The organism is Protofrankia sp. BMG5.30 (assembly GCF_001983005.1).
GTDB lineage: Bacteria > Actinomycetota > Actinomycetes > Frankiales > Frankiaceae > Protofrankia > Protofrankia coriariae.
On the sequence record NZ_MOME01000025.1, the window covers coordinates 1 to 115,343 of the forward strand.

Annotated in this window: 83 protein-coding genes, 1 pseudogene and 2 riboswitches (1 of these 86 running past the window's edge); of the genes and pseudogenes, 39 read left to right on the top strand and 45 right to left on the bottom strand. The window is 71.0% G+C overall.

The genetic code is table 11. The features are described 5' to 3' along the window. Window positions 1–470: 470 nt before the first annotated feature. On the top strand, window positions 471–1,364 hold the full coding sequence (locus tag BL254_RS14995; RefSeq protein WP_139342329.1) for a hypothetical protein: 894 nt from the start codon (window positions 471–473) through the stop codon (window positions 1,362–1,364). 34 nt (window positions 1,365–1,398) lie between these two features. Here the strand turns inward: BL254_RS14995 and BL254_RS28980 are convergent, their stop codons facing one another. Further along, entirely contained in the window at window positions 1,399–1,527 is a 129-nt protein-coding gene (locus BL254_RS28980; protein WP_256386252.1) for a hypothetical protein, read from the bottom strand. Between the two features lie 197 nt (window positions 1,528–1,724). Beyond that, entirely contained in the window at window positions 1,725–2,231 is a 507-nt protein-coding gene (locus BL254_RS15005; protein WP_047223482.1) for a GNAT family N-acetyltransferase, read from the bottom strand. A gap of 667 nt (window positions 2,232–2,898) precedes the next feature. Between BL254_RS15005 and BL254_RS15010 the strand changes: the two genes are divergently transcribed. Further along, the gene (locus BL254_RS15010; RefSeq protein WP_235433565.1) at window positions 2,899–3,840 is read left to right on the top strand and encodes a tyrosine-type recombinase/integrase; all 942 of its coding nucleotides are present in this window, start codon (window positions 2,899–2,901) and stop codon (window positions 3,838–3,840) included. 369 nt (window positions 3,841–4,209) lie between these two features. Continuing rightward, window positions 4,210–4,575, top strand: coding sequence for a hypothetical protein (locus BL254_RS15015; protein ID WP_047223480.1), 366 nt, complete (start codon window positions 4,210–4,212; stop codon window positions 4,573–4,575). A 190-nt stretch (window positions 4,576–4,765) separates the two neighbouring features. Here the strand turns inward: BL254_RS15015 and BL254_RS15020 are convergent, their stop codons facing one another. Together BL254_RS15020 and BL254_RS15025 are read right to left on the bottom strand one after the other, a co-directional pair. Further along, window positions 4,766–6,268, bottom strand: a complete 1,503-nt coding sequence (locus BL254_RS15020) for an aminotransferase class V-fold PLP-dependent enzyme (protein ID WP_254858178.1) — start codon at window positions 6,266–6,268, stop codon at window positions 4,766–4,768. A 102-nt stretch (window positions 6,269–6,370) separates the two neighbouring features. Then, window positions 6,371–6,484: riboswitch (SAM riboswitch) on the bottom strand. 94 nt (window positions 6,485–6,578) lie between these two features. Continuing rightward, complete coding sequence (locus BL254_RS15025; RefSeq protein ID WP_047223499.1) at window positions 6,579–7,034, bottom strand: VOC family protein; 456 nt, start codon at window positions 7,032–7,034, stop codon at window positions 6,579–6,581. Between the two features lie 770 nt (window positions 7,035–7,804). On the opposite strand from BL254_RS15025, the gene BL254_RS15030 reads away from it, so the two are divergent. From BL254_RS15030 to BL254_RS15050, 5 genes are all read left to right on the top strand, one after another. Beyond that, on the top strand, window positions 7,805–8,383 hold the full coding sequence (locus tag BL254_RS15030; protein ID WP_052914660.1) for a cysteine dioxygenase family protein: 579 nt from the start codon (window positions 7,805–7,807) through the stop codon (window positions 8,381–8,383). Beyond that, window positions 8,380–8,790 carry a rhodanese-like domain-containing protein gene (locus BL254_RS15035; protein ID WP_047223479.1) on the top strand — a complete coding sequence of 137 codons (411 nt, stop codon included), beginning with the start codon at window positions 8,380–8,382 and terminating at the stop codon, window positions 8,788–8,790. The genes BL254_RS15030 and BL254_RS15035 overlap by 4 nt, the downstream gene beginning before the upstream one ends. Window positions 8,791–8,955: 165 nt before the next feature. Then, entirely contained in the window at window positions 8,956–10,038 is a 1,083-nt protein-coding gene (locus tag BL254_RS15040) for an NlpC/P60 family protein (protein ID WP_076843655.1), read from the top strand. 644 nt (window positions 10,039–10,682) lie between these two features. Then, window positions 10,683–11,051, top strand: a complete 369-nt coding sequence (locus tag BL254_RS15045; RefSeq protein ID WP_013873533.1) for a WhiB family transcriptional regulator — start codon at window positions 10,683–10,685, stop codon at window positions 11,049–11,051. Between the two features lie 396 nt (window positions 11,052–11,447). After that, a complete protein-coding gene (locus BL254_RS15050; RefSeq protein WP_047223478.1) occupies window positions 11,448–11,975 on the top strand; it encodes a histidine phosphatase family protein in 528 nt (175 codons plus the stop codon). A gap of 304 nt (window positions 11,976–12,279) precedes the next feature. On the opposite strand, the gene BL254_RS15055 is transcribed toward BL254_RS15050, so the two are convergent. The 8 genes from BL254_RS15055 to BL254_RS15085 form a co-directional block, all read right to left on the bottom strand. Next, window positions 12,280–12,474, bottom strand: coding sequence for a hypothetical protein (locus BL254_RS15055; RefSeq protein WP_013873531.1), 195 nt, complete (start codon window positions 12,472–12,474; stop codon window positions 12,280–12,282). A gap of 174 nt (window positions 12,475–12,648) precedes the next feature. Continuing rightward, the gene (locus BL254_RS15060) at window positions 12,649–14,169 is read right to left on the bottom strand and encodes a trehalose-6-phosphate synthase (RefSeq protein ID WP_047223477.1); all 1,521 of its coding nucleotides are present in this window, start codon (window positions 14,167–14,169) and stop codon (window positions 12,649–12,651) included. Window positions 14,170–14,753: 584 nt separating this feature from the next. After that, window positions 14,754–15,017, bottom strand: coding sequence for a hypothetical protein (locus BL254_RS15065; protein WP_013873529.1), 264 nt, complete (start codon window positions 15,015–15,017; stop codon window positions 14,754–14,756). 191 nt (window positions 15,018–15,208) lie between these two features. After that, window positions 15,209–16,324 (bottom strand): hypothetical protein, encoded by a 1,116-nt coding sequence (locus tag BL254_RS15070; protein ID WP_139342330.1) that lies wholly within the window; start codon window positions 16,322–16,324, stop codon window positions 15,209–15,211. Beyond that, window positions 16,317–16,469 carry a hypothetical protein gene (locus BL254_RS27165; RefSeq protein WP_162233216.1) on the bottom strand — a complete coding sequence of 51 codons (153 nt, stop codon included), beginning with the start codon at window positions 16,467–16,469 and terminating at the stop codon, window positions 16,317–16,319. The genes BL254_RS15070 and BL254_RS27165 overlap by 8 nt, the downstream gene beginning before the upstream one ends. After that, window positions 16,466–19,645 carry an FtsK/SpoIIIE domain-containing protein gene (locus BL254_RS15075; RefSeq protein WP_076843725.1) on the bottom strand — a complete coding sequence of 1,060 codons (3,180 nt, stop codon included), beginning with the start codon at window positions 19,643–19,645 and terminating at the stop codon, window positions 16,466–16,468. Before BL254_RS15075 ends, BL254_RS27165 begins: the two co-directional genes overlap by 4 nt. 244 nt (window positions 19,646–19,889) lie before the next feature. Then, window positions 19,890–20,726: an ABC transporter permease gene (locus BL254_RS15080; protein WP_076843656.1), complete on the bottom strand. Its 837-nt coding sequence runs from the start codon at window positions 20,724–20,726 to the stop codon at window positions 19,890–19,892. Beyond that, complete coding sequence (locus tag BL254_RS15085) at window positions 20,723–21,730, bottom strand: ATP-binding cassette domain-containing protein (RefSeq protein ID WP_047223475.1); 1,008 nt, start codon at window positions 21,728–21,730, stop codon at window positions 20,723–20,725. Before BL254_RS15085 ends, BL254_RS15080 begins: the two co-directional genes overlap by 4 nt. A gap of 439 nt (window positions 21,731–22,169) precedes the next feature. On the opposite strand from BL254_RS15085, the gene BL254_RS15090 reads away from it, so the two are divergent. Further along, entirely contained in the window at window positions 22,170–23,273 is a 1,104-nt protein-coding gene (locus BL254_RS15090; protein WP_076843658.1) for a cation diffusion facilitator family transporter, read from the top strand. Window positions 23,274–23,319: 46 nt separating this feature from the next. Here BL254_RS15090 and BL254_RS15095 read toward each other — a convergent pair whose 3' ends face one another. From BL254_RS15095 to uvrC, 13 genes are all read right to left on the bottom strand, one after another. Further along, window positions 23,320–23,880: a MerR family transcriptional regulator gene (locus BL254_RS15095; protein WP_235433563.1), complete on the bottom strand. Its 561-nt coding sequence runs from the start codon at window positions 23,878–23,880 to the stop codon at window positions 23,320–23,322. Between the two features lie 434 nt (window positions 23,881–24,314). Continuing rightward, window positions 24,315–24,800, bottom strand: coding sequence for a bifunctional nuclease family protein (locus BL254_RS15100; protein WP_076843660.1), 486 nt, complete (start codon window positions 24,798–24,800; stop codon window positions 24,315–24,317). Between the two features lie 320 nt (window positions 24,801–25,120). Continuing rightward, entirely contained in the window at window positions 25,121–25,906 is a 786-nt protein-coding gene (locus BL254_RS15105) for a MerR family transcriptional regulator (RefSeq protein ID WP_076843662.1), read from the bottom strand. Window positions 25,907–25,940: 34 nt separating this feature from the next. Next, window positions 25,941–26,492, bottom strand: a complete 552-nt coding sequence (locus BL254_RS15110; RefSeq protein ID WP_076843664.1) for an FHA domain-containing protein — start codon at window positions 26,490–26,492, stop codon at window positions 25,941–25,943. Between the two features lie 324 nt (window positions 26,493–26,816). Continuing rightward, entirely contained in the window at window positions 26,817–27,197 is a 381-nt protein-coding gene (gcvH, locus tag BL254_RS15115; RefSeq protein ID WP_047223470.1) for a glycine cleavage system protein GcvH, read from the bottom strand. Between the two features lie 196 nt (window positions 27,198–27,393). Then, window positions 27,394–29,886, bottom strand: a complete 2,493-nt coding sequence (locus BL254_RS15120; RefSeq protein ID WP_076843728.1) for a mannose-1-phosphate guanyltransferase — start codon at window positions 29,884–29,886, stop codon at window positions 27,394–27,396. A gap of 11 nt (window positions 29,887–29,897) precedes the next feature. After that, window positions 29,898–30,563, bottom strand: a complete 666-nt coding sequence (locus BL254_RS15125) for a CDP-alcohol phosphatidyltransferase family protein (protein ID WP_076843666.1) — start codon at window positions 30,561–30,563, stop codon at window positions 29,898–29,900. A 93-nt stretch (window positions 30,564–30,656) separates the two neighbouring features. Next, window positions 30,657–31,658, bottom strand: a complete 1,002-nt coding sequence (locus tag BL254_RS15130) for a C40 family peptidase (protein ID WP_076843668.1) — start codon at window positions 31,656–31,658, stop codon at window positions 30,657–30,659. Window positions 31,659–32,306: 648 nt separating this feature from the next. Further along, window positions 32,307–35,111: an aconitate hydratase gene (locus BL254_RS15135; protein ID WP_076843670.1), complete on the bottom strand. Its 2,805-nt coding sequence runs from the start codon at window positions 35,109–35,111 to the stop codon at window positions 32,307–32,309. A 506-nt stretch (window positions 35,112–35,617) separates the two neighbouring features. Continuing rightward, on the bottom strand, window positions 35,618–36,613 hold the full coding sequence (gene whiA / locus BL254_RS15140; RefSeq protein ID WP_013873514.1) for a DNA-binding protein WhiA: 996 nt from the start codon (window positions 36,611–36,613) through the stop codon (window positions 35,618–35,620). Continuing rightward, a complete protein-coding gene (gene yvcK / locus BL254_RS15145; protein ID WP_076843672.1) occupies window positions 36,610–37,806 on the bottom strand; it encodes a uridine diphosphate-N-acetylglucosamine-binding protein YvcK in 1,197 nt (398 codons plus the stop codon). The genes whiA and yvcK overlap by 4 nt, the downstream gene beginning before the upstream one ends. Then, window positions 37,803–38,675 carry an RNase adapter RapZ gene (gene rapZ / locus BL254_RS15150; RefSeq protein ID WP_076843674.1) on the bottom strand — a complete coding sequence of 291 codons (873 nt, stop codon included), beginning with the start codon at window positions 38,673–38,675 and terminating at the stop codon, window positions 37,803–37,805. Before rapZ ends, yvcK begins: the two co-directional genes overlap by 4 nt. Beyond that, window positions 38,672–40,999: an excinuclease ABC subunit UvrC gene (uvrC, locus tag BL254_RS15155; protein WP_076843676.1), complete on the bottom strand. Its 2,328-nt coding sequence runs from the start codon at window positions 40,997–40,999 to the stop codon at window positions 38,672–38,674. Before uvrC ends, rapZ begins: the two co-directional genes overlap by 4 nt. 592 nt (window positions 41,000–41,591) lie before the next feature. Here uvrC and BL254_RS15160 point away from each other — a divergent pair. Next, entirely contained in the window at window positions 41,592–42,005 is a 414-nt protein-coding gene (locus BL254_RS15160; protein WP_013873510.1) for an SsgA family sporulation/cell division regulator, read from the top strand. A gap of 79 nt (window positions 42,006–42,084) precedes the next feature. Here the strand turns inward: BL254_RS15160 and uvrA are convergent, their stop codons facing one another. Beyond that, entirely contained in the window at window positions 42,085–45,072 is a 2,988-nt protein-coding gene (uvrA, locus tag BL254_RS15165; RefSeq protein ID WP_076843678.1) for an excinuclease ABC subunit UvrA, read from the bottom strand. A 211-nt stretch (window positions 45,073–45,283) separates the two neighbouring features. On the opposite strand from uvrA, the gene BL254_RS15170 reads away from it, so the two are divergent. The 3 genes from BL254_RS15170 to hemC all read left to right on the top strand — a co-directional run bounded on the left by BL254_RS15170 (window position 45,284) and on the right by hemC (window position 49,059). Continuing rightward, the gene (locus BL254_RS15170) at window positions 45,284–45,961 is read left to right on the top strand and encodes an MBL fold metallo-hydrolase (protein ID WP_235433562.1); all 678 of its coding nucleotides are present in this window, start codon (window positions 45,284–45,286) and stop codon (window positions 45,959–45,961) included. A gap of 37 nt (window positions 45,962–45,998) precedes the next feature. Further along, window positions 45,999–47,882 carry a Na+/H+ antiporter NhaA gene (gene nhaA / locus BL254_RS15175; protein ID WP_083731112.1) on the top strand — a complete coding sequence of 628 codons (1,884 nt, stop codon included), beginning with the start codon at window positions 45,999–46,001 and terminating at the stop codon, window positions 47,880–47,882. 241 nt (window positions 47,883–48,123) lie between these two features. Continuing rightward, the gene (gene hemC, locus BL254_RS15180) at window positions 48,124–49,059 is read left to right on the top strand and encodes a hydroxymethylbilane synthase (RefSeq protein WP_076843730.1); all 936 of its coding nucleotides are present in this window, start codon (window positions 48,124–48,126) and stop codon (window positions 49,057–49,059) included. Window positions 49,060–49,112: 53 nt separating this feature from the next. On the opposite strand, the gene BL254_RS15185 is transcribed toward hemC, so the two are convergent. Then, entirely contained in the window at window positions 49,113–50,060 is a 948-nt protein-coding gene (locus BL254_RS15185; protein ID WP_047223464.1) for a hypothetical protein, read from the bottom strand. Between the two features lie 427 nt (window positions 50,061–50,487). On the opposite strand from BL254_RS15185, the gene BL254_RS15190 reads away from it, so the two are divergent. Next, the gene (locus tag BL254_RS15190; protein ID WP_013873504.1) at window positions 50,488–51,147 is read left to right on the top strand and encodes a TetR/AcrR family transcriptional regulator; all 660 of its coding nucleotides are present in this window, start codon (window positions 50,488–50,490) and stop codon (window positions 51,145–51,147) included. Between the two features lie 72 nt (window positions 51,148–51,219). On the opposite strand, the gene BL254_RS15195 is transcribed toward BL254_RS15190, so the two are convergent. Continuing rightward, window positions 51,220–51,981 carry a PhoU domain-containing protein gene (locus BL254_RS15195; protein ID WP_052914657.1) on the bottom strand — a complete coding sequence of 254 codons (762 nt, stop codon included), beginning with the start codon at window positions 51,979–51,981 and terminating at the stop codon, window positions 51,220–51,222. Between the two features lie 702 nt (window positions 51,982–52,683). On the opposite strand from BL254_RS15195, the gene BL254_RS15200 reads away from it, so the two are divergent. Further along, window positions 52,684–55,653: a hypothetical protein gene (locus tag BL254_RS15200; protein WP_076843680.1), complete on the top strand. Its 2,970-nt coding sequence runs from the start codon at window positions 52,684–52,686 to the stop codon at window positions 55,651–55,653. 57 nt (window positions 55,654–55,710) lie between these two features. Here BL254_RS15200 and BL254_RS15205 read toward each other — a convergent pair whose 3' ends face one another. Together BL254_RS15205 and BL254_RS15210 are read right to left on the bottom strand one after the other, a co-directional pair. Continuing rightward, a complete protein-coding gene (locus BL254_RS15205) occupies window positions 55,711–56,880 on the bottom strand; it encodes an argininosuccinate synthase domain-containing protein (RefSeq protein ID WP_047223462.1) in 1,170 nt (389 codons plus the stop codon). Beyond that, entirely contained in the window at window positions 56,877–58,886 is a 2,010-nt protein-coding gene (locus BL254_RS15210; protein ID WP_139342331.1) for a DUF4062 domain-containing protein, read from the bottom strand. The genes BL254_RS15205 and BL254_RS15210 overlap by 4 nt, the downstream gene beginning before the upstream one ends. A gap of 166 nt (window positions 58,887–59,052) precedes the next feature. On the opposite strand from BL254_RS15210, the gene BL254_RS15215 reads away from it, so the two are divergent. After that, a complete protein-coding gene (locus BL254_RS15215) occupies window positions 59,053–59,265 on the top strand; it encodes a hypothetical protein (RefSeq protein ID WP_076843682.1) in 213 nt (70 codons plus the stop codon). A gap of 292 nt (window positions 59,266–59,557) precedes the next feature. Here BL254_RS15215 and BL254_RS15220 read toward each other — a convergent pair whose 3' ends face one another. Both BL254_RS15220 and BL254_RS15225 read right to left on the bottom strand, forming a co-directional pair. Further along, entirely contained in the window at window positions 59,558–60,463 is a 906-nt protein-coding gene (locus tag BL254_RS15220; protein WP_047223460.1) for a PfkB family carbohydrate kinase, read from the bottom strand. A gap of 128 nt (window positions 60,464–60,591) precedes the next feature. After that, a complete protein-coding gene (locus BL254_RS15225) occupies window positions 60,592–61,833 on the bottom strand; it encodes a hypothetical protein (protein ID WP_076843684.1) in 1,242 nt (413 codons plus the stop codon). A gap of 354 nt (window positions 61,834–62,187) precedes the next feature. Here BL254_RS15225 and BL254_RS15230 point away from each other — a divergent pair, with 354 nt between their 5' ends. From BL254_RS15230 to BL254_RS15250, 5 genes are all read left to right on the top strand, one after another. After that, a complete protein-coding gene (locus tag BL254_RS15230) occupies window positions 62,188–63,003 on the top strand; it encodes a trans-aconitate 2-methyltransferase (RefSeq protein WP_076843687.1) in 816 nt (271 codons plus the stop codon). Between the two features lie 368 nt (window positions 63,004–63,371). Beyond that, window positions 63,372–65,126: a putative T7SS-secreted protein gene (locus tag BL254_RS27795; protein WP_052914656.1), complete on the top strand. Its 1,755-nt coding sequence runs from the start codon at window positions 63,372–63,374 to the stop codon at window positions 65,124–65,126. Continuing rightward, window positions 65,123–66,004 carry a hypothetical protein gene (locus tag BL254_RS15240; RefSeq protein WP_139342332.1) on the top strand — a complete coding sequence of 294 codons (882 nt, stop codon included), beginning with the start codon at window positions 65,123–65,125 and terminating at the stop codon, window positions 66,002–66,004. The genes BL254_RS27795 and BL254_RS15240 overlap by 4 nt, the downstream gene beginning before the upstream one ends. A 5-nt stretch (window positions 66,005–66,009) precedes the next feature. After that, entirely contained in the window at window positions 66,010–66,465 is a 456-nt protein-coding gene (locus BL254_RS15245) for a hypothetical protein (protein ID WP_139342333.1), read from the top strand. Continuing rightward, complete coding sequence (locus tag BL254_RS15250; RefSeq protein WP_076843691.1) at window positions 66,462–67,280, top strand: hypothetical protein; 819 nt, start codon at window positions 66,462–66,464, stop codon at window positions 67,278–67,280. The genes BL254_RS15245 and BL254_RS15250 overlap by 4 nt, the downstream gene beginning before the upstream one ends. A 16-nt stretch (window positions 67,281–67,296) precedes the next feature. Here the strand turns inward: BL254_RS15250 and uvrB are convergent, their stop codons facing one another. From uvrB to BL254_RS15265, 3 genes are all read right to left on the bottom strand, one after another. Continuing rightward, on the bottom strand, window positions 67,297–69,444 hold the full coding sequence (uvrB, locus tag BL254_RS15255) for an excinuclease ABC subunit UvrB (protein ID WP_076843693.1): 2,148 nt from the start codon (window positions 69,442–69,444) through the stop codon (window positions 67,297–67,299). Window positions 69,445–69,521: 77 nt separating this feature from the next. Further along, a complete protein-coding gene (gene coaE, locus BL254_RS15260; protein ID WP_083731115.1) occupies window positions 69,522–70,121 on the bottom strand; it encodes a dephospho-CoA kinase in 600 nt (199 codons plus the stop codon). A 130-nt stretch (window positions 70,122–70,251) separates the two neighbouring features. Continuing rightward, complete coding sequence (locus BL254_RS15265; protein ID WP_047223486.1) at window positions 70,252–70,599, bottom strand: SHOCT domain-containing protein; 348 nt, start codon at window positions 70,597–70,599, stop codon at window positions 70,252–70,254. 526 nt (window positions 70,600–71,125) lie between these two features. Between BL254_RS15265 and BL254_RS15270 the strand changes: the two genes are divergently transcribed. Next, the gene (locus BL254_RS15270) at window positions 71,126–71,755 is read left to right on the top strand and encodes a DUF4389 domain-containing protein (protein ID WP_076843695.1); all 630 of its coding nucleotides are present in this window, start codon (window positions 71,126–71,128) and stop codon (window positions 71,753–71,755) included. Between the two features lie 150 nt (window positions 71,756–71,905). Continuing rightward, window positions 71,906–74,218, top strand: coding sequence for an FdhF/YdeP family oxidoreductase (locus tag BL254_RS15275; protein ID WP_076843732.1), 2,313 nt, complete (start codon window positions 71,906–71,908; stop codon window positions 74,216–74,218). Window positions 74,219–74,380: 162 nt separating this feature from the next. On the opposite strand, the gene rpsA is transcribed toward BL254_RS15275, so the two are convergent. Continuing rightward, window positions 74,381–75,862 (bottom strand): 30S ribosomal protein S1, encoded by a 1,482-nt coding sequence (gene rpsA / locus BL254_RS15280; RefSeq protein ID WP_076843697.1) that lies wholly within the window; start codon window positions 75,860–75,862, stop codon window positions 74,381–74,383. A 469-nt stretch (window positions 75,863–76,331) separates the two neighbouring features. Here rpsA and BL254_RS15285 point away from each other — a divergent pair, with 469 nt between their 5' ends. The 3 genes from BL254_RS15285 (at window position 76,332) to BL254_RS15295 (ending at window position 84,212) form a co-directional block, all read left to right on the top strand. After that, window positions 76,332–77,225 (top strand): class I SAM-dependent methyltransferase, encoded by an 894-nt coding sequence (locus BL254_RS15285; protein WP_047223453.1) that lies wholly within the window; start codon window positions 76,332–76,334, stop codon window positions 77,223–77,225. 280 nt (window positions 77,226–77,505) lie between these two features. Further along, window positions 77,506–79,407 carry a lipopolysaccharide biosynthesis protein gene (locus BL254_RS26165; RefSeq protein ID WP_076843699.1) on the top strand — a complete coding sequence of 634 codons (1,902 nt, stop codon included), beginning with the start codon at window positions 77,506–77,508 and terminating at the stop codon, window positions 79,405–79,407. A 131-nt stretch (window positions 79,408–79,538) separates the two neighbouring features. Further along, window positions 79,539–84,212, top strand: coding sequence for an alpha-(1->3)-arabinofuranosyltransferase family protein (locus tag BL254_RS15295; RefSeq protein WP_076843701.1), 4,674 nt, complete (start codon window positions 79,539–79,541; stop codon window positions 84,210–84,212). A gap of 42 nt (window positions 84,213–84,254) precedes the next feature. Here BL254_RS15295 and BL254_RS15300 read toward each other — a convergent pair whose 3' ends face one another. Continuing rightward, entirely contained in the window at window positions 84,255–87,878 is a 3,624-nt protein-coding gene (locus BL254_RS15300) for an EAL domain-containing protein (protein ID WP_175648384.1), read from the bottom strand. An 826-nt stretch (window positions 87,879–88,704) separates the two neighbouring features. Next, entirely contained in the window at window positions 88,705–91,497 is a 2,793-nt protein-coding gene (polA, locus tag BL254_RS15305) for a DNA polymerase I (RefSeq protein WP_076843705.1), read from the bottom strand. 325 nt (window positions 91,498–91,822) lie between these two features. Here polA and BL254_RS15310 point away from each other — a divergent pair, with 325 nt between their 5' ends. Beyond that, on the top strand, window positions 91,823–92,377 hold the full coding sequence (locus BL254_RS15310) for a PaaI family thioesterase (protein ID WP_371390707.1): 555 nt from the start codon (window positions 91,823–91,825) through the stop codon (window positions 92,375–92,377). Window positions 92,378–93,055: 678 nt separating this feature from the next. Here the strand turns inward: BL254_RS15310 and BL254_RS15315 are convergent. Continuing rightward, window positions 93,056–94,219, bottom strand: a complete 1,164-nt coding sequence (locus BL254_RS15315; protein WP_083731119.1) for a branched-chain amino acid ABC transporter substrate-binding protein — start codon at window positions 94,217–94,219, stop codon at window positions 93,056–93,058. 811 nt (window positions 94,220–95,030) lie between these two features. On the opposite strand from BL254_RS15315, the gene BL254_RS15320 reads away from it, so the two are divergent. Further along, on the top strand, window positions 95,031–95,894 hold the full coding sequence (locus BL254_RS15320; protein WP_076843708.1) for a 3-hydroxybutyryl-CoA dehydrogenase: 864 nt from the start codon (window positions 95,031–95,033) through the stop codon (window positions 95,892–95,894). A gap of 21 nt (window positions 95,895–95,915) precedes the next feature. Then, window positions 95,916–97,076, top strand: a complete 1,161-nt coding sequence (locus BL254_RS15325; protein ID WP_047224793.1) for an acyl-CoA dehydrogenase family protein — start codon at window positions 95,916–95,918, stop codon at window positions 97,074–97,076. A 145-nt stretch (window positions 97,077–97,221) separates the two neighbouring features. Here BL254_RS15325 and BL254_RS15330 read toward each other — a convergent pair whose 3' ends face one another. Both BL254_RS15330 and BL254_RS15335 read right to left on the bottom strand, forming a co-directional pair. After that, window positions 97,222–98,271 (bottom strand): LLM class F420-dependent oxidoreductase, encoded by a 1,050-nt coding sequence (locus BL254_RS15330; protein ID WP_047224794.1) that lies wholly within the window; start codon window positions 98,269–98,271, stop codon window positions 97,222–97,224. A gap of 153 nt (window positions 98,272–98,424) precedes the next feature. Then, complete coding sequence (locus BL254_RS15335; protein ID WP_013873475.1) at window positions 98,425–98,808, bottom strand: VOC family protein; 384 nt, start codon at window positions 98,806–98,808, stop codon at window positions 98,425–98,427. A gap of 472 nt (window positions 98,809–99,280) precedes the next feature. Here BL254_RS15335 and BL254_RS15340 point away from each other — a divergent pair, with 472 nt between their 5' ends. From BL254_RS15340 to BL254_RS15350, 3 genes are all read left to right on the top strand, one after another. Then, complete coding sequence (locus BL254_RS15340) at window positions 99,281–100,411, top strand: hypothetical protein (protein ID WP_139342335.1); 1,131 nt, start codon at window positions 99,281–99,283, stop codon at window positions 100,409–100,411. 226 nt (window positions 100,412–100,637) lie between these two features. After that, window positions 100,638–101,513 (top strand): PP2C family protein-serine/threonine phosphatase, encoded by an 876-nt coding sequence (locus BL254_RS15345; protein ID WP_047224797.1) that lies wholly within the window; start codon window positions 100,638–100,640, stop codon window positions 101,511–101,513. A 59-nt stretch (window positions 101,514–101,572) separates the two neighbouring features. Beyond that, window positions 101,573–102,778, top strand: coding sequence for an MASE1 domain-containing protein (locus BL254_RS15350; protein ID WP_052914915.1), 1,206 nt, complete (start codon window positions 101,573–101,575; stop codon window positions 102,776–102,778). Between the two features lie 48 nt (window positions 102,779–102,826). Here the strand turns inward: BL254_RS15350 and BL254_RS15355 are convergent, their stop codons facing one another. Then, entirely contained in the window at window positions 102,827–103,549 is a 723-nt protein-coding gene (locus BL254_RS15355; RefSeq protein ID WP_083731120.1) for a TetR/AcrR family transcriptional regulator, read from the bottom strand. A 586-nt stretch (window positions 103,550–104,135) separates the two neighbouring features. Between BL254_RS15355 and BL254_RS15360 the strand changes: the two genes are divergently transcribed. After that, entirely contained in the window at window positions 104,136–105,836 is a 1,701-nt protein-coding gene (locus BL254_RS15360; protein ID WP_157180612.1) for a SpoIIE family protein phosphatase, read from the top strand. Window positions 105,837–106,119: 283 nt separating this feature from the next. Here BL254_RS15360 and BL254_RS15365 read toward each other — a convergent pair whose 3' ends face one another. Both BL254_RS15365 and BL254_RS15370 read right to left on the bottom strand, forming a co-directional pair. Next, window positions 106,120–107,094: a hypothetical protein gene (locus tag BL254_RS15365; RefSeq protein ID WP_076843712.1), complete on the bottom strand. Its 975-nt coding sequence runs from the start codon at window positions 107,092–107,094 to the stop codon at window positions 106,120–106,122. Between the two features lie 584 nt (window positions 107,095–107,678). Further along, window positions 107,679–108,824 carry a HoxN/HupN/NixA family nickel/cobalt transporter gene (locus tag BL254_RS15370; protein ID WP_139342336.1) on the bottom strand — a complete coding sequence of 382 codons (1,146 nt, stop codon included), beginning with the start codon at window positions 108,822–108,824 and terminating at the stop codon, window positions 107,679–107,681. A gap of 440 nt (window positions 108,825–109,264) precedes the next feature. Here BL254_RS15370 and BL254_RS15375 point away from each other — a divergent pair, with 440 nt between their 5' ends. From BL254_RS15375 to BL254_RS28445, 3 genes and pseudogenes are all read left to right on the top strand, one after another. Next, entirely contained in the window at window positions 109,265–109,561 is a 297-nt protein-coding gene (locus BL254_RS15375; protein WP_076843714.1) for a hypothetical protein, read from the top strand. Between the two features lie 171 nt (window positions 109,562–109,732). Then, complete coding sequence (locus BL254_RS15380) at window positions 109,733–110,344, top strand: superoxide dismutase (RefSeq protein WP_013873466.1); 612 nt, start codon at window positions 109,733–109,735, stop codon at window positions 110,342–110,344. A 235-nt stretch (window positions 110,345–110,579) separates the two neighbouring features. Then, window positions 110,580–110,756: pseudogene (locus BL254_RS28445) on the top strand (MFS transporter); the annotation flags it as partial. A gap of 203 nt (window positions 110,757–110,959) precedes the next feature. On the opposite strand, the gene BL254_RS15390 reads toward BL254_RS28445, so the two are convergent. Then, window positions 110,960–111,394 carry a helix-turn-helix transcriptional regulator gene (locus tag BL254_RS15390; protein WP_047224799.1) on the bottom strand — a complete coding sequence of 145 codons (435 nt, stop codon included), beginning with the start codon at window positions 111,392–111,394 and terminating at the stop codon, window positions 110,960–110,962. 124 nt (window positions 111,395–111,518) lie between these two features. Next, window positions 111,519–111,725, top strand: a riboswitch (cobalamin riboswitch). 190 nt (window positions 111,726–111,915) lie between these two features. Here BL254_RS15390 and BL254_RS15395 point away from each other — a divergent pair. From BL254_RS15395 to BL254_RS28450, 3 genes are all read left to right on the top strand, one after another. Next, complete coding sequence (locus BL254_RS15395; protein ID WP_076843719.1) at window positions 111,916–113,097, top strand: ABC transporter substrate-binding protein; 1,182 nt, start codon at window positions 111,916–111,918, stop codon at window positions 113,095–113,097. A gap of 62 nt (window positions 113,098–113,159) precedes the next feature. Continuing rightward, window positions 113,160–114,350, top strand: coding sequence for an iron ABC transporter permease (locus tag BL254_RS15400; protein ID WP_254858177.1), 1,191 nt, complete (start codon window positions 113,160–113,162; stop codon window positions 114,348–114,350). Next, window positions 114,350–115,343, top strand: the 5' end (the start) of a protein-coding gene (locus BL254_RS28450) for an ATP-binding cassette domain-containing protein (RefSeq protein ID WP_076843721.1). The gene runs 1,091 nt beyond the window's last position; only the first 994 of its 2,085 coding nucleotides appear in the window; the start codon lies at window positions 114,350–114,352; its stop codon lies beyond the right edge, outside the window. The genes BL254_RS15400 and BL254_RS28450 overlap by 1 nt, the downstream gene beginning before the upstream one ends.

A 115,343-nucleotide genomic window follows, 5' to 3' on the forward strand; every position in this document is an offset into this window, starting at 1 on the left:
GCCAGCCCACGCGCCTTCGCGTCCGCGACCAAAGCCGCCGCAGCGGCCTGCTCCGGCGACAGCTGCCGCCCCGATTCACGATCTTGCTTGCGAGGGGTCATATCACCCGATGTCATCACTCACAGTGCCCATCCCGCCGGACCCCGAGGGCCCGGCGTGTCGGGCCGGAAACACCGATCTTGAAACAGTCCCGCCCGAGGACGCGAATCGACAGGTGGGTGAGGAGCGCCGCCCGGCATGATGGGGAACAGCGCCCGTGAGCCGTCCCTCTTCGCATAGAGATATCGACACATAGCCGCTTTGCGGCAACATCCAATGCCTCACATGCGTCTCGGTGCATCGTCTGCGCAGGTCAGCTACCAGGGAGCTGCTTGCCCTCCGCTCCGAGGCGCTGAGGGCAAGAAATGGGTTGAGTGGCGGTTGGCGCATGGTGATACTGCCATAATGGATCTTGGAAGGGCCGCTGAGGAGTGGCGGCGGCACGGGTTCGTCATCCTGCCTGGCTATCTATCCAGGGAGGTGCTGTGCCCGGCGGTTGCCGAACTGGGTCTGATGTTTCCGTCCGCGMGGGACTTTCACGACGGGACCGCTATCTCGGTGACGAGTTCGCCGGAATCGACGAGTTCCCGTTCGCCAGTACGGAGGTCAGCCTCCTGGTGGCGCACGATCGCCTGATCCGCCTGTCCGAGGTGCTTCTGGGCGGGGACGATCTGCGCATCTACTCGGCCGAGGCGTGGGCGAAGTACCAGGGAGCGGCCGACTACGACCAGGCTCTGCATCGCGACTACCTCAACCACATCGTGGTCGTGCCCAGCGCGGCAGCCGAGTACCGGCAGCTGGAGATGCTCGTCTTTCTGGCCGATGTGCCCGAAGACCTGGGGCCGCCGCACCTGCTCTCCAAAGCCCAGACCGCGGAGCCYGCGGCCAAACCGAACTGGCTCCCGCTACGGATCACGGACGCCTCCGATGACGCCGGCGATTTCGTCGCGCCCGGATCTCCACACCTCTACGAACGAGAGGTCTCGGCAGCCGGTCCCGCGGGGACCGTCGTCGCCTTCGAAACGGGCACCTTCCATCGCGGCACCGGCATGACCYGTCCTGGGTGCGCTCGCTACACCACGCACCTCAGCTACCGCCGCGCGGGTGCGGAATGGGGACAACGCCGAGGCTGGGCGGCGCGCGGTCACGACCCCGCCTGGTATTGCTTCGTCGAACGGGCCAGCCCCCGGCAGCTCGAACTGTTCGGCTTCCCGCCGCCCGGTCATCCGTACTGGACCGCGGACACGCTGGCCGGCGTCGCGCCGCGGTATCCCAATCTGGACTTGCCTCCCTGGCGTCGCCAAATCCGGTCCGGCTCAGTCTGAGCAGCCGGCCGGTAGTGCCTGGATCTCGGGCCGCTCACAGCGGATCGCCGTCGGCCTCGGCGTAGATGTCGCGGCGCTTGAGATGATGGTGGAACCGGGTCAGCACGAATACGGTGTGGGCGTTCTTGTCAACCGTGCCGCCGTGCGGGCCGGTCCGAAACACCAGCCGCTTCCACGACCCGCCGACCAGCCCGATCCTCGATCGGCGCGGTCCCGCCGCCCTGCCGGCGCGTCTCGAAGCGGGGGAGCAGGGGTTCCACCCGTTCCCATAGATCGTCCGGGACCAGCCGCAGAGCGAGGCTGTTCTCCATCACATCCATGACCAGATATGTACCCGGAACGGCCACACGAGACATGCTCTTACTCGTCTAGTTCAGCCGGGGGGAGTCTCTTCGCCATGATGTGTTCTCTGCCCCCACCGGGCAGCACGTCACCGAATTGCCCTGTGTCCGCAAAACCATGGCGCCGGTACAACGCGATCGCATACTTGTTGCCGGGCGAGACCGCGAGCTGCAAGACTTCCGCCCGCCCCTGCACAGCCCACTGCTCAACCGCCCGGACCAGACGATCCCCTACGCCTTGCCCCCACGCCTCCTCGCTGACCCACAGGGAGATCAGCTCTACGACGCCGTTCCGCGGGCTCGGGACGCCGCTGACTATCCCGGCCGGCTTCCCATCGAGTACGGCATGGAAATTGCACGAGCCCGGGATGCTCAGCCGGGCACGCCATCGCTCCTCCCTGTCGCCATCACCCTGCCAGTCCGCGAGTCTGGCCCCGAAGGCGTAGGGCACCGCGGCAAGCGCGGCCAGCCTCAGCTCGCGCCACCTGGGCCAGTCGTGCGCTGTCAGCACCTCCACCTCGACCATGCACAGAGGCTGTCCCAGGACGGGGTCAGCGGCAACCCAAAATCGATCAGCGACTCGCTGAAATCACGGAAAGCTACTTGGCGGCCGGTGACGCGGACCCGAGCCCCGGGCCTCCTTGGCGTCGCCACCACATCCAGTCCGGCCCGCTCTGAGCAGCCGGTCAGTAGGGGTGTCGACGTCGTTGATGGCGCTCGCCTGGAACACGATCATCAGCGTCAGGGTATGTGCTGCGCAGGCCTGGTCGAACACCGCCGCACGTCCGTCAACGGAACCCGTGGTACAGGCGGCCGTTCTCGAGGGGCTGCCCGGGCACCGCAGCCGTAGGTGGAAGCCGTCATCGGCACGGCGGAAACCACCTACAGCCGGGCGAGGCGTAGGTGGAAAGCGCTGTCGGGGCGACGGAAGCGACCTACGCCCTTTTTCTTTGCGGTGGTCGCCCTGCTCGGTCCGGGGCGGGTGTGCGGCTCTGCCAGGCGCATCCTTCACTGTTTAGTATCGTTTTGATTTTTCGTTTCGTATAGAAACGAAACTATAGATACGAAACTATAGGCGGGCTGGCGCGCGATAAGCTTCACTTCTCGCGCGCCAGGGAGGCGCGGGAGAGAAGGGCTGGGAAGTGGGCGGCGACGGGACAGAAGTTGCGATTCGTCGAGATGGCGATTACACGGTGCTGTCGTCCGACCTGGTCGAGCGAGTGGCCGACTATGCCCGGGCGGCCAGGGCCGCCTCGACGTGGCGTGCCTACGAAACAGACCTGCGGCACTTCGCCGCCTGGTGCGCCGAGCGCTCCCCGCACCTGGTGGCGCTGCCAGCGCTGCCGGCAACCGTGGCCGGCTACCTGACGGCGCTGGCCGACGCCGGCTACAAACCGACCACCATCCGCCGCAGGCTGGCCGCCATCTCCGTGGCCCACCAGCTCGGCCGTCATCCCAATCCGGCCACCTCACCCGAGGTCGCGACCGTCTGGGACGGTATCCGCCGTGTCCACGGCACCGCCGTGAAGCGCAAGAACGCGCTGGAGACCGGTCTGCTCACCCAGGTGCTCGCCGAACTGGACGACTCCCGGCTCGCCGACCTGCGCGACCGGGCGCTGCTGCTGGTCGGTTTCGCCGGCTGCCTGCGCCGCGGCGAGCTCGTCGCGCTGGACGTCGCCGACATCGCCGAGACCCCGGACGGTGTGGTGCTGACCATCCGCAGGTCCAAGACCGACCAGGAACGCGCCGGGGCGCTGGTCGGCCTCACCTTCGGCTCCTACCGGCCGACCTGCCCGGTCCGCTCCTGGATCGCCTGGCGTCAGGCCGCGGGCCTCACCGACGGGCCCGCCTTCCGTTCGATCAACCGCCATGGCGGGGTGGGCGCGGGCCGGCTGCACCCGAGCTCGGTCGCCCGCATCGTCCAGCGCCGGGCCGCCGCGGCGGGCCTGTCCCCGGACGACTTCGGCGGGCACTCCCTGCGGTCCGGGTTTGCCACGGCCGCCGCCCGTGCCGGCGTGCCCGACCGGGCGATCATGCGGCAGGGACGCTGGCGGTCGTCGGCGTCCCTGGACAGTTATGTACGCGCCGGCCGCCTGTTCGACCGCGACAACCCCTCGGGCAGGGTCGGCCTGTAGCAGGTGCCGGCCACGGTGGCCGGGTCACGACCGCCAGCGCCGGCGCGCTGACGCCGTGGGCAGGGCCGGCCCGCGGTCCGCTGGGCACGGTCGGTCGCTCTGGCCGGTCTGGCCGGTCTGTAGCGGCGGTCACCCTGCGCTCATGATATGTGTGCGCTTCGTGCGACAGGCCGATAATGAATCCTGCTGGTTGACTCCCGTCCGCAGTCAGGAAGAGCCGCACAGTCAGGTTGATTCGGAAGATGGCGGAACGATCCGTGTGYTCGACATCAACACCTGGCCTGTGCTATCTGACCTGCATGGYAGCCTGCGACGTCCAGGCCCGCCGCCCCGTCCACACAGGCGATTCCGGAGGTAGCAGCCCATCCCATGGCCGAACACACCCCCCGCCGCAACATCGAGACCTGGGCGCACGAGCTGCCCGCCAGTTTCATCGAGTGCCGCACCATGGGACACCGCTGGGAACCCCACAGCGCGGTCTGGGACAAACAGGCCCGCGCCTACCATGTCATCCACGAATGTGACCGCTGCCACACTCAGCGCAAGGCGTGGTGGAGCCGTAACGGCGAGATCACCTCCGCGGGCTACAGCTACCCCGAGGGTTACCTGACCAAGGACGTCGGCTACATCGGCGCCGACGGCCGCGGCGTGCTGCGCACCGAGTACCTCGCCCGCGTCTTCACCGCGACCGCCAGCCGCGGCACCGGCAACGGCAACGCCCCGCGAACCTCCTGAGGAGGACACAGACACACGTTGGCCTGGACGGGGACGGCTGACTGAGCCCTGCTCCACAACGCAGGACGGACCCACCCTGCCGGGACGGGTCACCGGCCCGGAACGGTCACCGGCCGGCCGGGACGACCAGGCTTCCCGGATACCGACGGCCGGCGGTCCCAGCTGTTGGCAGTGACCGGTCAGCGGCCGGTCAGTTGGTGCAGACGCCGGCCAGGGTGGGCAGGACGGGCGGGGTGACGGCGTCGGGGGCGAACCAGCCGGGCAGCCGGCGGGTGTCGRGCGCGGGGGCGCAGCCGTCCGGCCCTTCCCGGTAGGTCCAGCTCGGGCCGTCGCGCAGGTAGGTGCGCAACGCCGTGACGAGCCGGTCGATGTCGTCGGAGCAGGTGCCGACACCGACGCTTGCCCGCAGCGCCGAGCCTGGCAGGTCCAGCCGGGCGAGCAGCGGATGGGCGCAGAAACGGCCGTCGCGCACGCCGATGCCGTGCTCGGCGGACAGGTAGGCGGCCGTCCGCGCGGCGCTGTGGCCGGGCACGGTGAAGGTGACCACGCCGAGCCGGTCGGGGGCGTCCGCCCAGATCCGCGGGATCTCCACGCCCGGCAGCCCGGACAGCCCCGCGACAAGCTGGTCACGTAGCGCGTCCTCGTGACGTTCGAGGGTGCCCGGCGCGAGCGCGGCCAGCACCTGGCAGGCCGCGGCCAGGGCGGCCGCACCGAGCGAGTTGGGGGAGCCCGCCTCGTGCCGCTGCGGGGCGGTCTTCCAGGTGGTGGCGGTGGCGGTCACCCCGGCTACGGCACCGCCACCGGCGAGGTACGGCGGCGCGGCGTCGAGCCAGTCCGCGCGGCCGATCAGCGCCCCGGCGCCGTAGGGCGCGTAGAGCTTGTGAGCGGACAGCGCGACATAGTCGACGTCCCAGGCGGCCATGTCGATGCGGCGGTGCGGCGCCAGCTGCGCGGCGTCCACGACGATCCGCGCGCCGTGGACGTGCGCGATCTCGGCGATCTCGGCGACGGGGACGACCTCGCCGGTCACGTTCGACGCGCCCGTCACGGCGACGAGGCAGGCCGGCCGGTGCGCCAGCGCCCGCCGGAGGCGGTCGAGGGTCGCGTCGACGGTGTCCGCGGCCGGCAGGCAGCGATGCCGGACGGCACGCCAGGGCAGCAGGTTCGCGTGGTGTTCGACGTCGAGGAACAGCACGTCACCGCGGCCGGGGTCCCCCGCCTGGCCGGTGTCGTCCGGATGGCCGGCGGCGCCCGCGCCCGCGGTGCCGTCCACGTGGCCGGCGGCCGCCCCGCGGCCCGGGCTGTCGTCCGGGTGACTGGTGGCCGCCGGCCCGGGCAGGCAGCGGGCGAGCAGGTTGAGCGCGTCGGTGGTGTTGCGGGTGAACACCACGACGTCCTCGGGCCGCGCGCCGACGAAGGCGCCGACCGTCCCGCGCGCCGACTCGTACAGCGCGGTGGTCACCTGGGAGGCGTATCCGGCGCCGCGGTGGACGCTGGCGTAGAACGGCAGGATCTCGTCCACTCTGGCCGCCACGGCGGACAGGCACGGGGCGGACGCGGCGTAGTCGAGGTTGGCGTACCGCGCCTGCCCGCCCTGGACGAGCGGAACCCGCAGATCCGCGCCGACGACCGGCAGCAGCGGCCCGTCCACCCCCGCTGGCTGTGGGTGGGCGCCGGCGGCAACGCCGTCCACGGCCCCGGCCGGAAACGGCACCGCCGGCCGCGGGCGGACGGGGGTCTGGATGGTGGCAGGGGCGGTCACGGCACTCCTCGGGGTCCACCGGACCCGGGGGCGGATCCGCGCTTACCGCAGCCACCGCGGCTACGGCCTGGTCCTCACCCGGGGCACCCCACCGCGGAGGAGGGTTGCCGGCCAGCGAGCCGGGGCTTGACGCTGACGCTCATGACCTGTGCCGAGCATACCGGGGATGCCGGACACGCGCCGCCAACGGCGACAGCCCCGGCGGACGGGAGCCGTCGGGCGGCCCGTTCGCGGACACGGGCTACGGGCTGCCGAAGTCCGGGAGGATGAGCGAGCCGTCCTCGGCGAACGAGAAACCGGGATTATGGGCGATCTCCCACACGTGGCCGTCGAGGTCGGTGAAAACCCCCGCGTAGCCGCCGTAGAACGTCTCGGCCGCGGGGCGGGTGATCGTGGCACCCGCCCGTTGCGCCGCCGCGATGATGCCGTCGACCTCCGCTCTGGAGCGGACGTTGTGCGCGAGCGCGACACCGCTGAACCCGCCTGTCTGCCCACCGGTACTCCCCTCGGCGTCCTCGGCGATACCGCAGTCGCGGGCCAGCTTGTCGCGTCCCCAGAGCACCAGCACGGCRCCGCCGGCCTGGAAGAAGACGGTCTCCTCGAGCTCCTGGCCCTGCCAGCCCAGCCGCTCGTAGAACGCCCGGGCACGCCCCACGTCCCCGACACCCAGTGTGATCAGACTGATCCGCTGCTCCATGTGTGGAAGGTACCCGGCCGTTTTCCCCGGCGAGGGGCGGCTTTCCGGACGGATCGCTGCGAACCGTCCCATCCCGCCCGGCGGCCCGTCCGCGATGACGGTTCGCGGGCCCGTGGCCGGCAGGGTGCGGGGCATCGGGAGTTTCGGGTTCTGAGATGTCTCGCGGCTGGTGGGACAGCGTCGGACGGATGATCGAAAGGATGCTGCCGGGAACGGTGCGGGATGGCCTGGGCGGGGCGTCAGAACGGGTGAACAAGAATAAACGAGGATTGTGGTGGCGGGTCGGTTGTACAGTGCCGAGCATGACATCCCGCCGCATTCTGCTGCACAGCGATCGCGTGATCGATCACGCGCTTGTGGCCAGCGCGGCGTGTACCAGTGGGTGTGGCCCGCACGGGATGCGCTGACAACCGCGGACCGGCGCCACGGCACCGGTTCCGGTCGCGTCATCCCAAGCCGTCCGGTCACGCCGGTACGTCACCGGCCYGTCTGAATTCTCCCGTTCCGACCGCTCATCCGGATCCTGGCGCGTTCTCCGATTTGCCGTGTGCGCCTGGTCGTCAACCAGCCGATTTTTCTCGGGGGCGGCGGTTGCGCCGGGAACGCCGGTCGGCGGTGACGGCAGGAACGCCGAGGTGCGTGTCACGGCCCGCGGGCCAGCCGTCCCGCGGGTCCACCGGCAACGCGAAAAAAATGTAATCACGCTGTTTTTCCACCCGTACCGCTCGCCATCCGTATCGCTTTCCGCCCGTACCGACAGGGAGTCGAGCATGCCACTCATCCACCCACTACTCGCGGGCACCGCCCTGGTGCCCGATTCCCTGCTGCGAGACGAAAACGAAACGGTGGAACCGCATGTGCTGGCCGCGCTGACCCGCTCCCTCGGTGCCGCGACCGGGATATGGACGGCGATCCTGCGCCACGACCCGGTCAACCGCTGGTACACCCGGCTCGTGCTGTCCGGATCGGTCGAGGTGTGGCTGATCAGCTGGTGCCCGGACCAGTACACCCGCGCGCACGACCATGGCGGCGCGTTCGGCGCGCTGACCGTCATCCAGGGGCCCGTCACGGAGATCGCCTGCGACGCGGACTGGCGGCCCCGTGACTGGCGGCAGCATGAACGGGGGGCGTCGCTCACATTCGATCGGAACCACATTCACAAGGTGGGGAATTCGGGGACTATCCCGGCCGCGACCATCCACGCCTACTCTCCCCCGGAACTGCCGATGCGGTATGCACCGGACGCCGCCGAGCAGGCGGTCGAGGGCTTCCTGCTCGAGAACGCGCTCGGTGGTGCCGCCGCTGGGGACGCGGCGGGGGCGCTTGCCGTGGGCGGAGGGCGGCCGTGAGCGGCAGCCGGATCGACGCGATGCTTGCCCGGGCACGCGCCCGCCTGGAGCGTCTCGACCCGCCTACGGCCGCGGCGGCGGTGGCGGACGGGGCACTGCTGGTCGACATCCGGCCCGCGGCCCAGCGCGGCGCCGAGGGCGGCATCCCCGGCGCGCTGATCATCGAACGTAACGTCCTGGAGTGGCGGCTGGACCCCACCAGTGACGCGCGTCTCCCGCAGGCCACCGGCGACGACATCAAGGTCATCATCATCTGCTCGGAGGGGTACACCTCCAGCCTCGCGGCGGCGTCCCTGCAGGATCTGGGCCTGCGCCACGCCACCGACGTCGTCGGTGGCTTCCGCGCGTGGGAGCGCAACGGCCTCCCAACGATCACTCACAGCAGCAAAGATCATCACCTTCAGTAACTAACTTCACTGAAAGGTCTTGGCCGATCTCTTAGCGTAAGGGTGCTCACTATCACGGTGAGTAACGGGGATGACCGCCGGAGCCCGTCCGCATCCCCGTGTCGGCCACACGCGCGGACGGGGCCGGGGCCCATCTGCCCGGAACGGCGGCAGAGGGGTGATGGCATGTCCATCTCGAGCCGTACGGTCTCACCCACGATCACCGCGGTTTCCTGTGCCGTCGCCGTCGCGGTGGCCCTGACGCCTCATCCGGCCGGGGCGGCCATCGCGTCGGCCGGCGGTGCGCCCGCCGCGACCGACGCGGCCCTGGGCGCCCTGACGACGGGGCAGGGATCCGCAACGACCTGGACGGACGGGCAGGAGTCCGCCAGCGGCAGGCAGAAGCCCAGCAGCACCAGGAAGAGGGCCACTGGCGACAGGCAGAGGTCCACCGGCAACCGGCGGGAGTCGTCCAACAGCAGAAAGGAATCCACGGGCGACAGGCAGGAATCGTCAGGTAACGAGTGGGAATCATCCGGTAACGAGTGGGAATCCTCCGACGGCGGATGGGAGTCCTCCGCTGGCAGGCAGGAGTTCCCCGGCAGGTCGTTGCGGCTGGGCAGCCAGGGCGACCCGGTGGCGCGGCTGCAGATCCGGCTTGGGATCTTCGCCGACGGGAGGTTCGGCCCGCGGACCGCACGCGGCGTCCGCACCTTCCAGTCCGGCGTCGGCCTGACCATCGACGCCGTGGTCGGCCCGCGGACCTGGGGTGCACTCTTCGGCGCGTCAGCCGCGCCGGCGGTGTCCGCCCCGGCCTCAGCCCAGCCGGTGCCAGCGCTGCTGACAACTCCGGCGGTGGCACAAACGGCGGTGGCGTCAACGGCGGCGCTGACAGTGGCTCCGGTCGGGGCGTCCACCTCGGTCGCGGCGGCGGCGTTCGCGGTCGCCCAACAGCAGATCGGCAAACCGTACCGCTACGGCGCCGCTGGGCCGAACGACTTCGACTGCTCTGGTCTGATCAAGTACGTGTACACCCAGGTCGGCGCCTCGGTCCCCCGTACCACCTACGACCAGTTCGCCGCGTTGCAACCGGTCAGCCGCGCCGACGCCCGGCCAGGAGACGTGATCTTCTTTCTCGACGCCGAGGGGGAGGCCTACCACGACGCCATCTACGCCGGAAACGGACAGATGATCGTTTCGCGTCGGCCCGGCACCAATGTCCAGTACCAGGAGATCTGGTCGGGCGACTATCGCATCGGACGGGTCTGAAGACCGGAGGACCTGTAGCTTCCAGCCGGACGGGAAGCATGATCGCATCACCTTGGGCGCTCTGACCGTAGACTCTGCGCCACGCGCTGCCGGCGATCATAGCTGTGATTCTGCTCACCCTTGCGATCGTCAGGAACACCGTCCCCGATTCCCCGGGGGCGGGCGGGGACCCGGGATGCCCGGTTTGGTAGCACCGGGCATCTACTACGAGTGGTAGTACATATACACAACGCTGCGATTTGACAACGGAACGCCGATCGACAGGGCCAGAACCGGGTGTGTTGGGCGCGCTGCGGACGCGAGCGTTCCGGAACCCTTGCTATCCCGTCGAGAGCCGTCTACGTTCCTCGGTTAACGAGACGAGACGGGTTCGTTTCCGACGAAGAGGGTGTCCAGGCGTGCGCAATTCATGCCGGACAACCCTGAGTCCGTCCCTCCCCGAGGTTGTGGTTCCGCGTGAGCAGAGGAGTCGATGTGCCTTCCAACACATCCACTCGTTGCCGCGCATTGTCATGTCCGCCGCAAGCGACGTCCCCAGGAGACATCATGCTGAGTCACCTGCGGCTGCTGCCCACAGGTAGCACTGCCGCCTACCACCATCGGCTYGGATTGTGCCCCGATAGAGGCAGAATCGGCGGAATCTCATGAGCGCCGGCGTACCGGTCCTGCCCGGACGAGACCTTCCGCCGCAGCCCTACGGTGCTGGCTGGCCCACCTACTGGCGGCAGGAAGCCGCCTGCCGGGACGGGGATCCCGACGCGTTCTTTCCGCCGGACGGACGTAACACCAAGGCCCGGGCCGCGGCGGAAACCCGGGCGCGGAAAGTATGTGCCGGCTGCTCCGTGCGGCGGGCCTGTCTCGCGACCGCCTTATTCCGCCAGGAGGAACACGGCGTGTGGGGTGGGCTTACCTCGGACGAACGCAATTCCGTGGTTCCCCGCGGCCGGCTCAGCGCGGACGAAGCCCTTGCCTTTGCCGACCGTCTGCTGCTTTCCACGTACGCAACCAGCTGATCCTTTCGGTTGGTTTTTAGCTCCACCGTAGGACATCTTTCATCACCTCGGGTGAGGCACCGCCGTCGATGTGAGCTGTCGATGTGAGCGGGTGCCTCGCCCGGCGCCATGGCCGGGGCACCGATGATCGGCAACGGTCGGCACGGCACCGGCAGGCGAGGCTTCCCTCGTCCGGGTGCGTGAGGCTTCCCATGCGGGTGAGATGCCGCCGGATGCGGCGGGCGCCCCGCGGCGGGCGTAGAAAAGAACCATTGACGCCCCGGTCCGAGATGGGCAGGCTGCGTGTCGTCGCCGTCCGAGGAGGAGTTGCGTGTCGCCTCGTCCCGCGCCCGGTCGCGGCGTCCGGGTGTCTGCCAATCTCCCTCCCTCCACGGGTCTCCCCCCACGGGCCGCGCGGTGAGGCCGCCGCGTCGCCTGTTGCTGCTGCGCCACGGCAAGTCCGACTGGGCCGACGGCAGCATGCCGGACGCCGATCGCCCGCTGTCGCCGCGCGGCCGGGCCTCCTGCCGGCTCATCGCCGAGCATCTGGCAGCCGACCAGCTCGCACCCGACCTGGTGCTGTGCTCCTCGGCCCGCCGGACCCGTGAAACCGTCGAGCAGATCGCCGGAGCGCTGCCGGCGGCCGTCCCGGTACTGACCGAGGATCGGCTCTACCTCGCCGACGTGTCGGACCTGCTCGACCGCCTCCGGGAGCTCGACGACGGCGTCCCCACCGTCCTGCTGGTCGGCCACAACCCGGGTATCCACGCTCTCGCCACCGGTCTGCTCCCGGTCGGCGAGCGCTCGCGCCTGCCCACCTTCCCCACCGCGGCGCTGGCCGTCGAGGACCTGGCGGTGGGCCGCTGGGCGGAGCTGGGGCCGAGTACGACGCGGCTGGTCTCGTTCGTCACCCCACGCTCGCTGGCTGGCTCCAGCAGCCACTGAAGCCCCTGGGGTCCCTGGGCCCCTGACCCGCTGGTGGCTGGCAGCTACCCCGGCCGGTCCTGGCCCGGTGCGGCCCGGCGCGGAACACGGATATGGCCGGATGGTGACGGCTGCCGCGGCAACGTACGAGGCCACGGCAACGACGAAGGACGGCACCTCGTGCCGCGCTGCGTGCCGCGGACAACGGCCTGTGCGCCGCGGGCGTCAACCGTCGTGCGTGGCGACGTGCCCTGCCCGGTCGGGCAGGGCGGTACTGATCATGTCTTTCGGGTATTTCCCGCAACCGCGGTACAGGAGGGGAGCGTCAGTACGCCTGTTCCATGATCTGGGAGGCGACAGCGGTGATCAGGCCGACGACCAGGGCCACGCCGGTCACGATCCACAGCGGTACCGAGTGCAGGACGAGAGCGAAGACACCGACCGTGAACGCCGCAATGATCAGAAAAACCGCGGTCCACGAACCCACGTTCGCCTTGTGATGACCGCTGGAACTCGCCACGTCCGCTCCTCAGCCCATCAACGATCAGCCAACCTGGGTGGTGGCTGCTGTCACCGCCCGAGACTACCGGTAAGCCACGGCAGAATCCTGCCGGTTACCCACAGTAAGACCAATAGGACCCAGGCCGTCTTCTGCTCAGGCCCCTGGTCAGATTGTCAAAGCTCGGGCAGGTCTTCAAAGGTAGCCGGCGAGCTGGGCGAGGTCGTCGAGCTGGTCGCTCAGCCAACGTCCCACGTCGTGCGTGCGTACCTGTTCGGCCGCCGCGGCCAGCCGCCGCTGCCGCTCCTCCAGYGGCATGGTCAGAGCCTCGTACAGGGCGTCCGCCATCTGCTGGACGTCGAAGGGATGCAGGGTGACCGCATATTCCCCCAGCTCCTCGTGGGCTCCGGCGTTCTCCGACAGGGCCAGCACGCCACCACGCCGGTTGACCACCGCGACCTCCTTGGTCACGAGGTTCATGCCGTCCGCCAGCGCGTTGACCAGGATCACGTCGCAGATCGAGTAGGCGGCCACCGCGAGCGGGAAATCCTCCGCCATCCGCAGGTCGATGGGCTGCCGGCCGTCCTTGGTGTGCCGGGCGTTGATCTCTGCCACCACCGCGCCGATCAGCGCGATGTAGTCGGCGTACTCGGGCACGTCGGTGCGGCTGGGCTGGAGCAGGGCGAGGAAGCTGACCTTGCCGACGAGCTCCGGATGCTGGTCGAGCAGTGCGCCGAAGGCCAGGAAGCCCCGCACGACGTTCTTGCTCGGGTCGGTGCGGTCCACCCGCAGGATCAGCTGCCGCTCCCCGTCCAGGAAGGTGTACCGCAGCATGGCGACGTGCCCGGCGACATCCTCGGTGCTCAGCGTCGCCTCCAGGGCGGCGGTGTCCACCGAGATCGGGTAGTAGCGGGCCCGCACGACCCGGTCGTCGACGAAGACCAGCAGGTTGTCCAGGTCGACGTCCAGGCCGAGCAGGTCCTGGGCGCACAGGACGAAGTGGCGGGCGTAGCGCCGGGTGTGGAAGCCGACGACGTCGCTGCCGAGCAGGCCGCGCAGCAGCCGTTCTCGGATACCGGCCGGCAGGATCCGCCACTCGTCCGGCCCCGGCCACGGGATATGGATGAAATGGGTGAGCACGACGTCCGGGCACAGCTCGCGGACCCGCTCGGCCACCAGGTAGAAGTGATAGTCCTGCAACAGGACCAGCGCCTTGCCGCCGCGGGCGCGAACCTCGTCGACGACCGCGTCCGCGTACACGCGGTTGACCGCCGCGTAGCCGTTCTCGAACGCGTCGTGCTCGACCAGGGTGATGACGGGTGACAGCGCCCGGCCGTAGAGCCCGTGCTGGACGAACCACAGGATCGGGTTCGACCAGACGCTGTAGAAGTCCGCGTAGGCGGCCGGGTCGGTGGTGACCAGCCGGACCCGGATCGAGGGGCCGTCGGGTTCGTCCTCGACGACGTGGGGGTATGGAGACGTCTGCACGAGGATCGAGCCGCCCTGCGCTTCGCTGGCGACAGCAGCGTCCTCCTCGGTGGACGCCCCGCACACCCAGACGGCGTCGTCAAGATGCTCGGCGAGGCCGGAGAGGGCTGACACCAGCCCGCCCGCCCCGCGGTTGACGGTGCGTCCGGACACGTCACGGTCGAAGCTCACCGGGCCGCGGTTGGACAGCAGCACCAGCGGCAGGTTCAGGATGGGGGTAGCCGGCACGGTGGTGGGGCCTCCTTAGTGATCCACGGCGGGGACCTCGGCAGTACGGAAAGATCGTTCCCGCGCCGCCCACGACCCTCTGGTCGCACATGGCAGTGGCACCGGATGGCCGTCAGACCGGTGAACGCCTACGCACTAACGTCCCCGCGGACCTCCGACCGCGCGATGAGAGCATGATCGCTTCACCCTCGGCCTCTCTGGATGATTCGGACTTTAGTGAGGCCCGCTAAAAGATGCATCGGGTTGCAGGGAACATGCGGACTTGCTACCCAGACCCGCACCTACGACACGCTGGCGACCGACAGCGGGCACCCGCTCACGGAGAATATACCCCTTGTCGGCATTCACGCGCAGCCGATCCAGATATGTCCGTTTGATCCCGACCGGGCCGCGACAGCCCGGGCCGGCCCGCGGCGGTCCTGCGGTGAGTACCGGCCGACGCGAACAGAGATCACCGACGGCTGCCCGCGGCACGTCCGGTGCACCTCCGGGGCGGTCGGCCGGCGGCTGCCCCGGACATGGCCGGCCCCTGGAGAACCGTCCGCGGCCCACACGGAAGAAGCCGGTCGGCCCGGACGAGCGATCTACAGGCTGTCGCTGTAGTCGCGGACCTCCTGCACCGCCGACCCGAGCGCCGCCAGCGAGTCCTGGATGCGCTCCCGGGTCTCCACCAGCGCGCTGGTCAACTGCTCCACGGCGCGGTGCGCGCTGCCGTCGGTCGCGGCCAGGACGATCGCCTGCGCTTCTTCGATCATGGTCAGCGCACCGTCCAACTGACCGGTGACCTCGTCGGTACGCCGGAACGCCTCACCAAGCTGGGACTTGACGTCGGCGATGGTGCTCGTCACGGAGGTCCTGCCCTTCTTCTGTCACGTCCGCTCTTGTATCCCACCTGTGGAGCCATGTCCCCGGAGGCCCCCCACGAGGCCTGCGCCCCCGAAAGCCCCTGCGGGGCTGCGCCCTCGAAGGCCCCTGCGGGCTTGTACCTCCGGGGACGTGCATGCCCCAGGGACAGCGCCCCGGACGGCCGGCGGCCGGGTCACTTCCGCTGCGGATGTCGCGGCGCGCCGACACCGAGCCCGAACCGCAGCGCCAGCACCAGCGCCACCAGCGAGGCGATCACGTCGGTCGGGTCCAGCGACGCCACCCGTATGGTCGCCAGCACCGCGGCACCGGCCGTACCGGCCCCGAGCAGCGCCGCACGGGCAACCTCCACCCGAGCCGCGTCGGTCGCCACCGCCACACCGACGGCGGTGAGCATGGCGGCACCGGTGAGGGACGGCAGCGCCGCAACCCCGAACAACACCCGCAACACGGTCACCCCACCAGCCACCAGCAGGCAACCCAGGCCGATGACGATCGCGGCCGAGGCCGACGAACCGGACCGGGTGACCGCCCGCAGCTCGGCTGCGTGCCCCATCGCGATCAGGCACAGCTCGTGGGCACGCCCCGGYGCCTCGGACGGCTCGAACGGAACCGCCGCACCGGCGGAGGCCGCCCTGACCACCTGTCTGGTACGTGCCCGCCGCTGCGGCGCGGCGCCGCCGGCCGTGCGCGCCCGGCCCGGCTCACCGCGGCGGTGCTGGGCCCGGGCGATCGGCCGGCCACCGGGCCCGTGCCCACGGCCAGGCCCGGTGACGACGGGTATGTCACGGTCGGACGTGCGGCCGGACCCATCGTGGCCGGCTACATCGTGGCCGGACATGTCATGGCCAGGTACGTCATGGTCGGACAGGTAACGATCAGAAAAATCGTGATCGGCTGCGGCGACGGCGGGCACGTCGTCGGCCCGCTCCACCGGAGGCGGCCGGAGCTGGTCAAGGCTGCTGATCCCGTGGTGCGCGAGCGGTTCGGCCACCGTCCGCCACACCTCGTCGACCTTGGCGCGGATCGCCTCCGCCGACTCCCGGTGCGCCTGCGCGAGCGCGACACGCCGCTGCCGGCCGGCGGACATCCGGTCCTCCACCTTGTTTCTGGCCTGGTTGAGTTCGGCGAGCAACGCCCGGTAGCGCACGGCCGCGATCAGCGGGTCGTCGAGGTCGGGATCACGCAGGGCGGGCTCCAGGACGGGCTTGTGGTGGAGGTCGACCCGGCGCCGCGGGTCGGCCTCCGGTACGGCGAGGAAGCCACCCGGCTGGTCGGGCACGTCAACCATGATCCTCGTTTCGTGGGTTGCGGGCGCGCCGGTCACCGGCCCGGTCGTTGCCCCGGTGGCCGGTGGCCGGCGGCACGGGAGGGGCGCCGGCGCCGTTGCCGTCGGCTCGTCCAGTGTCGTCGACGCGTCCAGCCGGCCCGGTCACCCCGGTAGCCTCCTCCACGACTCCTGATCGTGCCGCGGGTCACCCGCCACCGCCGCCGACGGCTCGGCCTGGGCCGGCAGCGGCGAGAACGGGACGATCGTGCGGGCCTCCGCATACCCGTTCCGGTCGAACAGAACCGCCCGGTTCGGGCCCGTCCCCGCGGTGACCGACCGGTTGCCCGCGAGACTGAACAGGTCGCTCGCAGGCACGCCGACCGCGACCCACGCCCCCACGTCGTCGCGGTGCATGGGGCCGAGGTCGTCGAGCAGCCGGCCCGGGCCGCGCCACCAGCCGAGCAGGTGCACCCGCTGGCCAGGGCCCCGACGGGTGACGAAACGCAGGTCGTCCAGGCCCGAACGGCGGGCGGGAGGCTCCTTGGCCTCCAGGACGGCCCGCCCGGCGTCGGCAGCGAACAGGACGAGCAGCCGCACCGGCCGGGCGAACCTCTCGTAGGACCGGTCGCCGGGCCAGGGGCCGCCGGCCGCGCCGGCCAGCGCGGTCTCCTCCCGGTCCCGTACCTCGTCGCTGACCTCCCGCAGCACCCGGCGCAGCGCCGCCGGCGGATGGACCCGGGCGGACTGCCCGACGGCACGAACCCGGCCGGCGAGCACCTCCGCCGCCTGCGTGGTCTCGGCGGTGACCGCGACGATGTCGACCCGTACGCCGCCCGGCGCGTCCTGGCCCGCGACGCTCACCACGGCCGCCTGCAGCACCCCGGTCGCCTCCCGGCGCAACGGGCCGAGCACCGCGAGGTTGCGTCCCGGCAGCGGGGACAGCCGCACTCCCACGGCAGCCGGATGCAGGTCGAGGGGGACCCCCACCAGGGCCAGCGGCTCGGCCGTCCCGGCGGCGTCCGCGCCGTCTCCGCTGTCGGCACCGCCGGTCGCGCCACTGCCGTCGGGGCTGCCCTCGAGGGCCGCGGCGTCGGCGGCGCCGGCACGCTCGGCGCGCTCCACCGGGACGGGCGTGCCCGCGAGCGACCGGTAGAGCTGGTTGTCGTCCAGGATCGCCGGTGCGTGGCCGACGAAGACCCGTGGCCCGGGTCGACCCGGCGCGCCGGGCGCCCCCGCCCCCGCCCCCGCGAGGCTCGCGCGCAGCGACGTGAGCACTGCCGGGGTGGGGTAGGCCACCCGGACGAATTCGTTGCCGGCCGGGTGGCCGTTACGCCGGTTGACGATGGCCTCCCCCACGCCCGCGAGCGCGCCCGCCGCCTCGTTGGTGGTCGACAGCAGCACCCGGGACTCCGAGATCGAGGTGCGCAGCGCGATCCGCAACGCGAACTGACCGAAGATCGAACCGCGCTTGCCGGCGGTGGCGTCCAGGGCGTCGATGCCCGACAGCGTCTGGCTGGCCAGCAGCAGGTGGATGCCGTAGGCGCGGCCCTGGCGGGCGAGCGCCTCCAGATGCGAGACCGCCTCCCGCGACACCGCGTCGAGCGGCGTGAGCATCACCTGGAACTCGTCGATCACCACCAGGATCCGCGGCCAGCCGGCGCCGCCCTGCGCGGCCCGCAGGCCGCGCAGGTCCCGGGCGCCGACGGCCCGCATGGCCAGGGCCCGGCGCTGCATCTGGGCGCGGACATGGCGCAGCACGGCGACGCCGAACTCCCGGTCGCTGTCCATCCCGACGGTGTCCGCGTGCGGCAGCACGAACGGGTCGTCGGCCCGGGGGGCGAACTGGGCGAACTCCAGGCCCTCCTTGAAGTCGAGCAGGTGGAAGCGCAGCTGCTCGGGGGCGTAGCGGGCGGCCAGCCCGTACACCACGTCGAGCAGCAGCGTCGACTTGCCCGAGCCGGCCTGCCCGCCCACAAGAGCGTGGACGGTGTCGTCGTCGAAGCGGAGCGTGACCGGACCGTCCGGCCCGAACGCCACCGGGACGCTCAGACCACCGGCCGCGTCGAAGCTCCACAACGTGTCGGGAAGCAGCGCCCGGGCGTCCGGGGGGCGGGTGGCCTCGACGGCCGTCGCGGCCGCGACGGACTCGGCGACCGCGGCCACCAGCTCGGGCGGCGGCGGGTCGTCCAGCTCGCATTCCAGCGGCCCGGCCAGCGAACAGCTCCAGACCGTCGGGGCGGCCGCGGAAACCCGGTCGCCGTCGGGCACGCCCCCGGCAGCGGTGAACAGACCGTCCACGGCGGGATCCTCGGCGGGCCCGGTCGCGCGCAGGGTCTCGGCGCCCGTCAGCGTCTCGTGCCCCCGGCGGCCGACGGCCGCACCGCCGTCCTCCACCAGCGCGATCACGTGCACGCCGCACGCGGGGCCCTGGGCGGCGACCGCCTCCAGCGCCCGCGCGGCGTCGTCGGCCAGCGACGGCCAGGCCAGCAGCACCAGCAGCCGCCACGGCTCGGCCCGGGGCAGGCCCGCGGCCTCCCGTTCCCGCAGGGAGGCGAACCGGCCACCAAGCCGGTCGACGGTGATGCGCCCGACGTCCGCGGACAGCTCCCCCAGCGCGGTCTCCAGCCTGGTCCGGGTGGTCAGGGTAGGGCTGACCACGCCGGCGGCCCGCAGCGGGGCGAAGCCGGCGAGCCCGGCGCCGAGCTCGTAGGGGTCGTAGACGGTGACCCGGACCGATCCCGGCGGTGCCGCCGCGAGCACCCGGGTGAGCAGGGCCCGTACGACGCCGACGCCCTCGGCCCGGCGGTCCCGGTCCACCACGATCCGCAGGTTGCCGCCGTCGAGGAGACTGACGGCCAGCGGCACCTCGGCGGTCTGCCCGCCGGGCAGCAGAGGTGGGACGAGTACCCGGCCCACCCGCCACAGCCCCGGCCGGTAGGGACGCCCGGCCGCCGGCCGTGGTCGCGGACGGCCTGGCAGTTCCGGCAGCTCGGGCAGAGCGGTGGCGGCCTCGCTCCCCGGCGCGTGGCCGGCCGGTTGGGGTGGCGGCCACAGCGGTGACGACCAGGGCGCGCTGGCGAGGTCCGGCGCCTGTCCACGGGCGATCGCGGCGGCCATCCCGATCGCGGCCGGCAGCTGCTCGTCAGCAACGTCGGGGATGGCGTGCCAGACATCCGCGGAAGGCGCCCGCTGGCCGGCCCGGCCGCCGGATGCTGGCCCGTCCGCGCCGGGCCGTTCGACCTGGTCGGCCAGCGCGTCCAGTTGGTCGGCAAGGCTCAGCGCCTCGCCCAGGCATGTCTGAATACCGGTGACGAGTGTCCGGACCCGCCGAGTGCCCGACACCACGACCTCCCCGCGCTCACACCGATGCCACGACGGAGCACCAACCTAACGGCAAGATCCGGTCAGGGCGGGGTTTTCCCTGACTCCAACGGTGTCCGCGGATGTGACGCTACCGGACGAGGACATCCGTACATCGTGCCCGGGCCAGGTGGGGATGGTCCAGTACGGACGGCTGGGCATCCGCGGTGTCGGCCCAGCCGACCAGGCCGGTCGGGCCGGCGGCCGGGCCGGTGACGTTGGCGGGTCAGCCGCCGGTGGACCGCCGGTAGGCCCGGATACACCATGGCACGAAGACGACGAGCATCCCAACACACCACGCCAGCGACTGGAGCAGCGCGGAGGCCACCGGGCCGCCGAGGAACAGCGCCCGCGTCGCGTCGATCGTCACGGTGATCGGCTGATGCTCGGCGAAGGCCTGCAGCCAGCCCGGCATCGTGCTGACCGGGACGAACGCGGAGCTGGCGAAGGTCAGCGGGAAGACCCAGATGAACCCGGCCGACTGCGYCGCCTCCGCGTTGCGCACCGACAGCCCGATCACCGCCGACACCCAGGCGAACGCGTAGGAGAACAGCAGCATGAGGGCGAAGCCGACCAGCACCGCGGGCACGGTCGTGTCACCGAAGCGGAACCCGACCGCGATCCCGACCAGCAGCATGATCGCGACTACGAACACGTTGCGGAACAGGTCCGAGAGGGTCCGGCCGGCCAGCAGTGCGCCCCGCGACATCGGCAGCGAGCGGAACCGGTCGATCAGGCCACGCTGGCGGTCCTCGGCGAGCCCGACACCCGTCACCATGCTGCCGAAGATCGCCGTCTGGATGAAGATCCCGGGCATCAGGAAGTCCACGTAGTCCACCCCGGGCCCGACGTTGATCGCGCCACCGAACACGTAGACGAACAGCAGCACGAACATCACCGGCTGGATCGTGGAGAACACCAGCAGCTCGGGCACCCGCCAGGTCTGGATCAGGTTGCGCCGGCAGACGACCCAGGCGTCCAGCAGCGACCAGACAAACCGGCTGCGGCCCTCGACCGGCCGGACCACGACGGCGGCGGCGCTGCCGCTGATGATGGTGCTCATGTCGTCACCAGCTCCTCGGTGGTGGTGCTCTCGTGCGGGCTCGTGGCCGTGCCCTCGTCGCGCGCGTGATGGCCGGTGAGTGCCAGGAAGACGTCGTCGAGGGTGGGCCGGTGCAGCGCGATGTCCTCGAGGGTCACGCCCACCTCGTCGACGCCGCGGACCATGTCCGGCAGCACGCCGGCACCGCGGTTCATCGGCGCGCTCAGCCGCCGACGGTCGGCGTCGACACTCACCTCGCCGGAGGCGAACCGTGCCAGCACGCCGCGCGCGGCGTCGACGTCCCCGCCCCGGGCGATCACGATGTCGAGACGGTCCCCGCCCACCTGCGACTTCAGGTCGTCGGCGGTGCCCTCCGCGATGACCCGGCCACCGTCGATCACCGAGATGCGCCGGGCCAGCTGGTCGGCCTCCTCCAGGTACTGCGTCGTCAGCAGGACGGTGGTGCCGTCCCGGACGAGTTCCTCGATGACCTCCCACATCTGGATCCGGCTGCGCGGGTCGAGCCCGGTCGTCGGTTCGTCGAGGAAGAGCATGGGCGGCGCGAGGATCAGGCTGGCGGCCAGGTCGAGCCGCCGGCGCATACCACCGGAATAGGTGCCGGCCTGTCGGCGGGCGGCGTCGGTGAGGTCGAAACGTTCCAGCAGGGTTTCGGCACGGGCCCGCGCCGAAACAACCGACAGCCGGTAGAGCCGGCCGAACATCTCCAGGTTCTCCTGGCCGGTGAGCCGTTCGTCGACGGCGGCGTACTGACCGGTGAGCCCGATTCGGGACCGCAGTTCACCCGCGCGTCGGCTGACGTCAAGACCGAGAACCTCGGCATGTCCGGAATCGGCACGCAACAAGGTGGTGAGAATTTTCACAGCGGTCGTCTTGCCGGCGCCGTTCGGACCGAGGACCGCATGTACTGTCCCGGTCGCCACGCTGAGATCCAGACCGGCGAGCGCGACGCTCGTGCCGAAGCGCTTGTGCAGGTCGTGCGCGAGTACCGCGGGTTTGTCAGACACAGTTGGCGATCGTACGGCACGCCACCGACAGGTCCGGGAACGGCGAAGTGACCTGCCGCTACGCGTGTACGGCGGCTCTCCCGGCCTACCCCGACCACTCGACGATCATTCAGCCGGGCGGCCGGCCGGGGCCGGCGCGAGACAGCGCGGACCGTCGACGGCGACGGGAACGGCGGTGGCGCCGGCGGCCGTGCGCACCGCGGGCACCGCTGCCGCCCGGGCATGTCACGGGCGGGAAGCCGTCCCGGCTGTGACATCCGGAGAAATCGCCCGCCCGGATGTGGGAAACGGACGGCGGGAAAACAGCGCCGCTTCCCGGAACACTGAATCCGATATCGACAGYCATTTTCAGCGCAAATGACGGGACCGGTTGAAGGAAGTAACGTTGAAAGTGGGGGCGGYCACGGCAGGACAGCGGCAGGCCAGGAAAGGAAGACCGGTGGCGGAGAATACCGGAACAGCGCACGGCCATGGCCGCGGCAGCGGCCGGCACACCGGCCACGGACACGACACTGGTCACAACACCGGCCACGGACACCGTGCCAGCCACTGGCGCGACACCGGTCACGGGCAGCACGCCGGTCACGGGCACGACGTCGCCGCGGACGCGGACCGACGCTGGCTGATGATCGCCCTCGGCGTCATCCTCGCCTACCTTGTCGTGGAGGTCGTCGTCGGCCTGCTCGCGCACTCCCTGGCGCTGCTGTCGGACGCGGCCCACATGCTCACCGACGCAGCGGCGATCATGCTGGCACTGGTGGCTCTGCGGGTCGCGGCACGGCCGGCCGGCGGCGCCTACACGTTCGGCCTGCGCCGGGTGGAGATCCTCTCCGCCCAGGTCAACGGGCTCACCCTGCTCCTGCTGGCCGGCTGGCTCACCGTCGAGGCGATCCGCCGGCTGTTCACCCCGGGTGATGTGGCCGGTGGGCCCGTGCTGGCCGTCGCGCTCGTCGGGGTAGCCGTCAACCTCGCCGCGGCCTGGGCGATGAGCCGGGCCAACCGGACGAGCCTGAACATCGACGGCGCCTTCCAGCACGTTCTCAGCGATCTCTACGCGTTCGTCGCCACCGCCGCCGYGGGCATGGTCGTTCTCGCCACCGGCTGGAAGCGCGCGGACACGATCGCCTCGCTGACCGTCGTCGTCCTCATGGTCAAAGCCGGTGCCGGCCTGCTGTACGCGTCCGGCCGGATCTTCCTCGAGGCTGCTCCCGACGGGGTCGACCCGGACGGCATCGGTGCCGCGATGGCCCGCCGGCCCGGTGTCAGCGAGGTCCACGACCTGCATATCTGGCAGATCACCTCCGGTGAGCCGGCGTTGTCCGCGCACGTGCTGGTGCAGCCTGACGCGGACTGCCACGCTGTTCGGGTCGGGATGCACGCCTGGCTGCGGGAGGACCATCACATCGACCACATCACCTTGCAGGTCGACCATCTGCCCACCGCGGCGCACCCCACGGCCGGGCGGCCTGACGACCCGCACTGTGCCGCGCCGCACGGCACCACGCACTACGCCGCGCGCCGCGCCGCCGCGAACCCACGCTGACCGCTGCGGATCATCATCGATGGCCGGCCGGCTGGCCGCGGGGCCGTCAGGCCGAGCTGCGCCGGCTGCGCCGGCTGGCCAGTTCGTCCCCGGGATGACCGACCGCTGTCGGCCCGGTGTGCCCGCGCTCGGGGCGTTCCGTCGGAAGCTGGGACAGCTGCCCGCGCATGTCCTGGACGGCCCGGCCGACCGCGATCGCGAAAACCCCCTGGCCGCCCTGGACGAGGTCGATGACCTGGTCGTCGGAGGTGCACTCGTACACGGTCGACCCGTCGCTGACCAGCGTGACCTGCGCCAGGTCCTCGATCCCGCGCAGGCGCAGGCAGTCGGCGGCGGCGCGGATGTTCTGCAGCGAGACCCCGGCCTCCAGCAGCTTGCGCACGACACGTAGGACCAGCACGTCCCGGAAGGAGTACAGCCGCTGGCTGCCCGACCCGGTGGCGCCGCGCACGCTCGGCACGACCAGGCCGGTACGGGCCCAGTAGTCGAGCTGCCGGTAGGTGATGCCCGCGGCCGCACACGCGGTAGGCCCCCGGTAACCGACATCGTCACCGGGCGGCAACGGAAGATCGTCCGGGAAGAGCTGCCCCTGTCCGATCATCGCCATCCGATCATCGCTGTCGTCGTCCCGTCCGCCAGCCAGTCACCCGGACTCGCTCAGCCGCCTCGACTCGACGGTAAGAGCCTCGGGCGATCCCATCAATGATCGTGATTGGCGTGTCTCGTGACAGACCCACAATGTTCCCAGATCAAGCCTTTGTGAGGATACAACCGCGCACGGCCACAGTGGTCAGCGAACCGTACGAATCGGCCGGGAAGCCTTTCGGCGGCCCGAGAACCAGGCGGCTGACAGGGCGTCCTGAYGCGCCCGCAGGCTCCTGGAACCTGACGACGGTCGACCCCGGACCGCCTGCCAGGCACGCTCGTACGGCCGACACACTGACGGCGCTCCCGTCCACGTCATGGTCTATACGGAAAGTCCCAGCATGTGACCTTCTGTACGGCCCGTCGGCCGGCGCGTCACAAGCTCGGACCCTGCCTTCAGGAGCCTGGCGTGTTGAAGTCCTCCGGTGAGATCGTGTCGAGGAACTCCCGGAACTTCTCCAGCTCGTTCTCCTGCTCCTGTTCCTGTTCCTCCGGCACGGTGATCCCGGCCTCGGCGAGCACGGACTCCTCGCCGTAGACCGGCGCCCCCATCCGCATCGCCAGTGCGATGGCGTCCGACGGCCGGGCCGAGACCTCGACCCCGTTGCCGAACACGAGTGTGGCGAAGAACACAYCGTCCTGCAGATCGTTGATGGTCACCCTGGTGAGCTCGGTCCGCAGGGCACGCAACACGTCACGCATCAGATCGTGCGTCATCGGGCGGGCGGTCGTGATGCCCTCCTGTGCGAAGGCTATGGCCGTCGCCTCCACCGCGCCGATCCAGATAGGCAGGTAACGCTCACCGCCGACCTCCTTCAACAGGACGATCGGCTGCTTCGACGGAAGCTCGACACGAACGCCGACGATGTCCAGCCGATGCACCGATCTACCTCCTCGCGCAGGTGGGCAGGACGGGATGATCCGACCGGAAACTGTAAACCGCCACCGGCTGACACTATCCCGGTCTCCGGACTTCGTCAGCGGCCCGACGCCTCCGACAAGATCTCCTACAAGATCCCCGATCAGATCCCCGACAGGGTCGGTCGCTGTCCGGACCTGCCACCCCAGTCAACAATAGGTGCCCGTACCTGGGCCGGCCCACGCAACCGACAGACGCCGCATCCCCGACCGGCGGTGTCACGTGCCGGCCCGGGGCGCCGCCGGGGACGTGACGTGCCCGGCCCGGAGCGCAGCCGGGCACGTCACGTGCCCGGCCCGGAGCGCAGCCGGGAGCGCAGCAAGGCCGCGTGCAGCCGCACGAGCAGCCCGGCGATCTCGTCCAGCGCCTCCTCTGCCCGCCCGCCGCTGAACGGGTCACGCTGCGCCCGCAGCGGTACCGTCACCTGCTCGACCAGCCCGGCCTCCCGGTCGGCGGCCACCCGCGACGGGCGCAGATGCCGAGGCTGGATGCCAAAGCCGCTCAGCGCGGCGAACGTCCGCGCGACAGCCAGCGCGTCCCCGTCGAAGTAGCTGCCCCCGGGACGGGGCGCGACCAGCCCGTACTGCTCGAGTTCGGTGAGTTCCTGCTCGCTGACACCGGCCGCGGCGAGCAGCTCCCGTCGTGACATCCGCACCTGCTCGCCGTTGTCGAGCAGGGCGTCGAGGGGGCTGGGTGACGGCGGCGCCACCGCACGTGGGCCGGGACGCTCCCGGGGGAGCAGCCCGCGGTCCAGCGAATCCAGCTCCTGCTTGATCACTCTCAGCGGCAGGAAACGCTCGCGCTGCGCCCCGAGGACGTAGCGCAGCCGGGCGACGTCGTCGGCGGAGTACTTACGGTAGTTCGCGCTCGTGCGAGCGGGGGTGACGAGCCCCTCCGCCTCCAGATAACGGATCTTGGACAGGGTCACGTCCGGGTAGTCCAGCCGCAGCTGGTCGAGGACCTCACCGATGGTGAGGGTCTTCGCGCTGGAGGCATCCGCCTGGCCCCGCGGCGTCCGCGCAGGCGCGGGCGCGGGCGCGGAACGGGCCGTGGCGCGGCCGGCGCTCATCGACGCGACCCTCGACTCACCGCGAACCGCCTGCTCACTGCGGGCCCCCGCCACCCGTCAACGGCACCGGCCCGGTCAGGAACACCAGCCGGAACTTGCCGATCTGCACCTCGTCGCCRCTGGAGAGCTCGGCGGAGTCGATCCGCTCACGATTGAGATAGGTGCCGTTGAGGCTGCYGACATCGCGTACCGCAAAGCCCTTGGTGTACGGCGAGCGGTGGAACTCGGCGTGGCGGCGTGAGACGGTCACGTCGTCGAGGAAGATGTCGCTTTCCGGATGGCGGCCGGCGGTGGTCAGATCGGCGTCCAGCAGGAAGCGGCTGCCCGCGTTGGGGCCGCGTTTGACGACGAGCAGACCGGAGCCGGGTGGCAGCGCGTCGACCGCGGCGACCGCGTCCCGCTCGCTCGACTCGTCGACGTGGTCACCCTCGACGCCCGACAGGGCGGCGGCGAGGTTGAGCGTGGAGGTCTGTTCGGCAGGCCGCTCCGGCGCGATGGGCTCACCTGGACGTACCAGCGGTGACCCGCACCGTGCACAGTACAGGGCATCGGTCGGGTTCTGCTGTCCGCACCTCGTGCAGAACACGGTCGCGTCTGCTTCCTGCCGGACCGCCGCGGACGCGGTTGGCCGGCCACTCGGGCCACCTCGCCTGGGGGTGGCGAAAACGTTCGTTGCCTCCTCAGAGCCACGCCCGTCCCCTCGTCCGGTAACGGCTCCGAGACCGGAACAGGCAACACCGACCGTGAGATCGCGGCCTCGTATCGCCTTCCCGGCGCACAACGAGGCTAGTGCATCAGGCCCACTGCCGCGAAAAGGGGAGCGGGAGAGCTATTCCGGCGTGGCGTCCGTAGCGTCAACGCGAACGACTGACRGCATTCCGTAGATGTTCCGTGGATGCTCCGTAGACCTTTACTGTGCTTTCACATGCTGGACGTACGCAGCGGCGTCCAGCAGTGACACGGTCGCGGACGTGTCGTCGACAGCCAGCTCGACCAGCCAGCCCTCCCCATAGGGATCGGAGTTGACCAGCTCGGGGGTGCTGTCGAGCACCTCGTTACGGGCGATCACCTCCCCTGAGACCGGAGCGTAGACATCGGAGACGCTCTTGGTCGACTCCACCTCTCCGAACGGCTGGCCGGCCTCCACCCGTTCCCCTACCGCTGGCAATGTCACAAAAACGATGTCGCCGAGAGCCTCCTGGGCGTAGGAGGTGATACCCACCCGCACGGTGGCCTCGTTCGCCCGGACCCACTCGTGCTCCCTGGTGTACTTCAGGTCCTCCGGGTACACGCGGGACTGCCTCCGATACTCCTCAAGGCCGCCGGCGACACGCGACGAACGCCCGTATCACCGATCAGCTCCAGACACTGCTGGACACCATGGCCGGCCAGCTACCCGGCGGGCCGAGCGTAGCGGGGCATCGCAAGCCGTCGCAATGCGGCACCGCGACACACCCACCTACATCCGGCACATCCCCGCGGAACAACTACGAAGATTCCCCCACCACGCCGCTCCAGCGCTGGAGGAGCTGGTCGGCGTCGGTGGTGGCGCTTCCCTCGGCCCACAGGTGGGTGACGGCTTCGGYCGGGTCGGGCAGCACCAGCACCCAGGAGCCGTCCGGCCGTATCACCCGGACACCGTCGGTGGTGTCGATCGTGCATCCCCCGTCGGGGTCGACCGATTCCACGATCCGGCGCATCACCGTCCCCTTGGTTGCCCACGGTGTCGCCACGGAACGGCGCAGGACGGAGACCGGTGGAATACGCGCGTCGATGGCGCTGAGGGTCAGCCTGGTCCGGGCGACCAGGGCGGCCAGCCTGACAAACGCGGCCAGGCCGTCGATCGCGGAGGCGAACTCGGGGACGACGAAGCCCCCGCGGCCGTCCGCGGCGAAGACGACGCCCGGGTCGGCCGCGGCCCGGGTCAGGTCTGCGGCGGACAGCGACGTCCGTCGCACCGTCAGCCCGTGGAAGCGGGTCACCTGGTCGGCGACCCGCGTGGTCGTCACCGGCAGCACGACCTCGGCCCCGCGGTTCTCGGCGGCGACCAGGTCGAGGAAGACCAGCAGCGCGCGCTCGTCATCGATCGGGTCACCCCGCTCGTCCACGATCGTGATCCGTTCGCCGATGTGGTCGAAGCGGACCCCGAACGCGGCCCGGGAGCTGGCCACCAGCTCGCCGAGCCGGTCCAGCGCGTGCCGGTGACGGGCATCGGGCGGATGGGTCTGGACGGTCTGGTCCAGCCGGCCGTTGACGGTGAGCGCGTCCACCCCGAGATGTCCCAGCAAGGTGGGCAGGACCAGCGCCGCCGTTCCCCCCGCCGCGTCGATCACGATCTTCAGGCCGGCCTCGGCCAGGCCGGAGGTGTCCACCCGGTCGAGCAGGTCCCGGGCGTAGCTGCCGGCGGTGCGGGCCGGGAAACGCAGCTCCCCGATCTCGTCGGGGAAGGCCCGCCGGAACTCCTGGCGGTTGACGACCCGGTCGAGCGTGCGCTGGACGGCGGGGGAAAGGTCGCTCCCCTCGGCGTCCAGGAAGATGATGTCGACGCGTTCGGCGYCCCCCGCGGTCGCGCGGATGACGACGCCGCCGGCCGCGTCGGAGGAACGGACGTCGAAGCGGACCAGCGGCATCGGCGCGACCTCCAGGTCCCGCACGTCGATCGCGCTGGCGGTCAGCGCGCTGGTCACCGCGCGTTTGAGCGCCCGGGCGGCCCGGGAGGTGTCCCGGGCGGTGGTCACCGTCGAGCCCTTGCGCAGGGTCGTGGCGTACGCGCTGCCGAGCCGGACCACCAGCTCCGGTGTGATCTCGACGTTGACCAGCCCCGACACCCCGCGGGGGCCGAACAGCGAACGCTGCCCCCGGGACTCCCAGATCACGCTGGTGTTGACGACCGCCCCGGCCTCGATCGTCTTGAACGGGTAGATCTTGACGTCGTGGGAGACGAACGCCTCCTCCTCGATCACGCACTCGTCCCCGATGACCGCGCCCTCCTCGACCCGCGCGGCCCGCAGCACGTCGGTGCTCTTGCCGATCACACAGCCGCGCAGGTGCGTCCGCGGCCCGATCTGGGCGTTGTCCTGGACCACCGCCCGGTGCAGGAAGGCACCGGACTTGACCATGACGTTGCTGCCGACAACGGTGAACTCACGCAGTTCGGCGCCGGCCTCGACCTTGGTGTAGTCGCCGACGACCAGCGGTCCGGCGAGCAGCGCGTCGGGGTGGACGTCGGCGTCCCGGCCGATCCACACCCCCGGCGAGACCTCGAACCCGCCGATGTCCACGTCGACCTTGCCGTCGAGCACGTCGGCCTGGACCCGCAGGAAGCTGTCGAGGGTACCGACGTCCTCCCAGTAGCCGGCGACGACGTGGCCGAACAGCGGTGCCCCGGCGGCGACGAGCTTCGGGAACACCTCACCGGACCAGTCCACCCGCTCGCCGGGGGGAACGTGGTCGAGAACCTCCGGCTCCATGACGTAGATGCCGGTGTTGACCGTGTCGGAGAACACCTGCCCCCAGGTCGGCTTCTCCAGGAAGCGGGCGATCCGGCCGTCGTCGGAGGTGATGACGATCCCGAACTCCAGCGGGTTCGGGACGGACTTGAGCGCGACGGTGACCAGCGCCCCGCTCTTGCGGTGGTGAGCCATCAGGGCGGTCAGGTCGATGTCGGTGAGCGCGTCCCCGCTGATCACCAGGAAGGGGTCGTGACGCAGCGCGTCCTGCGCGTTCTTGACGCTGCCAGCGGTCCCCAGCGGCGTGGTCTCGGTGGCGTACGACAGGCGCATCCCCAGCTCGTCGCCGTCACCGAAGTAGGCGCGGACGTGGGCGGCGAGGAACTGCAGGGTGACCACGGTCTCGTCGACCCCGTGCCGTCGCAGCAGCCGCAGCACATGCTCCATGATCGGCCGGTTGACGACGGGGAGCAGCGGTTTGGGCTGGTTGGCCGTTATCGGGCGCAGCCGGGTCCCCTCCCCGCCCGCCATGACGACGGCTCTCACCGGCCCACCTCCGCGTCCAGCCGACCGGCTTCCTCCGGCTGCCCCGGATCCCCGCGCGGGCGCAGCGGCGGCCGTGGGCCGCGGGCCGCCCGGACGAGCCGGCGCAACTGCACGCCGTAGAGGATCCCCGACCACCAGTACAGGGCCACGCCCCAGACGGCGAACGCCCAGCCGAACGGGCGGGATGCGGTGGCCAGCCAGCCGTCCCCGGCCGAGAGCAGCAGCAGCGGGAAGGCGTAGAGGAGGTTGAAGGTCGCGGCCTTGCCCAGGTAGTGCACGGGCAGCGCCGGACCGTACCCCAGCCGCCGCAGCACCGGTGGTATGGCGACCGCGATCAGGACGTCCCGGCCGACGAGCAGCGCCGCGAACCACCAGGGGACGATGTCACGCAGCGTAAGAGCAATGATCGTCGCGAAGATGTAGAGACGGTCGGCGAGCGGGTCGAGCAGGGTGCCCAGCCGACTGGTCTGCCCGAGTGCCCGGGCGAGCTTGCCGTCGAGGTAGTCGCTGACACCGGCAAAGGCGAGAACGCCGAGCGCCGCCCCGTCGGCGTGGGGTCCCAGCGCCAGCCACAGGAAGACGGGGACCCCGACCAGCCGCAGGGCGGAGAGCAGGTTCGGGATCGTGAGCACCCGGTCGGAGGGGGCTGCCGTAGCGGTCACGCTCGGCACCTCCTCTCCTGTAGGACAGCAGGGCGGTGACGCCGCCCACCGCACAGGGAGAAGGTTAGACGACGGGCGGCTGCCAGCCGTGCTCTACAGGAAACGTCCCACCCAGTAGGTGCTGGTGTAGATGGGCTGGAGATTGATCGTCCGCCCGGTCTGGGGAGCGGCCCACATGTAGCCGTTGCCCGCGTAGATGCCCATGTGCGTGATGTTGTCCGGCGAGCCGAAGAAGATCAGGTCGCCGGGCTGCTTGGCCGCCTTGGGGATGCGGATGGAGGCGTCGAACTGCTGCTGCGCCGTCCGGGGGAGATATCGGCCGAGCTGCTTGAACACGTACTGCGAGTACCCGGAGCAGTCGAAGGCGTTGGGGCCGGCCGCGCCGTAGACGTAGGGCTTGCCCTTCTGCAGCGAGGCGAGGTAGACGATCTTCTGGCCGATGGAGCTGCCCGGGATGACCGTGGGGGTCGTCGTCGACCTGCCGGTGGTCGAACCGGCGGCCGAACTGGAGGTCRTGGGGCTGCGCACCGTGACGGTGGTCGCGCTGGCCAGTGACGGGCGCAGGGCGTTGGTGCCGTCGAACACCGCGGTCAGYGTCGTGGTGGACAGCAGCCGCGTGCTGATCTTCGCGGTTCCGCTGGCGTCGGTCTGTAGCTGGGCGGTGGTGGTCCACTGCGGCCCGTTCGCCACCGCGATCCGGATCCGCTGGTTGCTGACGGGTTGGTTGGTGCCGATCTGGGTGGCGCGGACGGTGAAGACGACGGGGGCGTCCGGTGCGATGGCCGTACGGTCCGGGACGATCGACACCTCGGTGAGGGTCGGATCCGGGTCGCCGATCCGGCTGGCCAGCCCGACGGCGGACGCGGCCAGGGTACTTGCGCGCGACCCGCCGCCGATCACCGAGGCGGCGGCGGTGTCGGTGGTGGCGGCGGGCTCCAACGAGGCGTTGCCACCCGGGCCCGGCATCGTCGCGGCAAAGCCCGCGGTCGACGCGGCCAGGGTCCCGGTCGTGACCGCGGCGATGGTGGCGACCCGGCGGGACTGTGGGCTCAGCCAGATCCGGCGGTACAGGGATTCGTGATCGGCCTCGTCCACCGATGCCTGATCACGATGGCGACCGCGACCAGCGGATTCCCCGCTCGCGGGGAAGCGGATCACGCCACGTGGGAGCAACACGTGTTCCTTCCCGTACGCCCGCAAGGCACCGCGATCCCTGACTTTCGAACCATGACGTGGACATGGTTCGGCGACGATTCGGGGGCAAATCGTCAGGATCGGGGGCCTCACTCCTACCTTTGACTACTCGGAGGGGACATCGGATCAGGGCAGGACTGGGCGTTTCGATCCGACGTGTGTCTTCTGGGGGACAGAGACACTGGGCTGGCGCTGGTCTCTGGGGTGCGCTGGTGCTGTGTCAAACGATATCGGGTGGCACACATGGGGACGCAACACCCCCAAAGCAAACAGTCCGGCACATTCATCTCATGATCCGGCGTAGTCCTGGTATTGATGATCGTGTTCGGTTGGGCGTTCCTCCCGGCGCTCTCCGTGAGGGGAACGGCCCGCCACCGCCCGGACGGGCTCTGACCCCCGGCCGGGCGGCCGGGGCGAACGCGCAAAGGCCGCCGAGAGCCTCTGCAAGCACTCTCGGCGGCCTTGTCGCACCGGTCCCGGCACCCGTTCGCCCGCCCCCGCCCGCGCCGGCGCGCGGTGACAGCCCGGGCCCCGTTGCCCGGTCGCGTGCTACTGGACCAGCAGCGAACGCAGAACGTAGGGCAGGATGCCGCCGTTGCGGTAGTACTCCGCCTCCCCCGGCGTGTCGATGCGCACGACCGCGTCGAAACGCCTGTCGTCCGCCTGGACGGTGAGGGTGGCGGTCCGCTCGTCGACGTCCGCGAGCCCGACGATGGTGAACGTCYCCTCCCCGGTCAGGCCGAACGAGGTGACCGACTCCCCGGGCGGGAACTGCAGCGGCAGGACCCCCATCCCGATCAGGTTGGAGCGGTGGATGCGCTCGTACGACTCGGCGATCACGGCGCGGACACCGAGCAGTGCCGTGCCCTTGGCCGCCCAGTCACGCGACGAGCCCGAGCCGTACTCCTTGCCGGCGAGGATGACCAGCGGCACCTCGGCGGCGGCGTACTTCTGCGCCGCATCGTAGATCGCCAACTGCTCGCCGTCGGGCAGGTAGCGGGTGACCCCGCCCTCGACGCCGGGCACGAGCCGGTTGCGCAGCCGGATGTTGGCGAACGTCCCGCGGATCATCACCTCGTGGTTGCCCCGGCGGGAGCCGTAGGAGTTGAAGTCCTTCGGGTCGACCCCGTGCTCGACGAGATAGCGACCGGCCGGCGAGTCCCGCTTGATGGAGCCGGCGGGTGAGATGTGGTCGGTGGTCACCGAGTCGCCCAGCAGCGCCAGCACCCGGGCGCCGACGATGTCCGGGCGCGGCGCCGGCGTCGCCGAGATCCCCTCGAAGTACGGGGGGTGGCGGACGTAGGTCGAGTCAGGGGCCCAGGCGAAGGTCTGGGAGACCTCGCCCCCGTCGCCGGTGGGCAGCGACTGCCACTGCTTGTCCCCGGTGAGGTCGCCGTAGTCCTCGGTGAACATCTCCGAGCGGATCGCGTCGCCGACCACCTCGGCGACCTCGGCCTCGCTCGGCCAGATGTCCCGCAGGTAGACCGGGTTGCCGGCGCTGTCGGTGCCGAGCGGGTCGCTGGTCAGGTCGATGTCCATCGTGCCGGCCAGCGCGTAGGCGACGACCAGCGGCGGGGACGCCAGGTAGTTCATCTTGACGTCCGGATTGATCCGGCCCTCGAAGTTGCGGTTGCCGGACAGGACGCTGACCACCGCCAGGTCACCGTCGTTCACACCCTGGCTGATCTCCTCCTGCAGCGGGCCGGAGTTGCCGATGCAGGTGGTGCACCCGTACCCGACCAGGTTGAAGCCGAGTTTGTCCAGGTACGGGGTGAGCCCGGCGCGCTCGTAGTAGTCCATGACGACCTTGGAGCCCGGGGCGAGGGTGGTCTTGACCCACGGCCTGCGGGTCAGGCCGCGCTCGACGGCGTTGCGGGCCAGGATCGCCGCGCCGATCATCACCTGCGGGTTGGAGGTGTTCGTACACGAGGTGATCGCGGCGATCGCGACCGCGCCGTGGTCGATTTCGAAGCTGGTGCCGTCCGCGAGCGTCACCCGGGTCGGGCTGGACGGGCGGTCGGCGACGTCACCGGCGACACCGTTGGACGACACGGGCGCGTCGCCGGCCTTGTCCGCGAACGCGGCCGCGGGGTCGCTGGCGGGGAAGGACTCGGCGCTGGCCTCGTCCGCGCCACCGTTGACCAGCGCGGCCGGGGCGGTCGCGGAGGAGCCGGCGTAGTCCGTAAGCGCCGTGCGGAAGGCGGTCTTGGCGGTACGCAGGGGCACTCTGTCCTGCGGGCGCCGCGGCCCGGCCAGCGACGGCTCGATCGTGGACAGGTCGAGCTCAAGGGTGGTCGTGTACACCGGCTCGTGGCCGGGATCGTGCCACAGCCCCTGCTCCTTGGTGTAGGCCTCGACCAGGTCGATCTGCTCCTGGGGACGGCCGGTCAGCCGCAGGTAGGCCAGCGTCTCCGCGTCCACCGGGAAGATCGCGCAGGTCGAGCCGTACTCGGGGCTCATGTTGCCGATGGTGGCCCGGTTCGCCAGCGGGACGTTGCCCACGCCCTCGCCGTAGAACTCGACGAAACGGCCGACCACACCGTGCTGGCGCAGCTTCTCGGTGATGGTGAGGACCAGGTCGGTGGCGGTGGTGCCGGGGACGAGCTCGCCGGTGAGCTTGAAGCCGACCACGGTCGGGATGAGCATGCTGACCGGCTGGCCGAGCATGGCGGCCTCGGCCTCGATGCCACCGACACCCCAGCCGAGCACCCCGAGCCCGTTGATCATCGTGGTGTGGCTGTCGGTGCCGACCAGCGTGTCCGGGTAGGCCAGCCGACCGTCGGGGGTGTCCCTGGTGAAGACCACCCGGGCGAGGTACTCCAGGTTGACCTGGTGGACGATCCCGGTGTTCGGCGGGACGACGGTGAAGTTGTCGAAGGCCGCCTGGCCCCACCGCAAGAACTGGTAGCGCTCACGGTTGCGGCCGAACTCCAGCTCGGCGTTGCGGRCGAAGGCGTCCGCGCGGCCGAAGACGTCCGCGATGATCGAGTGGTCGATCACCAGCTCGGCGGGCGCCAGCGGATTGATCTTCGCCGGATCCCCGCCGAGGGCCACCATGGCCTCGCGCATGGCGGCGAGGTCGACCACGCACGGCACCCCGGTGAAGTCCTGCATGATCACCCGAGCCGGTGTGAACTGGATCTCCTGGCTCGGTTCGGCGGCCGGGTCCCAGGACGCGARCGCGTTGACATGATCGGCCGTGATGTTGGCACCGTCCTCGGTGCGCAGCAGGTTCTCCAGCAGGACGCGCAGGCTGTAGGGCAGCCGGTCGGCTCCGGGCACCGCGTCCAGCCGGCGGATCGTATACGTATGGTCACCGACTTTGAGATGACCTGTGCTGCCGAAGCTGTCCATATCTCCTCCTTGCCGCGTTCCCTCGCGGACCATCCTGGCGTGTGCCGGGCCTTTCGGGCCTGCGTCAGAGAGAAGAAGCATGCTCTCACCGACGTGGTCAGGGCCCGCGGGGCCGACGGTTGCGCGGGCGGAGCCGATGAGCGCGCCCCGCCGGCCGGCCGGCAGCTCCCTCCAGCCGGTCGCTGCTTTTCCGATCGTTGCCACCGGTCGTCATCCGACCGCCACCTGACTGCCGCCCAGGTGCCACCTTGCTGTCACCTGGTTGTCACCCGATTGCCACGACATCGTTATCTGGCTGCCACCTGGTAGCCGTCCGGTGGCCGTCTAGTTGCCGTCTGATCGCCGCGCCGCCGTCCGACCGCCCCATCCGGCCATCCCGGCGGAGACGGTAATATCCCTTTTACTTAGTATTGCTAAGGATATACCAGCCGGCACCGCTGACGCGTCGAGCTCCGCATCCGCGACAGCACGGAAAGACCATGATCGCGTAGTTGGTGGCCCGTTCGCTAGGCGTTCTCGAGAAGATCCGGAGAGACACTCGCCTCGGTGTTCGGCAGCCCGAGCGCGTGCGCCCGCTTGTCCGCCAGCGCGAGCAGCCGCCGGATACGGCCGGCCACCGCGTCCTTGGTCAACGGCGGGTCCGCGAGCGCGCCCAGCTCCTCCAGGGACGCCTGTGCGTGCTCCAGACGCAGCCGGCCGGCCGCGAGCAGATGACCGGGCGCGTCGTCCCCCAGGATCTTCAACGCCGCCTGGACCCGGGCCCCGGCCGCCACCGCCGCCCGGGCGGAACGGCGCAGGTTGGCGTCGTCGAAGTTCGCCAGGCGGTTCGCGGTCGCCCGCACCTCCCGGCGCATCCGACGCTCCTCCCAGGCCAGCAGGCTGTCGTGGGCGCCGATCTTCGTCAGCAGCGCGCTGATCGCGTCCCCATCCCGGATCACCACCCGGTCCACCCCGCGCACGTCCCGGCTCTTGGCCGCCACCCCCAGCCGCCGGGCCGCGCCGACCAGCGCGAGCGCCGCCTCCGGCCCCGGCGAAGTGATCTCCAGCGAGCACGACCGGCCCGGCTCGGTCAACGAGCCGTGCGCCAGGAACGCCCCGCGCCACGCCGCCGCGGCATCACAGGACGCGCCCGTGACGACCTGCGGCGGCAGCCCGCGCACCGGCCGGCCCCGCTGGTCGAGCAGCCCGGTCGACCGGGCGAGCTGCTCACCGTCGCGTTCCACCCGGACGATGTAACGCACCGACCGGCGCAGCCCGCCGGCGGCGAGCACCGCGATACCGGACGGGAAGCCGAAGACCTCGGCGATCTCCCGGCGCAGCCGCCGCGCGGTGGCACCCGCGTCGAGCTCGGCCTCGACGACGATACGACCGCGCACGATGTGCAGCCCGCCGCCGAAACGCAGCAGCGCGGCCATCTCCGCGCGGCGACAACACGGCTTGGCCACCCGCAACCGGCTGAGCTCGTCCTTGACGGTGGCGGTCATTGCAGCCACACGAATCATTCCTCACCTTCACGCGACCGGCCGGCGGTGGCGGGGCCACCGCGCGTCCCACCGGTCGATGCCGCCTCGTCGCTGACAAGCTCGTCGTTCCCGACCGGCCGCCCRGCGCCTGCCCGCGCGCCACCGGACGCGGCGCCGGTCGAGGGCCCGTGGCCCGATCGGAAGATCCCTGTTCTTCCTGCATGCTCTTCCCGCCCCGGCTGCCCCGGTCGTGCCGGCCGGCTGCCCGGCGTCAGCCCGAACACCGTCTCGAACGCGGTGGCCAGCCGTCGGGGGTCGTGCCGCGGTTCGCCGGGATGGGCGACGGGCACCAGGTGCAGCCGCGCCCCCAGCCCGGCCGAGGCGTGGGCGAGCGCGACCGGGTCGGGCACCGCGTCGGGATCGGCGATCACCACGTCGAGGGCCAGCTCCGGCGCGTGCGTCCCGATGACCCGCAGGTGCTCCTCCGGCGGGTAGCCCTCGGTCTCACCCGGCTGCGGCACCAGGTTGAGCACCATGACCCGGCGGGCCGGCGAGCCGAGCAGCCGGTCGGTGATCTCGGGCACCAGCAGGTGGGGCAGCACGCTGGTGTAGAGCGACCCCGGGCCGAACACGATCCACTCGGCGGTGTCGATCGCGGTGAGCACCTGCGGGCAGGCAGCGGGCTTGGCCGGCTGCAGACACAGGCTCACCACCCGCCCGGCCGTGGTGGCCACCGCCGCCTGGCCGCGGACCTCCACCGTGGCGTGCGGGTCGGCCGGATCGAGGCCGGCGACCCGGGCGACGATGTCGATGCCGTCGTCGGACAGCGGCAGTACCCGGCCGGCCACCCCCAGCAGCCTGCCGGCCAGGTCGAGCGCGTCCACCGGGGAGCCGTGCCGCTCGGCGAGCGCGGTGAGCACCAGGTTGCCGACGGCGTGCCCGGCCAGCGGCCCGTCCCCGCCGAACCGGTGCTGGAACAGCTCCGCCCAGGTGGACGACCAGGTGTCCGGGCCGGCCAGGGCGGCCAACGCCATCCGCAGGTCGCCCATGGGCAGCGCGCCGAACTCGGCCCGCAGCCGACCCGACGAACCCCCGTCATCACCCACAGTCACAACCGCGGTGAGATGGTGGGTGATGCGCCGCAGCGCCCGCAGGGACGCGGCCAGCCCGTGCCCCCCGCCAAAGGCCACCACCGCGGGGCCGGGCAGCGGCGCCTGATCGATGACGGTCACTCGCGCCCCAGGTCACGGTGCACCACCCGGACGCCGACGCCGTCCCCGGCGAGCCGCCCGGCGAGCTGTTCGGCCACTGCCACACTGCGGTGCTTGCCGCCGGTACAGCCCACCGCGAGCGTCAGATACCGCTTGCCCTCACGCACATATCCCTCCCCCACCAGCCGCAGCAGCGCCGCGTACTGTTCGACGAACTCCTCCGCCCCGGGTTGCTCGAGGACGTAGTCACGCACCTGCGGGTCACGGCCGGTGTACGGCCGCAGTTCCGCCACCCAGTGGGGGTTCGGCAGGAACCGGCAGTYGGCCACCAGGTCGGCGTCGAGYGGAAGACCGTACTTGTAGCCGAAAGAGACCACCGTCGCGGCCAGCCTGGTCCCCGACGGCTGGCCGAACGCCGCGTCGATCTTCGCGCGCAGCTCGTGGACGTTGAGGTCGGTGGTGTCCAGCACCAGGTCGGACTCGCCGCGCAGCTGCGCCAGTAACGTGCGCTCGCGGCTGATGCCGTCGACCACCCGGCCGTCGCCCTGCAGCGGATGCGGCCGGCGGACATGGTCGAACCGGCGCACCAGCGTCTCGTCCGCAGCCTCCAGGAACAGCACCCGCGGGTGCATGCCGCGGGCGGAGTGCGCGTCCAGGGTCGCGCGCAGGTCGGAGAAGAACGCCCGGCCGCGGACGTCCACGACCACCGCGATGCGGTTGACCGCGCCCTGGGAACGCAGCCCGAGCTCGGTCATGGTGGCCAGCAGCGCCGGCGGCAGGTTGTCCACGACGAACCAGCCGAGATCCTCCAGACACTTGGCCGCGGTGCTGCGGCCGGCTCCGGACAGCCCGGTGATGATGGCGAGCTCGAGTGGCGCGGCGGAGGTCATGTGGGAACACCCCGTGTCTGTGTGGCGTCGGGACCGGGGTCAGGGGCGGTGGCGCGGGCGGTAGTGGATGGCGCGGGGGTGCCTGCCTGGGTCACGGATGGCGGGGCATCCGCACTGTCCAGGATCTCTCCGGTGGACGGGTCGACCGCGCCCGGGGTGGCGTCCGCGCCGCCGGGGCTGGTGGGAGCGAGCGCGTCCACGATCGCCCGGGCCGTGTGCCGGCCGATGCCCGGCACCTCGGCGATCTGCTCGACGGTGGCCTGCCGGATCCGCGCGAGCGAGCCGAAGGCACGCAGCAGCGCCTTGCGGCGGGTCTCCCCGAGGCCGGGAATGTCGTCGAGGGCCGAACGGACCATGCTCTTCGAGCGCTTCTGCCGGTGGTAGGTGATCGCGAACCGGTGCGCCTCGTCCCGGATCCGCTGCAGCAGGTACAGCGCCTCGCTGGTGCGGGGCAGGATCACCGGATCCTCCTCGTCCGGCAGCCAGACCTCCTCCAGGCGCTTGGCCAGCCCGCACAGGGCGACCCCGCCAGGGCCGCTGTCGATGCCGAGCGCGTCGAGGGCCCGGCGCGCCGCGGCGACCTGCGGTGGGCCACCGTCGACGACGACGAGGTTCGGGGGGTAGGCGAAGCGCCGCGGCCGGCCGGTGGTGGGGTCCAGCGCGGCGCTGGCAGCCTCTGGCGTCGTGCCGGGGGACCCTGCCCCGGCTGCCGGCCCGGCCGGCGTGGCCGCCTCAGGGGAGCCCGGCAGCGCCGGTGCGCCCGACGGGTCCGGGGCGTCGGCGCCGCCGACGGGATCCTCGAGGTCCGGCAGGCCCGCGAACTCCCCGGTCCGGGCCTTCTCGGCGAGGTACCGGCCGAACCGCCTGGTGATCGTCTCGTGCATGCTCGCGACGTCGTCCTGCCCGTCGACCCCGCGGATGGCGAACCGCCGGTACTCCGACTTGCGCGGCAGCCCGTCCTCGAAGACGACCATGCTGGCGACGACCTCGGTGCCCTGCAGGTTGGAGATGTCGAACGACTCGATCCGCAGCGGCGGGTCGGCGAGGCCCAGGGCGTCGGAAAGCTCCGACAGCGCCCGGCTGCGGGCGGAGAGGTCGCTGGYCCGCCGCATGCGGTGCAGGGCGAACGCCTGCCTGGCGTTGTGCTCGACGGTCTCCATCAGGGTGCGCTTGTCCCCGCGCCGGGGGACCCGCAGGTCGACCCGGCCGCCGCGGGCGATGCCGAGCAGGTCCGCGACCACCTCCGCGTCCGGTGGCAGCTGCGGGACGAGCACCTCCCGCGGGATCTCGTTCGTCACCCCGGTGCCCACCCGGCCCGCGCCCGCGGACGACGCCCCGGCCCCGGCCCCGGCGCTGGCGCTGGCGCTGGCAGGAGAGGCGCCCGTGCTGTCGGAGAGGTACTCCTGGGTGAGGAACTGCTCGACCAGCTCCCCCGTCGTCAGGTCCTCGATCTTGTCCACGACCCAGCCGCGCTGGCCCCGGACCCGCCCGTCGCGGACGTAGAAGATCTGCACGGCGGCCTCGAGCTCGTCCTGGGCGAACGCGACGACGTCGGCGTCGGTGCCGTCGGGCAGGACGACCGCCTGTTTCTCCATCGCCCGGCGCAGCGCGCCGATGTCGTCGCGCAGCCGGGCCGCCTGTTCGTAGCGCTGCTCGGCCGCGGCCTCGCCCATCTCGCGCTCGAGCCGGCGGATGTAGCGGCCGGTCTGACCCGACATGAAGTCGCAGAAATCCTCGACGATGCGGCGGTGCTCGGCGGCGTCGACCCGGCCGACGCACGGCGCCGAGCAGCGGTCGATGTAGCCGAGCAGGCAGGGACGGCCGATGCGGGCGGCCTGTTTGAACACCCCCGTGCTGCACGTGCGCGCCGGAAAGACGCGCAGGAGCAGGTCGAGCGTCTCCCTGATGGCCCACGCGTGGGCGTAGGGGCCGAAGTAGCGGACGCCGGGGCGCTTGGCGCCGCGCATCACCTGCAGGCGCGGGAACTGCTCGTACAGGGTGACGGCGAGGCTCGGGTAGCTCTTGTCGTCCCGGTATCGGACGTTGAAGCGGGGATCAAACTCCTTGATCCACGTGTACTCGAGCTGAAGGGCCTCGACCTCGGTCGATACGACGGTCCAGTCGACCGAACTCGCGGTCGTCACCATGTGCTGGGTGCGGGGGTGCCGGTTGTGGATGTCGGTGAAGTAGTTCGACAACCGGGCGCGCAGGTTCTTCGCCTTGCCCACGTAGACCACCCGGCCGTGCTCGTCGAAGAACCGGTACACCCCCGGGGTCTCCGGAACCGATCCCGGCGCGGGACGGTAGGACGCCGGATCAGCCATGAACCGAGCCTACGGCGAGCCGGATCGGCACAGAACAACACCTCCACGTAACCATTTCACCACGCTGAGCACTTAACCGTGCGGGGTGGCCGTGACCTGGGGCGCGAGCACGCCCGGCGGTGAACGCGGGCAGGCATATCTCACAGCTCGCGGACACCCGCTCACCGCGCCCGGCGGGAAGCGGTGTAAGGGTCCATGCTCGAAGACCATGAGCGGTGTGCGAAGCATGATCCGTCGGACGCTCGGTGGCGGATGGGTGTGGTGGGCCGGACGTGGGCGCGCTTCCGGCCGGCCGGGGGAAGCCTGGTTGGTGAGGCACGGCCAGCAGGGCGAAGCGCGGCCGGCGGAACAGGGCCGATATGATCGACGGAGCCGGCCGGCCCTGTACGGCCGGCGGAGCCGACAGACGCCTTCCCCACGACATCGAGATGACGACCTCCCCGGCCAGGGTCCCGCAGTGTCGGCGCCGGCCTTGTCCCGGCTGGTCCCGAACAGGTCCCGCCACGCTTTCCGGGTGGCGTCTTGCCTGACTGGCTGTCACCCTCGATACCGCGGTGCACAGCGTCGCAGGACGACGAAGGAGGCACGACGGATGCAGGTGGAGGACGTGACCACCGAGTTGGTCGTCGATGACGCACCTTCCCGCGGGCGGCTGACCGTGCTGCAGGTGAACTGGCGACGGGCCGACCCGCTCGCGGTGACGTTGGAGCTCATCTCCCGACCTGATCACCCCGCGCTGCCCCGCGGGACGTGGGTGGTCCTGCGTGACGCGCTGCGGGCCGGGCTGGACGTGCCCACCGGCACCGGCGACGTGCGGATCACCCCCGAACCCGAGCGTGGTTGTATCCGTCTCGATCTGACCGCTGGTGAGCTGCACTCCGCCGTCCGGCTGAGCATGGACGCCGCCCGGGCGTTCCTCGACGCGACCGAACGGGTCGTTCCCCGCGGGCAGGAACGCGCCGCCGAGGAGTTGGACGCAGTCCTCGCGAACCTGCTGGAGAACTGATCCCCCGTCCCCCGACGGAGCCCTCCCCGCCAGCCGCCCGTGACCTCGCGGGCGGCTGGCGGCGGGCCCGCCACGGGGGCTATCCCGCCACGGCATCCGCGGCGGGGCGCAGTGGGGCGCGGGGCGACCGCTGACCTGAGACGGCCCCCCGCACGGCCGGGGTCTTCGCCGAGGATGCCGTGGCCGGAGGCAGCGCCGTGGCGTCGCCCTGGGCCGTGTCCAGGCGCTGCCCGAAGATCTCCCGCAGGAAGAGGCCGGTGTGGCTCTCCTCGACCGCCGCGACCGTCTCGGGCGGCCCCTCGGCGACCACCCGGCCGCCGCCGGTGCCGCCCTCCGGCCCCATGTCGATGATCCAGTCGGCGGTCTTGATGACGTCCAGGTTGTGCTCGATGACGATCACCGTGTTGCCGGCGTCGACCAGCCGACCGAGGACCCCGAGCAGCTTGCGGATGTCCTCGAAGTGCAGCCCGGTGGTGGGCTCGTCCAGGACGTAGACGGTGCGTCCGGTGGAGCGCCGCTGGAGCTCGGCGGCGAGCTTGACCCGCTGCGCCTCGCCGCCGGACAGCGTCGGCGCCGGCTGCCCGAGGCGAACGTAGCCCAGCCCCACGTCGTCGAGGGTGCGCAGGTGCCGGGCGATCGCGGGAACGGCGGCGAAGAACTCCGCGGCCTCCTCGATCGGCATGTCGAGGACCTCGGCGATGCTGCGGTTCTTGTAGTGGACCTCGAGCGTCTCCCGGTTGTACCGGGCGCCCTGGCAGACCTCGCACGGCACGTACACGTCCGGCAGGAAGTTCATTTCGATCTTGATCGTGCCGTCGCCGGCGCAGGCCTCGCACCGGCCGCCCTTGACGTTGAACGAGAAGCGCCCGGGCAGATAGCCGCGGRCCTTGGCCTCGGTGGTCTCGGCGAACAGCCGCCGGATGTGGTCGAAGACGCCGGTGTAGGTGGCCGGGTTCGAACGCGGGGTGCGCCCGATCGGCGACTGGTCAACCCGGACGGCCTTGTCGAGATGCTCGACACCGGTGACGGTGCGGTGCCGGCCCGGCACCTCCCGGGCGCCGTTGAGCCTGTTCGCGAGCACCGTGGCGAGGATGTCGTTGACCAGGGTCGACTTGCCCGAACCGGAGACGCCGGTGACCGCGACGAAGCAGCCGAGCGGGAACGACACCGTCACCTCGCGCAGGTTGTGCTCCCGGGCGGCGTGGACGGTCAGYGCGCGGCCCCTGGTCGGCTGCCGCCGGATGTCGGGCACCGGGATCTCCCGACGGCCGGACAGGTACGCCCCGGTCAGCGAGGCCTCCGCGGACAGCAGCGCGTCCACCGAGCCGGAGACGACGACCTTCCCGCCGTRCTCCCCGGCTCCGGGGCCGATGTCGACGACCCAGTCGGCGGCCCGGATCGTGTCCTCGTCGTGCTCGACGACGATCAGGGTGTTGCCGAGGTCCCGCAGCCGTACCAGGGTCTGGATGAGGCGGCGGTTGTCCCGCTGGTGCAGCCCGATCGAGGGCTCGTCGAGCACGTAGAGGACGCCGACCAGCCCGGAGCCGATCTGGGTGGCGAGCCGGATCCGCTGCGCCTCACCGCCGGCCAGGGTGCCGGCGGCCCGGTCCAGCGAGAGGTAGTCGAGGCCGACGTCGAGCAGGAACGCCAGCCGCGCGTCGATCTCCTTGAGCACCCGGCCGGCGATCGTGCGCTCCCGCTCGGTGAGCTCGAGGGTGCGCAGGAAGCCGGCGCACTCCCCGATGGCCATGCCGGCGATCTCGGCGATCGACCGGCCGCCCAGCGTCACCGCCAGCGACTCGGGTTTGAGCCGGGTGCCGCGGCAGGCCGAGCAGGCGACGTCGCGCATGTAGCCCTCGTAGCGCTCCCGGCTGCTGTCCGACTCGGCCTCGCGGTGGCGGCGCTGGAGGAAGGCGATGACGCCCTCGAAGGCCGTGTAGTACTGACGGGAGCGGCCGTAGCGGTTGGTGTAGGAGACCTGGACCTCGGTCTCGCCCCGCCCGTACAGCACCGCCTTGCGGGCCCGTTCCGGCAGCCCCTCCCAGGGGATGTCCATCCGGAAGCCGAGGTCGGCGGCGAGGGCCTCGAGGAGCCGGGTGAAGTACTCCTTGTTGTGGCCGGCCGACCAGGGGGCGACCGCGCCGGCTGCCAGCGACAGCGACGGGTCGGGGACGACCAGGTCGGGGTCGACCTCCTTGCGGGTACCCAGGCCCGAGCACTGCGCGCAGGCGCCGTACGGGGAGTTGAAGGAGAACGAGCGCGGCTCGAGCTCCTCGAACGACAGGTCGTCGTAGAGGCAGGCGAGGTGCTCGGAGTACATCCGCTCGCGGTCGGGATCGGCGGGATCCCGGTCGACGAAGTCGACCAGCGTCAGGCCGCCCCCGAGGCCGAGCGCGGTCTCGACGGAGTCCGTCAGCCGCTGTTTGGCGGACGCCTTCACCGCCAGCCGGTCGACCACCACCTCGATGGTGTGCTTGCGCTGCTTCTCCAGCTTCGGCACGTCGGTGAGCGCGTGGACGCCGCCGTCGACGCGCACCCGGGCGAAACCCTTGGCCTGCAGCTCCGCGAACAGCTCGACGTACTCGCCCTTGCGTCCCCGCACGACCGGGGCCAGCACCTGGAACCGGGTGCCCGCGGGCAGCTCGAGCAGGCGGTCGACGATCTGCTGCGGGGTCTGCCGGGAGATCGGCCGGCCGCATCTCGGGCAGTGCGGCCGGCCCGCCCGCGCGAACAGCAGCCGCAGGTAGTCGTATACCTCGGTGATCGTCCCCACGGTGGAACGGGGGTTGCGCGAGGTCGACTTCTGGTCGATGGAGACCGCCGGTGACAGGCCCTCGATGAAGTCGACGTCGGGTTTGTCCATCTGACCGAGGAACTGGCGGGCGTAGGCCGACAGCGACTCGACGTACCGTCGCTGCCCCTCGGCGAAGATCGTGTCGAACGCGAGGCTGGACTTGCCCGAACCCGACAGGCCGGTGAAGACGATCAGTGAGTCCCGCGGCAGGTCGAGGTCGACGTCACGCAGGTTGTGCTCTCGCGCGCCGCGCACGACGAGACGGTCTGCCATCGTGGGAATCCTTCGCGCTCTGCTCTGGGGACGGGACCAGGCTCGGGGCCAGGGCCAAGCGTGGGGCTTGGGACCAGGGACCGGCCGTGCCACGGCCGGACGTGGCATCCGCCGCGCCTGCCATGCTACGGACCGGCTCCGACAGTTCCGGAACGGAGGATGCCGGAGCGGAGGATGATGAACCCGTACAACCGACAGCCGACGAGGGATGATGGGACACGAGATCAACGGCGACGGCTACACCGGCGCGGTACGTGTCGGTGGGCCGGCGGACGTCCGGACGCTGCCCGAACTGACCATTTCCAAGGTCGCGGTCGGCCCGATGGACAACAACGCCTACCTGCTGCGATGTGCCGCGACGGGCGAACAGCTCCTGATCGACGCCGCGAACGAGCCCGACACGCTGCTGGCCCTCGTCGATGACGGCGGCCTTGCGACCGTGGTGACCAGCCATCGCCACGGCGACCACGTGCAGGCGCTGTCCGCGGTGGTCGCGGCCACCGGCGCGCGCACGGTGGCGCATCCCGACGACGCCGGCGCCATCCCGGTGGCGACCACGACCCTGGTGCGTGACGGCGACGAGGTGACCGTCGGCGAGGTCACCCTGCGGGTCATCCACCTGGTCGGGCACACCGCCGGCTCCATCGCGCTGCTCTACGGCGCCGGCTCCGCGGCGCCGCACCTGTTCACCGGCGACTGCCTGTTCCCCGGCGGCCCGGGTGCCACGTTCGGGGATCCCGTCGCGTTCAGATCCCTCATGGACGATCTGGAGAGCAAGGTCTTCGGCTCGCTGCCCGACGCCACCTGGATCTATCCGGGCCACGGCCACGACACCACCCTTGGCGCGGAACGCCCCCACCTCGCCGAATGGCGCGCCCGCGGCTGGTGACCGGCCGCCCCGCCTTCGGCGAACGAGAATCGGTGGTGTGGCGGAACCRGACCGGGGGGTGGGCCAGGCGCTTGCGGGCAGGACCCCGTGGCCGGGCGGCCGGTCGCCGCTGCGGGAGTTCCTGCGCACCGAGACCGGTGGTGCCGCGGTCCTGCTGGCGGCGACGCTCGCCGCCCTGATCTGGGTGAACGTCGCCGCCGCGTCGTACGAGACGGTCTGGGGAACCGAGCTGTCGATCGAGATCGGCCATCGGGGCGTCGCGCAGGACCTGCGGGAATGGGTCACCAACGGGCTGATGGCGCTTTTCTTCTTCGTCGTCGGGCTGGAGACCCGGCGCGAGTTCGACATAGGCGAGCTGCGAGAACGACGCCGCCTCGCCCTGCCCGTCGTGGCCTGTCTGGCGGGGATGGCCGTACCCGTCCTGATCTACCTGGCGGTCAACGCGGGGGAACCGTCCGCGCGTGGCTGGGGGATCACGATGTCCACCGACACCGCCTTCGCCCTGGGTGTGCTCGCCGTCGTCGGGCCACGCTTCCCCGAGCGGCTGCGGACGTTCCTCCTGACACTCACCGTCGTCGACGATTTCGTCGCACTCGTCGTCATCGCCGTCTTCTACAGCGAGGACGTCGTCTGGAGCGCGCTCGCCACCGGGCTCGGCATCTTCGCGGTGATACTCGCGGCGCGGGTGGCGGGCATGCGCTCCGGTCTGGGATACGCCGCGCTGGGGTTCGCGTCCTGGGTCGCGCTGTTGCGCTCCGGGATCGACCCGATCGTCGTCGGGCTCGCGATGGGCCTGCTGACCTACGCCCACCCGGCGGAGCGCGGCGACCTGGAGCGCGCCACCGACCTGTTCCGGTCGTTCCGCGAGCAGCCGACACCGGAACTCGCCCGCAGGGCCCGGGTCGGCGTCTGGTACGCGATCTCGCCGAACGAACGCCTCCAGCAGATCATCCACCCGTGGACGAGCTACCTCGTCGTCCCGCTGTTCGCACTGGCGAACGCCGGGGTCGAGATCAGCGGCGACGTCCTCGGCCGCGCGCTGCGCTCACCCGTGACGCTCGGCATCATCGCCGGCTACCTGCTCGGCAAACCGGTGGGCATCGTCGGCTCGGTGTGGCTGGTCAGGGCGGTCACCCACGGCCGGGTGCGCCTGCCCGTCGGCTGGGACGCGATCACCGGTGCCGGGGCGCTCGCCGGGATCGGCTTCACCGTGCCACTGCTGATCGCGACGATGGCGTTCACCGGCGAGCGCCTTGCGGAGGCGAAGATCGGTATTCTGGCGGCGGCGCTCGCCGCGTCCGTGCTCTCCTGGATCGTCTTCCAGGTGGCGGGCATGTTGCCGGCGCGGATGCGGGCCCGCGCCGAACGCGGCGTATCCGAGATCATTATCGACCTCGCAGAGCCCGTCGACCCGGAGCGCGACCGGATCCGGGGGCCGCTCGACGCCCCGGTGACCCTCGTCGAATACGGCGACTTCGAGTGTCCCTACTGTGGCCGGGCCGAGGCCGTCGTCCGCGAACTGCTCGCGGATTTCGGCGATCTGCGCTATGTCTGGCGGCACCTGCCGCTGACGAAGGTGCACCCCCATGCCGAGTACGCGGCCATCGCGGTCGAGGCCGCGGCCGAGCAGGGCGCGTTCTGGGAGATGCACGACCTGCTCTTCGATCGCCAGTCGGCCCTCACGGTCAGGGATCTGCTGCGGTACGCGGGCGAGCTGGGGCTCGACCTCGAGCGGTTCCGGGCCGACCTGCGCGCCAGGGCCGGCGCCGACCGGGTCGAGCGCGACATCGCCTCCGCCGACGTCAGCGACGTCTCGGGAACTCCGACGTTCTTCATCAACGGCCGGCGCCACCACGGCGCCTACGACGCCGCGACCCTCACCCTGGCCATAACGGCCGCCCGCCAGACGGTCAGGCAATGACGGACGACGACGGATGGTGACGAATGGTGACGGAAAGCCCGGAGCGGCCGTAACCGCGGCCGCCCGGCCACTGTCGCCTCGGACACAGACACGGGCCCTCCGCCATGCCGTTGCGGCAGAGTATCCGATCGGGAGCGGAGCATCCTCCGGGCGTGGCCCGTGGACGGGCCGCGGGCGGCGGGTGCGACACTCAGGTGGGCTCGGGGCGCCTGTGGCGGCCCGGAGAACTAGCCTGGTGGCCATGTCCGCATCCCGGCTGATCCGCATTGGTACCCGTTCCTCCCCGATGGCTCTTGCCCAGGCCGAGCGGGTCCGCGCGGAGCTGACAGCCCTCAACCCCGATCTCACCGCCGAGATCGTGCCCATCACCACCAGTGGGGACAGGTGGACCGGTCCGCTGTCCGCGCTCGGTGGCAAGGGTGCCTTCACCAAGGAGGTCGACGAGGCACTGCTCGCCGRCCGTGCCGATCTCGCTGTGCACTGTATGAAGGACGTCCCTGGGGACCGCCCGGTCCCGGCCGGCACCGTCTTCGCCGCCTACCTGCCCCGGGACGACATCCGCGACGCCCTGATCCACCCCGGCGGCCGCACCCTGGACCAGCTGCCCGCCGGCACCCGGGTCGGTACCTCCGCCGTACGCCGGATCGCCCAGCTCGCCCAGTCTCACCCGCATCTGGAGACCGTGCCGATCCGCGGCAACGCCAACACCCGGCTGGCCAGGCTGGACGACGGCGCGGCCGACGCGCTGCTGCTGGCCGTCTCCGGCCTGGAGCGCATCGGCCAGGCGGGCCGGATCACCGAGATCCTCTCGGTGGAGACGATGTGCCCGCCGATCGGCGCCGGCGTGCTCGGCCTGCAGTGCCGCGAGGACGACACCGACACCGCCCAGCTCGTCGCCGGCATGGACGATCTCGACGCCCGGCGGCAGGTCACCGCCGAGCGCATGCTCCTGCACGTCCTGCAGGGCCACTGCAACTCGCCGATCGCCGGGCACGCCCACACCGAGCCCGACGGGCGGCTGTCCCTGCGGGCGAAGGTGTTCAGCCCCGACGGCAAGACCGTCCTGGACGCCCACGAGTGGGGCCCCGGTACGGACCCGACCACGCTGGGGGCGTCGGTCGCGGTCGCGCTGCTCCGCCAGGGCGCCCAGGACCTCCTGAACGCCATCCCGCACTGACGCACTGAACGGATCCTTCCCCGATCCGTTCAGTGCGGTCGCGGGCTCGGCGGTCAGGCGCTGAGTTCGCCTCGTTGCCATGCCCGCACCCGGCTGATCGTCTCGATCGTCCGGGTTCCGGCCGCGTGTGGGCGGACCGCGCCGATCCAGCGGTCGGCCTTCACCGACAAGGCCCCGGTACGGCGGTGCAGCGAGATGGTGACGGCATCCTCGACGAGTTCGGCCGATCGTTCCAGGTCGAGCCGCCCACCGCCGAGGACGAGCGCGGTGGCCAGCGTGAAGCGGGCACCCGACGACCAGCCGGGCATGTCGATCGCGTCGAAGACGGGCACACACCACCGGTAGAGATTTTCAGCGCGGCGGACCCGGCCGACGAGCGCGTTCGCGGTCAACGCCCGTTCCTTGGCGTCCGCCGGATGGTAGCTGGTGAAGAACAGCCCGGGCATGCCCTGTTCGGCGACGGGCAGCGCGCTGGCCGCCGCCAGGGCTCTGTCGGTCTGCTGTTCTATGACGTCCGGGTGCGCTCCGGCCAGCGCGTGGGCCTGTACCTGCCGGGCCAGCAGCGCGGCGGCGACAGGGCCCTCGGGGCAGCGCCGTAACCCGTCCGCGAGCAGCTGCAGGGCCTCAGCGGGCCGGCCCGCTTCCATCGCGATCGCCGCCTGCTTCCGCCGAGCCGAACCGATCATGACCCGGTCGCGGGACGCTACCGCCATCCGGTAGGCGCTGTCGGCGATGCGTTGCGCCGTGTGCAGGTCGCCGGCCATGGCGGCCAGGTCCGAGCGGGTGATGGCGATCCTCGCGGCAAGCCCGTCGAACACCATTGCCTGCGTCCGGCTCGGGTTGCGACCGGCGCGCAGCGCCGCGGCCCTGGACTCGATGGCCCGGGCGATCTCGCTGGACTCCGCCGGTGGGCGCATGTTCACCTCGACCAGGAGTGTGCCGAGCTCCTGGTCGAGTTCGTGCACCCCCGACTCGAAGTCGTCGCTGAACGGCGGGGTCACAGGATCTTCGGCAGGAACGGCTGGCCCCCTGTGCGGGAGCCCGGAGCCGTCCGCGCGGACGTCCCTCTCCCGTGCGCCTTCAGCGTCCGGCTGCGGCACCGGCTTGTCCAAGAGTCATTGCTCCTTGTGTCTGACAGTGATGTCGTGTACGCGATAGTGACCGGACAAGTTTCCCATGAGTGAACTATTGGACGCCAAAACAATAATCTGATCTTGTGAATATCACCGTTTGGTCGACGGCAGGCCGGTCGATGAAGATCAAATTGTCGAGACGTGGCGTCAACAGCGTTGACTACGGTGTAGTCTTCCGAAAAGATCTCGACGGGACGCCGACGTGACCGATCCCGATCGGCCCCAGCCAGCCTCGACCGGCCCTGGCCGATCCCGGCGGAAGGCACCGCGACGATGGAGACCGCAGGGAGACCGTATGGAGACCGCGCAGCCCCGCCACACCCGCACCCCTCGCGGCACGCTGTCCCGGCAGCTCCTCCTCGACACCGCGATGGAGATCGTCGACATCGGCGGGGTCGGCGGCTTCAGCATGCGGGCCCTGGGCGCACGCCTGAACATCGACCCGACCGCCGTCTACCGGCACTTCCGGACCAAGAACGAGCTGCTCGAGGCCCTCGCCGACCGGGTCGTGCGCGGTGACGAGCCCCTCCCCCACACCGGCGATCCCCGGGCCGACCTCAGGGAGACCTTCGCGCAGCTGCGCGGGTCGCTGCTGCGGCATCCGACACTCGCGCCCATCGTGCTGCGCCGCCCACCCGGCGGAGAGGCCAGCTGGGAACGGACCAACCACGCGATCGGCCTGCTACGGCAGGCAGGCCTGCCCGACCGGCAGGCCTCCGACGCCTACACGACCCTGCTCTTCTACACGCTCGGGCACGCCCTGACCGAAGCCCGGCACACCGCGGCGACCATCGCCAGGAAAGGACCGGACGCCACCGTGACACCGATCACCGCGATCGGTTCGTCCGCGTCCCGCTATCCGCATCTCGCCGCGGTAGCCGACCATCTCGCCGCGGACATGCGGGAGCAGTTCCACGACGGCCTCACCCTTATCCTGTCCGCCCTGGCCATCTGACCGAACCCCCTGCCAGGCGGAATCCTCACCGAGGCAGCGATACCCGCCACCATCAGGATCTTCCCTTGTCGGTCACCTCTCCGGTCGGCCTCCTGGCAGGAGGTGCGCGGGCGCCCGGCCGGCCGGATCGCCGGCGGTGCCCGGACCGTCCGGCCGGTCAGGATCGTCCAGGTTGTCCGACACCGACGGGACCCAGCGCAGGCGGACGAGTTGACGGGCGGCGGTGACGGCCTGGTCGGCGTACCGCTCGTAGTAACGGGACAGCAGGGCGAGGTCCACCGCCTGTTGGATGCCGTGGGGCCAGCCGGGGTCGGTGAGGGCGGCCATCAGCTGCCGGTGGATGCGGTCGATGGGATCGTCGCCCACAGTGACCCGCCAGGCGGCGGCTGCCGGGTCGTCGGCGCAGATCGCGGTGGCCAGACTGCTCGCCTGCTCGGCGCACAGCCGGCCGAGCTGGCTGAGGGTGGGGCGCAGCCCGACCGGGACCACCACGGTGGGTGCCCGCAGATCGGCGGTGGCGGCGACGTGGTCGGCGAGCTCGGCCATCCGCTGCACCGCCGCGGCGGTGCGCAGCCCGGCCACGACCAGGTGCAGATCCCCCGCGACCGGATTCTGCCGGGCCAGCAGCAGCACCAGGTCCTCGTCGAGGTCCTGGCAGCAGTCCCGCAGGCAGGCCACCGCGGCGTGCACGCCAGCGGTGTCGGCCTGCCCGGTCACCGCGCTGGTCGCGTCGAGGAGGATCTTGCTGGTCTGCTCGGCGAGGTCACCCAGCATGAGCCGCAGGCGCCGCAACGCCTCCGTGTACTCCAATCGGCGTGGTTCGGGAACGTCCATGCCCCCCATCGTCCACCGTGTGCCCGCACACATACAGCCGCACACACACAGTTGCCGTGGTACCTGCCCTCCGCGACCTGCGCCCTCCGGAGGAGTCACCCGCTCAGTCACGAAGAGCCATCAATACAGTGCTCAACATAACCATTCACGGCTCCGCCGCAACCACAGTCCCACCCGAGCCCACGAACCACCCGACACGCGGTCCGGCCAACATGCCGCCCCGAACCCGGACAGCCCGGATCGTCCGCGGAGTTACGGACAGGGGCGAAAGGGAAGGGACAGTCGAGCCAAAAAAGCAAGATCAGAACACTGATTGAACAACTATCGGCCGCTTGAAACCGTGACACACGGCAGAACACACCGGAAGCACCCGTCCGGCCACCGGACGACAGCCGACCGGCCAAAGCCTGCGCGACCGCTTTTCCGTRCCATCGACCTCCACCGAATCGACAAACCGATCCGCCGGGACGGGCCTGGACCGACACCAGCGCGCTGCGTGGCATAGTGCTGACTTATGGGGACGATACGGGGGAGACTCCGCGAGCGGTACTCCGGCGGCGGAGGGACGGCACCGGACAGCGGCGTCACGACGGGACACCCGGCGTCGACCAACCAGGGAATTCGGCCGCCCAGGGCAGCCGGGCACGCTGTTTGACGGGGAGCAGTCATGACGAACGATGACCCTGGCCGGAGCCTRCTGCCATGATTCCATTTTTCGACGGTGTGGGYGCCGTTCTCACCCTGCTCCGCTCCCTCGCCATCGATCTCAGACGGCGCCGGTCGGCACCGCTGATATGCCTGGTCGCCAACCCGGACAGCGGCTCCTGGCTCGCCGAGGTACACAACCGGATACAGGAGTCATCGCCACCCTCGCTGCTGCCGCACGCCTATCTCGACCTGACGCCCGATGACCGCCGGCATCCGGACTCCCCGCCCCTTCCCGGGGGTGACGACCCACCGGTACTGCCGGTACTGCACGCGCTCTTCGAGCAGCTACGCACGGCACCGTCCGGCTTCGGATACCATTTCCGTACGTACGCGTTCACGGATTGGTTGACCCGACAGACACTGAGCTCCCCTGCTGGAAAAGCCCAGGAGAAAGAGCTCACCCGACGCCTGCGAGATGAGCTCAGGGGCACCGGCAACAATACCCATCTGCTTTTGGACAGCACGCCAGGATGGTTTCGGCCCCTGCTGGCCGTACTGATTGTTTTCGGACCGCCACTGCGCTTTGTGCTCTGGCTGTCCGGCCGTGTCCCCGTCCCGGGTCTGGTGCGCACCCGCTGGTTCATGAAGCAGCAGCTGTTTCCAGCGGTAGGCAGGAAGAAATTCGTCCCGTTCGCCGTCAGCCTCACCGCGAACGCGTTCCGCGCCCCTACACAGCAGACTCAACGCGAACGGCTGCTGATCGGCGCCTTTCTCCACGACCTGCGGCTGGCCTACCGGCRCCGACTCTGGCGGCCATGGGCGTGGCGGCGCACCGCCCGGGTCCTGACCCTCATCGACAACATCGCCGGTGACCCGCGGGGCGAACAGTTCCTGAACCTGCTCACCACCGTCCGTGACCATGGTACGCCGCCGCGCGGGCGCGTGACGCGGTTCCTGAATCTGATCCCGGTCATCCGCAGCGGCGGCAGGAAGGACGACCCCCTGCTGATGGTCGCCGGCTACCAGGTCAACGCCATCCCGCAGCCACTCCCTCGCCATCCCCTGACCGCTGCCAACGCGGCGGACGCGTTTGACGCCTGGAACGCGCCCCAACGCCCCATCGGTGCGGGCTGGCGGCTGTGGCTACGGATACCCACCTTCGTGGCACCCCCGCCCGGCGTGACCGCCAAATCGGACGCTCGAGGATGGGGACAGCCTCTGTTCGCCCCGTCGCCCCCGGTATGGGCGCGCCGATGGGTACTGCGTTCGCTCGCGGTCGTACTCGTGCCCGTGCTCCTGGCGTCCGTGGCCACAGGGATTCTTCGGCATGGAACCCATTTTTTCGATCATGAAGGCTGCTGGTCGCGAGCGGGTGTCTCGGTGTCCTGGGTCGACGGCCAGTGCATCGGCTACAGTGACGGCGGCTATCTGTTCAACGCCGGGGAGAAGTCGGCTCCCGCCGACCGGTTGCTCATCGTGCAGCAGGAGATTGCCAGGCAGAACCGGTGCGCGGCGGAAATCGCCGGCCTTTCACCAGCACAGTCGCCGAGCCAGCTTGTGACGCTGGTCTACTTTGCCGGTCTCACCGGAGAGATCGAAAGTGACTGGACCGCGGCGCAGGTCGCGGAGCTGGAGGGACTGCTGACCTGGCAGCACACGCTCAACCAGAGAAAAGATCTTCCGCTTGCGGAATGCCGGAACACGGCGGGAGTGACCTCGCCGTCCGCGCAGACCGTACTACGCGTCGTCATCRCCAACGGTGGCAGTCGGATGAGGTACRCCGACCGGGTGGCCCGGGATCATCTCGTCCCRCTGGCCTCCGACACGAGAGCGAAACTGCTCGGTGTCATCGGCATGGACCGCAGCACCGCGGACACCCGTCAGGCCGTCACCACGCTGGGGAACGCCGGCATACCCGTGGTCGCCACAACCCTGTCCGGGGACGGTATGAAAAACTCCTCGCTGCTGTATCTGCAGATGGTGCCGGACAACCGGCGGGAGGCCCTGCTCGCCGTCAGCTACGCCAGGCAGAAGAAGAAAAGCAGGATCAGCGTGTACTACCCGTACTCACCTGACAGTGATCCCACGGGCCAGCGTCTGCCGACGGTGGATGACTTCTATGTTTCGACCCTGGTACGCGACGTCCAGGAGGAGGCCGCGCGCGCCGGGCTCACCTATGAGCCACGCGGATGGGCACCTGCGCAGGGAACGGCGGACTGGTTCCGCGACCGGTGCGGGGAGCAGCAGCCAGCGGATCTCGTTTTCTTCGCCGGCCGGTACAACGATTTTCGCGAGTTCCTACGGGGCATGGAACGCTGCGGGGAGCTGCTGCTGGCCGACGACTCGGTCTCAAGAGTGGTCAGCCAGGACGTGGGCCGCGGCACCGGCGGAGAGTTCAGGTTCGTCTCCAAGGGAGCACCCGTGCTGCTCGCCGGCAGAAAATGCCTGAACGGAGAGCTGGAACAGAATCCCCCGCCGTTTGCGAGTAGATCGCTACGGGACTTCTGTGGCCGCCTGAAGGACATGTACGCGGTGACCGGGATCAAGAAGAAGTACGCACCGGACACGGTGGACCCCTCGGATCCCCCCTGGGTGGACGAGCGTACCGGTCTGGCCTACGACACGGCCAAGCTGTTCGTCGACGCCATCAGAAAATCAGGCGTGGGGATCAGCAGAGCACAGGCCTGGAAGACCCTGCGGGAGGAACCCTACCTGGACAACAGGAATCCTCGGCAGGACGACCAGGAAAGGTGTGAGGACCCCACCAGCCCGCAGGCGTGGCCGGGCGCGACCGGATGTGTCGATTTCCGTACTTCTCAGGTCGCGATGAGCAAGCAGATGACGATCATATACGTCGACCTCTCCCGCCCGGAGCTCCCGGCCGGACCGACCAGAGCGGGCCAGGATCCGGAGAACGACAACGGGCAGCCGTGCAGATACGTCATCAGCGGCCGGGAGCCGAGAATCAGCAACGACTGCCTCGACCCCGGCAGGCAGCCGCTCGCCCCCACCGCGGACGACTGACGACGGACCGTTCCACCGGCCCGGTCGCCGTCGTCCGCGTCCGTGACGTGGAGGGAGTCACCGGGCCGTGTGGTCCTGTGCGGTGGGGAGGCGGATCTGGGAACGGTCGCGGACGTAGCGGGGGGCGTCGGCGGTGAGGCCGCGGAGCAGGATGCGGTTTTCTGACAGCAGGTAGCGCACGCTCCCGGACACCGACGCGGCGATTGTGGAGATGAAACTCTGGGACGCCTCCCGCAGTGGGCTGAGCCAGCGTCCCTCGACCGCCTCCTGTACCCACAGCTGCTCGATGTGCATCTTCTCCCGGATGCACGAGGCGGGATGGGTCGCCTGCTCCAGGCGCCGGTAGGCGTCCATCAGCAGCATGGCGGCGGGCATCTCCCGCACCTCCTGGACCTTCTGGCCGTTCGCGATCTCCTCCAGGCCGATGAAACGGCCGAGGCCGAACTGCCCGACGACGTCGTTCAGCCGGGAGAGCAGGGAGACACCGTCTGTTTCGACGCCGTCGAGGGCCACCGGTGTCCCGGCTTCGAAGGACACTTCGACCTCCACCGGGTCGGTGCCGCGGTACCGGGTCCAGTGGAAAAGCGACTCCGGAATCTCTATCTTCTCGGGGTCGTCGAGCCCGGCGGCCTCGAACTCACGGCACCAGATGTTGACATCGGTACTGAAGATTGATGCGCCGTCGTCGATGATGCCGGCCTCCGCCAGCGTCCAGCGCTTTTCTCTCCGATGCGGCGGACGGGCGGAAAAAGGTGACCCGTAGTGTCCCCTGAACCCGAGGTCGGCGAGGGTCTGGTTGAAACGCCGCAGACTGTTCTGGGTGGCGTCCGCGGTGTGCAGAATGACCGAGCAGTCACGCCGGGTGGCCTCGTCGAAGGCCGTCCGGGCGAGCAGCGGCCGGGACAGCGAAGCCGATATCGGATGCGTCCCCCCGTAGCATGCCTGAGCCGAGATCGAGGGGAACGCGTAGTCCCGTACGAAGGCCGCGGTCCGGTCCAGCACGATGTGCTCGAAAGGGAGGTTCGCACAGATCATCCGGGCCCGGTTGGTATCCACTCCCCCGCCGAGGTCGCAACTGAGAACAACTACCTCGGCGCTCGGGCGGACCCGGTGGATATGGTACAGCAGGTACGTGCCGTCCAGCCCACCACTGTAGAGAACCACCAGCCTGTTGGCCGCGAGAAAGGCCTCGTCGACTTCCTCGATCTCCTTGATGACGGTGTTCACTCTTCCCCCTCGCCGGCATCCACGATTTCTTGTATGAGGCGGTTCGTCAGTACGAAGCAGTCGTCGGCGAGCTCGGGATCGTCAGGCGGGTAGTCAAAGGACTGCAAGGTCTGAACGCAGCGATGATACCGCGGGCCGGAAAAATACTCGGCCAGCATCTTCCGCATGCGGTCCTCGTCGCTCTGCCAGGCCGCCTGAAAGGCGCCGCGGGTCCACACCAGCGACGTGGCGTACTCGTGGCGTTCGCGGTGGTAACTGCTCCCGACGAGCCCCCGTAAGGCGCTGAACAACGGGCCGCGCTCGAAGGTGATGACGAAGATGTCCTCCCGCTCATTTGTCGACTCGTAACGCACCGAACGGACCCGGGTCGCCGGTGGCATGCTGATGCTACCGGTACGCTCCTCCTCCGGAATCCGCAGGATGATAGCTGATATCTCCGGCAGGGCACGGTTGAGGAATCCTTTGATGTAGCCCTGCCAGAACGTGTAGAGCTGGCGTGTCTCGTCCAGGTCGGTGGTCCGCAGGAAGTTCTCCCGGATCGCCAGGTGCCAGGACTCCTCCGTCACGTTCCGCAGCTCGTACGTGCCCCAGCCGCCGGTACGGTCCCAGTAGTTCCACAGCGCGACGAAGGCCGCCGGGCTGGAGGGCATCCAGCGTCCGTAGTGCAGGGCGTGGTCGACAAGGTCGCGGGCCGCGCTGCGGCCGATCTCCTGGCCGGTCTTCTCGAATTCGCGCGCGTCCAGCCGGCGCGGTGTCTGCAACATCCGCACAACCGTCTCGGTACGCATGATCACATGACGGACGCCGGCTCGCCGGACCACGCCGTCCGTCACCGACAGRCCGACCTCGGGAATCAGGTCGCTGAGCCGTCGTTTCGCCTCGCGCAGGATCGGATGGTCGTTGTAGGAATCCGGGCTGATCGCGAACAACGGCCGGAACTGCTCCGCCAGGAACTCGATGAAATCGGCCACCTGGGCCCGGGTCGACTGATTCCGCGTGTCGAACACGTCACGGACGGACCGCAGATCCGGATGGAAGACGCGGTACGGGCTGTTCGGCTGGCTGAACTCCTGCACAAGACGGGCCAGGTCGTGCCGCACCCGCAGCTGCAGATCCGCGGCGCTGTCAAAGGACCACGGCGAGAAACGCAGCATGAGCTCCCGGCGGAACTCCGCCTGGAACTGCTGGTGATCGGACTGTCCGGGACCTCCCGGCCAGGCCTCGCCCGAATCGACAAGATAGATCAGCAACTGTTTCCCCAGCACACGGGCGCGATCGTACTCGGCCATCGTCGCGGACCGCGCGGGATCTGCGGAGGCGTCACCGAAATGATGCCCGATGATCCCGACATAGACGTCGCAGGCACTCACCTCGTCCAACAACGGCTGCCGGTTCCGCTGGTCGCGGCTTTTCAGGATTTCGATGGCCGCCTCTTCACTGCTCTGGGCGACGATCCGTTCCCGGGCCGGGCGCCAGTATTCGTCGAGATCGGTCACGGTACCRCTGACGAACACCCGCATGGGGCTGCTCGTGTGCTCGAACGCCACCGCCACCGCGCCGCCGGAGCTCGGTGGCGGTCCCTCCAACAACGTCAGAGCGATTTCCGAGATCTTCTCGTTCTCGTAGTTCTCGATGGTGTCGGGATGCAACCCCACCACGTCGGCCAGCCGCCGGCGCCGGGCCGTGAGAATCCCCGGGTCCTCGAAGAACCTGGACGTACCCGCGGCCGAGGGCTCGGCGAGTGCGTAGGCGTTGCGCAGGGACCTGCTCCGGATGCTCAGGTCCAGGTCCGACAGCAGCTGGACGAGCACCGCGAACGCGCTCGACACAGAACCGTCCCGGCCGGCGGCGGCGCTCCATTCCCGCAGGACCGCCAACAGGCCGTCCCGTTGTTGCAGCGCGGGCAGGGAGAGGCCCCGGCCTTTCCGGAGAGCGGTCAGATCGTCGATCAGCGCCTGCCGGGCCCGCTCACGTGGAAGGCTCCCCCCTTTTTGCACCCCAGCCACTCTCTCTTCCGATTTTTTTCCGGCTGCCCGAAACTATCCCGTCATCTCTCCGCTAGCCACAAGGTGTTGGCTCATGTGACTCTAGGGCTGGTCGGTTCGGCAGGGAAGGCACCGGTCGGCGTGAGATGGCCGACGGTGCCGCGTTCTTCTAACCGGGGGTGTTCACGTGAGCCCGATCCTCGTCTTCTTCCTCTTCCTGATCTCGCTGCTCTCGGTCGGCTGCGTGTTCCTGCTCCTTCTTCTGCGGCTGGCCGAGGAACGGCGTGACGTCATGGACGCCCGCCGGCTCGCCGACAGCATTCACTATCCGTGGAACCCGCACAACCATGTGTCGAGATACCCCGAAGGCGCCGGCCAGCGGATCGAACGGGTCGAATAGAATCTCAGGTTTTCGCCGGCTCTCTCGGAACGGTTCGACGAGGGCCGGCGAACACGCGGCAGCCCGCGATGCGGGGCGCCCGGCACGGGCCCGGCCCACACCCGGGGCGACGCCGGGACAATTTCGGTTTCGGACACCACCAGCGACAACCACGACCGACAACCGACAACCGCCGATAACCGACAACCTTCAAGATCAACTTTGGCGCCAGAAGTCGTCAACAGTGTTGACTACGGCGTGGGCGAAAGAAAAGACCTCCGAACGAACGAGATCGAAACAGAACGCAGGCGCGTCAGAACAGCCCGACGGCGCTGCGATCGATCGCGGTGTCCCGGCCGGCCAGCTTCACGACGGCGTCCCGGGTGGCGATCGCCCCCGGGCCGATTCCGCTGATGCTCAGCGTGGCAGCCGCCGCGGCAAACCGGACAGCGTCACTGACCGTGCTCCCCGTGTCCAGCGCGATGAACAGCGACGCGGCGAAAACGTCCCCGGCGCCGGTGTCGTCGACGAGACGGTCGGCCGCGATGGCGGAGAACTCCTGTTTCCCGTTCGCGAGCAGGACCTCCGCCCCGCGAGGACCCTTGGTGATCACGACGACCCCGCCGGCGCGACGCACCGCCTCGGCCACGCTGGCCAGATAGGTGGCCTCATAGTCGGCGAACACCACCGCGTCGATGTTCTTCGCGGTCGCGCCGTCGATGTGCAGCATGTGATGACGGACGAGCCGGCTGGCGTCCCAGGAACGGATCAGGCCCTGCGGGGTGAGCCCGACCAGCCCCCGCGCGCTGCGCCGGACAACATCGTCGAGGACGATTTCCCGCGCGACTGGCGCCAGATGCAGCACCCTGCTCTCCGGGAGCCGGTCGAGCCCCGAGACGACGCCCGCGGACGACTCCAGCCACTGGGTTCGCAGGCTGCCGGCGTTGTCGTTGCGGAACCGGGTCGTCTCCGGCGCCGGCTGGATGTAGAGAAACGCCTCCGCCTCGAACGGCGTCCACACCGGTGCCAGTTCCGCACCATGGCCGCACCCGACACCGGCTGCACACAGGCCCAGCCGCGCCGCCTGCACCACGGCGTAGACCATGCTCCCACCGATGGTGGAGGAGGAGTCGGGCAGGACGTCAAGTGTCGGGTTCCCCACCGCCAGGTAGTCGACGGGCGCACAGCCGGCCAACGCCTCGGCGGTCCTGATCGTCATGGCGGCAACAGTACTCGTGTCCGTCCCGGGCACTCCGGCGTATGCGCATGCCAGCATGCCATCGATCGACCCTGACCGGGGGCTCATCACACGGGCCGGCCGGGCAGGGGCGGCGCTTCGGGGAGCGCTCAGTCGACCGGCCGCGCGGCGTCCGGCACCCTACCGACCGTGCCGGRCCCAGCACCACCCGGCCCACCAGCACCACCATGCGCGCCGGCCACGGCGGCCCGCAACGACGCGACCGCCAACGCCTTTGTGATCTCCATATGGCCGACGGCGCCGACCGGCTGTGGCCTGGCGCCGCCGATGTCGTCGACCACCAGCGCGAGGCCCGCGCCCGGCCGTCCGGCCAGCCGCGGAAGCAGGTCGGTGAGCAGCTCGTCCGGCGTGGTCAGGCACACCGCGGCCATCGGCACACCCACCTTGCTGACCCTGGTCAGCCCACGGTCGTCCAGCGGGACCGCGTCAAGATCACGCAGGAACACGACACCAGCGAGAGCACCGTCGAAATCCACGACGGTGAACACCGTCCGCCCGGAGGCGGCCACGGCCGGCGCCACCACCTCGTCCACAGCGGCGGCGACCGTGCGCCAACCGGCCACGCTCTCGGGGGCGGGCCCCATCACCTCACCGACCCGGACGCCGGCCAGCAGCCGGTTCGTGCGCAACCGGGACTGCTCGAGACGGCCGGCGCCAAGCGCGATCCAGCCCAGCAGCGCCACCCACAGCCCCGCCGGGCTGGTCAGGAAGGTCACGGCCAGGCCCGACGCGATCAGCGTCCAGCCGACGATCACCGCGGCTCGGGCCACGGCGGCGTCGGCGCGTTCCCGGCTGCCCGTCCGGCGGTACACCGCGGCCGCGAGCAGCCGCCCCCCACCTGTGCGTGGCGTGGGCAGCAGCTCCGAGGCGGTGAGCAGCAGCAGGAGGCCGCCCGCCCACAGCCCGACGCTGCCGGCGAGCGCCGCGGCGCCGCCGGGGGCGAGCCAGCCGAGCACGACGAGCGCACCTCCCCCGAGCCCACCGACGAGCAGGCCGGCGCGGGCAACGCGGGCAGCGGCCACGGGTTCGGTGATCTGCGTCATGGTGGTCAGCCGGCTACCGAAGGCGCCGACCGTGATCCCGCTGACCTCGGCACCCGCCCGACGCGCGGCCGCGGCCCGGGCGAAGTCGGCGGCGAGCAGCACGCCGAACACCACTCCGGCACCGATGAGCCCGGCGGAGAGATAGGCGGCGGTCGGGCGGTCCGGCACCGCGGCCGGGAGTATGAAGGCGGACAGCAGGAAGGTCAACAAGGCGATGGCGACGGCGGCCCCGGGGCGTACCGACACCGGTGTGTGGACCGTTCCCCGCGGCGTATGGTCAGCGGTCATATCCGTTCGCTCCCCTTTCCGGGCAGGACGTATGCCGTGGGAAAGATCGCATCACCGAATTCGTCCTCTTCCAGACTTCCCGGTCCCCGGCGCATGCACACGGCCGGACCCCACGATTGTTGTTTAAGATTTCGTTACCGTTCCTTGACGATCACTGTCGGTTCCCATGACCACCGACCCTGCCCGTCCCTGCCGGCTCCCTTGCCGGCTCCCTTGCCGGCTCTGTCGGTCCCTGCCCGCCCCGGCACCGGTACGGAATCCGACCAGGGCCGCGCCCCTCGGCATTCCTCTCGGCGGCGGATGGCGTCCCATCCTGCTATCGAACCATCACCCGTCGCAACGTAGGATCGGTATATGTCTCACGAATGGGACGCCCATGGCTACGATGCCCTGCCACTGCCCCATGAGCAGTGGGGTCTGCGCACCCTCTCCCGCCTGGCGCTGGYCGGCGGCGAGACGGTCCTCGACGCCGGCTGCGGGACCGGCCGCGACACCGCCGCCCTGCTCGACCGCCTGCCCCACGGGCGAGTGATCGCCGTGGACGGTTCGGCCGCCATGCTGGACCGGCTCAGAGCCCGGCTGGCCGGCCGCACCGACCGCCTGGAGATCGTTCACGCGGACCTGACCCGGCCGCTGCGCCTGCCCGGCCCGGCCGGCCCGGCCGGCCCGGCCGGCCCGGCCGGCCCGGCCGGCCTGGTCGACGCGGTCTTCAGCGTGGCCGCCTTCCACTGGATACCCGACCATGGCGCGCTGTTCGACAACCTCGCGGCCGTCCTGGCCCCCGGCGGCCAGCTCGTCTTCGAATGCGGTGGGCACGGGAACATCGCGAACGTCATCCGCGCCATCGACAGCCTGGTCGACGACGTGCCGGACGTGTGGAACTTCGCCGACGCCGCCGGGACGGACACCCGGCTGCGGGCCGCTGGCTTCGTCGACACCGAGGTGGCGCTGGTGGCGGACCCGGCGGTCTTCCCCGACGACGACCTGCTGCTGCGCTACCTGGAAACGGTCGTCCTCGGCGCGCACCTGGACCGGCTGCCCCTCGACGAACGGGCCGCGTTCACCCGGGCCGTCGCCGAACGCCTGCCCGCGCCCGTCGTCGACTACGTACGGCTGACCGTCCGTGCCGTGCGAGGGGGTCGACCGGATCCGCGGGGCGCACTGACGTGACCGTGCCCCGCGGAACACAGAACACAGTCGCACCCGTCGCGGCTGGCCCGGGGCCGCCTCCGGCCCGACCGTGCCCCGCGGAACGCGGACTCCCGCCCCGGGAAGAGCCGGTAGCGGGCCGGCCATCTCGGTCGACTCGGCTGGCTACGGTGGCCAGACGGTCACAGCTCATGTTAATTTCATCCTGTTTATGAGCTTTGCCTGGCTTTGATCCCTGATCCTGATCCTGCCTGGACGGTGCCCATGACGGTTGTGCATCCGCCGTTACGCGTTCCTCGCGTCCACCGGGTGTGTTCCGCGGAACACGGAGCCGGCCACGCCCGCCGCTGTTCCTGCCGCCCTGGCCGCGCTCCAGGTCGTCCGGTCCGGTGAGCCGTCCCACCGACTGGGGTGTCCTCGACCTCGAGCACGACCCAACCCCGGGCGACCCCTTCGCCGTTCGGGAGCTGGCGCGACGCTTCCTGACGTTCGTCGCCGACGTCGAGCATGCCCGCGGGCAGATCGCCACGGTCACCGTCGGCGGTGTCGTACAGTCCTGGGCCGGCACCGCCGGTGACGCCTTCCGCGACGAACTGGACGAGTTCCCCGGCCAGCTGACCAGGCTGGAGACGTCCTACCGGATGGCTGGCCAGGCCCTCGGCGCCTACGAGCCGATCCTGGACGCCGCCCAGCGGCAGGCCGACCGTGCCCTCGCGCGTGGTCGCGATGCCCGCGCCCGCCGTGACCACGCCCAGACCCTCCTCGCCCCGACCCAGACCGCGCTGACGACCGCGGCCGCCGCCCTCACCGACCTGGCCCCCGCTCTCCACCTGACCCCCGCCCTCCACACCGCCAGCGCGGGGATCCCTCCGCCCGACCCGGCGCAGCTCGCCCAGGCCATCCGCGACCGTGACGCCGCCCAGATCCGTCTCGAGCAGGCCCGCGACGCCGCCCGCGGAGCCCAGGACGATCTCGACGCCGCCCGCCGGCTCGCGTTGGCCGCCGGCCGGCTGCGCGCGGACGCCGCGCACACCTGTGGCCAGGCCATCCGCGACGCCTCCGACGCGGGCATCCGCAACAAACGCTGGTGGTCCTGGGAGAAGATCAGACAGACCGCGGGCAGCCTCTGGCACACCACCGTGCGGGCCGCGCAGATCACCGTCGCAGTCCTCGGCGTCGTCGCCCTGGTGATCGGCGGGCCGGCCGCCTGGATCGTGTTCGCCGCCGCTCTGGTCGTCCTCGCCGACACCCTGGCCCGCTACGCCGCCGGCGAGGCATCCGGCTGGGATGTCGGCCTGGCGTTACTCGGCTGCATCCCGGGCACCAGGGGGCTCACTACCACCGCCGGGCTCGCCCGCGGCCTGCGTGTGGCCGGCGGCGCCCTCCGCGACGGCCGCGTCCTCACCGGACTCGCTCATGGCGGCGCCATCACCCACAGCATCCTCGCCGCCGCCCGCACCCACCTCACCACCCTCACCACCAACCTCCGCGACGCCTCTACCCACGTCACCACGATTCTCAGGAACATCCTCGGGCCGTTCCCGTCGCCCGCACTGGCGATGGCCGGCGGCGAACCAGCCGGCCGGATCACCGGGCGTATTCTGAGAGCAGAAGCCGGTACGTCCCGTGGTGTCGCGCGCGCATGGACACCACCGGTCCACAGCCTGGAAAATCCGCACACCATACGATTCAGTCAGGAGAACGTGAGCCCGCAGACACACGATGACATAACCCTCTCCGAACTGGTGGAGAGCATGCGGACCGAGGGTTGGAAGGGAAAACCCATCGACGTCGTCGAACTCCCCGACAAGTCGCTGCTGAGCATCGACAACCGCCGTCTCCTCGCCGCCCGCGAAGCGGGGATAGACGTCCCAACCATACGCCACCACCCCGACGAGCCATTCCCGGAAGAACGAGGGAATTCGATATTTTTCAGACCGAATCACAATATCCGCCAGCTGTCAGACGGAAGCCTGGTCCGCGGTGGCACGGAGGGCGAAATATTATACAAGAAAAAGGACAAGCCACTGACATGGGGCGAAGCCGCTTTGTTCCGGACCGCCCGCCAACCAAACAATCCCGACGGTTCTCGGTTCCCCCTGATGGGACGCCTGGAACCACCGAGAATCTTGGCCGAAAAATGAGAAGCCGTTCGGATGCGCCATCCCTTCCAACGCTCGTGGAATGTTTTGCGAACTATCTTCGGGATCTGACGGGCAAACGTTCGGTGGATGAACTGCTTGTCGCCCTGGATACGAACGGGCTGTACCTCGAGCGCGACCTGCTCCAGGCCCGCCGGGACGGCCTGGCGAGACGGCTGCCCGCACCGGAGTCGGCCGGGATCTGGAGTGGCCGGCGCTGCTGGCTGGGCTGGTACCCCCCGGATACCAGCGAAGCCTCGGCAGGTGATCTGTGGTTCGACCCGGTCGAGATCTCGCTGATGGTCCTGATCCCACAGACCCAGGAAGATCTCGCCGAACTCGCCGCTCTTCCACCGCGCTTCCTGGCACGGCAGACGCCATTCGTGGGGTGGGTTTCCGTTCGGCAGATGGCGGTCTGGCAGGCGATGGRATGTTCGCTCGTGGCCGGCCGCGACCTGCTGGTCGACACGGATGCCGGCCCACCGCATGCGGCTGTCGCCGGGGTGCCGCCGGCGCTGGCGTGGGACATCGCCCTCTTCCTCGGCAAGGCAACCTGTGACCCGGACTACTGGGAGGCTGCCCATGAAGCACTGTCGGCGGAAGAGCTTACGGACATGTGGCCAGACGACGCCCCGGAGCACGCCGGCGAGGTGAACTCCGGATTCTGGATCGTCGTCGGGCGCGACGACGTCCTGGCCGGCACCCCGTGGGACAACGACCTGGGTGACAGCTTTCCATACCTTCATGCGTCTTACCCGGCGCCGGGCGTCCGCTTCCGGACCGCCGTCTCCAGCCAGCTGGGAATAATAAATCCGAACGATGAAAGCAAATCGTGGACTGYCATCGGCCGTCGACGGGCTGCCATGGCCGGGAACGAGTGAACGCGGTGATCGATCCGCGCCTCCGACGGTCCGCTGTCCTGACGGTCGCGGAGCGGTTGCGCAAACAGGGGTGGAGCGGTGGGCCGCTGCATGCGGTGGGGCTGCCCGACGGCACGAAGGTCACCCTGCAGAACGTCCTGCTCGCCGCCGCGCTCGAGGCCGGCCTCCAGGAGATTCCCACCCTCACGCATCATCCGGACGAACCACTGCCGCTCTTCATGGCCAGGGACTTCGTGCTCGTTCGGCCGATCCGTGAGCTGGCGGACGGGTCGTGTGTGGTCGGCGGCCGGGCGGGAGAGGTGTTGTTCCGCCGGGGGCGCCGCGCGGCGACATACGGCGAGGCCGCGTTGTTCCGTGCCGTAGGCCAGGCGGACATTCCCGATGGCGCCCCGGTGCCCTTCCCCTGGACGGCTGCCATGAGCACAGGAGAAAAACCAGACATGAGAGAAGGCCGGAAATGACCGGCACGCTGAACGACGCCTATGCCGATCATCTACGGCTGTGGGCGGCCAGGTCGACATCGCCGCGGCTGGTGGACGCGCTCGTACGCGGCGGTGAACTGGCCGAGGCCGAGCTGCTGCGGGCATATCTCGACAGTGGTGACCAGTGGGTGACCACATCACGGACATCGGGCGTCTGGCAGGGCAGGGCATGCTGGGTCGGCACCAGACCGCCGGTGGAGGCACKCAGCGGTGACCTCTGGTTCGACGTGGTCGAGGTGGCCTCCACTGTGCTGATACCGCGTCCGGATGCGGAGCTCGCGGCTTTCTCCGCCGAGGAGTGGCAGGCCATGACCACGTGTGTGAGCTGGCTGTCGACCAGACCGGTTCGGCGGTGGCAGTTCCTGGGCTTCGCGTCCGTCACCGGCCTGGACCCCGGCCGGACGATCGGCTCGTCCGCATATGCCATGGGCGTCCGCGGTGCCTGGGCCGACCGGTACGCCGGGTACTTCGGCAAGAGCCTGCCCGGCTGGGACAGCTGGTGGGGGACGTCCTGCGCGCTCAGTGATGAAATCATCAACACCATGTGGCCGGCGGACATCCCGGAGATCGGGTTTCGTGTCGCGGAGGACGCGATGGCGCTTCTGGGCCGCGCCCGCGCGCTCCTGACGGACCAGGATCCGGATGGCCCGTTCCCACTGGGTGAACGTTTTGCCGTCACGGACCGCTACTGGCTGCCGGGCATGCGGTTCCGGACGGAGCTGAGCACCCAGCTCGGCCTCCTGCCGGCCGACCGGGGAGAGACCGGGAACGCACCCGTACCCGCCCGGCCATGAGCGGGAAGGCCGTCGGTCATATACCGGCTGCGTGCATGCCGCGTAGTTCTTTTTTCAGTTCGGCGATCTCGTCGCGTAGGCGGGCGGCGAGTTCGAAATGGAGCTCCTTGGCCGCCTCGTGCATCTGGTCGTCGAGCTGGCGGATGAGCTGCGCCAGGTCGGCGCTGGGCATGCCGGCCAGCTGGGCCGCGTGCCGCCCGACCGCGCCGTCACGGCCCGCCTTCGAGGACATCCCGGGGGCCGGCACCTTCCCGCGGGACTGCGCGCGGCCGCCACCGCCGATGGCCCCGCCCTCGGCGTTCTCCCGGACGAGGTCGTCCAGGATGTCGATGACCTTCTTGCGCAGCGGCTGCGGGTCCACTCCCCGTTCCGTGTTGTAGGCGATCTGCTTCGCGCGCCGCCGGTTCGTCTCCTCGATGGCCCGCCGCATCGACGGGGTGATGGCGTCGGCGTACATGTGCACCTGGCCGGAGACGTTGCGGGCGGCCCGGCCGATGGTCTGGATCAGCGACTTGTCCGACCGCAGGAAGCCCTCCTTGTCGGCGTCCAGGATGGACACCAGTGACACCTCGGGCAGGTCCAGCCCCTCCCGCAGCAGGTTGATGCCGACCAGCACGTCGAACTCGCCCTTGCGCAGGCCGGTGAGCAGCTCGACGCGGCGGAGCGTGTCGATGTCGCTGTGCAGGTAGCGGACCCGGATGCCGAGCTCGAGCAGGTAGTCGGTGAGGTCCTCGGCCATCTTCTTGGTCAGCGTCGTGACCAGCACCCGCTCGTCACGTTCGGCGCGGATGCGGATCTCGCCGACGAGGTCGTCGATCTGCCCCCTGGTCGGTTTGAGCACGACCTCCGGGTCGAGCAGGCCGGTCGGCCGGATGATCTGCTCGACCACGCCGTCGGCGCGGGAGAGCTCGTACGGACCGGGGGTCGCCGACAGGTACACCGTCTGGTCGATGCGGGCGCAGAACTCCTCCCAGCGCAGCGGCCGGTTGTCCATCGCGCTGGGCAGCCGGAAACCGTGCTCGACCAGGTTGCGCTTGCGCGACATGTCGCCCTCGAACATCCCGCCGATCTGCGGGACCGTGTTGTGCGACTCGTCGATGACCAGCAGGAAGTCGTCCGGGAAATAGTCCAGCAGCGTATGCGGTGCGCTGCCGGCGGCCCGGCCGTCGATGTGCCGGGAGTAGTTCTCGATGCCCGAGCAGAAACCGACCTGGCGCATCATCTCGATGTCATAGGTGGTGCGCATCCGCAGCCGCTGGGCCTCCAGCAGCCTGCTCTGGCGTTCCAGCTCGGCGAGCCGGTCGGTGAGCTCCGTCTCGATGCCCGCGATCGCCCGTTCCATGCGTTCCGGGCCGGCCACGTAGTGGGTGGCGGGGAAGACGAACACCTCCTGCGCCTCACGGACGATCTCGCCGGTGAGCGGGTGCAGGTAGRCCAGCCGTTCGATCTCGTCGCCGAACATCTCGATCCGGACGGCGAGCTCCTCGTAGACGGGGAACACCTCGACGGTGTCGCCGCGGACCCGCAGCGTCCCCCGGGTGAAGGCGATGTCGTTGCGGGCGTACTGGACGTCGACGAACCGGCGCAGCAGGCTGTCGCGGTCGATCTCCTCCCCGACCCGCAGCCGGACCATGCGCTTGATGTACTCCTCGGGGGTGCCCAGGCCGTAGATGCAGCTCACGCTCGCCACGACCACCACGTCCCTGCGGGTGAGCAGGCTCATCGTGGCCGAGTGGCGCAGCCGCTCGACCTCCTCGTTGACCGAGGAGTCCTTCTCGATGTAGGTGTCGGTCTGCGCGATGTACGCCTCGGGCTGGTAGTAGTCGTAGTACGAGACGAAGTACTCGACGGCGTTGTGCGGCAGCAGCTCCCGGAACTCGTTGGCGAGCTGGGCCGCCAGGGTCTTGTTCGGCGCCATCACCAGCGTCGGCCGCTGCACCTGCTCTATCAGCCACGCGGTGGTGGCCGACTTGCCGGTACCGGTCGCGCCCAGCAGGACGAGGTCCTTCTCGCCGGCGCGGATCCGGCGGGCCAGCTCCGCGATCGCCGCCGGCTGGTCACCGGAGGGCTCGAAGTCGGAGACGACCTGGAACGGCGCGGTCGAACGCGTGATGTTGTTGGCGGGGCGGTCGACACCGGTGAGACGATCGGTCGTGGAGCTCACGTCCCCTACAACACCACAGACCTCCGACAATTTCGCATCCGACCCGTTCCGCGCAGGCCCGCCGCGACCGCCCGGCGCTATCCGGGCTGGTGGGCCGCGAGCAGCCGCGCCCACACCTCGTCCACCCTGGCTCGAAGATCCTCCAGGCTGCCGCCGTTGTCCACGAGAACGTCCGCGACCGCCCGGCGGGCGGCGTCGTCGGCCTGGTTGGCCATCCGCGCCCGCGCCTGTTCCGGGGGCAGGCCCCGGTCGGCCAGCCGGGCCAGGCGGACCTCCAGCGGTGCCTCCACCACGACGACCACGTCGTACCGGTCGGCAAGACCGGCTTCGACGAGCAGCGGCACATCGTAGACGACCACCGCGTCCGCTGGCGCCTGCGCCATGCGTTCGACCGCCTGGGCGCCGACCAGCGGATGCGTGATCGCCTCCAGCCGGCGGCGGGCCTCCGGGTCGGCGAACACGACCGCGCCGAGAGCCGCCCGGTCGAGCGCGCCGTCGGCACCAAGCAGATGCGAACCGAACTCCTCGACCACGGCCCGCAGCCCCGGCGTCCCGGGAGCGACCACCTCGCGGGCGAGCTGGTCCGCGTCGATCACCACCGCGCCGTGGCCGGCCAACAGCCGCGCCACCGCGCTCTTGCCCGCACCGATCCCACCGGTCAGTCCCACCCGCAGCACAGGACCGAGTCTGCCGTATCGCCGTCGCTCCTCCGCACCCGGCCGGGGCCTGACCAGGCCACAGCATCCTCGGCGATTCCTGGCACGGCAGGCTGTCGGCCAGGTCCGCGTCGGCGGCCCGGCCCGGCCATTAGGTGAGGACCTTCGCCTTCAGCCGCTGGTACTCCTCGTCCGAAATGGCGCCGCGGTCCCGCAGCTCGGCAAGGCGGCCGAGCTCGTCCGCGGGGCTGCCTCCCGGCGCGGCGCCCGGCGGGACGTGGTTGCGCAGCACCCGTTCCCGCAGCGCCTGCTCCTGCTGGGCCGCCCGCTCCATCGCCCGTTCGTGCATGCCGCCGCCCCGCACGATCAGATACACGAGGATGCCGAACAACGGAAGCACGATGGCGAGGACGACCCAGCCCGCCTTGGCCCAGCCGGACAGGTCATGGCTGAGCAGGATGTCGGACACGACCGCGAACAACAGGTAGAACCACAACATGAAAAGGAAGAACCACAACAACGTCCAGAACACGCTGAGCAGCGGATACGAATAGTCGGTGTCCACGATGACCCCCTCGGTCGGGACCCCTTCGGCCGGGCCCCTCGGTCAGGGACCCCTCGGTCGCCACGGCCTGTTCGGCGTTGCCCACGCCGGGTCCGCGGGCCAGCCGGACCCGGCGTGGCGTGCATGCGGCCCGTGGGTGCACGCGGCCGATGGAACGCGACAACCGCTACGTCCACCATGCAGGGCGACGGTGTCCGCCTCATCACCCCCACCAGGTGAATCGTCGGAGCGGCCCGCGGAACCGACCCGGAACGCGCGGCACCGGCTGGACGTCACGCCGGTTGGACATCGCGCCACGGCCGCGACTACGGTTTTGTGATGCCTGAAGGCCCGGTAATATCCGAAGCGGTGGGGAGCGGGCCGCGGTATCCGCGTCCCGGCATCCCGGCGTCCCGGGCGGGAATCCGGCGACGGCCCCCCGCCGCCGGGACAGCAATGCGAGTAACGGGAACAACGGGTCATGACGACCCCTGAAGACGAGGCGTACACCRGCGAGTACCCGGTCGCATTCACCGTGGGCTATCCGACCGACGCCCGTAACCGGCTGACGGTGTTCTTTCGAATCTTCACGGTACTGCCCATCGCTGTCGTATTCATGACCGTCAGCGGCATCTACCCCTCCTGGGGGGGCGCGGGAGYCGCCGGTGGTCTGCTGTTCCTCGGCCCACTCCTGATGATCCTGTTCCGGCGGAAGTATCCCCGCTGGTGGTTCGACTGGAATCTGAACCTGCTCCGTTTCGAGAACCGGGTGGCGGCCTATCTGCTCCTGCTGCGGGACGACTATCCCGCCACCGACGCCGAACAGGCCGTCCATCTCAGTATTCCTTATCCGGACGTATCCCGGCTCAACCGCTGGCTGCCGCTGGTCAAATGGTTCCTGGCAATCCCGCACTACGTCGTCCTGGTCTTCCTGGACATCGGCGTGGTCGTCGCGGTGATTGTCGGCTGGTTCGCCGTCCTGGCCACCGGGCGACTACCACGGGTTCTGTTCGACTACGTGGTGGGGGTACTGCGCTGGTCGAACCGGGTGATCGCGTACGCGTTCGTCCTCAGCACCGACTCCTACCCACCCTTTCGTCTCGGCCCGTGAGTCCTCGCCCTCAGCCGGGCGACCGGGCCGCAAGGTCGGCCAGTATGGTGGTTGCGATTCATTCGCTGGGCATATATTGATTCGTCGACCAGCGTCCACGTGTATGACGGAACATGCATGTCCGAATGCTCCGAACAGGAGGTGCCCGGCATGGTGCGCAGGGCGCCGGTGACGGATCCAGATCAGGGACGGGTTACGGCGGACGGCCCGGCGCGTTATGCGGCGGGGGTGCCCGGGGTGGCGCACGCGCTCGGCCAGTCGGTGGCCCAGATGGGGGTGCGGCGCAGCGTCACCACCCTGCGGCTGCTCAACCAGGCGGACGGGTTCGACTGCCCGGGCTGCGCCTGGCCGGACCCGGATCCCGCGCACCGCTCCGCCGCGGAGTTCTGCGAGAACGGGGCGAAGGCCGTCGCGGAGGAGGCGACCCTGCGCCGGCTGACACCGGAGTTCTTCGCCGCGCATCCGCTGCCGGATCTCGCCGGCCGCTCCGGCTACTGGCTCGGGCAGCAGGGCCGGCTGTGCGAACCGATGTACAGGGCGGCGGACGACGACCACTACCACCCGGTGAGCTGGGACGACGCGTTCAGGATCATCGCGGCCGAGCTGACCGGTCTGGACAGCCCCGACGAGGCCGTCTTCTACACCTCGGGACGCACCAGCAACGAGGCGGCGTTCGTCTACCAGCTGTTCGTCCGCGCGTTCGGCACCAACAACCTGCCGGACTKCTCGAACATGTGCCACGAGTCCTCCGGGGCGGCGCTCACCGAGACGATCGGCATCGGCAAGGGCAGCGTCACCCTCGACGATCTCGAACAGGCCGACCTGGTGCTCGTCGTCGGGCAGAACCCGGGGACGAACCATCCACGCATGCTCTCGACGCTGGAGCGGGTGAAGCGGGCCGGCGGCGGCATCGTCGCGGTCAACCCGCTGCCCGAGACGTCGCTGATCCGGTTCCGTAACCCGCAGCGGCCCGCCGGTGTGCTCGGGCGCGGCACCGCCCTGGCCGACCAGTATCTCCAGATCCGGCTCAACGGTGACATGGCGCTGTTCCAGGCGCTGTCACGCCGCCTGCTCGACGCCGAGGCAGCCGCCCCGGGCACGGTGCTCGACCACGGCTTCCTCGCCGCGCACACCACCGGCTTCGACGCGTTCGCCGAGCATCTGCGGACGCTGTCCGACGACGACGTCCGCACCGCCACCGGGCTCGCCGACAGCGAGATCGACGAGCTGGCCCGCCGGGCGCTGGCCGCCGAGAAGATCATCGTGTGCTGGGCGATGGGGCTCACCCAGCACGCCAACGCGGTGGCCACGATCCGGGAGGTGGTGAACTTCCTGCTCCTGCGCGGCAACATCGGCCGGCCGGGGGCGGGGGTCTGCCCGGTCCGCGGGCACAGCAACGTCCAGGGCGACCGCACGATGGGCATCTGGGAGAGGATGCCGGACGCGTTCCTCGACGCCCTCGGCGCCGAGTTCGGCTTCACCCCGCCACGGCGGAGTGGCTACGACGTCGTCGACGCGATCCGCGCGATGCGTGACGGGCGGGTGAAGGTCTTCGTCGGCATGGGCGGCAACTTCGTCGCCGCCGCGCCCGACACGGCCGTCAGCGAGGCGGCGATGCGTGGCTGCCGGCTCACCGTGCAGATCTCCACCAAGCTCAACCGCTCCCACGTGGTCACCGGCCGCCAGGCCCTCATCCTGCCCACGCTGGGCCGGACCGAGATCGACGTGCAGGCCGGCGGCCCGCAGTTCGTCACCGTCGAGGACTCGATGGGTGCCGTGCACGCCTCCCGCGGCGGCCTGCCACCGGCCGCGCCGTCGCTGCGCTCGGAGGTCGCCATCGTCTGCGGGCTCGCCCGGGCCACCCTCGGCGGGAGAACCACGGTGGACTGGGCGGCCCTGGCCGGCGACTACCGGCGCATCCGCGGCCACATCGCCGCCGTCATCCCCGGCTTCGCCGACTACGACACCCGGGCCAGCCGGCCCGGCGGGTTCCTGCTGCCGCACCCGCCCCGGGACAGCCGCAGCTTCCCGACCCCGTCCGGCCGCGCCGCCATCACCGTCAACACGCTGGAGGTGCTGCGCACACCGCCCGGGCACCTGCTGCTCCAGACGATCCGCTCCCACGACCAGTACAACACCACCATCTACGGCCCTGACGACCGTTACCGCGGCATCCGCCACGGCCGGCGCGTCGTCCTCGTCCACCCTGACGACCTCGCCGCGCTCGGCATCCCCGACGGGGGCCAGGTGGACATTGTCAGCGTCCACGATGCCGCCGCCGGGAAGGGGAAGGGCAAGGAACGTCGGGCCGAGAACTTCCGGGCTGTCGCCTACCCGACCGCCCGTGGCTGCGCCGCGGCCTACTTCCCGGAGACGAACGTCCTTGTCCCGCTGGACAGCACCGCCCGGCGCAGCAACACTCCCACGTCGAAATCCCTGATCATCCGGCTGGAACCACGGTAGGACGCGGCCAGCCGCGCGCACGCGGAGCCGTCAGAAGGCAGTCATCAGGAACATACGGACACATGAGTGTGGGCCTGTAGGAGATTCTCCTACAGGCCCACACTCATGTCACTGAACGATCAGCGGTAGCACCCGGCTGGCGGAGCCGACCAGATGACRGGGCTACTCCCGGCCGAACTGCTCGCGGAGCCGGCGCAACGCTTCCTCGTCGATCGCGGAAGCGGGCTGCTCCGACTCGGCGGAGGTGTAGGACGACGRCGCGGCCGCGGCGGCCTCGGCCTCCTGAGCTGCGCGAATCTGCGCCTGGTGCGCCTCGTACCGCTGCTGGGCCTCGGCGTACTGCCGCTCCCACTCGGCCTGCTGCTCCTCGAAGCCGGGCAGCCACTCCCCTGTCTCCGGGTCGAAACCCTCGGGGTAGACGTAGTTGCCCTGCTCGTCGTACTTGGCCTCCATCCCGTACTGGGACGGGTCGAACGCCTCGCCGTCGGGCACCAGCGCGCTGCTGTCGTTGGCCTGCTTGAGGGACAGGCTGATCCGACGGCGGTCCAGGTCGATGTCGATGACCTTGACGAGGATCTCGTCCCCGACGTTGACGACCTGCTCGGGGATCTCCACGTGGCGCTCGGCCAGTTCGGAGATGTGCACCAGGCCCTCGATGCCCTCGTCCACCCGGACGAACGCGCCGAACGGCACGAGCTTGGTGACCCGGCCCGGCACGACCTGGCCGATGGCGTGGGTGCGGGCGAACTGGCGCCACGGGTCTTCCTGGGTGGCCTTCAGCGACAGCGACACCCGCTCCCGCTCCAGGTCGACGTCGAGCACCTCGACCGTGACCTCCTGGCCGACCTCGACGACCTCGGACGGGTGGTCGATGTGCTTCCAGGACAGCTCGGAGACGTGCACCAGACCATCGACGCCACCGAGGTCGACGAACGCGCCGAAGTTGACGATGGAGCTGACGACGCCCTTGCGGATCTGACCCTTGGCGAGCTGGGCGAGGAACTCCGAGCGGACCTCGCTCTGGGTCTGCTCCAGCCATGCCCGCCGGGAGAGAACCACGTTGTTCCGGTTCTTGTCCAGCTCTATGATCTTGGCTTCGAGCTCACGGCCGACGTAGGGCTGCAGGTCCCGGACGCGGCGCATCTCCACCAGGGATGCCGGCAGGAAGCCACGCAGCCCGATGTCGAGGATGAGGCCACCCTTGACGACCTCGATGACGGTGCCGTTGACGACGCCGTCCTCCTCCTTGAGCTTCTCGATCGTGCCCCAGGCGCGCTCGTACTGGGCGCGCTTCTTCGACAGGATGAGCCGGCCTTCCTTGTCCTCCTTCTGGAGAACAAGAGCCTCGACATGATCGCCGACGGTTACGACCTCGTGCGGGTCGACATCGTGCTTGATCGAAAGCTCCCGGGACGGGATGACGCCTTCGGTCTTGTAGCCGATGTCGAGGAGCACCTCGTCGCGGTCCACCTTCACGATGGTGCCGTCGACGATGTCGCCGTCGTTGAAAAATTTGATCGTCTTGTCGACGGCGGCGAGGAAGTCCTCGGCCGAGCCGATGTCGTTGACCGCGACCTGCGGGGTGGTCGGGGTAGGCGGTGTGGTCACGGTCTCCACGGGTCGTACGTCGGTGGTGCTCGTCAAGGGGTCGGCTCCGACTACGGGGTTCGTCGTATGCACGAGGGCCGGGTCGAACCGCCGGGACGGAGGGACAGGGACCGTGCTAAACGAACACTGTCGATACCGAAAGCGACGCTCGAGCGGATCTACTAGGTCTGAGACCCACGGACTCTCGTGCCAGTCCCAAGTCTAGGGACCGGTGTCCAAGGTGGTCAACGCCAGGGGCCCGCAACCTCGTCCAGGATCACAGGATCACAGGATCGACGGGACCACCGGACGCGCGACCCCACCGCGGGGCCGCGCCGGCAGTCCGGCGCCGCCACCCCGAAGCGGCTGGCACGACCGAACTCAAACGGCTGAACTCAAACGACTGAACTGGCACGACTGACGGCACGGCTGGCATGGCCTCGTTCCGCGGCCGGCGGGGCACCGCCCGCCCGGGCGCGCACCGCCGGCGTCCAGGGGCCCGCCGGACACTGCGAGGATCGATGCCGTGAACGGAACAGAACACCCCGGCCCGGCCGGCGGCGAGCCGGCACCCGCCCGCCGGGTCGCGCCGCAGTGCCCTCCGGGCCGCTACCACCCGGCGGAGTTCGGCTACAGCGACATCGACGACGACAGCGCCCGGTGGGCCAGCCGCGGCTACTGGGACGCCACCGCCGACGACTACCAGGCCGAACACGGCGCCTTCCTCGGCGACACCGACTTCCTGTGGTGCCCGGAGGGGCTGCGGGAGGCCGACGCCGGGCTGCTCGGCGAGGTCCGCGGCCGCACCATCCTGGAGATCGGCTGCGGTGGCGCGCAGTGCGCCCGCTGGCTGGTCGCCCGCGGCGCCGAGGTGGTGGCGCTGGACCTCTCCGCCGGGCAGCTGCGGCACGCCCGCGCGCTGTCGGCCGCCACCGGTATCACGGTCCCCCTGGTGCAGGCCGACGCGACCCGGCTGCCGCTGGCCGACGCGAGCGTGGACACGGCCTGCTCCGCCTTTGGCGCGATCCCGTTCGTCGCGGACAGCGCCGCGGTCATGCGCGAGGTCGCCCGGGTGCTGCGGCCCGGCGGCCGCTGGGTCTTCTCCACGACACACCCGATGATCTGGTCGTTTCCCGACCATCCGGGCAAGGAGGGGCTGACGGTCGTGCGCAGCTACTTCGACCGGCGGGCCTATGTGGAACGGGACTGGGCCGGCCGGACGACCTACGCCGAGACGCACCGGACCGTCGGTGACCGGGTCCGGGAGCTGGTGGCAGCCGGGCTGCGCCTGCTGGACGTGATCGAGCCGGAATGGCCGGCCGGTCACGACCGGATCTGGGGCCAGTGGGGGCCGGTGCGGGGCCGTTTCTTCCCATCCACCGCGATCTTCGTGACCGACAGGCCCGCCCGACCCACCTGACACGTACCGGCACTCCGGCACGCATCAGCACGTACCGGCATGTACCGGCATGTACCGGCATGTACAAATACATACCGGTACATGCCGGGCCGGCGCCGGCAGGTGCCGACAGGCACCGACAGAAGCGGCCACGGGGGTGATATCCGGAGTCCGGCGGGACYGGCCACTGATTTCCCGACGCGGGAATGTCACATCGGGCAATGGGAAAATCACTGTCGTGACGCCGGGGGGTGGTGATGGGCCAGCAGTTCGTCCGAGCGCGACGAACACCCTCCCGGTTGTGACGGACATCCTCGCGGCCCATGGCGTCCTCTCGGCCAGCGGTGTCGCGACGGGTCGCGGCACGGCCAGCACCGTCGCGGCAGGTCGCCCCCGGGCCGACAGCGCCGCGACGGGTCGTGCCGCGATGGACGGGGGCACCACAGGCACCGCACGCGGGGGCACGGCGGGCCGGGCCGGACGCCCGCGCGGCGCGGCCGCGCGGTGGGCGCCGACACGCCGGGCGACCGCCACCGCGGTGCGGGCGGCCTCCCCGATCGCCGCGGCCGGCATCATCGTCAACACCGCGAACCTGCTCGTCACGCTCGTCCTCGCGCGTGCGCTCCCACCGGTGGCCTACGGGGCGCTGGCCCAGCTCCTGGCGTTGTTCTTCGTGGTGTCCATGCCGGGCAGCGCGCTGCTCGTCGGGGTCGTCCGCACGATCACGAGCTGGCGGCAGGACGGCCGCGGCGCCCTGGTCGACGGCTGGGTCGCCCGGGTGCGTCGCGCCGGGGTCGTGCTGACGCTGTCCACGGCTGCCGGGGGCCTCGCCCTGCGCGGCGCGATCGCCGCCGCGCTGTCCCTGCCGGGCCCCGGCGGCGTGGCGGAGATGCTCACCGCGGGCGCGGCGTGGTGCCTGCTCTGCGTCGACCGTGGGCTGCTCCAGTCCGCCCTGAGGCATCGGACGCTGGCGGTCAACCTCGCGCTCGAGGGGCTGACCCGCGGCGTGCTGGCGGTCGTGCTGGTGCTCGCCGGCCTCGGGCCGGCCGGCGCGTCGCTGGCGACCCTGCTCGGTGTGCTCGTGGGACTTGCCCACTCGCGCCGGGCCCTTGGGTCCCGCACCGGGCGACGGCGCGGTGGCCGGCCGCGCGCCGGTCCGCCCGGCACCGGCCTGCCCCGGAGCGAGACCTCCCGGAGCGGCCGGGCCGCCGGTGGCCGGCCACGCGCCGGCCACCGGCGTGCGGGAGCCGGCCCGCGACCGGTGGACCCGCGTCCGGCCAGGCGGCAGCCGGGCGGCCGGCGAGCGGCGGACCCACCGCCGCGGCCGCGGCCCGGCGGGCCCGGCGCCGCGCGTGCCGTCCCCGCCATGCGGACAGCTCCCACCACGCGGGCGCGCCCCGCCGAGCCGGCCAGCCCCGCCATGCCAACAAGCTCTGTCGCAGCGACAGGCCCCGCCGTGCCGACGAACCGTCCGACCGTCGAGATCKGCGCCGCGCTGACCGCGCTGGTGCTCCTCGGCCTGTTGCAGAACATCGACCTGCTGGTGCTCGGGGCGCACCGTTCCGGCGACGCCGGCCCGTACGCGGCGGTGTCCGTCGCCTGCAAGGCGCTGGTCTTCGCCGCGGTCGCCCTGGGTGGTTTCCTGCTCCCCGAGACCGCCACCCGCCGGCACCGCGGCGAGCACGCCCTGCACCAGCTCGGCGGGACGCTTGCGATGCTCGCGGTACCGGCCGCGGCGCTCGTCGCCGTCGCGCTGGTCGCGCCGAGGGCAGGTCTCACGCTCGCGTTCGGTGCACCCCTGGCCGCCCGCGCGCCCGCGTTCGCGCCCCTGGCCGGTGCGATGGCCTGCCTGGGAGCGACCGTCCTGTGCACCTACTACCTGCTCGCCGTGGGGGAACGCCGCGTTCTCGCCGTGCTGGCCGCCGCTACCGCGCTCGCCGTCCCGGCGCTGTGGTGGGCGCGGGGTGACGCGATCGCCACCGCCCATATAGAACTCGTGGTACACGCGGCGCTGCTGACCGTGGCCGGATCGCTGGTCCGGATCGCGGCCCGGCGGGGCGCGCCGCCCGGGCCGACGGCGGGCCGCCGGGTGGCGGCGCCGATACAGCCGGGCCGCCCCGGGGGCGGGCTGCACCGTGGCCGACACAACATGTGGCGTTCCACCCCCGCGGCCGCACCGCGCCACCGCCGCAGAGATCTCTAAGATGCACCGGACACGGCCCGCACGCACCGCGCCGGCAGGTGAGCCGCCACGGTGAGCCGACCCGGCGAGCGGCCGTCCCTCCCGGCGGCACCCGCCAGCCGCGGACCGAACCAGGATGATTGGGTTGGACGGTGACCCTGACCGCACCATCAGCACGCCCGCGGCGCGGTCTCGGCCGCCGGACCGCCCGCCGGCCGGCCGCCCGCACCGGCCTACCAGAGCGCGGCCTGCGGCGCTGGCTGCCATCGTGGCCCATCGTGCTGCTGGCCGCGATCAGCTACCTTCCGCTGCTGTTCACCGCGCCCGGCCGGGTCGGCGTCGACACCAAGGCCTACCTCTACCTGGAACCGCGGGAGCTGATCGGACGAGCGGGGATCATGTGGGATCCCGGTGTCGGGATGGGTGTGGTCACCCATCAGAACATCGGCTTCCTGCTCCCGCAGGGCGCCTTCTTCTGGTTCCTGGACCTGCTGAGCCTGCCCACCTGGGTCGCCCAGCGGCTGTGGACGGGTTCGGTGCTGTTCATGGCCGGCGCGGGCGTGCTGTTCTGCATGCGTTCGTTCCGCTGGCCGCACCGGTTCGCCTTCGTCGCGGCCGCGGGTTACATGCTGACCCCCTACGTCCTCGAGTACGAGGCGCGGATGTCGGCGATCCTGCTGCCGTACACGGGCCTGGGCTGGCTGTTGGGGATCACGGTCCGTGGCCTGCGCGAGGCGCGGGGTGGCCTGGCGGGGTGGCGGCCGGACGGCTGGCGCTGGCCGGCGGCGTTCGGCATCGCCGTCGCGCTGGTCGGCAGCAGCAACGCCGCCAGTCTGATCTTCGTGCTGCTGGCGCCGATCCTGTGGCTGCCCTTCGCGGTGTGGGTCACCCGGGAGGCCCGCCTCGGCCCCGCGCTGGGCATGTGCGCCCGGGCCGCGGTGGCGGTCGTGGGCTGCTCGGCCTGGTGGATCGCGGGCCTGCTCACCCAGGCCGGCTACGGCGTCGACATCCTCGCCTACAGCGAGACGCTCAGGACGGTCGCGAGCGCCTCGCAGGCCTCCGAGGTGCTGCGCGGTCTGGGCAACTGGTACTTCTACGGCGGGGACGCGCTGGGCACCTGGATCGCCCCGTCCCGGGACTACACCCAGACCATCTGGGTGATCCTCATCAGCTTCACGGTGCCGCTGCTGGCCCTGGCGGGTGCGGCGCTGTGCCGGTGGGGATACCGGGCGTACTTCGTCCTGCTCGTGCTCGTCGGCACCACGGTCGCGGTCGGGGTCTACCCCTACGAGAACCCCTCGCCGCTGGGCGGGGCCTTCCGGTCGTTCGCCGAGGCGTCCAGCGTTGGTTTCGCCCTGCGTTCGATGCCGCGTGCCGTGCCGCTGGTCGCCCTCGGCCTGTCGGTGCTGCTGGCCGGCGGGCTCGCCGCGCTGGCGCAACGCGTCGACGAGCGGCTGGCGCGGCACGCTCGGGAGGCGCCCGGCCAGGGGCGGCGGCAGGCCGGGCGCGCGGCGCGCGGCGCGCGGGTGCGGACGTGGCCGCGGCCGCGGCTGCCGACGTCCGTGCCGGGTGTCGCGTGGGCGGTCGTGGTCGTGCTGATCGTGGCGAACCTGAGCCCGTTGTGGCGCGGCCAGTTCGTCGAGGCCGGGCTGGACCGGCCCGAGTCGCTCCCCGACTACGAACTGCAGGCCGCCGCCGACCTGGACGCGGCGGGGACGGCCACCCGGGTCCTGGAACTGCCCGGGGCGCCCTTCTCGCACTACCGGTGGGGGACGACCCTCGACCCCGTCCTGCCCGGGCTCATCGAACGACCCTTCGTCTCCCGCGAGCTGATCCCGCTGAGCGCCGCCGCGTCCGCCGACCTGCTGCGCGCGCTGGACCGCCGGCTGCAGGAGGGGGTGTTCGAGACCGGTTCGCTGGCCGACATCGCCCGGCTGATGGGTGTCGGCGACGTGCTGCTGCGCAGCAACTTCCAGTACGAGCGGTTCCGCACCCCGCGGCCGGTGCCGACCTGGCAGCTGTTCACCGACCCGGTGCCGGCGGGCCTGACCGCGCCGCGCCGCTTCGGGCCGCCGGTGGCCGACACCCCGCAGATCCCCTTCAACGACGAGATCGCCCTGGGCGCGCCTCCGGGCGCTCCCGCGCCGCCGGCGCTGGCCGCCTTCGGGGTCCAGGACGCCAGGCCGATCGTGCGCACGGCGACGACCGCGGCCCCGCTGCTGGTCAGCGGGAACGGTGAGGGGCTGGTGGACGCGGCGGCCGCCGGGCTGCTGTCCGAGGCGGTGGCCGGGAACCGGGCCATTCTCTACACCGGCTCGCTGGCCACGGACCCCGCCGGCCTGCGACAGGCCCTGGACGACGGCGCCGACCTGCTGCTCACCGACAGCAACCGGCTGCGGGCGGAACGCTGGAGCTCGGTCCGGGACGGCTACGGCTACGTGGAGACTCCCGGCAGTGCGCCGCTCACCCCCGACCCGAACGACAACCGGCTGCCGGTCTTCCCAGACGCCACCGCGGCGTCCCAGACCGTCGCCGTGCTGCAGCCCTCCGGCCAGTCCGCGCCGACCGCCTCCGCGCCGACCGCCTCCGCGCGGATCGCCTCGGTCGAGGCGACCGACTACGGCAACACGTTCTCCTACAGCCCACCGGAGCGCCCGGCCGGCGCGGTCGACGGCAACCCGGACACCGCCTGGCGGGTGGGCGCGTTCACCAACCCGGCCGGGCAGCGCCTGCGCGTCGACCTGGCCGGCCCGGTGACCACGGACCGGGTCCGGCTGGTCCAGCCGCTCACCGGCGCGCGCAACCGGTGGATCACCAAGGCGACGCTGCGCTTCGACGGCGGCTCGCCGGTGACGGTGCCGCTCACGGACAGCTCCCGGGCTCCCGCCGGCCAGGTGGTGACCTTCCCCGCCCGCAGCTTCACCCGGCTGGACATCACCGTCGACGCCACCAACACCGGGACCCGCGCGAACTACGCCGGCCTGTCCAGCGTGGGGTTCGCCGAGGTCGACATCGTGACACCGGACGGGAGCGCACCCCACGTCCAGGAACTGCTGCGGATGCCCACCGACCTGCTCGCCGCGGCCGGCGAGGACTCCCTGCGGCACCGTCTGACACTGCAGATCACCCGGGACCGCGCGAACCCGGCCGAGCCGTTCAAGTCCGATACCGAGCCGGCCGTCGCCCGCACGTTCACCCTGCCGACCGCGCGGACCTTCACCCTGACCGGCACCGCCCGGGCCTCCGCCTACGCCGACGACCTCGTGCTCGGCGCCTCGGTCGGCCGGCCGACCGACGGGGTCACCACCGAGTCCTCCGGCCGGCTGCCCGGCGACCTGGCGGCCGGCAGCGCCAGCGCCTTCGACGGGGATCCGGCCACCGCGTGGAGCCCCGGCTTCGGCATGCAGCAGGGCGCCTGGATCCAGGTCAACTCCCCCCGGCCGGTGAACCTGTCCGAGCTGACGCTGTCCGTGGTCGCGGACGGCCGCCACTCCGTGCCCACCGCCCTGGGACTGATCGTGGACGGTCGTCGGGTGGACACCCTCACCGTCCCGCCGGTCAGCGACCTCGGACAGCCCGGCGCGAGCCAGACCGTGACGATGTCCTTCCCGCCCGTACGGGGCAGCAGCATCCGTCTCGTCGTCGACCGGGTGCGGCTGGCCACCACCGTCGACCCGATCAGCGGGACCCGGATCTCCATGCCGGTCGGGCTCGCCGAGGTCGGCCTCGCCGGCCTGCGGGTACCCCCGCCGCGGGCCGGCGTGCCCGACACCTGCCGCGACGATCTGGTGACGATCGACGGGCGTCCGACCCCCGTGCGGATCACCGGTTCCGGCACGGGCGCGCTCGGTCGTGCCGGGCTTGCGGTGTCGCTGTGCGGCGATCCGATCGCTCTGGGTCCTGGCGACCACGTCCTGCGGACCGTCGAGGGCGCGCGGACCGGATATGATCTCGACCGGCTGATCCTCACCTCGCAGCCCGTGGGCGCGCCGACAGCGACGGCAGCAGCGGCATCGGCAACAGCGGCATCGGCAGCTGCCGGCCCCGCGCCGGCGAGCCCGGCGGCCGGCACGACCACAGCCGCGGGCCCGACGGCGACGCCGGCGGTGGCGGTCACCGACTCCACGGCGACCTCGTTCGGGCTGCGGGTCACCGGCGCGCGGCCCGGTCAGCCGTTCTGGCTGGTGCTCGGCCAGAGCCTGTCCGCCGGCTGGCGGGCGACCTCCGGCGACACCGACTACGGCCGGCCCGTCCTCGTGGACGGCTACGCCAACGGCTGGCGGATCACCCCCACCGCGGCCGACTTCGACATCGCGTTGGCCTGGACACCGCAGACTCTGGTGTGGCGTGCCCTGACGGTCTCCGGTATCGCCCTGATGTCCAGCGCCGTCCTGCTGGTGGTGACGGCCCGCCGCCGCCGGCGGGCCGGCCAGGGGCCGGACGGCCCGCCGGACCTGCCGGTGTTCGAGCCGCTGGCCGCCCGCGCCGCGCGGGTCCCCGTCCCGATCGCGCTCGCGCTGGCCGCCGCGGTGGCCCTGGTCGCGCTGGCGCTGGTCAACCCGGTCGCGAGCGTCGTCACCGGGGTGAGCACGCTGGCCGCCCTGGTGCTGCCCCGCGGCCGGCTGCTGCTGCGGGTCGCCCCGGTGGTCCTGCTCCTGGTCAGCGTGGGGTATGTCGTCCAGGTGCAGCTGCGCCACCACCTGCCGGTCAACGGGGAGTGGGTCCAGGCGTTCGACAAGATCGCAACGGTCTCCTGGATCGCGATCCTGCTACTGGCCGCCGACGTGGTGGTCGCGGCCGCGCAACGCCGCCGCGGGAAGGCGTGAGCCCACCCGCCGGCTGACCGGGGCCCGGTCAGGCGGGACCGCTCAGGCCCACACGCCGGCGCGGTCGTGGCCGGCGTCCCCATACCCGGCGCCGTTGTGGCCCGCGCCGTTCTGGCCGGCACCGTTCTGGCCGGCACCGTTGTAGGGCATGCTGCCCGCCCGGCCCGTCATCGCGCTGGTGGCGTGCAGGGCGTCGCGCAGCGACCCCTCGGCGTCGTGCAGCGCGGCGCTGGGCGGCTGATCAGGCCGGGTGGTCGCGACCCCGACCGCGAACGGTGCTGCCGCGGCGATGTCCCCGCTGGAACGCAGTCGGGTGAGCAGGGTGTCCGGCTCGACGTTGCTGTCCGCGGGCAGGGCCGCCACGAACCGGTTGTGCGACCAGCGGGCGAGCTCGACCCCGGCGCCGGCCGCCGCCCGCAGCCCGGCGGCGAAGTGCCGCAGGACGTACTCGTCGGCGCGGACGAAAGCCTCCCCCTGCCGGTGGTCCGGCACCCCGAAGAGGCACACGGCGGTTCCCGCCGGCAGGCCCTGCAGGACGGTCAGGAAACGGTCCCGGCTGGTCAGGCCGGTATCCGGGTCGACGCCGATCTCCCGGACCCGGACCTGCGCCGTACGCAGACGCGCCAGGGTGTGGCCGGCCTGCCCGCCGAGCAGGGTGACCGCGCGCAGCCCCGCCTGGTCGACCCGGGTGCGCGTCGCCGCCCAGCATGCCGCGACCAGGCCGATCAGGCCGCCCTCACCGGGGATCGGCACCAGCAGCGCCGAGGCGATGCGGGGCCGACGGACGACCTGGTGCGGGAACGGCCGTGACGTCGACACGTCCGGGAAGAAGACCGGTGCCCGGGTGCGCAGCACGGTACCGATACCGGTCTCGTCACTTTCCGTGAAGCGAGCCCCGGGAGAAAGCATGGTGTCCTCGTCCGGTCTCGTGGCGGACGCGGCCACGTGGAACACCGTCGAGCCGGGGATGTCCGCGAGCAGCAGGCTGACCGCGTCCGCGTCGAGCAGGCTGCGGGAGACCTCGGCGACCAGCGACACCGCCGGGTCGAGATGGTCCGGGTACCAGAACCGGTCGAGCGCGCCCAGCGCGGTGGTGACCTGGTCGACCATGCACACGGCCCGCCGGGCCGCCAGCAGGTGCGCGCTCTGCCGCCCCAACGCGGCCAGCGACTCCTTCTGCCCGGGGGTGAGAGCGCGCGCGACGCGGTCGAGCACCGCGACATGGCCGATCACCGTGTGGTCCGGAGTGCGGATCGGCGCCGCCGCGTAGAACCGGAACGGGCTGCTCGGGCCGAGCGCGGCCAGCCTCGCGAACCGGGGGTCGCCGGCGATGTCGGGGATCTCCACCACGGCGGACCCCTCCGGTGCGTCCAGGTCCAAGAGGGCCTCCCTGGGCAGTTCGGTGGCGGTCGATCCGTAGCACGCCCGGCGCCACTGCCGGTCGGCGCCCCGGAAGGCGACGAACGCCACGGGCGTGGCGCACAGGCGGGCGGCCAGCGTCGCGATCTCGTCGAACGCGTCGTCCCGGTCGGGCTCGAGGAGCTTGTGGCCGGGTGGGGCCCCGCGTCGGGCCGGTTCGTCCGCCGGTGTCAGGGCGGCGAGCGGTTCGGTGTCGCCCGGCCCCGGCCCGGGCCCGCCGCCGGCTCGCGGCCCGCGGGCGGGCGCCAGCCCGCAGGAAGCTCCCGAAGCCTCCTCGGGTACCAGCCCGCCGGCGGTGGCCAACGCGGCGGCCACCGGCTCGGCAGCTGCCGGTCCGCCGCCGGCTGCCGGCGCGCTGTCAGACGCCGCGGCTCCCGGTTCCGTACCACCGGGGCGCGCGGCGCCGCCGGGCCGCGGCCCGGCGGCGCCCACGGGGGCCGGAGACACCTCGCCGGCGCCGGCGCGCAGCACCGTCAGCAGGTGCGCGGAGGGCGGCAGCGGGGACGAGATCGCGTCGCCCTGCAGCAGATCGCAGCCCAGCTCCATCAGCATCCGCATGGCCCGGTCGTCCTCGACGCCCTCCCCGACGACACGCAGCCCCAGCCGGTGGCCGAGCTCCAGGACCGAGCGCACGATCGCGGCGTCGGGCAGGCTGCCGTGGGCGTCGGAGACGAACCCCTTGTCGATCTTCACTTCGTCGAACGGCAGGGTCTTGAGGATCTCCATCGAGCTGTAGCCGGTGCCGAAGTCGTCCAGCGACAGCTTGATCCCGCGGGTGCGCAGCTCCCGGAGCATGGCGGCGGCCCGCGCCGGCTGCGTGACCAGCGCGCTCTCAGTGATCTCAAGGGTCAGGACGTCGGCGGGCAGGCCGTGCCGGCCCAGCGTCTCCGACACCAGGTCGGGTAGGTTGTCGCGGACGAGCATGCGCGCCGAGAGGTTCACCGACACCGGGATGTGCTCGCCGGCGCGGGCCCAGTCCGCGCACTGGCGCAGGGCCTCGTCCAGCACCCACTCGGTGAGATCGATGATCAGAGTTGACCGTTCCGCCATCGGCAGGAACGCGCCGGGTGCCAGCAGCCCCCGGCTCGGATGCGCCCAGCGCAGCAGCGCCTCCACCCCGGCGATCCGGCCGGTCTGGCAGGACAGCAGTGGCTGGTAGTGCAGCACCAGCTCGCCGCCGGTGATCGCGGCGCGCAGCTGCGCGTGCAGGGCGAGCTCCCACGGGCGTACCCCGCCCATGCCCGCGTCCCAGACGCCGACCCGTTCGCTCTCGCGGCCGGCCGCGTGCAGTGCCGCGTCCGCGGCCGGCAGCAGCGTGCCAAGGGTCGTGCCGTGCATCGGAGCGGCCGCCACGCCCGCGCTGGCCTCCACCTCCACGTCGACCCCGTCGATGCGGAACGGGCCGCGCAGCTGCCTGATCACCGTACGGCCGATCGCGCGCAGGTGCTCGTGGGCGGCGGCGGGCTCGTCGGACAGCTCAAGCCCACACAGGACGACGGCGAACTCGTCACCGCCGAGACGCCCGACCAGGGCGGGATCCGTCGCCACGTTACGCAGCTGCCTCGCCACCACCTGGAGTAACCGGTCTCCGGCGGGGTGACCGAGGGCGTCGTTGACYTCGCGGAACCGGTTGATGTCGAGGAGCACCAGGACGGCGTACCGTCCGGTGGCGACCGCCTGGGCGATCGCCGGCTGGGCGACGTGGGCTAGACCGGCCCGGTTCGCCAGGCCCGTCAGCAGGTCGCGGACGACCAGCAGGTGGTTCCAGCGGCCGACCCAGAACGTCACCAGGGTGGTGGCGACGATCGTGACAATGGCCATCACCGCCGCCGCCCCACCGGCGTACAGATCGCCCTTGAGCGCAACTCCCAGCACAGCGCCGGCGCTGACGACCAGTGCGTGCAGGAGCGCGACCCGCAGGCGGCTGACCATCGCGGCGTAGGCGGCGATCCAGAAGTACCAGAGCAGGTAGAGGTCGCTGTCCCGGCCGGAGTCGCTGCCGCCCAGCGCGATCGTGACGGCCAGCACCGAGGAGAACACCAGCAGCCGGTGCGCTCCCGGCCGGATCCGGGTCAGCAGCACGGCCGCGAGCAGATTGGCCGTGCTGATCGCCACCGCCAGCCACGTGGCGAGCCGGTCCTGCCCCGGCGAGCCGGGCAGCAGGGCCAACGCCGTGAACGCGACGATGCCCACCGCGGAAAGAACGATCAGAAAAAGCCGCCGGTCCGTGAAGAACGAGAGGCTCACTGCGATCGGTCCTCCTGCCATCGGGTGCGCGGTGCCACGGCCGGGCGCGGCACCATCCGGTGCGACGCTGTCCGGGCTGTCCGGTGTGACACCGTCCGGTGTGACGCTGTCCGGTGTGGCATCGCGCCCGGGGACACCGTCCCGCGGGGTACCGCGCCCCGGCGGCCATGGTGTGTTCGGTCGTATCGGCATGGTCCGGGACAATCGGGCGTGACAACGCGGACGGCTTCGTTCCGCGGCCACCAGCGCACTACGGACAGCGACACAATGCCTTTCCGCCGGGCCTCGGCATCGCTGCCGGACCTCGGTCTTTCCGCGGGGCCTCGCCGGGCTGACGAAACCCGTCGGCCCACGGCTGGGAGCAGCCCGCCCACTGCGACACAGCTACCCGGGTCAGCCACCCAGACGCGAGAAAATCAACTCGGCGGGATACGGATGGGAACGGACCGGACATTTAGTTGACGTTCATGTCACGACACGGGAACGATGCCGTTTCTCCACCGTAACCCGAATCCGGCGGTGCACGCCCACTACGGTGGAATCTGGTGGCATCACGCCCGCAACGGCCGCCCGTCCAGGCCCGTGAGCAGGGCGAACGCTCACTTTTCGCACAAGATGCCCTACAGATTTCGCGCAACAGTTCCTACGGACTCCGCTCACACGAGACCTGCGCACAGGACTCTGCGCACACGGCTGTGGCGAACAGCGGCAGAACGGACGGCGACAGCCCAAAAACAGATGATAAAAGAACAAAACGACGGCAACGGAACAGGTGGCAGCAGGACGGACAGCGACAGAAAGCAACAAAAATGGTCGCCAGAAGGTGTCAGTGTGCCGCGTCGTCCCACGTACGGCCGGAACCGACGCTGACCTCGAGAGGAACCGACATCTGGTAGGCCCCACCCATCTCGGTCCGCACCAGCGCCTCGACATCGGCGCGCTCGCCCGGGGCGATCTCCAGGACGAGCTCGTCGTGCACCTGCAGCAGCAGTCGCGACCGCGCCCCGTGTTCCCGTAGTTTCCGGTCGACACCGAGCATTGCGATCTTGATGATGTCGGCCGCGGACCCCTGGATGGGGGCGTTGAGCGCCATCCGCTCGGCCATCTGCCGTCGCTGTGTGTTGTCACTGGTCAGATCGGGAAGGTAGCGGCGGCGGCCGAGGATGGTCTCGGTGTAGCCGTCCGCGCGGGCCCGTTCGACCACGCCGCGCAGGAAGTCACGCACCCCGCCGAAGCGGGCGAAGTACGCCTCCATCTGCTCGCGGGCCTCCTCCGGATGGATGCCGAGCTGGCCGGCGAGCCCGAACGCCGACAGCCCGTAGGCCAGCCCGTAGGACATGGCCTTGATCCGGCGGCGCAGCTCCGGGTCGACCTCGTCCACCGGGATGCCGAACGCCTGGGCGGCGACGAACGTGTGCAGGTCCTCACCTGAGGCGAACGCCCCGATCAGCCCCTCGTCACCGGAGAGGTGCGCCATGATGCGCATCTCGATCTGGGAGTAGTCGGCCGTGAGCAGGGACTCGTAGCCCGCGCCGACGACGAACGCCCGGCGGATCTGACGGCCTTCGGCGGTGCGCACCGGGATGTTCTGCAGGTTGGGGTCGGCCGAGGACAGCCGGCCGGTCGCCGCGATCATCTGGTTGAACGTCGTGTGGACGCGGCCGGCGTCGTCGATCATCGGGATGAGCGAGTCCACCACCGTGCGCAGCCGGGCGACGTCCCGGTGGCGCAGGAGCACGGCCAGCAGCGGATGGTCGGCCTGGGTGGAAAGCCAGGCCAGCGCGTCCGCGTCGGTGGTGTAGCCGGTCTTGATCTTCTTGGTCTTCGGCAGGCCCAGCTCGTCGAAGAGGATCACCTGCAGCTGCTTGGGCGAGCTGAGGTTGAACGGCCGGCCGACGATCTCGTGGGCCTGCGCGGCCACCTCGGTCACCTGCGCGCCGTAGTGCTTCTGGAGGTCGAGCAGATGGTCGGTGTCGGCCGCGATCCCGGCCCGTTCCATCCCGGCGAGCACCGTGACCAACGGGAGCTCGACGTCGCGCAGCAGCGCGGTGGCGCCGCGGCGGGCCAGGTCGGCGTCGAGGGCGTCGGCGAGCTCCAGCGTCGCGCGGGCCCGCACGACGTCCGCGGCGGCCGCGTCCGCCTCGTCCGACCCGTCGATGGTCAGCTGCCCCGTCTCGGACGTCTCCGGGCGCAGGTCGCGTCGCAGGTAGCGCAGGACGAGGTCGGCGAGGTCGAAGGTGCGCTGGCCGGGCAGGGCCAGGTAGGCGGCGAGCGCGGTGTCGCTGGTGACGCCGGCGAGAGAGAAGCCGCGGGCGGCGAGCGCGAGGATGGGCCCCTTGACGTCGTGGACGGCCTTGGGCCGGCTGTCGTCGGCCAGCCAGGCGGCCAGCGCCGCGTCGTCGTCCGCGGTGAGCGCGACGGGGTCGATCCAGGCACCGGCGCCGTCGGCGGTGGCGAGCGCGAGACCGGTCACGCTGCCGGTGCCCCGGCCCCAGCTGCCCCGGACGTACACGCCGAGACGTTGCCCGCCGCCGGTGTGCGTGGCCAGCCAGCCGGCCACCTCCCCCGGCGCGAGCGCCTGCGCGGTCACCTCGAAGCCGGCGTCGGCCTCGGGCTCGACCGTGCCCAGCGCCGCGTACAGCCGCTCCCGCAGCACCCGGAACTGCAGGGTGTCGAAGAGCTGGTGGACGGCCTCCCTGTCCCACGGCCGGAGTTGGAGGTCGGTGGGGGTGACCGCCAGCGGCACGTCACGGGCCAGYTCGGTCAGCGAGCGGTTACGGATCACGTTGGCCAGGTGTGCGCGCAGCGACGCGCCCGCCTTCCCACCGACCTCGTCGGCCCGGTCCACCAGCGCGGCCAGCGACCCGAACTGCTGGATCCACTTGGTGGCGGTCTTCTCCCCCACCCCGGGCACCGACGGCAGGTTGTCCGACGGGTCCCCGCGCAGCGCGGCGAAGTCCGGGTACTGCGTCGGGGTGAGGCCGTACTTCGCCTCGACCTCGGCGGGGGTGAACCTGGTCATGTCGCTGATGCCACGCCGGGTCATCAGGACCGTCACCCRCTCGTCGACGAGCTGCAGCGCGTCCCGGTCGCCGGTGACGACGAGGACCTGCATGCCCAGGGCCGCGCCCTGGGTGGCGAGCGTGGCGATGACGTCGTCGGCCTCGTACCCGGCGGCGGTGACCCCGGGGACGGCCAGGGAGTCGCACACCTGGTGGATGAGGCTGACCTGCCCGACGAAGTCCGCGGGCGTCTCGGCCCGTCCCGCCTTGTACTCGGCGTACTGGGTGTGCCGGAAGGTCGGCGTCGGCAGGTCCCAGGCCACCGCGACGTGGGTGGGCCGCTCGTCCCGCAGCACGTTGATCAACATTGAGGTGAAGCCGTAGACGGCGTTGGTCGGCTGCCCCGTCGTGGTGGAGAAGTTCTCCACCGGCAGCGCGAAGAACGCCCGGTAGGCCAGGGAGTGGCCGTCGAGGAGGAGCAGCCGCGGTTCACCTGCCGCGGCCCCCGCCGCCGGCGCCGCGCCGGCGGCGGGCCGGGCGGACGCCGCGCGCGACGGCCGGCCGGCGGCAGCCTTGCCGACGGTGGGCTTGCCGGAAGTCGTGGTCGTGGCGGGCACGCGGCAATTCTATGGAGAAGGTCCGACAGTCCAGCGGCAGGGAACGCGACACCGCCGGCCCGGCGCCCGGGGCGGGCTCGGCCCGCGGCAGGTCCGGCCCGCGCAGGCCCGACTCCAGCACCGATGGCCGGCACCGGCCCCTCCCCCGCCGCGGCACGGCGCCCGGTGCGCCGCCGTCACGGTTCGCCGGCCCGCCGGCCGGCCCCGCGGTATGCCGGTATGTGGGTGTTGAGATATGTAGGTTTTTGATATGACAGATTCGCAGACTTCACGGAGCGCCCCGCCATCAGGGATCGCGCCGGGCCCGTCGGCCTTATCACACACGGTGACGGCTCCCGACCGCGGCTCCGCTGACTCCACCCGCCACGGTCCGGCCGACGGCAGCGCCGATGACCACGTCATCGTCGCCGACCCTTCCGACCGGGTGGCCGTGCTGGAGGCGGTCAATGCCCGGCGCGGTGAGCTCGCCGAGCGCATGGGCCTCACGATCGTCGAGGCGAGCGCCGAGCGCGTGGTCGCGACCATGCCCGTGGCGGGCAACCGACAGCCGTACGGGCTGCTGCACGGCGGCGCCTCGGTGGTGCTGGCCGAGACGATCGGGTCGATCGGCGCCATGCTGAACGCCGGTCCCACCAGGGCGGCGGTCGGTATCGAGATCAACGCCACCCATCACCGGGCGGCGTCGTCCGGGACGGTCACCGGCGTCGCGACCCGGGCACATGCCAGCCGGGCGCTGGCCACCTTCGACATCCGGATCACCGATGACTCCGGGCGCCTGGTGTGCACGTCCCGCCTGACCTGCATGCTGCGCGACCGGATACCGGCCGGTGGCAGCGTCCCGGCATCGACCGGCAACGGTGACAGCGGCCGGAGACAGTAACGCCGAAGGCAGTAACGCCGAAGACAGTGGCACCGGAGACAGCGGARCCGGAGACGGTGCCCAGGCGCGTGTGTCGGCCGCCACGTGACACAAGAGCGACAGGAAGGCCCGGCGGTGGGCTGCGCGCCGGCCGGCGGACGGGAACGAGACACCACCACAACGCCACAGAACCGCTGATCAGCGCGGGAAAACACAGTGCACAAACAACAGGCGGGGGCGCTCCGCCTGGCGAATTGACGCCGACGGCGGTTGGGTCCTAGCGTCCACTGGCAGTGGGACCCGGGATGGACGAGTAGATAACGTCCGCACACGGGGAAGGTGCGGACGGCGCCAAAGGCCGTCCCGGGTTTCACTCATTCATCTGCCGCTTATAACTGTTCGCTGGCTGTCCGCCAACCGGCACCCTGCGGATTCGAATAGTCGGCGCGGCGGGGCGGTGGCACCTGCCAGGCATGCGGTGCCGGCGGTCACGGTTGTGCGGATGTCCGCTTCCCCACGCCCCGTCCGCTGCCGACGGCCATCCCGCGGGGCCGCGCCGGTCCGGCCGCCCGGCGGTGGGTGGCCCGGCGCGGCGGGCGGCCCGGCGGCCTTCGCGCCGGCAGACGGCCGGGGCACGTGACCCGTCCGGCCCGGAGTTCGACCAGCGCCGCCGGCTCGGGGCCGATCAGCACCTTCGGCTCAGGGCCCGATCAGCGCCGCGGTGGTTCCGAGCAGGTTCCGCCGGCCGCTGCGGACCTGGTAGACGTACACGACGGTGTCGGCGATGTCACCGTTCGGAGCGAAGGCGACCCGCCTGGTGACGCCCTGGATGTCGACCGAGGCGAACGTCTGCGTCACCGCATCCCGGCCGGCCTCCGGCCCGAGCGCGCGCAGCGCCTCGACGACCGCGCTCGTCGCGTCGTACGCCTCCCCGGAGCAGGTGCCCGGTTTCACGCCGCCGGTGACCCGCTCGTAGTCCGCGACGAAGCCGGCGGCCCGCGGGTCGCCGACGGGGTCGCCGCACGGGCCGATCAGGTAGGCGCCCTCGGCGCTCGCCGCACCCGCCTCGGTGACGAACCGGTCGCCGGTCGCCCCGTCGCCACTCATGACGGCTCCGCTGAACCCTCCGGCGCGCAGCGCCCCGGTCAGCGGCGCGAATTCCTGGTGATAACCGGCGTAGAACACCGTGTCCGGATTCCCGGATATTATTTTCGCAGCCTCGACAGTGTAGTCCCTGGTGGGCCCGACGGTATCGTGCGTGACGGCCACCCCCTGGGTCCGCAACTCCTTCTCGAACGCGCCGGACAGTGCCGTGCCGTATGCGCTCCCGTCGTCCAGGGAGAACACCTTCCGGGATTTGAGCGCCTTCGCGACGTAATCGGCGGTGGCGGTGCCCTGGACGGTGTCGGAGGCGGCCATGCGGTAGAAGCTGACGAAGCCGAGCCCGGTCAGCCGCGGATCCGTCGCCGCCGGGCTCACCGACAGCAGACCGGCCTGGCTGTAGAGCGCTTCGCTCGCCCTGACGGCGTCCGAGGACAGCGGCCCGACCACGGCGATGACGTCCGGATTGTCGATGAGCGTCTGGGCGGCGCTGGGCGCCTGCCGGGCGCTGCCGGAGTCGTCGGCCGTCACCAGGCGGAGGGTGAACGGGAGCCGCCCGCTTCTGTTGGCCTGTTCGACCGCTGTCCGGGCGCCGTTGGCCGCGTCGAGGCCGAACTGCTGGTCGGCGCCGGACAGCGGCCCCTGGAAGCCAATGGCGTACTGGGCGCGCCGGCCGCCGGAGAGCCCTCCCCCGCACGCGCCGGCGGACAGCGCCACCGCGAGCACCCCAGCGGCGGCGGCCGTCACCGTCCGTATGGCCATGCTGTTCCGCTTCACCGCTGTCCCCTCACCACTGCTCCCCCGCCCGTTCCGGCCCGCCCGTTCCGGTAGGCCTCCCGGGCGCTTTCCGGCGGTTCCCGGGCGCGGCGCGGCAGCCGCTTGCGCGCCGCCGCTCTCTGCCGCCGACCGGCCCTGCCCGCGGCCGGCTGCCCCGGACGGACCACCGCGGATCCCGCCTGCCGGATGCCCCGCCTGCCGCCTCTGCCCCGCCCACTCGTCGAACCGTCCGTAACATAACCACTACAGCAAGTGCTCGAAAACTTGACGTACACACGCCACGGAAATTCATACCGATCACACGAAATCCCGCCGGATATCACCGGATTCCGCCATGTCGTGTCGCATAAATCTGAATACGGCAGGATTCCACCGAATTCCGCTGGACGCGGACGCCCACCGCCGGAGCCGGCCAGGAGACGGCACGGCCGACCGCCCCCGTCCGCCCTCGGCATCAGCGGCCGGCGGAGCCTGCCCACGAAGCGGCGTAACGGACAGTACTGTCCGGATGTCTCCGCGGCTCACCGTCCGCCTCCGGGATTACCTGTAAAGATCACCGGATGCCTCTGGCCGGAGCCGACCACCCGACCCAGAGTGATGGGTGGTGATGGGTACCGTATCGACGGCAGGAAGCTTGTACATCCGATAGACGGATGTCAAAATATCTCTCGCACGCGACGCTGAAGCTCTCATCCGCCGACAAAATCCGGAAAGATAGCGAGCCGGTGTGGGATCAGCGCCCATGGACCGATACGAGCAGTGACGGCCCACCGGGCCAGGACGAGGAGAACTGGACATGAGTGGGATCCRGCGGGTGGGGATTGTGGGTGCCGGGCTGATGGGGTCCGGCATCGCCGAGGTCAGCGCCCGGGCAGGACTGGACGTTGTGGTGACCGAGGTGAACCAGCTCGCGCTTGAGACGGGAGCGCGGCGGATCGAGAAGTCGTTCGAGCGCGCGGTCCGGGGCCAGAAGCTGAGCGAGCAGGAGCGTGACGCTGCGCTGAGCCGGCTGCGCTACACCACCAACCTGGACGAGTTCGCCGACCGGGACCTGGTGGTCGAGGCCATCGCGGAGAACGAGCAGGCCAAGCTGGAGGTGTTCACGGCGCTGGACAAGGTGGTGGCCGCGCCCGACGCGATTCTGGCGTCGAACACCTCGTCAATTCCGATCATGAAGCTGGGTATGGCCACGACCCGGCCCGCGTACGTAGTGGGCCTGCACTTCTTCAACCCGGTACCGGTGCTGAAGCTGGTGGAGCTGATCCCGTCGCTGCTGACCTCCGAGGAGACCCTGGCGGCCGCGACGGACTTCGCCACCGGGACGCTGGGCAAAACGGTGATTCGTTCGCAGGACAGGGCGGGCTTCGTGGTCAACGCACTGTYGATCCCGTACCTGCTGTCGGCGATCCGGATGATGGAGTCGGGCTTCGCGTCGGTGGAGGACATCGACAACGGCATGGTGCACGGGTGCTCCCATCCGATGGGTCCGCTGCGGCTGGCGGATCTGATCGGCCTGGACACCRTGAAGGCGGTGGCGGAGTCGATGTACGAGGAGTTCAAGGAGCCTCTTTACACCGCCCCGCCCCTACTGCTACGGATGGTCGACGCGGGGCTGCTGGGCAAGAAGTCCAACCGTGGCTTCTACGACTATCAAAGTTGATCTTCTGGAAAGGAGTCGGGGATGAGCCAGGGCTTCGGGCTTTACCAGCTCGGTGAGGAACACGACGCGCTGCGCGCGGCCGTACGCGCACTGGCGGAGAAGGAGATCGCACCGTACGCGGCGGAGGTGGACGAAGCCGAACGGTTTCCAGCGGAGGCCCGCGACGCCCTGGTGAAGGCGGATTTCCACGCGGTGCACATCCCGGAGTCCTACGGCGGCCAGGGCGCGGACGCGGTGTCGGCGTGCATCGTGATCGAGGAGGTCGCGCGGGTGTGCGCGTCCTCGTCGCTGATCCCGGCGGTGAACAAGCTGGGCTCGCAGCCGATCATCCTGTCCGCCGACGAGGAGCTCAAGCGGACGGTGCTGAGCGAGATCGCGGCCGGCGCCGGGATCTCGTACGCCCTCTCCGAACGGGAGGCGGGCTCGGACACCGCGTCGATGCGCACCCGCGCCCAGCTGGACGGGGACCACTGGGTGCTCAACGGCACGAAGGCCTGGATCACCAACGCCGGGGAGTCGACCTGGTACACGGTGATGGCGGTGAGCAACCCGAACGCGGACAAGCCCTCGCGGGGTATCTCGGCGTTCGTGGTGCACCGGGACGACCCGGGCTTCTCGGTGGGCCACAAGGAGCGGAAGCTGGGGATCAAGGGGTCGCCGACCCGGGAGATCCATTTCGAGAACTGCACGATCCCGGCGAACCGGATCATCGGCGAGCCGGGAACCGGCCTGAAGACGGCRCTGGCCACCCTGGACCACACCCGTCCGACGATCGCGGCGCAGGCGCTGGGGATCGCGCAGGGCGCGCTGGACGCGGCCGTGGACTACGTGCGCGAACGCCGGCAGTTCGGGCAGCGCATCGGGGACTTCCAGGGCATCCAGTTCATCCTGGCCGAGCTGGCGCTGAAGATTGAGGCCGCGCGGCATCTGGTGTACGCCTCGGCGGCGACCAGCGAGCGCGGTGGGCCGGAGGCGGGCTTCCGCTCCGCGGCGGCCAAGACGTTCGCCTCGGACGTGGCGATGTCGGTGACCGTCGACGTCGTGCAGCTGTTCGGTGGTGCCGGGTACACCCGGGACTTCCCGGTGGAACGGATGCTGCGCGACGCCAAGATCACTCAGATCTACGAGGGCACCAACCAGATCCTGCGCATAGTCATAGCCCGCCACCTGCTCCGAGGCTGACCCCCCGGCGCCGGCACAACGCGAGAACGCGAGGCCGACCAGCCCCGCGGGCGAGGTGGGCGTGGGCTCCTCCCGGAGCTCACGCCCACCGGCGTGTCACGCCTCCCGCGGCCCCGCCCGCCGCCCGGTCCGTCCTGGTCGACGATCAGTCGATGATCGCGCGTAGCTGTTCGACGGCCTGCACACGCTCGGCGTGCGCGGTCGCCAGCGGCGTCACGTGCAGGGTTGTGACGCCGGCTTCGGCAAAGGCGGCAACCCGCTCCCTGACGTACCCGGGCGGGCCCACCAGCGAGGTGTCCCGGACCAGGTCGTCCGGGATGGCGGCCGCCGCCTCGTCCTTGCGCCCGGCAAGGTAGAGCTCCTGGATGACGTCGGCGGCCTGCTCGTACCCGTACCGGCGGGCCAGGTCGTTGTAGAAGTTCCGGCCCTTCGCGCCCATGCCGCCGATGTAGAGGGCCAGCTGGGCGCGGTATGGCTGCAGCAGCCGCGGATCGTCCTGGTAGCCCTCGCCGATGGCGAGGAACACGCTGGCGGTGATGTCCAGCGGGCCGAGCTCGGGGTCGCGCCTGGCATAGCCCTCCCGCAGGGCGCTCCCCCACGCGTTGTCGGCCCTGTCCGGATGGAAGAACACCGGCAGCCATCCCTCCGCGATCTCGGCGGCCAGCGCCACGTTACGCGGGCCGATCGCGGCCAGAACGATCGGGATCCGGGGTCGGAGCGGACGATTTATGATCTTCAACGGCTTGCCGAGTCCGCTGCCCTGGCCTTCTGGCAGCGGGACCTGGTAGTACCTGCCCTTGTACACCACGGGTTCCCGCCGCCATACCTGGCGGCAGATGTCTATCACCTCGCGGGTGCGGCCCAGCGGCGCGTCGTAGAGGACACCGTGGAAGCCCTCGATCACCTGTGGCCCGGACGCGCCGAGCCCGAGCCAGAACCGCCCCCCGGAGACGAAGTCCAGGCCCGCGGCGGTCATCGCGGTCAGCGTCGGGGTACGGGTGTAGAGCTGCAGGATGGCGGAGGCGATCTCCAGCCGGCTGGTCCGCGCCGCGATGAAGCCGAGCTGGCTGACCGCGTCAAAGGTGTACGCCTCGGCGACCGAGACGATGTCGAGCCCGGCCTTCTCGAAATCCTCGAGCTCGGCGACGGCCTCCGTGAAACCACTGCTGTAACTCAGCGTCATGCCGATCCGCATTGCTCTCCCCAGTCCGGTCCGCAATAACAGTCACGACTGACCGGACGATACCGCTGGGGACCGGCCCGAGACAGAACTTCCACGGCGGTCGGCAGTCGGCGGCCGGCCAGCCGCTCCGCCCGTTCTCCGCCTGCCGCTGGCGCGGCCGGGCCGTCAGGTCGCGCTGCCGTAGGGACGGGTGAGGATCTCCAGCAGGTGGCCGTCCGGATCCTGGAAGTAGACCCCGCGCCCACCGCTGCCGTGGTTGATCTCTCCCGGCCGGCTGCGGCCCGGGTCGGCCCAGTAGCGGATGCCGCGCTCGCGGATCCGCCCGAAGATCTCGTCGAACTCCGTCTCACCGATGAGGAAGGCGTAGTGCTGCGGGGTGACCGCGCCCTTCGTCTCGGCGAAGTCGAGGCTCACGCCGTTGTCGGCCGTGACCACGAGGAAGTGCCCGAACGGGACTGGGGCCGCCAGCCCGAGGATGTCGGCGAGGAAGGCGGCCGACGCACTCCTGTCGTGCGCCGCCACGATGGTGTGGTTGAGCTGTACGGTCATGCCAGCGTCCCTCCTGTTCCGTTCCGTTCGCCTGTGCGATGCCGCACCTGTTCTCCCGGCTGTCGCGGTGGGCGGACGCGGACGCCGCGCGCCGGCGGGCGATCACGCCATGGCGGGCCGCCGGTCGGCACGGCGAGCGCCTCCGACGCCGCCGCGGGGCATGTCGGGAAAGGCATGACAGCAGCCTGCAACTTCAACCGCACTTCAGGTCAACAGAGGACGGCGCGGAAGGTTTCGGCCGCCCGGCCGTCGTCACCCGGCCGGCCRTCGTCTCCCAACCGTCATATCCATGTTGTTGTCTCCCAGGTTGCTGTCTCCCAGCCGTTGTTTTCCGAACCTCTCCCAGGCGCGCGGCCTCCCGGGTGCGGCCGGCCGTCCGGGCCACCGCCAGCACCGTGGTCCGTCAGGATCCGGGGATGGGGAAGCGGCCGGGCGGATGGCGCGGGCCGCGCCGGCGGCCAGGGAGCGGGGCATGAGCAGCGGCACGGATGACACGGGCCACCGGGACGGCACGGCGACGACGGGCGCCGTGCCGGGTGYGGCAGTGGGCATCACGATGGGTGCTGTGATAGGGGATGTGATGGGGGATGGTGAGCAGCGGGTGCTCATCGGTGACCTGTCAGTGGTCGTCGTCCCCGGCCGTACCGTCGACCTGCGCGAGCTGCCGCCGTACAGCATCGCGCTGGACGGGGTCGTGCAGGGCCCGGCTCTCGACCTGAGCGCCCGCCGGCTGAGTTTCGACCACCACGGCGCCTGCATCCGGCTGGTGACCACGGCGACCTGCCGACAGGTCGCCGACGCGCTGCTGCTCGGGCTGGAGCCCCGGCGTTACACCGCCTATGTCAACGATCTCGACGCGGACACCGCGCTGGCCGTGGCGCTGCTGGCCCACCCGGGCTGGCTGGCGGCGGCCTCGCCAGTGCGCGGGCCGGTGCGGCGGCTGGTCGAGGCGGTCGCCGGGCGGGACGCGCACGGCCCCGCCTACCCGGTGGCCGAACCGGGCCTGCTCGCCGCGTTCGCCGCCCGGGTGCCCCTGCCCTCCCGAGCCGACGCCGGCAGGGGCAACGCCGCGCGGATGGCCGCCGACCTCGGCCGCTGCGTGGCGGCGATCGCCGAGCTGACCCGCGGTCTCGCCGGCACCGAACCGGGCGATCACACCGGCCTGGGCGATCCGGCCGACACGAGTGATCCGGTCCGGGCGGGTGGCCAGGCCGATGCGGATGATCCGGCCGGCCGGCGGCGGCCGGCGGCGTCGTTCCGGATCACCCATGTCGGGACGGGATGGGTGATGGCGACCAGCGACACCGACGCCTTCGACCGGGTGTACGAGGCGGGGCATGCCCGGGCGGTGATGTGGCGGCCGTTGCCCGACGGCTCGACCGCGTACACCGTGGGACGGCGCAGCGACCTGGTGGACGGCTTCCCGGTCGGGCCGGCCGAGGCGCCGGGGACGATCCTTGGCGCGCTCGCCGCGCGGGAGCCTGGCTGGGGCGGGGGCAGCTCGATCGGCGGGGCGCCCAGGCGTCCCGATGGCTCCCGCAGCTCACTGCACCCGGACGCGGTCTTCACGATCGTCGAGGCGGCCGTCACCGCGGCCGGCTGACCCGCGGGCCGGGGACGAGCACGCGGCCCGGGGAACGGGCGGCCCGGAGAATCCGGCAGCGCACCGGGAGCGGGAGGCGCCCCCCGCCCTGCCAGCGGCTGCCATCGGGCTGCCACGGGAGGGCGTACCGGGCAGGCCTGTGCCGAAGAAGGCATGCTCCGAAAAGGCCGACATGTTGTGGGACGGTTACCATGACCTACGGTCGAACCGACTTCCCGGAGCGGGTATGGCACCTCGGCGTCACTTCAGCCCTGAACCAGGGGACGACGAGCTGTCGCAGACCCTGGTGCAGCTCGCCGGCGAGGTGCTCGAGCGGATCAAACTCCAGCAGGTCCGGGTGGAGCTGGCCATGGCGCTCCAGCGCCACATCCTGCCGGTCGAGCTGCCGGTGGTGCCGGGGCTGCGGACCGCGGCGTGCTACGTCCCGGCCCGTCCCGGGCTGGACGTCGGCGGCGACTGGTACGACGCCTTCATGATGCCGGGTGGGACGGTCGGCATCGTCATCGGTGACGTGCAGGGCCATGACGTGGAGGCCGCCGCCTTCGTGGGTCAGGTTCGCATCGGGCTGCGCGCCGTCACTGGTGTCACCACCGATCCGGGAGAGGTCCTCGCCCGGATCAACGACCTGTTGGTGTCGCTGGGCTCCGGCCTGTTCGTGACGTGCACCTTCCTGCGCTTCGACCCGGCGTCCGGCGAGCTGGCGGATGCGCGCGCCGGCCATGTCCCGGCGGTCTGGGCCACCGCCGACGGCAGGTGCGAGACGGTGCTGGACGACGGTGGTCTGCCGCTGGGGATGTTCCCCGCCCAGCGGTATCCGGTGACCCGCCGCCTGCTGACCGGGACAGGAGCCTTCGTCCTGCTGACCGACGGGGTCGTGGAGGGGCCGGCCTTCCCGCTCGAGCGGGGGCTGGAGCGGGTGGTGCACGTCGTCCGCGGCGGCTGYGAGGCCGACCCGGACGTCCTGGCCACCAAAGTGATCGACGTCGCGGACCTGACCGGCCACTGCGACGACGCCGCGGTGCTCGTCCTGCGCCACGACGAGCAGGCCCGCGGCCCGCGGCAGGCGGCCCTGGCACCGTGCCGGCCGCGGGTGACGATGTGACCTCGCTCACACCCATGTGATCTCGTTCACACAAAGCACCGGGTAGCGTCGTAACAACCATGGCGGTCGACGAACGACTCCGGCAGTGGCTCCGTCAGGGTCTTCACCGGCGCCTTCGGCAACGCACCGTCTCCGGGCGCATCGTCCCGCGACGCGTCATCACTCACTGTGTCTCCGCCCAACGTGTTATCGCCCTGTGCGTTGCCTTCACCCTGCGCACCTGTGCGATCACGGCGTCCTACTACGCCGCCGCCAGGGCGGGGCTGCTGCTGGAGCTGGCGCACAGACAGGTCACGCCGCTGTGGCCGCCGACCGGTATCGCCGTGGTCTGTCTGCTGCTGCTGGGCCTGCGCATGTGGCCGGGGGTGGCGTTGGGGGCCTTCCTCGTCAACCTGTCGCTCGGCTCGTCCGTGCTGGTGGCCCTTGGTATCTCCGTGGGAAACACGCTGGCCCCCGTCACAGCCTGTCTGCTTCTTCGCCGTAGCGGTTTCCGGCCGGAGCTGGACCGGCTGCGCGACGCCCTGGCGCTGGTGTTCCTCGGCGCCCTGGCCGGAATGCTGGTCAGCGCCACCGGGGGCACCGGAGTTCTCACGCTCGCCGGTGCCGTACCGACGGACGCGTTCTGGTCGACGTGGTCGGTGTGGTGGACCGGCGATGCCATGGGCGTCCTCGTCGTCGTGCCCTTCCTGCTCGTCCTGCGCCGGATCCGGTGCCCGCGGGGCGCGGGCCCGCACCGATGGCTCCGATGGTTTGAGGCCGGGGCGATGCTGACGGTCACGGCCGTGGTCACGCTGGTGGCGACGAGAGGCACCGTCAGCCTGCTCTTCATCGTCTCCCCGGTCCTGATCTGGGCGGCGTTCCGTTTCCAGCTGGCCGGCGCCGCGCCGTGCGCGCTGCTCGTCTCCGTAATCACGATTTCCGCGGCGGCGGACGACGCCGGCCCGTTCCGCGGCCACGAGCTGTCCACCCGGATGCTTACCCTGCAGGCCTTCAACGGGACCACCGCGTTGATCGCGCTGTCCCTGTCGGCGCTGGTCACCGAACGGAACCGGACGCATCAGCGGATCGTGCGGGTCTGCCAGGAGCTCACCGAGGCGGTGGCCCGGCTCACCCCCGCTGACAGCGCGCCGGACACACTCGCCGTCCGCCGCCGGCCGCTGGAAAAGCCGGAAAGGGAAAGGACGGAAAAGACGGCCGATCCGGAAAGGAGCCCGCCCTCCCCTTTCGCACGGGCCAGCCGTCCGGCCGGACCGCCGCAGCCGTGACCCGGCCAACCGGGTCCTGGTACCCGACCGGGCAGGTCGCCGGAGGCCTCACAGGCCGAGCAGTTGGCGAGCCATCTGCTTCCACTGGGGCAGATGCGGGTCGCTCGCCGCCGTGCGCGGATCGAACCCGTAGGTCATCGCGGCCCCGCGCATGCTCGTCATCAGCAGCTCCCGCACCTGCGGGAAGGTCTCCCGGGACGCCAGCGCCGGGCCGAACGCTCCCTCGGCGGCGGTGCGGATCGCCGCCCCCAGCCGGCGCTCGGCGGGGGCCAGYGCCTCCCGCAGGGCCTCGTTGGTGCGGGCCGCCGTCCACAGTTCCATCGCCGCCCAGAAGTACGGCTGGTGGAAGGTGAACCACATCATCTCCACGGCCCGGTCGAGGCGGGCGGCGCCGTCGGGCAGTTCGTCCAGCAGCTTGCCGAAGTGCTCCCAGGTGGTGGTCAGCCGGGTCGTCACGAGGTGCTGGGTGGCCGCGACCAGCAGCACCTCCCGGGACGGGAAGTGGTGCAGCAGCCGACCCCGGGACACCCCGGCCTCCGCCTGGATCACCAGGGTGGTGGTGCCGGCGTACCCGTACCGCACCAGGCAGTCGACCGTCGCGTCGAGGATGCGCTGGCGGCTGTCCAGGGTGCGCTCCCGGTGGGTGCGCTGGCCGCCGCGGGCCGCCGGGCCCGGTGCCGCCGTGGCACCAGCGCCCGGGCCCGCGCTCTGCCGCGTGGGTTCGGCGCCGTCGGCGGCGGCTGCCCGGGAAGTGGGCCGGGATGGGGGCATGTACCGGACACTACCGCCCACCGGCCGTTTGACAGTCAGACCTGACCGCTACCCGGGCTGACCGGGGGCGGACAGCGAGCAGGAGGAGCACAGCCGCCCGCAGACGACAAAAACCATACATCGCTAGGATTACGGCAGTCCGACCCCGACCCGTCGACGAACCTCTGTTTTCCACCCGCTTCCGCCCGCTCCAGCGCCCCGCTCCAGCAGGCCCGGGAAGGATCCCGATGGGCGGTTACCCGCTCTTCTGGCCACCGAGCGGGCCGAACGGGCGGCACCGCCGACCAAGCACCGACCCCGGTCCCGGTCGACCGATCCGAAGGAGCCCCCGTGCGTACCGGACGTACACGCAGGACACGCCCCCGGCCGCGTTGCGCGCTGCGCCTCCGGCCGCGTGACCGCTCGGTTCGGACAGCTGGGAATATCCCGGTGGGAGCCGCCGGTGAATCGGCCGGGAAACCATATCGGATGGTATTCTGCGGCGTCGCCCCATGAGCCGGGCGTGTGCTCCTTCACCACGATACGGAGGCCTGGCATCGGGATCGTGTTTCATGCGACGTAGCTGGAATGTGCCATGGATCTGATAATGACCGGACAGCAGCAGAACCCGCACGATCTGTATCTGCTCTATGCGGCTGCCAAACGCATCGGCCGCTCACTGGACGTCGACCACACGGCCCAGGACCTGGCCGAGGTCCTCGTCCCCGCCCTCGGCGATGTGGCCACGGTCGATCTCAGTGACGCCGTGCGGGCCGGCGACGAGCCGCCGAAAACATTCGGCGGTGGGCAGCTGCGCCTGCGGCGTGTCGCCGCGGTCCGTCACCATGGTTCCTGGCATCCCGGATTCATCCGGACGGGCATGCCGGTCCCACCGTTCCCGGACGGGTTTGAAATCCGCAGCCTGCAGCGCGGCAAGGTTCTGATGGCCACCAACCGGGCGGAGGTCGTTCCCTACGCGGGCGATTTCACGGACGCGATGATCCCGCTGGACGCACATTCGGGGATGAGCGCACCCCTGTACGTCCGCGGCCTGCTGTTCGGGATCGTCAGCGTGTGGCGGACCGGTTCGACCCCGGTCTTCGACCGGGACGACCGCAAGCTGCTGCGGGAGATCGCCTCCCGTGCCGAGCTGAGCATCGACAACGCCCGCCGGTACACCCGCGAGCGCCGCGCGGCCATCGCGCTGCAGCGGGCCCTGCTGCCCCAGGCGAGGACCGACACCACCGCGGCCGAGACCGCCGGCAGGTACGTCCCGGCCGACCGCGGCCGCCAGGTGGGCGGCGACTGGTACGACGTCATCCCGCTGTCCTCACTGCGGGTGGCCTTCGTCGTCGGTGACGTCATCGGGCACGGCCTGCCCGCCAGCGCCACCATGGGACGGCTGCGCACCGCCGTGCAGACCCTGGCCGATCTCGACCTCGAGCCCGGCGAGCTGCTCGCCCACCTCGACGACCTCGTGCAGCGTCTCGCCAGTGAGGCCGACCCGGCCCGGCGGGACACGGTGGGCGCGACCTGCGTCTACGCGGTGTACGACCCGGTCGCCGGCCGCTGCGCGATCGCCAGCGCCGGGCACCCGCCGCCGGCCGTGGTGACGCCGGAGGGCAAGGTCGACTTCGTCGACGTCACCCCCGGGCCGCCGCTCGGCGTGGGCGGGATGCCCTTCGAGGTCACCGAGATCGCGCTGGCGCCCGGCAGCGTTCTCGCCCTGTACACCGACGGCCTGCTCAACCGGCACGACCGCGACGTCACCCAGGGAATGGACTGGCTCCACGAGCGTCTGGAATCACTCTACGAAATCGAACGGTCTCTGGACGACATCGGCCGGGAGCTCCTCGGCGACGTCTCCTCGGCCCCGCCCGCGGACGACATCGTCATGCTGCTCGCCCGTACCCGTACCGTGGTGCCCGAGGCCGTCGTCGAGTGGGAGTTTCCCGCCGACGCGTCCGTGGTCGCCGAGGTCCGCAACCTCACGACCCGGCAGCTGGCCGCCTGGGGCCTGGACACCCTGTCCTTCAGCACGGAACTGGTCGTCAGCGAGCTGATCACCAACGCCATCCGGTACGCGCAGGGCCCGATCAGGGTCCGGCTGATCCGCGACGACCTGCTCGTCTGCGAGGTCTCGGACGCCAGCTTCACCCAGCCGCGGCTGTGCTATGCCCGCAGCACCGACGAGGGCGGCCGTGGCCTGTTCCTGGTGGCCCAGATGACCCGACGGTGGGGCAGCCGCTACAGCCGCCTGGGCAAGACCATCTGGACCGAGCAGCCGACGCACCCGACGTACAAATAGGGCTTTCAGGCGTGAGCAGGGCGTCAGGATGTGCCTGGCGGATGTTCGACCGCGCGGGCGGCGTCCACATCGGCTGTCGACCACCATCCGTCGGACACGCCCTGGACGGGGACGTCCGGGGCCGCGGCCCGCGAACTGTGCGCGCACGCGAACAGGCGGCGGGCTGCGCTGGTATCCGGACCGGCTCTGTCACCGGATCTCGAATCCCCGCTTGGCACCGCCGCCGCAGGTCCCGCTCGCATCCCGTCGCGATCAGCGACCGGGTGTGTGTTCGGACCCCGTGCTATCCGGGCAGCAGGCTGGCCGGATCGAAGTTCTCGTCCCAGTAGTGCGGCCGGACGACCGGCACACCGAGCGCCTCGAAGACGGTGTTGTCCTCCCAGTAGGTCGACTCAAGGATGATCTTTCCCTCGGAGTCGAACTGGTGGAACGTCGAGCCGACGGTCTCCAGCGTCTTGCCGCTGGTGGGCAGGCCGCGGTAGGTCGTGGCCCCCTCGATCCGGACGTTCCAGTGGATGAGGCCGTAGCTGTCGTTGGCCCCGCCGAACCACGCGGTGGGGGTGAAGGTGTAGGTGCCGTTCTCCCCGCTGGCGATCCCGCCCAGCCGCTCCACGAGGGTCTCGCGGTCGGTGACCGTGTCGTCGAGGTGGTCGTCGACCTTGGTCCACTCGACGGTGAAGTAGTCGGCGTACAGGTCGGYCAGGGCGGCCGTGTCGCTGCCGAGGGCGGCGGCCCACCGCTGGGCGTGCTCCAGGCCACTGGCCGCCCGGGTGAAGGKGGCGCCGCCGGAGGTCTTCACCACGGCGGGCTTGGTGCCGGTCAGGCTCTTGGTGGGGCTGACGGGCCCGACCGCACGCAGCACCGCGGACGCGTCCCACCAGGAGGACTCGCGGGTGATCAGGCCCTGCTCGTTGTAGATGTGGAAGGTGTGGCCCTGGGTACCGAACGGCTTGCCCGCGACGTCCAGGCCGAGGAAGACCGCGGCGTGCTCGGGGCTCCACTCCCAGCGGAGCAGACCCACCCGCTCGTCGCCGATGTAGGAACGAATCCGGAAGTTGTGGATGCCGATGCCGTTCTCCGGGTCCTTGTTCGCGTACGGGCCGAAAACGCGGTGCAGGTCCGGCTTGTTGTTGATGTTGTACTGGTCAAGCATCACGTCTTCGAAGATGAAACCGTCGTCGGCGTAGAGCTTGGAGACTGCCTCAGCGCTCTCCCGGAACGCCTTCAGCCACTTGATCCCGAAATTGTAGTGCGCCACGATTTCTCCTTGTCCTTGCACGAGCCTTCGCAAAGCCGGAACAAAACTTCAGGACTCCGAAATATCAACCTTCCCGGGAAGCACCAGCCTTCCCGGGAAATGTCAGCCCACCCGGGGGAACAGATAACAACAGCCCGCCACAGCAGCCGGCAGGACCCGGCCGACGCGTTCCGGCCGGGGTCGACACGAGCCGGCCGGCCGCCCGGACGAACAGGCCTCCGCCGACTGGACCCGTCGCGTCACACCGACGACCACAAACGCCCTGACCACCCGGTCCTCCACGTCGTCCGCCCGCGGTACCCCGCACGTTCGCCCTGCACGGAACAGATCCTCGTCCGCCGAAATCATTCTTTACACAGCCGAAGACGATATTCCGGGAGAGCGTGGCCCGCATCACCCTCTGGGATGAAGTCCGTCCGGCTGCGGGATGACCTGCCCGCCGCGCCCAGCTGCCGCGCCCAGCTGCCGAACCTGCCCGCCGAGCCACTCGTCGAGCCCGCCCGGCCGGCGGGCGCGTGCGCGGATGCGGGCAGGCTCAGCCGTTGCCGGGACGGCGGGCGTGCCGGGCGCGCGGCCGGCCAAGGTCAGCCCGCGGGCTCGGCCTGTCGGGCGTGCTCACCGCCGTCGGCGGACCACTTCTCCTCGATGCGCCCGTACTTCCACACCAGCAGCGCAACCGCCCAGGTGAGGACGAACAGGGCGACGACGAAGTAGCCGAGCAGGTTGAGGTCCAGGCCGCTGACCCAGTCCCAGAAACCGCCGGTGAGGCTCGCCTTCTCGGCGAGGATGCCGAGCAGTTCCACGGTGCCGATGAGGAAGGCGACCGCGACCGACAGCCCGGTGATCATAATGTTGTAGTAGACCTTGCGGACGGGCCTGGAGAACGCCCAGCCGTAGGCGAAGTTCATGAACGACCCGTCGATCGTGTCCAGCAGGCTCATGCCCGCGGCGAACAGGATCGGCAGCACGAGGATGGCGTACCAGGGCAGCCCGGCCCCGGCGGCCCCGGCGGCCAGGAACAGCAGCGCGACCTCGGTGGCGGTGTCGAAGCCGAGACCGAACAGGACGCCCAGCGGGTACATCTGCCACGGCCTGGTGATCGCCCTGGTGACGCGGCCGAGCAGCCGGTTCATCAGGCCGCGGGAGTTCAGCTGCTCCTCGAGGGCGGCCTCGTCGTACCGCCCGCGCCGCATCTCCCGGAACACCCTCAGGATCCCGAGCAGGACGCCGAAGTTGATCGCGGCGATGAGGTAGAGGAAGCCACCGGAGACGGTGGTGCCGATCCAGCCGGTGACGGCGTGCAGGGTGGAGCCGYCGTCCTCGACCTGCCCGGCCAGCGAACGTATCCCGATGCCGAACAGGAACGCCAGCGCGAAGACGATCGTGGAGTGGCCGAGGGAGAAGAAGAACCCGACCGACAGCGGCCGCTGGCCGTCGGTCATCAGCTTGCGGGTGGTGTTGTCGATCGCGGCGATGTGGTCGGCGTCGAAGGCGTGGCGCAGCCCCAGGGTGTAGGCGGTGACCCCGAGGCCGATGCCGAACACCTGGCCGTCGGCGCCGAAGTGGTAGTGCCGCGGGGCGACGATCGCGATCAGAGCGAACCAGCCGATCACATGCAGCCCGATGATGACGCCGGCCATGCCGGCCACGCTCGCCCACTCCCGTGGGCCGAGCGCCCGGCGGATGCGGGTGAACCGTGCCGTGGGCGAGGTGTCGACCTGGGCGGCCATGGCGGAATCCTTCCTGGCGGAGGGCCCCGGCAGCGCCGACGGGGGTGGATGCGCCTGCGGACGTTAACCATCCCCACCGCCTCCTGCAAGAGATTTGCAGGAGATAATAGATTGCATGGTGCCGCCATCGTCCGGTCGTTCGTCATCGACGTGACGCGTGGGACGCAACGGAGCGCGGCGGAACGTAGCGGAGGCCGTCACGGGAGCCTCAGCACGGTCACGAGGAGGCGGCACACCCGGCGACGAGGCCGGCTCCGATCGGTGCATATAGCAAATTATTACCTATAGTTACAAATGGGAAACATGCGACGATTGTCCTCCCGCCGGGGACAGYCACGGTTACAGGTTCATTGCAAGTACTTCACGATGACGTTCGTAACAGCGCCCGTGGACGCCGCGACAGGCATCGTTGTAGACAGCGCTGACGACAAGGAGTAGCGATGCGTGACATCGGGAGCGGCCCCGGAGGATGCCTGCCGGTGGCAATCGAGGTCATGACCGCCTACACCGACTCGGCCGACGACCCCGGCTTCTTCTGGACCAGTGTCCAACGGGTCATGGCCGACGGCGCCGACCGCGCGGACCCCGCGGCGGCCGTGGCCGAACTCGTCCTCGGCCTGTCCACGCTGTGCGGCATCACCCTCGACCACCTGGCCGAGCGCGCCGGTCCGGACAGCGGGCCCYGCGACGTGCTCGCCGCGATCCAGCGGGCCTACGTCGCCGAGCCGCCGCCCTGACCGGCCACCCGGTCACCCGGTCAACGGCCCTGCGCACGCATCCCGGCCAGCCAGGCGCCCGTGGAGCGCCGGGTACCGCGTAGCGTCAGGCCCCAAGGACCAGGAGCGGATCCACAGCGTTCTGTCCCGCACATATCCCATATCTCACCGTGATGAGAGGACTCCACACCCGTGGCGACCTACGCACTGCCCGACCTGCCCTACGACTACGCCGCTCTCGAGCCGTCGATCAGCGGCGAGATCCTGGAACTGCACCACGACAAGCACCACGCCGCCTACGTCGCCGGCGCCAACACCACCCTCGACAAGCTCGCCGAAGCCCGTGACAAGGGCGACTTCGCCGCCATCGTCGGCCTGGAGAAGACGCTCGCGTTCAACGTCTCCGGTCACGTCCTGCACTCGCTCTACTGGCAGAACCTCTCCCCCGACGGCGGCGACAAGCCCGACGGCGCCCTCGCCGACGCCGTCGCCAACGACTTCGGCTCGTTCGACGCGTTCAAGGCCCAGCTCACCGCCGCCACCAGCACGATCCAGGGCTCCGGCTGGGGTGTGCTGTCCTACGAGCCCGTCGCCGACCGGCTCCTGATCGAGCAGGTCTACGACCACCAGGGCAACGTCGGCATCGGCAGCACCCCGCTGCTGGTCTTCGACGCCTGGGAGCACGCCTTCTACCTCCAGTACAAGAACGTCAAGGCCGACTACGTCACCGCCCTGTGGAACATCGTCAACTGGGCCGACGTCGCGGCCCGCTACACCGCGGCCCGGCAGTCCCGCCAGGGCTGACCCGGCCGTGGCCGGCCGGCTGGTGACCACCGCTGCCGGCCGGCAGCGTCCCGGGCCGCGGGCCACCGCACGGGCCGCCTCATCGGTACCGCCRGGCGCCTGCCGCCACCGGTACCGATGAGGCCGCGCAACCTGGGGGCTGACGAGGCGGCCAGGGCCGCGAAAAACGCACCACCGTCAGGCCGCGTCGCTGTACCGCGACGCGGCCTTCGTGCGGTTCTGGTGCGCGCGCACGGTGTCGCTGTCCGGCAGCGCGGTGCCGGCCGTCCTGCTGCCGATACTCGTCTTCCAGACCAGCGGATCCGCGGCGTGGACGGCGGCGCTCACCGCCGTGGAGGCACTGCCCTACCTGCTGTTCGGGCTGGTCGCCGGCGCCCTCGCCGACCGGGTCGACCGCCGGCGGCTGATGGTCGGCTGCGATCTCGCGAACGCCGCGCTGCTGGCCTCGGTCCCGCTGGCCGACATGCTCGGTGTCGTCTGGCCGGCGGTGGCCGGGCTGCTGGCAGGGTCTCCGCATCCGGCGGACCGGGCCCTGGCGATCAGTCCGCGGGCAAACGCATCAGGAGCTTTCGCAGCCCTGATCGCGACGGGCCTGTCACCCCGAGAGGCAGGCGCTCAGCCCGTCGGGGGCACCGGCGCCGACGGATGCGCTTCCTCGTCGAAGCCGTCCGGGTGCGCGATGCCGTTGTGCGCGAGAGCGGGGGCGGGATGGACGCCGTCCAGCAGATCGACAATGCTGCTGTCACTGAGGGTGTAGCGGATGACACGTCCGTCCCGGTGCGGGGAGACGACGGCGTGGTAGCGGAGAATACGTAACGCCTGCGAGACCGCTGTGTCGTTCATGCCCACTCCGGCCGCCAGGTCGGAGACGGAGATCGGGCCGGCGTGACGGACCGCGAGCAGGATCGCGAGGCGTCCCGGGTCCGCGAGGATCGCGAACCGTGCCGCCCAGTGCTGGATGCGGGCCCGGTCCGCCACCGCGCCCGCGGCATCGCAGGCCCGGTCGCCGTCGATCACCTTGGCCGACCGGCCCGGCGCGATGCGGTGCATGGATCTCATACTCCCATCGACGGCCGCCACCCACGCCTCGCCCCGCGCGGCCCTGCCACCTGACCTGCCACCTGGCTGGTCATCCGTTCAATGGCTGGTCATCTGCTCAGATGTCAATTCTTGCAGGTGTTTGCTCTGGATGGGTAGCCTGATCCGGCCGTGGCGTTCGGGAAGCCGGTGGAGTACCGGCGCGGCCCTCGCCACTGTGATCGGGAAGTCTTCGGCCCTGTCCGCGGCGCAGCGGAGGTCACTGGGCRTCACATGCCTGGGAAGGCCGGCCGAAGGCGCGGACCCGTCAGCCAGGAGACCGGCCACGGCACCGGAAAGACCCATTCCACGAGGTGCTGGAGAGGCGGTCGGTGTACGTGGTGCCCGCACGTGCCGTCATGCGTACTGTCAGAATCTGTAGTACCGCCAGAAGCTGTGCCGCCAGCATTCCCGGCGGACCGCGGGCGCGGCGCCGACATCGCCGGTGGCAGCCTGATCGCCAGCGACAGCCGGATCGCCGGTGGCAGCCGGCCGTGCTGCTCGGCATCGCGGCCCTGGTCGCTTTCCTGGCCGGATGCGGCGACGGCGCCCGCTCGGCAGGGAGCGTGGCAGCCGACGACCGGGGCTGCATCAGCCGGTTCAGCCCGGACGTCGACTACTTCCCGGTCAAGTCCACGTTCACCCACGCCAGAAACGTGACGATCACCTACCACGGAAGTTACGAGATCCTGACGGTCAACCAGCCGTACCCGGGCGGGAAACCGGAGTCCTACGTACTCGTGCGGTGCGGTGCGCCGGCACCGGCGCTCACCGGTGCGCTGGCGGACGCGCCGCGGGTCGAGGTGCCGATCCGCAGCCTGTACTCGGCGTCCACCACCCATCTGCCGCTGCTGACCGACCTCGGCCGGGCCGAGGTCCTGACCGGGGTGGCGAACGCGGCGAGCGTCGTCGACGCCGGGATCCGCGGGCGGATCGCCGACGGGAAGGTCGTCGAGTACGCCGGTGGCGGGCAGATCGACGTGGAGAAGGTCGTCACCGCCCAGCCGGACGTGCTGATGACGGGCGGCACGGACACACCGCAGTACCCGGCGATCCGCAGGGCCGGCGGCACCGTCCTGGCGAACGCCGAATGGCTGGAGGGTGATCCGCTGGGACGGGCCGAATGGATCAAGGTGATGGCCGCGCTCACCGGCGACGAGGAGAAGGCCGCGAAGGTCTTCGAGCAGATCACCACGGACTACACCGCGATCGCGGCCCGGGCAAGGGCCGCCGGCGGGCCGCCGGTGCGGGTCCTGCCCGGGTCGATGTACCAGGGCACCTGGTACATGCCCGCGGGCGGCAGCTACGTCGGCAAACTCCTCGCGGACGCCGGGGCCGTCTACCCGTGGGCCGACAGCCGGGACACCGGCAGCCTGGAGCTGAGCTTCGAGGCGGTGTACGCCAGGGGCGGGGACGCCCCGGTCTGGCTCACCGACGGCGAGTGGACGACGATCGGCGAGGCGGTCGCGGCCGACTCCCGCTACGGCACCCTCGCCGCCGTCCGCGGCGGGCGGGTGTGGTCGAACACCCTCGCCATCGGGCCCGGCGGCGGCAACGACTACTGGGAACGCGGTGTCACCCGCCCCGACCTGGTTCTCGGCGACCTCGTCGCGATCCTGCACCCGGACGCCGTGCCAGGGCACCGTTTCGCCTTCTACCGGCAGCTGCCCGCATGACCACGGCAGCCACCCGCACGAACGACACGGCAACGACGGCTGCGGCCACAACGACGGCCACAATGACGGGGGCCACAATGACGGCGGCCACGGCAGCGCCGCCCGTGCTCGGCCCACCGGCGTTCGGCCTGCCCCGGCAGACGCTTCCCCCGTCCGCGCGGCCCGGCGGCGACGCGCCGGACAGAGACGCGGACGGGGGCACCGCCGGGCGGCGCGGGCGACGGCGGGCCGGCGTGCTCGCCGGGCTTGCCACCGCCACCCTGGTGATGTTCGTGCTCGCGGTCGCCGTGGGGTCGGTCGCGGTCCCCCTGAGCGAGACCGCGCGGGTGCTGGTGGGAGCCGAACCGCACGATCCGCGCTGGACGGTCGTGATCGCCCAGGTCCGGCTCCCCCGCGCCGTCACCGCGGCGCTCGCGGGCGCGGCGCTGGGCGCGGCGGGACTGCAGATGCAGACGCTCTTCCGCAACCCGCTGGCCGACCCCTACTCGCTGGGGGTCAGCGCGGGCGCGAGCCTCGGGGTGGCTCTCGTCGTCGCCGGTGTCGGCGGCTCCGGGGCGACGTTCACCGCGGGCGCGGCGGGCACCGGACGGGCCGGGGTGATCGTCGCCGGCGCGGCCGGCGCGGCGGTGGTCCTCGTCGCCGTCCTCACCCTGGCCCGCTGGGTCCGTTCGGTCGTCACCCTGCTCGTCATCGGGGTGGTGCTCGGCGCCGCGGTCAGCTCGCTGGTCAGCCTGCTGCTGACCTGGACCTCCCCGCAGCGGGCCATCCAGTACTGGACGTGGTCGCTGGGAAGTTTCTCGGGCACCTCCACCGACGACCTGATGGTGTTCGCCCCGACGATCGGCCTGGGGCTGGCCGCCGGCATGGCCTCGGTGAAGCCGCTCAACGCCCTGCTGCTCGGGGAGAACTACGCCCGCACGGCAGGCGTACGGGTACGGTGGGTACGCACCGTCACGCTGATGGGCACCTCGGTGCTCGCCGGCACCGTGACCGCGTTCTGCGGGCCGGTCGCCTTCCTGGGGATCGCCGTCCCGCATATCGCCCGCCGGCTGCTGGGGACGTCCGACCACCGGCTGCTGCTGCCCGCGTCGGTGCTCACCGGCGCCCTGGTGGCGCTGGCCTGCTCGACCGCGGCCCAACTGYCCGGCACCGGCCTGGTGCTTCCGATCAACGTGGTGACCTCCCTGGTCGGCGCCCCCGTCGTCATCGCCGTGCTGCTGCGCGCCCGGCCGGCCGCCGCGGGGATCACCTGATGGCCCGCCCGGCTGATCACCTGACGACACACCCGTCCGACGGTGCCCGCGACGGGCTGCGCCTGACCGGCCTCACCGTCGGTTACCGGCAGGGGCGCACCGCCCGGCCGGTGCTGACCGGCCTGACCGCGCACGCCCGCCGCGGCGACCTCACCGTGCTGCTGGGGCCCAACGGCGCGGGCAAGTCCACCCTGCTGCGCACCCTCGCCGGGCTCCAGCCACCGCTGGCCGGCGGCGTCACCCTCGACGGCGTCGACCTGACCGGCCTCGGCCCGCTGGAGCGGGCGCGGCGGATCGGCACGGTACTCACCGACCAGGTCGACGTCCCGCTGCTCACCGCCGGCGAACTCGTCGGCCTGGGCCGGCACCCCCACACCGGGCTCACCGGCGCCCTTACCGCCCGTGACCGGGTGGTCGTCGACTGGGCGCTCACCGTGGTCGCGGCCGGCCCGCTCGCCGGCCGGCCCGTCGACGAGCTCTCCGACGGGGAACGGCAGCGCGTCCTCATCGCCCGCGCGCTCGCCCAGCAGCCCACGCTGCTGCTGCTCGACGAGCCGAGCGCCTACCTCGACGTGACCGCCCGCGTCGCGGTCACCGCCCTGCTGCGCGCCCTGGCCCGTGACCACGACCTCGCCGTCGTCGTCTCCACTCACGACCTCGAGCTCGCCCTGCGGGTCGCGGACATGGTCTGGCTGCTCGACCGCGACCGGACGCTGCACGCCGGCACCCCTGAGCACCTCACCCTCACCGGCCGGCTCGCCGCCGCCTTCGACACCGACGGCCTGCGCTTCGACCCCGTGACCGCCACGTTCGCCCCTGACCCGCCCGCGGTCGGGACCGCCCGCGTCATCACCGCGGGCCGTGCGTCCGTTCCCGACGTTCCCGGCCCCGACGCTTCCGTTCCCGATGTCCCCGTTCCCGATGCGGCGCGGGGGGCGCTCGAACGGGCTCTGCGCCGGGAGGGCTGGCGGCTGTCCCCGACCGGGCCGGTCG

Bases quoted from the DNA above. Each gene is read 5' to 3' on its own strand.
- BL254_RS15005 (WP_047223482.1), bottom strand. From the start codon at position 2,231: ATGGTCGAGGTGGAGGTGCTGACAGCGCACGACTGGCCCAGGTGGCGC.
- BL254_RS15015 (WP_047223480.1), top strand. From the start codon at position 4,210: ATGGCCGAACACACCCCCCGCCGCAACATCGAGACCTGGGCGCACGAG.
- BL254_RS15030 (WP_052914660.1), top strand. From the start codon at position 7,805: ATGCCACTCATCCACCCACTACTCGCGGGCACCGCCCTGGTGCCCGAT.
- BL254_RS15040 (WP_076843655.1), top strand. From the start codon at position 8,956: ATGTCCATCTCGAGCCGTACGGTCTCACCCACGATCACCGCGGTTTCC.
- BL254_RS15045 (WP_013873533.1), top strand. From the start codon at position 10,683: ATGAGCGCCGGCGTACCGGTCCTGCCCGGACGAGACCTTCCGCCGCAG.
- BL254_RS15095 (WP_235433563.1), bottom strand. From the start codon at position 23,880: ATGGCGATGATCGGACAGGGGCAGCTCTTCCCGGACGATCTTCCGTTG.
- BL254_RS15105 (WP_076843662.1), bottom strand. From the start codon at position 25,906: ATGAGCGCCGGCCGCGCCACGGCCCGTTCCGCGCCCGCGCCCGCGCCT.
- whiA (WP_013873514.1), bottom strand. From the start codon at position 36,613: ATGATTCGTGTGGCTGCAATGACCGCCACCGTCAAGGACGAGCTCAGC.
- BL254_RS15160 (WP_013873510.1), top strand. From the start codon at position 41,592: ATGCAGGTGGAGGACGTGACCACCGAGTTGGTCGTCGATGACGCACCT.
- BL254_RS15170 (WP_235433562.1), top strand. From the start codon at position 45,284: ATGGGACACGAGATCAACGGCGACGGCTACACCGGCGCGGTACGTGTC.
- BL254_RS15190 (WP_013873504.1), top strand. From the start codon at position 50,488: ATGGAGACCGCGCAGCCCCGCCACACCCGCACCCCTCGCGGCACGCTG.
- BL254_RS15195 (WP_052914657.1), bottom strand. From the start codon at position 51,981: ATGGACGTTCCCGAACCACGCCGATTGGAGTACACGGAGGCGTTGCGG.
- BL254_RS15220 (WP_047223460.1), bottom strand. From the start codon at position 60,463: ATGACGATCAGGACCGCCGAGGCGTTGGCCGGCTGTGCGCCCGTCGAC.
- BL254_RS15265 (WP_047223486.1), bottom strand. From the start codon at position 70,599: ATGTTGTGGTTCTACCTGTTGTTCGCGGTCGTGTCCGACATCCTGCTC.
- BL254_RS15315 (WP_083731119.1), bottom strand. From the start codon at position 94,219: ATGGCCATACGGACGGTGACGGCCGCCGCCGCTGGGGTGCTCGCGGTG.
- BL254_RS15330 (WP_047224794.1), bottom strand. From the start codon at position 98,271: ATGCGGATCGGCATGACGCTGAGTTACAGCAGTGGTTTCACGGAGGCC.
- BL254_RS15335 (WP_013873475.1), bottom strand. From the start codon at position 98,808: ATGACCGTACAGCTCAACCACACCATCGTGGCGGCGCACGACAGGAGT.
- BL254_RS15350 (WP_052914915.1), top strand. From the start codon at position 101,573: ATGGCGGTCGACGAACGACTCCGGCAGTGGCTCCGTCAGGGTCTTCAC.
- BL254_RS15360 (WP_157180612.1), top strand. From the start codon at position 104,136: ATGACCGGACAGCAGCAGAACCCGCACGATCTGTATCTGCTCTATGCG.
- BL254_RS15390 (WP_047224799.1), bottom strand. From the start codon at position 111,394: ATGCACCGCATCGCGCCGGGCCGGTCGGCCAAGGTGATCGACGGCGAC.